Below are 114486 nucleotides of genomic sequence, written 5' to 3'. Positions count from 1 at the left end.
GGACGACCTCGTGCGGCTGCTGGACGAGGCGAGCACCCGTTCCGACCAGCTGAGCCGCGAGGCCGCCGACCTGCAGCGCGAGCGCGACCAGCTGGTCAGCGGGTCGAACAACCGGCAGGCCGCCATCGACGCGGCCCGGCGCAGCGCGGCGACTCAGGGCATCCTCGCGGGCCGGCTGCCGGCCGTGGGCCCCGGTGTGCGGATCACCATCACGGACAGCAGCGGGTCGGTGCGCCCGATCACCATGCTGAACATGCTGGAGGAGCTGCGGAACGCCGGTGCGGAGGCGGTGCAGCTCAACGACCAGCGGGTCACCGCGAGCAGCGCGTTCACGGGGTCGACCGGCGCCGTGCAGCTCGACGGCACCACGCTCACCGCGCCGTACGTGTGGCTCGTCATCGGCGACCCCGACACCATCGCCACCGCGCTGGACATCCCCGGGGGCGCGATGGCCTACGTCCGCAACGACGGCGGGTCGGGCTCCGTGGACAAGCTGACGGAGGTCCACGTCGACGCCCTGCGCGCGGCTGCCGAGCCGCGCTACGCCACGCCGGCGGCGGTCCCGGGCTCCTAGGCCGTCGCAGGGGGTGGGGGCTGCGCCGGGCGGCGCGTTTGCATAGGGTGTCCCTGACCAGGGCGCGGACGGTCGCGTCACGGTCGGGTCTTGCGACCCTGAACAGGGGAGGCGTACATGCAGCACGACGAGCCCGTCGGCGGCGCCGTCCCGGCTGGTGCACCGCGGTCGCAGGGCCCGGAGACGACGATCAGCTTCACCGGGGTCTCGGCGACCGAGGTGGAGCAGGCCGCACCGATCGGGCTCACCCCGGACGAGACCGCGGCCGTGCAGGCCCTCCCGCCCACGTCGGCGCTCCTGGTGATGCAGCGCGGTCCCAGCGCGGGCGCCCGGTTCCTGCTCGACGCCGAGCGCACCACGGCCGGACGCAGCACGCAGGCCGACATCTTCCTGGACGACGTGACGGTGTCCCGCAAGCACGCGGAGTTCGTCCGCGAGGGGCAGCAGTTCTGGGTCCGGGACATCGGCTCGCTCAACGGCACCTACGTCAACCGCACGCGCATCGACCAGGTGGCGCTGCGCGCCGGCGACGAGGTGCAGATCGGCAAGTTCCGGATGACGTTCCACCCGAGCCCGCACCGCGAGGGTGCACGCGGGTGACCGATCGACTCCCCGCGCTCGAGGCGCGGGCATGAGCGCGGGCGCGCGTCGACCCGCTCTGGTGGACGACCTCGCGGACGCGCGCGGTCCCGAGGGTGGCCGGCCGAGCCCCCGGCCGGCCGTGGCCGAGCCGTGGCCGCGCGGCATCTCGCGCCGCGCCAGCATGCGTATCTCGGACGTCCTCGCGGCGCTCCAGCTGGAGTTCCCGGCGGTGACCACGTCCAAGCTCCGGTTCTGGGAGGAGCAGGGGCTGGTCGCCCCGGTCCGGACCTCCGCCGGCTACCGCCAGTACTCACCGGCGGACGTCGAGAGGCTGCGCTACGTGCTGCGGATGCAGCGCGACCGGTACATGCCGCTGAAGGTGATCGCCGAGCACCTCGCCGCGCTGGACGCCGGGGTCGACGACGAGGCGCCGTCGCCGGCGCGGCTCGCCTCGCGTGATGGCGAGACGACGGGGCCGGCGTCCCGCTGGACCGTCGACTCCCTGGCCGGTGAGGCCGGTGTCGAGCCCGCGTTCGTCGAGGACCTGGTCACGGCAGGCGTGCTCCGTTCGGGTCCGCTCGGCGCTCTCGACCTGTACGCACGGGACGTCGTCCTGGCGGCCGCCCGGCTGGCCGAGCACGGGATCGACGCGAGGCACCTGCGGTCGTTCCGGACTGCTGCGGACCGCCAGGCGGACCTCGTCGAGCAGGTCGTCGCGCCCGTGCGAGGTCAGCGCAGCGCGGCCTCCCGAGCGCGCGCCGCGACGCTCGCTGCGGAGGTGGGCGAGCTGTGCACCCAGATGCACACGGCCCTCGTGCGGGCGGCGGTCGCCGGTCTGGAGCCGTGAGCTCGACGCGGTCGGTCTCGTCGCGCTGACCAGGCCGGAGACGCTGCTCGCGGGCGACCCCGGCTGCGGCTCGCACCAGTTGCCGGCTCGGTGAGACGGAACGACCTCCGCGTCGTAGCGTGGACGCGTGGGCGAGGGCGGCGGTCTGGTGCAGGTCGAGGTCGTCGGCGTCAGGACGCATCTGGCGGACGACGAGATCGTCGTGCTCCTGCTCGATCCCGACTCGTCGTTGCTCGTCCCCATCCTCATCGGTCCGGCGGAGGCCAGCGCGATCGCCGCCGCCCAGGCCGGCATCGTCCCGCCACGTCCCATGACGCACGACCTGCTGCGGGACGCGCTCGTCGCAGCGGGCAGCACCGTGCGGCAGGTGGAGATCACCGAGCTGCTCGACGGTGTGTTCCACGCGGCGCTGGTGCTGGGAGCGGGGGAGCGGGTCGACTCCCGGGCGTCGGACGCCATCGCCGTGGCGCTGCGCTTCGGCTGCCCGGTGCTGTGCTCGGCCGAGGTCGTCGCGGCCGCCGGCGTCGAGGTGCGCACCAGCACCGCGGAGCACGACATCGAGGAGTTCCGCGACTTCCTCGAGCACGTGTCGGCGGAGGACTTCGCCACGGGGGAGGACCCGGACGAGGGCGGGACGGCGTCGAGCTGACCTTCAGGTAGAGGTTGAGACTCGCCGCGGCGACACGCCACGCGCGTCGTTGCGTCGCCCCTGGCCGCGGCCTACCTTTGCGGCAGAACCCACGCCCGCGAACGGGCGCAGCCGCCCTCGCGACGGCGCGGTGGACGGCGTACTGGAGGATCCGGTGACCACGAACGAGACGGCCCCCACCAGCGGGTCGGTCCCTCCCGGAGCCCAGGGCCTCCTCTTCGACGACGACCTGCCGGATCTCGACGTCTCGATCGGCTACCGCGGTCCTACGGCCTGCAAGGCGGCCGGCATCACCTACCGTCAGCTGGACTACTGGGCCCGTACCGGCCTGGTCGAGCCGTCGGTCCGGCCTGCCACGGGCTCGGGCACGCAGCGGCTGTACAGCTTCCGCGACATCCTCGTGCTCAAGGTCGTCAAGCGGCTGCTCGACACCGGCGTCTCGCTGCAGCAGATCCGCACGGCGGTGGGGCACCTGCGCGAGCGGGGCGTGGAGGACCTCGCGCAGATCACGCTGATGTCCGACGGTGCTTCTGTGTACGAGTGCACCTCCGCGGACGAGGTGATCGACCTGGTGCAGGGCGGCCAGGGCGTGTTCGGCATCGCCGTCGGGCGCGTCTGGCGCGAGGTGGAGGGCACGCTCGCCGAGCTGCCGACCGAGCGCGCCGAGGACGAGGCGGCGCCGGAGCTCTCGGGCGACGACGAGCTCGCGCAGCGTCGTCGGGCTCGCAACGCCGGCTGAGCACGTCGGTTCTGGACGGCGCCGAGCGCGCCGTCATGCGTGCGTGGCGGCCTGCCCAGCACCGGCGCTCCGTCGCGTCGCGTCCTAGTGCGGCCGCGGCGCCCGCAACGCACGGTCCAGCAGCGCGTCGAACACGCCGGCGACCTCCGCCGCTGCCGCGCCGGGCCACGCGTGCACCGGCTGTGCGGCGCCCTGCGCCTGCTGCAGCGCCGCGCGTTCCGGGACGGTGGGGCTGAGCAGCAGGGGCCCGTAGAGGGTCTGGAGCTCGCCGAGGCGGTAGGTCTGCTCGACCGAGCGGGCGCGCACCCGGTTCACCACGATGCCGAGCGGCTGCAGGGCCGGTGCTGCGCCCCGGCGCAGCTCGTCGATGGTCCGCATCGCCCGGCCGACGGCCATCACGGAGAACAGGCCCGGTTCGGTGACGACGACCGCCCGGTCGCAGGCGGTCAGGCCCGTGCGGGTCAGCCCGCCGAGGGACGGTGGGCAGTCCACGAGGACCAGGTCGTAGCCCGTCACCCAGGACAGGGCGTAGCGCAGCCGGTCCAGGTCGGAGTCGTCGACGCGGTCGTGCAGGACGGTCCGTTCGGAGCCGACCAGCACGTCGAGCCCGTCGTCCGCCCACCCGGAGGAACCGGTCGCGGCAGCGACGGTCTCTGCGCGCGGGTCGTCGAGGACGGTCGAGACGTCCCCCGAGGGCCGGTCGACCGCGAGCGACATGGTGCTGTCACCCTGCGGGTCCAGGTCGACGACGAGCGTGGACAGGCCGCGGTCCAGCGCCGCGGACGCCAGGCCCAGCGTCACCGAGGTCTTGCCCACGCCGCCCTTGAGGCTGCACACACCGAGCACCAGCACGCGGCCCACCGTATCTGCGGGCGACGGCGGGCCGCCAAACGCGCCGGGTGCTGTCGCCGGCGGGGCGCACAATGGCGCGTATGCCGATCCGACTGACCCGCTGGGCGCAGTCCTGCGTCCGCATCGAGGGGCCCGACGGGGCTCTCGTGATCGACCCCGGCGTGTACGGGGAGTCGGCGACGGTGCTGGCCGGGGCGGCGGGCGTGCTGCTGACGCACGACCACGTCGACCACGTCGACGGGGCTGCGGTGGCGGCGTCGGGCCTGCCCGTCTGGGGTCCCGCCGCGGCGCTGGACGTCGTGGCCGGGGCGGGCGCCGACCGGGCCCTGCTCCACGAGGTGCGGGCCGGTGACCAGCTGACGCTTGGGGGTCTGGACGTCCAGGTCGTGGGGGAGTGGCACGCCGTCATCCACCCGGACCTGCCGCGCGGCACGAACGTCGGCTACCTCGTGGCCGGCGCGGTGCTGCATCCCGGGGACGCGTTCGTCGTGCCGCCGCCGGGAGCCGTCGTCGAGGTCGCCCTGACGCCGGTCAGCGGGCCGTGGCTGCGGATGGCCGACGCGGTGGACTGGGTCCGGTCCGTCGGTGCCGCTCGGGCCGTGCCGATCCACGACGCGTGGCTGAGCGACGCGGGCCTGCGCTCGGCGGGGGACTGGCTGGCGCGGCTGACCTCGGCCGCCGTGGTCGTGGCGCGCCCCGGCGAGGTCGTGGAGGTCTAGCCGGAGCTCCGACCGGCGGCCTGCCGGTCGGTGGTGGGTCACCCGGCGCGGGCGGCCCGGACGAGGAGAGGAGCGACCGGTGACGCAGCACCCCGGTCCGGACGTGCCGGTGATCGAGGACGACGAGACCGTCCCGCCACGTCCTGAGGAGCAGGTGGCCGACGTGGCTCGTTCCGTGCCCGACCCAGCGGGTCACGGTGGTGATCCCGCGTCGGACACGGTGCTCGGCTGAGGTCGTCGCCGGAGGACCTGTGACCGGCGCTCGGCTGAACGGGTGGCCGGACGCCTGAGCCGTCCGTGCCGGAGTGCTCCGTGGACCGGAAGGTCGCGGCGATACGGCATCCTGTGCTGGTGCGGATCGTACGGGTGGACGAGTCGTCCTGGCGTGAGGTGGCCCAGGTACGTCTCCGTGCGCTGCGCGAGTCGCCGGAGACGTTCGGTGCGACGCTCGAGCGCGAGCTGCTGTTCACCGAGAAGCACTGGCGCATGCGGCTGCGGGCGACGCCGACGTGGCTCGCCCTCGACGACGAGGACGTGCCTCGTGGGCTCGTCAGCATGATGCAGGAGCCCGGCTCCCCGGAGGACGACCGGCACGTGGTGTCCCTGTGGGTCGCACCCGAGGCACGCCGTCGCGGCGTCGCGTGGGCCCTTCTGGACGCGGTCAAGGCCGCAGCCGCCGCCGAGGACGCGCGCACGGTGTCGTTGTGGGTGCTGGACGGCAACACCCCGGCGGGCGACCTCTACGTGCGCGCGGGTTTCGCGAGGACGGGGGAGCGGCAGCGCCTGCCGCGGGACCCCGAGCTGGTCGAGGAGCGCTACCAGCTGGTCCTGCGCCCCTGACGGCAGTCGTGTCGGTGGGCGTCGGTACCGTGAGGCAGTCGCCTGACGAGCACCGAGGACCAGCACCGAAGGAGAGCGCCGTGAGCACGTTGACCGGTCGGGACCGTACTGCGCTGGTGGTGGTCGACGTGCAGAACGGCGTCATGGATCACGCTCATGACCGGGACCGGGTGATCGCCAACGTCCGCGCGCTGGTGGAGCGGGCGCGGGTCGAGGGAGTGCCCGTGGTGTGGGTGCAGCATTCGTCCCAGGAGCTCCAGGTCGGCACGGACGCCTGGGCGTACGTGCCGGAGCTGGTCCGGCAGGACTCGGAGCCGCTGGTGCCCAAGACGTACGGCGACTCGTTCGAGGGGACGGTCCTCGAGGCCGTGCTCGCCGAGGCGGGTGTCGGGCGGCTGGTGGTCTGCGGCGCCCAGACGGATGCCTGCGTGCGGTCGACCATCCACGGAGCGTTCACCCGCGGGTACGACGTGACCTTGGTCGGCGACGCGCACACCACGGAGGACCTCACGGCCTGGGGTGCGCCGCCGCCCGCCGACGTCATCACGCACACAAACCTGTACTGGAGCTACCAGAGCGCGCCGGGCCGCACGGCCGCCGTGGTGCCGACCGTCGAGGTGTCCTTCGCCGCCTGACGGACCGGCGGGGAGGGGCAGAGCAGGCCGCCTCCGGCGGTCGCTCATCAGCGAAATGACATAATGCACCTTATCGGCGCGACGGACGAAGATGGCTCTTGCGTCTGTCGGTTCCCGCGGTCGTCGATTCCCGCTGTCCGTCCGGCCAGCGCGTCAGGCGCCGACGTAGGCCGCCAGGTGCTGGCCCGTCAGCGTCGAACGATCCGCGACGAGCTGTGCCGGCGTTCCCTCGAACACGATCCGTCCGCCGTCGTGGCCGGCACCTGGTCCGAGGTCGATGATCCAGTCGGCGTGCGCCATCACCGCCTGGTGGTGCTCGACGACGATCACCGACTTGCCGGCGTCCACGAGCCGGTCGAGCAGCTCCAGCAGCTGTTCCACGTCCGCCAGGTGCAGGCCGGCCGTCGGCTCGTCGAGCACGTAGACGCCACCCTTGTCGCCCAGGTGCGTCGCCAGCTTGAGCCGCTGCAGCTCCCCGCCGGACAGGGTCGTGAGCGGCTGTCCCAGACTGACATAACCGAGACCCACATCCACCAGTCGGCGCAGGACTGCGTGGGCTGCGGGTGTCCGCGCGGCGCCCGTCCCGAAGAACGCCTCCGCCTCGGTGACGGGCATGGCCAGCACCTCGCTGATGTCCCTGCCCGCGAGGCGGTGCTCGAGCACCGCGGCCTGGAACCGCTTGCCGTCGCACTCTTCGCACGTGGCCGCGACGCCGGCGAGGATCCCGAGGTCGGTGTAGATGACGCCGGCGCCCTTGCACACCGGGCACGCGCCCGCGGAGTTCGGGCTGAACAGGGCCGGCTTGACGCCGTTCGCCTTCGCGAACGCCGTGCGGACCGGGTCCAGCAGGCCCGTGTACGTCGCCGGGTTGCTGCGTCGCGACCCGCGGATCGTCGCCTGGTCGATCGAGACCACTCCCGCCCCGGGCGGCATGGAGCCGTGGACCAGAGAGCTCTTGCCGGAGCCGGCGACCCCGGTCACCACCACGAGCACACCGAGCGGGATGTCCACGTCGACGTCACGGAGGTTGTGCGTCGACGCATGGCGGATCTGCAGGGTGCCCCGCGGCGTGCGTACCGCCGGTTTGACGGCGGCGCGATCGTCGAGGTGCAGGCCGGTGAGGGTGCCGGCGGCTCGCAGCCCGTCGACCGTGCCCTCGAAGCAGACGTGACCGCCGGCGGTGCCGGCGCCGGGGCCGAGGTCGACGACGTGGTCCGCGATTCCGATCACCTCGGGCTTGTGCTCGACCACCAGCACGGTGTTGCCCTTGTCGCGCAGCCGCAGCAGCAGGGCGTTCATCCTCGCCACGTCGTGCGGGTGCAGCCCGATCGTCGGCTCGTCGAACACGTACGTGACGTCGGTGAGTGCCGACCCGAGGTGGCGCACCATCTTCACCCGCTGGGACTCACCGCCGGACAGCGTGCCGGTGGCGCGGTCGAGCGACAGGTACCCGAGGCCGATCTCGGCGAACGAGTCCAGCAGGTGCTGCAGGCCGGCGAGCAACGGTGCTGCTGACGGCTCGTCCAGCGTCCGCACCCACTCGCCGAGGTCGTCGATCTGCATCGCGCACAGGTCGGCGATGCTGCTCCCCCGGATCTTCGACGACCGCGCCGCCTCGTTCAGGCGGGTACCGCCGCACTCCGGGCACGTGGTGAACCGCACGGCGCGCTCCACGAACGCCCGGATGTGCGGCTGCAGCGACTCGACGTCCTTGGACAGGAACGAGGACCGGATGCGGCGGACCAGCCCCTCGTACGTCAGGTTGATGCCGTCGATCTTCATGCGGACGGGCTCGTGGTGGAGGAAGTCGGCGAGCTCGCCCTCGGTGTACTCGCGGATCGGCTTGCCGGGGTCGACGAAGCCGGAGGACGCGTACAGCCGGTAGCCCCAGCCGCCGGGTGTGTAGCCCGGGATCGTGAGCGCCCCCTCGTCGAGCGACTTGGTCTCGTCGTAGAGCTGCGACACGTCGATGTCGTTGACCGACCCCATGCCCTCGCAGCGGGGGCACATCCCTCCCGTGACGGTGAACGACCGGGTCTCGCTCGTCGGCGAGCCGGACCTCGTCAGCTGGCCGGTGCCCGTCGCGGACGCGACGTTGAACGAGAAGGCGTTGGGGGCACCGACGTGCGGACGTCCGAGCCGGCTGAACAGGATGCGCAGCAGCGCGTTGGCGTCGGTCGCGGTGCCGACCGTCGAGCGGACGTTCGCGCCCATGCGCTTCTGGTCGACGATGATGGCCGTGGTCAGGCCCTCGAGCAGGTCGACGTCGGGACGCGCGAGGGTGGGCATGAAGCCCTGGACGAAGGCGCTGTACGTCTCGTTGATCAGGCGCTGCGACTCCGCGGCGATCGTGTCGAACACCAGCGAGCTCTTGCCCGATCCGGAGACGCCGGTGAACACGGTCAACCGCCGCTTGGGCAGCGCCACGGTGACGTCGTGGAGGTTGTTCTCCCGCGCGCCGACCACCCGGATCCGGTCGTGGCTGTCGGCCGCCAGCGCGCCGCTGTCGTCGGTCATCGCCTGTCCCCCGATATCGTGACTTTGGTCCCTGGCGTCCCACGCTGGAGTGGCGTTCACCACACCTTCACCCCACGATGGAACACGACGAGGTCACGCCCCGTTGTAGCCCCTCGGACGATCATCAGCGCGCGTCGCTGGACCAGAACTCGATCAGCATCGGACCGTCCCGGACGGTATGGAGGTCACCCGTATGGCGAACCGGTCACTGCGCGGCATGCGCATCGGCTCTCACAGCATGGAGACCGAGGACGGCGTCGACTTCGCCCCCCGGCTCCAGGCGTACTACGACTGCCCCAACGGCCACACGATCATCCTGCCGTTCTCGGTCGAGGCTGACGTGCCGGTGACGTGGGAGTGCCGGTGCGGCGCCGAGGCGCTGCTGCGCGATGCGTCCCGCCCGGAGGTCAAGGCGGGCAAGCCGGCCCGTACGCACTGGGACATGCTTCTGGAGCGTCGCACCATCAACGAGCTGCAGGAGCTGCTCGACGAGCGGCTCGACCTGCTGCGCGCCGGGAAGCTGCGCCGCAGCGCCTGACCGCCGCGCAGCGCGCTAGCGCGCCGCCGGGCTGCGGCGACCCAGCAGCCGACCGAACGCTCCCGCCACCTGGCGGGAGCGTTCGCGCGTTCCCCAGACGGCGACGTTCACCAGCGCCTCGAGGATGATGCCGGAGCTCATCTTCGAGACGCCCTGCTCGCGCTCGACGAAGGTGATCGGCACCTCGATGACGCGTGCGCCGGCCTTGAGCGCCCGCCACGTCATGTCGACCTGGAAGCCGTAGCCGTGCGAGTCGACCTCGTCGAGCGCGATCTTGCGCAGCAGGTCCGTGCGGTACACGCGGAAGCCCGCGGTCGCGTCCTTGACCGGGATGCCCATGGCGATCCGGCAGTACGTGTTCGCACCCCGGGAGAGGAACTCGCGGCGCCAGGGCCAGTTGACGACGCGCCCGCCCGGCACCCAGCGAGAGCCGATCACCAGCTCCGCGTCACCGCTGCGCGCGAGGAGCGCAGGGAGGTCCTCGGCGCGGTGCGAGCCGTCGGCGTCCATCTCGACCACCGCGTCGTACCCGCGCTCGAGGGCCCAGCCGAACCCGGCGATGTAGGCCGTGCCGAGGCCGAGCTTGCCGGACCGCCGCATCAGGTGGATCGCCTTGCGGCCGCGCTCGGTGGCGTCGGCCTCGCTCAGCTGCTCGGTGAGGTCGCCGGTGCCGTCCGGTGAGCCGTCGTCCACCACCAGCACGTCCGCGTCGGGCACGGCGGCCGCGAGCCGGGCCAGTGCGCCCGGGAGGCTCTCCCGCTCGTTGTAGGTGGGCACGATGACGAGGACGTGGCTGGCAGGTGTCATACCGAGGTCTCGATCCGGTGGGGACGGCGCACGCGGGCGGCTCCGGCTGCACCGGCGACGACCACGCACACCGCGAGGGCGTCGATGATCCACGCAGGCCACGACCCGAACCGGTCGGCCGGGGTGAGCGACGTGCGCAAGGGCAGCGTAGCGACGAGCTGCGCCGGGGTGAAAAGCGAGGTCTGCTGCAGCACCGCGCCGTTGGGCGCGATCACGGCGGACACGCCGACGGTGGAGATCTGCACCGTCGCCCGTCCGTGCTCGATCGCCCGCAGCCGCGACATCGCCAGCTGCTGGGTGGACTCGTCGGAGTAGCCGAAGGTGGCGTTGTTGGTCTGCACCAGCAGCACCTCTCCCCCGGTCCGCACCGCCTCCCGCACGATGGCGTCGTAGGCGACCTCGAAGCAGATGACGTCCCCGAGGCCGACGGTCCGGCCGAGCCGGCTGGAGTGGAGCGGCACGTACCCAGGCTTGGTGCCGGCGATCATGTCCCGCGTCACCAGGTCCACAGCGGGCGAGAAGTGCCGGACGAAGCTGCGCATCGGGATGTACTCGGCGAACGCCGCGGGCCGCTGCTTCGTGTACGACGCCACGACGCCTTGTGCGGGCTCCCACAAGACGGAGGTGTTGTACCGGCCCCCGGCCGCGGGGTACTGCACCGTGCCGACCAGCATGGGAGCCTGCACGGCGCGTGCGGCACCGTCGATGCTGGCGGCGGCGGCCGCATCGGCCTGCGGGTCGACGTCCGTGCCGTTCTCCGGCCACACCACCAGGTCGAGGGCCCCTGGCGCGACGTCGTGCAGCAGTGCCTGCGTCCCCGCGACGTGGTTGGCCAGCACCTTGCGGGGCTCGTCGAACGCGTCGAGCCCGGGCTTGGGGACGTTCCCCTGCACGGCCCCTACCCGCAGCGTGCCGCTCTGCGCCGTCGTGTCGAGGGGGACGAGGAGGCCGACGAGGACGAGCATGACCGCGCCGACCAGCCAGCCGAGCGTGCCGGCGGCCCGGAGCCGGCGCGCGGCCAGCCACGCTCGGGCCAGCAGGACCCCGGTCGCCGCGACGGCGGCGCTCGTCAAGGGCGTCCCGCCCAACCACATCAGCGCCGCCATCGGCGCATCGGCCTGGCTGAACGCGAGTCGACCCCAGGGGAACCCGCCGAACGGCCAGACCTGGCGCAGCTCCTCCGCGCCGACCCAGAGGACGCTGAACACCACCAGCTGCAGCCCGGCACGCCGCCACACCGCCTCGCCGCGGCGCGCCCACGACCAGGCCGCGCCGAAGAGCGCCACGAAGCCCGCCTCCGCGACCGTCAGGGCGAGCCACGGCACGACGCCCACGGCGTCATCGGCCCAGGTGATCAGCGGACCGATGCAGGCCAGTCCCCACACCAGTCCGACGAGGGCGTTCCAGCGGGCGCTGTCGCGACGCAGGGCGAGGTACAGCAGCGCCATGCCGGGATACGCGAGGAGCGACCAGCCGGGGCTCGGGAAGGCCAGCCGGGTGAGCACTCCCCCGGTGAGCGCCAGTGCCAGCGTCCACGTTCGGGACGGGAGACGCGCGGGCACCGGTGCAGCGTACGGCAGGTGGTTGTGCCGACCTGCCGGGCCTGAGCCCGGCCGACCGGCCCGCGTGAACTTCGTACCGGCGGACGACGAGCGTCGCTGTTCTCTGATGGACACGCGGGCCCGGTCGGGCCGCTCGTCCGCCGCGCGCGGAAGGCCGCTCGTCCCTCGGGATGGCGGTCCTGCCGCTGTCGGCGAACCGGTTGCGAACGTACCCCCACCCGCTGCCCGGCTCAAGAGTCGCCGTTCCTCCGTCCGGGTGACGGCGTGGCACGTTCGCGCAGGTCAGCAGCGGCTAAAGGGACAAAAGGGACATCGACGCACCGGCGTGTCTCCGGGCGTTTCGTGCCGACCCGTCCGATCAGCCGAAGGCGTCGTGGAGGACGGTCCCGCCACGCACCGTGCGTAGGCACACGGGTGGGGGAACGTCGGCCGAGAGGTCGGGCAGCAGCGGTTGACCGGCGCGTGCCTCGGCGCTCCACGCCGTCAGCTGACCGCGTCCGGCCTGCACGGTGAGGTGCTCCGACCGCCACACCGCGAGGTGCGCCGGGGACCCGACCCGGAGCTCTCCTGCACCGCTGCCGTCGAGCCCGGCGAGCCGCCACCCGCCCCGCGTCGTCGCCCGGAACGCCGCGCGGGCGGAGATGCGCTGCTCGGCGGCGGTGTGCTCCATCGCCGCGCGGATGCCGGCCCACGGGTCGATCGGGGTGACGGGGCTGTCCGACCCGAACGCGAGCGGGACGCCGGCGGCCGCCAGGTCGGCGAGCGGGTTCAGCGCGATCGCCCGGCCGGCTCCGAGCCGGGCCGCGTACATCCCGTCGGGGCCGCCCCAGGCGGCGTCGAAGGCTGGTTGGGCGCTGACCCGGACACCGAAGAGCACCATCGCCGCCAGTGCGGGGGCGTCGACCATCTCGGAGTGCTCGAGGCGGTGGCCTGCTGCCGCGATCGCCGGGAGACCCTCGACGTCGGCGGCGGCACGGATGCCGAGGAGGACCTCGTCCATGCCGCGGTCGCCGATGACGTGGAACGCGGTGTGCACACCGGCCCTGGTCACAGCCGCGACGTGGTTGGCCACCTGCTCGGCGCTCAGCATGAGCACCCCGCGCTCCCGCGGCCGGTCGGCGTACGGCGCGCGCAGGGCCGCGGTGCGGGATCCGAGGGACCCGTCGACGTTGAGGTCTCCCCCGATGCCCGTCAGCCCGGGAAGGGCCGCGAGGAGGGCACGCGCGTCGTCCACCGTGGTGCAGGCCTCGGCGCGGTAGCCCACGACGAGCGGCAGTCCGCTCCGCTCGTCGGCGGTGCTCGTCAGCAGCTCGAGCAGACCCTCCCGCGTGTCGACGGACGGGGCGGACATCTCGTGCACCGCGACGACCCCGCGGGCGGCCGCGTGGCGGAGCGCGGCCAGGTACAGGGCGGTTCGCCGAGGGCCGCTGACGGCCCGGGCCACGTCCCGCGCGGCGTGGTGCGCGTCCAGCGTGACCAGGCCGTCGGGCGTCCACCCCGGCAACCGGTCCGCGCCGGCCCGGGCGGCCAGGGAGGACGACACGGCGGCGGAGTGCACGTCGACCCGCGCCAGGTACACCGGCGCGCCGCCGGCCGCAGCGTCCAGCTCGGCGGCGGAGGGCGCCCGGTGCTCGGGCCAGCCGGTGTCGTCCCAGCCGAAGCCGAGCAGCGGCTCGTCCCGCATCGCGTCGGGCCGCGCCTGCGCCGCCCGGCGGACGGCGTCGAGGGCGTCGGCGAGGCTGTGCACCCCTGCGCTCGGGGACAGGTCGACGCTCTCCAGCGCCAGACCGGTCTCCAGCACGTGGACGTGGGCGTCGACGAACGCGGGCGCGACCAGCGCCCCGTCGAGGTCGACCACCTCGTCCGCGCGGTCCACGAGCCCCGCTGCGGTGTCGTCCGAGCCGATCCAGGCCACCGTGCCGTCCGCGACGAGGATCGCCTCGGCGAACGGGTCGGAGGACGCGTGCACCGCGCCGTTGCGGTACAGGGTTGAGCTCACGCTCGAACCCTAGGGCACGCGATCCGCGCACGCGTGCGCAGGTCAGGGCGGTGCACCGCGGTCGCGCGACGGTCCCCGCGCCATGCGTCGCCTCAGACCGACGAGTACGCGACCACTCCGCGGCGGACGGCCTGCACCGCTGCCGCAGCGGTTCGGCGCAGGGCCGGCTCCGGTGCCGCCTGGGCGATCTGGTCGAGCACGTCGATCACCTGCTTGCACCACCGGACGAAGTCGCCGGCGGCGAGCTCACCACCGCGCAGCACCACGTCGAGGCTGCGCCCGGCCGCCCAGCGGTGGATCGGCTCGACGAGACCCGTGTCGAGCGGCTGCACGGTGGACAGCCCGTGCTGCTGCTCCAGGTCCTCCAGCTGCGACCACGTGGTGACCGTCGCGTCGAGCGCCCGGCCCAGCCGGCCACCCGGTCCGCCCGGCACGTGCGGCTCGGCCCCGTCGTCGCGCCGCGAACGGTAGACGAGCGTGGAGACGAGTGCCGCCAACCCAGGTGCCTCGAGCTCGCCCCAGATGCCGCGGCGCAGGCACTCGGCCAGCAGCAGGTCGTTCTCCGCGTACAGCCGGCGCAGCCAGCGGCCGTCGTCCGTCACCTCGAGGCTGCCGGGCTCGTCACCACCGCGGGCTGCGTAGCCCAGGTGCACCAGCACGTCGCAGATCCGGTCGAACACCACGGCGATCGAGCCGGTCCGGCCCTCGATCCGGGCGACGAGCGAGCGGTGCTCGGCGGTCGCCCGCTGCCAGCGCTCCGCCCAGCGGGCGTGCTCCTCCCGGTCCGGGCAGCGGTGGCACGGATGCGCCCGGAGCCGGCGCCGGAGCGCCGCGAGCTCGGCATCCTGCGCCGCCGCGCTGCCCTCGTCGGGACCACGCCCGTGCCGCCGACCTCGGCGGGCGGCTCCGGTGTCGTCGAGCCCGAGGTCCTCCAGCGCGGAGCGCAACCGTGCCGCCAGGTCGCGCCGCGCCGCCGGCACCCGGGCGTTGAAGCCGCGCGGCAGGTGCAGGTGCCCCACCGTGCGGGCGCCCGGACCGACGTCCGCGACGGTCAGGCGTCGCACCTGCCGATCCGTACCCAGCACCGTCGGGTGCGGTCCCTCGAAGCCGCCGTCCGTACCGGGGTCCACGACGACCGCGAAGCCGCTGCGGCGACCCGTGGGGACCTGGAGCAGGTCGCCCGGGCGCAGGCCCTCGAGCGTTCGGACCGCCTCCGCACGGCGCGCGGTCGCACCGGCTCGCAGCAGGTCCCGCTCGCGCTCGCGGATCTGCTGCCGGAAGCCGGCGTACTCGGCGAAGTCGCCGAGGTCGCACTCCATGGCACGGGCGTAGCCCGCGATCGACTCGGCGTGCGCCTGCGCCTGCCGAGCCAGGCCCACCACGCCCCGGTCGGCCTGGAACTGCGCGAACGACGTCTCGAGCACCTCGCGGGCGCGGTCCCGGCCGACCTGGGCGACCAGGTTGACCGCCATGTTGTAGGTGGGCCGGAAGCTCGATCGCAGGGGGTACAGCCGCTTGGAGGCGAGCCCGGCCAGGTGCACCGGGTCCAGGGCGGGGTGCTCGACGACCACGCCGTGCCCCTCCGTGTCGATCCCGCGCCGGCCTGCGCGCCCGGTGAGCTGGGTGTACTCCCCCGGCGTGACGTCGACGTGCTGCGACCCGTCCCACTTGACCAGGCGCTCGAGCACGACGCTGCGCGCCGGCATGTTGATGCCGAGCGCCAGGGTCTCCGTGGCGAACACCACCTTCACCAGGCCCTGGCTGAACAGCTCCTCGACGGTCTCCTTGAACAGCGGGAGCATCCCGGCGTGGTGCGCCGCGACGCCCCTGGTCAGGGCGTCGACGAACGCCGGGTAGCCCAGCACGTCCAGGTCCTCCGACGGGATCGGCGCGCAGCGCTCCTCGGCGATCTGCCGGATGCGGGACTGCTCGGCCGCGCTGGTCAGGCGGACGCCGGCGTGCAGGCACTGGGCGACGGCGGCCTCGCAGCCCGCCCGGGAGAAGATGAAGACGATCGCGGGCAGCAGGCCGTCCCGCTCGAGGGCGTCGACGACGACGAACCGCGGCGTCGGCCGACCACCGCCACGCACCGGTCCGCGGTCCCGGCCGCCGGGCCCGCGGAAGCCACGGTCACCCGGTCCGCGGCGTTGGGGCGGACCCTCCGCACGCAGGCGGTTGCGCAGCCGGTGGACCAGGTCGGGGTTGATCGGCGGATCGTTGCCGGGGGCCGTCGGGTCGACGTGGCCGGCGTACAGGTCCACCAGGTCGCGCCCGACGAGCACGTGCTGCCCCAGCGGCACGGGACGGTGCTCGCTGACCACGACGGTGGTGTCGCCGCGGACGGTGGACAGCCAGTCGCCGAACTCCTCGGCGTTGGACACGGTGGCGGACAGGGACACGAGCTGCACGTCGTCGGGGAGGTGGATGATCACCTCTTCCCAGACGGGGCCGCGGAACCGGTCGGCGAGGTAGTGCACCTCGTCCATCACGACGTAGCCCAGCCCGGTCAGCGTCGGGGAGCCGGCATAGAGCATGTTGCGGAGGACCTCGGTGGTCATCACCACCACGTCGGCCTCGCCGTTCACCGTCACGTCGCCGGTCAGCAGGCCGACGCGCTCGGGTCCGTACCGACGGACGAGGTCGCCGTACTTCTGGTTGGACAGCGCCTTGATCGGGGTGGTGTAGAACGCCTTGCGCCCCGCCTCCAGCGCCAGGTGGACCGCGAACTCCCCCACGACGGTCTTCCCGGCACCCGTCGGCGCGGCGACCAGCACGCCGCTGCCTCGTTCGAGCGCCTCGCACGCCTCCGTCTGGAACGGGTCGAGCGGGAACGGCAGCTGGTCGGCGAACCGGCCGAGCGACGAGTGCTCCCGGACCGTCCGCCGGCGGGCCTGGGCGTACCGCTCCGCCGGCGAGAGCTCGTCGTCCGCGGCGGTCCTGGAGGTGCTGGGCACCGTTCCACAGTAGGTGCTCGCAGCACCGACCTCTCGGGGGCGACCGGCCGGTCAGTGCGTGTCGACCGGCGTGGTCGCCCGGCGGCCGGTGACCAGCGGCAGGATGACCGAGTCGACCATGCGCTCGACGAACTCCTGGTCGGGGTGCTTGCCCTCGACCGTCTTGTGGTACGAGATCATCGCCGGGGCCACCGCAGCGACCATGTCGAGGTCGAGGCCGTCGGGAACCTCGCCGCGCTGCTGCGCACGCACGAGGAGGCCGCGCATCAGGGCGACCCTCGCGCGGACGAACTGCTCCTTGAACACCGCCGCGACCTCCGGCTCCGCTGCGACCGCACGCATCAGGCCGGCCATGACGTCGTCCGCGTCGGCGCGCCGACGGACCGCGGAGACCGCCAGGATGTCCCCGCGCAACGAGCCCGTGTCCGGCACGTCGTCGATCGTGGTGATCTGGTTGGCGTCGCAGAGCAGGGAGTCGACGATCAGCTGCACCTTGGACGGCCACCTGCGGTACACCGTCGCCTTGCCGGCGCAGGCCCGCTCCGCGACGGCGTCCATGGTGGTGCCCTCGTAGCCGCGCTCGGCCAGCAGGTGGCGGGTCGCCTCGAGGATCGCGTCGTCGCGCGACTCGTCGCGTCGCCGGCCCGGCCTGCGGGGAGCCTGCACCGCGGCGTCGTCGTCGACCTGCATCGTCCCGCTCCCCTCGTCCGGTCCATTGTGCGGCCGACGGATGTCAACCACAAAACCGAGACTATAGGGTTCCGGAACTGACAAGTCTTGTATTACCGTGGTTCCACCGACCACGACGTCCCCGGAGGACACCCATGTCCGCAGAAACCGTCACGGTTCCAGAACCCCCCGACACCTCCAGTTCTTCCGCACCCACGCCTGCCGTTGCGGCGGCCCCGTCGCCCGATGCGGGCCGGCGACGCTGGTTCGTGCTCGCCACCGTCGCGCTCGCGCAACTGATGGTGGTGCTCGACGCCACGATCGTGAACATCGCCATGCCGTCCGCCCAGCGGGCCCTCGGCTTCACCGACAACGACCGGCAGTGGATCGTCACGGCGTACTCCCTCGCCTTCGGCAGCCTGCTGCTGCTCGGCGGCCGGCTCTCCGACCTGTTCGGCCGGCGGCGCATGTTCCTGATCGGGCTCATCGGCTTCGCCGTCGCGTCCGCCCTGGGTGGCGCCGCCCGCACCTTCGAGCTGCTGGTCGCCGCCCGTGCCCTGCAGGGCGCCTTCGGCGCCGTGCTGGCTCCGTCGGCCCTGTCCGTGCTGACCACCACCTTCTTCGACCCGAAGGAGCGGGCCCGCGCGTTCGGCGTGTTCGGCGCCATCGCCGGCATGGGCGGCGCCATCGGTCTGCTGCTCGGCGGCTACCTCACCGAGAACGTCAGCTGGCGGTGGAACCTCTACGTCAACGTGCTGATCGCCGTCGTCGCGGTGGTGGCCGGGGTCGTGCTGCTGCCTCGTACCGGTGGGACGGCCAAGCACCGGCTGGACATCGTCGGCGTCGCGCTGGGTTCCGCCGGGCTCTTCGCCCTGGTCTTCGGCTTCTCCCAGGCGGAGCCGAAGGGCTGGGACGCTCCCCTGACCTGGGCACCGCTGGCGGCCAGCGTGCTGCTGCTCGGCGCCTTCGCCTGGCGGCAGCGCACGGCGGCGAACCCCGCTCTCCCCCTCGAGGTGATCCTCGACCGGGACCGCGGCGCGTCGTTCCTGTCGATCCTGGTCGCGGGCTCGGGGATGTTCGGCGTCTTCCTGTTCCTGACGTACTACCTGCAGGCGACGCTGCACTTCACCCCGATGCGCACCGGGCTGGCCTTCCTGCCGATGGTCGTGGCGATCATCGTCACCTCGCAGGTGCAGTCCAACGTGCTGCTCCCGCGGTTCGGGGCCAAGGCGCTGGTGCCGCTCGGCATGATGCTCGGCGCGGTGGCGATGGCGTGGTTCACCACCCTGGGTGCGACGAGCTCGTACTGGCAGGTGCTGCCCGGGCTCGTGGTGATGGGTGCGGGGATGGCGTCGATCATGCCGGCGTCCTTCCAGCTGGCGACGCTCGGCGTGGACCAGCGCCTCGCCGGGGCCGCCTCGGCCATGGTGTCCACCAGCCAGCAGGTCGGTGGCGCGATCGGTACGGCTCTGCTGAACACGCTGGCCGCCACCGCTGCCAGCCACTACGCCAGTGCGCACGGACCGGTCAGCCCGGGCGTGCTCGGTGCGGCGACGCTGCACAGCTTCACGACGGCCTACACCTGGTCGGCGGGCATCTTCCTGCTGGGCGCCGTGCTCAGCGCGATGCTGTTCCGCTCCCGGGCGGCCCGGGAGATCCGGGTGGCCGAGCGCGTGGCGCTCGGTGCGGAGCCGGTGCTGGCGCACTGACCGGCCGGCTCGTGTGCGGCGGGGTGGCCCGGGGACCAGCGTCCCGGGGCCGCCCCGTCGCCGTACCGGCCGGTGCCTAGACCAGGATCTGCAGCGCTCCGGGCACCACCCGGGCACGCAGCGGCAGCGGGCCGATCCGCTCGCCGTCCGCGAACGCGACCGGTGGGTGGCCGCCGAGACCCGGCTCGTGCTCGATCACCACGGAGCGGGAGCGGTGCACCTCGATCCGGGGGTGACTGAGGTGGGTACCTGCGTAGAGGCGGTGGAAGATCCCGGCCGTGCCGGCTCGGCTGAAGGGGCCGGCCACCACGACGTCGAGCAGACCGTCGTCCAGTGCGGCGTCCGGGGCGATCCGCAGGCCGCCGCCGAACCACGGCGTGTTGGCGGCAGCGACCAGAGTGCCGGCCGAGACCCACGTCCCGTCGTCCAGCGTCACGCGGTACCCGTACGGGCGGAAGCGCGGGAGCTCCGCTGCGACGGCCCGCAGGTAGCGTGCATGCCCCTTGGGCCACCCGTAGGCGTTGGCCCGCGCGTTCACGGCGGCGTCGAGCCCGCACGACAGCACGCCGACGAACCACTCCACCGCCTCGCGGCCGGGCGCGCCGACCTCGACCGCGTCGACACGGCGTGGGCCGGCGCGCAGCGCGCGGTCGATCTGTGCGAGGGCCTCGGGAACGTGCCGCGGCACGCCCAGGCTCCTCGCGATGTCGTTCCCGCTCCCAGCGGGCACGATGCCGAGCGGCAGGCCCGTACCGGCCACCACGTTGACCGCGAGGTGCACCGCACCGTCGCCACCCACGACGACGAGCCCGTCCAGGTTCTGCAGCGACGCGCCGCGAGCCCGGTCGGTCGCCTGCGCGAGGGTCGGCGCGGACAGGTCCGTGACGTCGTGCCCCGCCGCGCGCAGGGCCGCGTGCACCTGCCGGCCGGTGCGGACGCCGCGGCCGAGACCCGCGGTCGGGTTCACCATCACACCGAGCCGGCTCACGTCGCCGCCGCCCCGGTCCCCGGCGCGCCCGGCCCGTCGTCGGGCATCGTGCCGTCGAGCCGCGGCAGTCCGGCCGCGACGCGACGCCGGTCCTCCCGGCGGTCGTGCACCAGGCAGATCCAGACCGCGGCCACGTACAGACCCGTCATGGGCAGCGCGATGCCGAGCATGCTGAAGGCGTCCGGCGTGGGGGTGACGACAGCGGCGAAGACGAAGATCGCGACGACGGCCCACCGCCACGCCCCGACCCACGTGCGGGCGCGCACCACCCCGGCGAGGTTCAGCGCCACCATCACCACGGGCAGCAGGAACGCGAGGCCGAACGCCAGGATCAGGCGCATCACGAACGCCATGTAGGTCTGTGCGTCGATCAGGTTCGTCGCGCCGGCCGGTGTGAAGGCCGTCAGGAACGTCACGGCGTTGGGCAGCGCCCACCACGCCAGCGCGGCGCCCGCCAGGAACAGCGGCACGCCGACGGCCAGGAACAGGACCGCGTACCGGCGCTCGCGGCGCGTCAGCCCCGGGGTGACGAAGGCCCACAGCTGGCCGATCCACCAGGGGCTGGACACCAGCACGCCGAGGAAGAGCGCGACCTGCACCTGCATGTCGAAAGACGCCACCAGGCCGCTGAAGTTGATCGCGACGATCTGGTGCCGGGCCGCCGCCACCCGCTGCAGCGGGCGGATCAGGGCCTCGAAGACGGGGTGGTACGCGAACCAGCCGACGACGGCGCCGAGCGCGATCCCGATCAGGGCGAGGAACAGCCGCCGGCGCAGCTCACGCAGGTGGGCCCGCAACGGCATGCGACCGTTCGGGGCCCGGCTCGTCGACCGGGCGTTCACGTGCGGTTCAGGCCCGCGCTGCGCCGTCGCCGGCGGCGGGCGGCACGTCCGGCCCGGGGGCCGGGGGCGTGCTGCCCGGCTGGCCGGCCGGCGGCGTCGGGCTCGGCTGGGTGGCTGCGGGCGGCGTCGCCGGTGGCGCCGCCGGAGCGGTGGAGGTGGCGCCGGTCGCGCTGCCTGCCGGCTTGTCGTCGCCGCTCTCGAGCTCCCGCTTGAAGATCTTCATCGACTGGGCGATGTTGCGCGCCGCCCCGGGCAGCCGGTTCGCGCCGAAGACCAGCACCACGATCAGGATGAGGAGGATCGGGTGCCAACCCTCGAACAAGCCACGAAACACGACCGACGACTCCTTCGGTGGACGACGTGGCGAGTCTACGCAGGCTCGGGCCACCTCCTGAGCGGGGCGCCGTCCTGGCAGGTCAGCGCCACACCTGACGCCACACCTCGTACGTCGCCCGGTGCCGGTCCGCACGGACGGCCCGGCGTCGTGCACGTTCGGCGCGGACCTGTGCGAGGCGATCCCGCAGCACGGCGGGGTCCGCCGCCAGCGCGGGTACCGCTACGGGGTGCGCGTCCCGCAGCTGCTGGGCGCGCTCGGTTCCGTGGTCGGCCGCTCCGGCGGTCGCCTCCGCTGCGGCGCCGACCGCACGGCCGAGCGCCAGTCCGCGGCGCCACAGCGACCGTGCCAGGAAGCCGGCCCCGACGAGCGCCGCGACGACCAGCGCGGTCCACACCAGTCCCCAGGACACCGTCAGCCCTCCCCAGGTCCGTACGCGGCCAGCGCCGCGCGGGCCACCTGGGCCACCTCCTCGGCGACCCGGGCCGGGCGGACGTCCAGGACGTCCTCGGCGGCCTGCAGCAGCAGGTGCCGCAGCCAGGCAGGCTGGACGACGCGCAGGTCCACCTCGAACGACCCGTCGGGAAGGTTGCGCACCGCCTCGGCGGGTGTCGTCTCGGCGACCCACCGGCCGGGGCTGGCCAGGTGCAGCGTGACCAGCTCGCCCTCCGGGCCCGGGGAGAACACGGCTGCCGCCTCCGGCACCGAGTGGTCCTCGGCCGGTTCGTCGAGCACCTCCGCGCCCAGGACGCGGTCCACGCGGAAGAGCCGTTCGCCGTCCGCGGACCGGCACCAGGCGAGCAGGTACGTCCGCTCGTCCTCGCTGACCAGCCGGATCGGGTCCACCTCGCGGTCGCTCGCCTCGTCCCGGGTGTTCACGTACCGGATGCGCAGGCGACGGTGCTGGGCGAGCGCCTCGGCGATGGTCGCCGCCACCTGCGGGGTCGCCGTCGAGGCCAGCTGCACGTCCACGGCGGCCGCGGCGTCACCCGTCGCAGCGGTGACCTTCGCCAGCGCCGACCGCAGCACGCGAGCCTGCTCGTCGTCCAGCAGCGGGCCCAGTGCCGACGACATGGCGCGCAGCGCGGCCACCAGGGCGACGGCCTCCCGGCCGCCCAGCCGCAGTGGTCGGGTCAGCCCCCGCGACTCCGTCAGCCGCACCACCCCCTGCTCGTAGGCGGTGGCGTCGAAGTCGATCAGGTCGTACGGGAGGTACCCGGGGGTGCCCGTCACCCAGAGCGTGTCCACGTCCGCCAGCACCTGCCGCGGCGTGACGCCGAACTGCTCGGCGATCTCGTCGACCGGGACACCCTGGTGCCGGTCGAGGTACGCCACCATGCCGAGCATCCGTAGCAGCCGGTCGCTCGCGCGCTCAGGCATCGTCGCCTCCCCCGCCGAGCGTGGCCGCCGTGCGGAGCAGGCGCAGCACGGCCGCACGCAGCTCCGGGGGTCCGAGCACGACGACGGCGTCGCCGTAGGCGACCAGCTCCTCGGCCAGCTCGTGCGTCGAGCGGTACGGCACGTGCACCAGGTCCCGGCTGGCGAGCAGCCGCTCGACGCCGGGCACGTCGCTGAGGTCGGGCGGTGCGGGGGTGTCGTCGTCCGGGACCACCGCCCGGGCCCGCGCCGCACCTGCCCGCTCGGGCAGCACGGCCAGTGCGGCGAGGCGCTCGGTGCCGGCCGTCCAGGTCGCCAGCGCCTCGTCGAGCTCCGCCGGTGTGGGAGGCGGGAACGAGCCGGGCTCGCCGACGGGCCGGACCGTCCCCTCGATCCGGCTCAGCCGGAACGACCGCGTCGCGGACCGGTGCCGGTCGCGGCCGACGAGCACCCAGCCGCCACGGCGGGCGAGCAGCCGCCACGGCTCGACCTCGCGCTCCCGCACCTCACCGGTGGTGGCCGCGCGGTAGACGAACCGCACGGCCTGCCGGGCCTGCACGGCGTCGAGCAGCGGGCCGAACGCGTCACCGCCGGCACGCACCCGCGGGGCCAGGCCGGCCACCAGGTCGCTCGCCTCCGGCGCCTCGCCCACGGCCCGCAGCTTGGTCAGCGCCCGGGAGGAGTCGGTGCGCAGCGAACGGTCCTGCCACAGCTGCGCGGCCAGCGCCAGGACGCCGAGCTCCCCCGCGGTCAGCTGCACGGGCGGGAGCGCGTACGCGTCGGGGTCGACGCGGTAGCCGATGTCGTCGCCGTGCCGTGGGTCCGTCACCGTCAGCACCGGCACCCCCAGCTCCCGCAGGGTGTCCTTGTCCCGCTCGAACATCCGCTCGAAGGCGTCGTTCGTCGGTGCGTCCGCATAGCCGGCGACGGACCGGCGCACCTGCTCCTTGGTCATCCGCCCGGAGGTGTTGACCAGGGCGATGACGAGGTTGAGCAGGCGCTCGGCGGGGTCGATCTGCGCGGCCATCGGCCACCACCGTAGTGGCCGGTAGCGTGGGACGGTGATCGCGTGGCGTGCCGGGACCGTGGTGTCGCTCGGCAGCCGATGGACCGGCGCGCACGAGGTGCTGGTGCAGGTGGGCGAGGAGCAGCTGCAGGCCCTGGCGTACGACGACGTGGTGGGGCCGGTCGAGGCCGGTGCACGGGTGCTGCTCAACGTCACGGCCCTGGAGCGTGGCCTCGGCACCGGGGGGTACGCCCTGGTGGTCGCCCGGACTGATGCGCTGCCGGCGGACCCTCCGCCGGCACCCGGTCACCTGGTCAAGGCGCGGTACACGCCGCAGCAGGTGATGGTGCTCGGGGTGGACGACCAGGAGTCGGTGCACCACGACCTGCTGCAGGACGCCGACGACCTGCGGGGCATGCCGGTGGTGACCGCGGACCTGCACTCGGCGCTGCCCGCCGTGCTGGCCGGCGCCCGGCACGCGGCCGCAGCGGCCGGACGGCCCGCACCACGCATCGCCTACGTGATGACCGACGGCGGCGCGCTGCCGGTGGCGTTCTCACGCACCGTGGCCGCGCTGCGTGAGGCGGGCTGGCTGGACACGTGCATCACGGCCGGACAGGCGTACGGCGGTGACCTCGAGGCGGTGAGCGTCCACTCGGCGCTGCTCGCCGCGCGGCTGGTCGCCGGTGCGGACCTGGCAGTCGTCTCGCAGGGCCCGGGGAACCTCGGCACGGACACCCGCTGGGGGTTCTCCGGCGTGCTGGCCGGCGACGCCGTCAACGCCGCCGCCGCGCTGCACGGTCGGCCCGTCGCGTCCCTCCGCGTGTCGGGCGCCGACCCCCGACCGCGGCATCGTGGTGTGTCGCACCACTCGCTCACCGCGTACGGGCGCGTCGCGCTCGCGGCGGCGGACGTGCCCGTCCCCGTGTTCACCGGCGTGGGACAGCCGCTGGACGAGCTGGGGTCGCAGGTTCGCCGCCAGGTGACGACTCTGTCCGCACGGCACCGGCTGGTGGACGTGCGGGCCGACGGTGAGCTGCTCGGGGCGCTGCGGCGATGCCCGGTCCGGCTCTCGACGATGGGGCGAGGTCTGGACGACGACCCCGGGTCGTTCCTCGCCGCGGCGGTCGCCGGTGTGCACGCCGCCGCGCTCGCATCGGGCTGAGCGGCGGGAGTCCGTCGCGGTCAGTCGTCCCGGCTGGTGGCGGTGTGCCGGGCCACCAGCGTGGCGAGCCGCCGTGCCTCGCGGTTGGCGAAGGCGCCGTCGGAGCGCTGGATGCCCATGACGGCCAGCGTGGTGCCGTCCGCGAGGTCCAGCTGCACCCAGGGCCGGCCGTGGCCGAACCGAACCGAGACGATGTCGGCCCACACGAGCCGGCGCTGGTGCACGAGGTTGCGCACGGTCAGGCCCTCGTCGTCCGGGACGGCCTGCACGTCCGCCTGGCGCCAGCAGAACCCGGCGATCAGCATCGCGAGCAGGACGAAGCCGGTCTTGTCGAGGGCGGCCAGCTCGGGCAGCGCCAGGAGCAGCGCGATCGTGAGGACGACGGCGACGGCGCCCACCGCCAGGGTCACCGCGCGGGCGAGCCGCGGGCGGAAGGGGGTGGACGCGTCCGTCACAGCCGACAGGCGTGGATCGACGTGACGATGATGGCGCGCGCGCCGACGTCGTACAGGTCGTCCATCACCTTGTTGGTCTGGGACCGGGGCACCATCGCGCGCACCGCGGCCCACTGCTTGTCGTGCAGCGGGGACACGGTCGGCGACTCAAGGCCGGGTGTGATCCGCACCGCCTCGTCGACCACGGACAGCGGCACGTCGTAGTCCATCAGCACGTACTCACGAGCCGTCAGCACGCCCTGCAGCCGGCGGGTGAGCACGTCGAGGCCCGGCGGGACGTCGGTGTCGGCCCGCCTGACCAGCACGGCCTCCGAGCGCAGGATCGGCTCGCCGAAGATCTCCAGGCCGGCGGCACGCAGCGTCGTGCCCGTCTCGACGACGTCCGCGATCACGTCGGCGACCCCGAGCCGGATCGCCGACTCGACCGCACCGTCGAGCCGCACCACGGCCGCGGGCTGCACGCCGAGGGACGCCAGGTGTCCGGCCACCAGCACGGGGTACGACGTGGCCACGCGCAGACCGTCCACCTCGCGCGCGTCCGTCAGCCGGCCGGCCGTCGAGGCGAACCGGAACGTCGACCGCGCGAAGCTCAGCGGCAGGTGCTCGGTGGCGGCGGAGCCGGAGTCGATCAGCAGGTCGCGGCCCGTGATGCCGACGTCCACCGTCCCGGCTCCGACGTACACGGCGACGTCGCGCGGACGCAGGAAGAAGAACTCGACGTCGTTGTCCGGGTCCGGCAGCACCAGCTCGCGGGCGTCACGGCGCTGGCGGTAGCCCGCCTCGCGCAGCATCTCGGCGGCGGGCTCCGACAGCGAGCCCTTGTTGGGGACGGCGATCCTCAGCACGGGGTCCTCACAGATAGGTGTAGACGTCGTCGAGCGTCAGCCCGCGGGCGAGCATCAGCACCTGCAGGTGGTACAGCAGCTGCGAGATCTCCTCGGCGGTGCGGGCGTCGGACTCGTGCTCGGCGGCCATCCACACCTCGGCGGCCTCCTCGACCACCTTCTTGCCGATGGTGTGCACGCCGCCGTCGAGCTCGGCGACGGTGCCGGAACCCTCCGGCCGGTCCACGGCCTTCTGCGCGAGCTCGGCGAACAGGGACTCGAACGTCTTCACGCCGGTGAGCCTAGTTGTCACCAGGCGCTGTCCCGGGAGCCGTCCAGCGACCGCAGCGCGAGCACCGTCGCGACGGCCGCCTGCGCCGCCTCGGCACCCTTGTCCTCCTTCGAGCCCGGCAGGCCGGCGCGGTCCAGCGCCTGCTGCTCGTCGTCGCACGTGAGGACGCCGAAGCCGACGGGCACACCGGTGTCGACGCTGACCTGGGTCAACCCGCCGGTCGCCGCCTGGCAGACGTACTCGAAGTGCGGGGTGCCGCCGCGGATGACCACGCCGAGCGCCACGACGGCGTCGGCGCCGGAGAGCGCCGCTGCCCGTGCCGCGACGGGCAGCTCGAACGATCCGGGCACGCGGACCACGTCCACCTGGGCGACGTTCGCCTCGGTCAGGGCGCGCCTCGAGCCGGCGAGCAGTCCGTCCATCACGGTGGTGTGCCAGCTGGCGGCGACCACCACCACCCGCATCCCGCTCCCGTCCACGTGCAGCTGTGGTGCTCCGGCGCCGCTCATCGGGCGTCCTCCTCGACTCGTCCGTGCGTCGCTGCATCGTCGCCGTGCAGCAGGTGTCCCATCGCGGTGGCCTTGGTGTGCAGGTACGCGGCGTTGTGCGGCGTCCGTCCCACCTCGAGGCCCCGCACCTCGGCCACGTCGATGCCGTGGGCGCGCAGCCCCGCCACCTTGGCCGGGTTGTTGGTCAGCAGGGTGACCTTCTCGATGCCGAGGTCGGTGAGGATCGCCGCGGCGGCGCCGTACTCCCGGCGGTCCGCCGGCCAGCCGAGGTCGATGTTCGCCTCGACGGTGTCCCGGCCGGCGTCCTGCAGCGCGTACGCCGCGACCTTCGCCAGCAGTCCGATGCCCCTGCCCTCGTGGCCTCGCAGGTAGACGATCGCACCGCCGGTGGTCGCGGCCAGCTCCATCGCCGTGTGCAGCTGAGGGCCGCAGTCGCACCGCTGCGAGGCGAACGCGTCGCCCGTGAGGCACTCGGAGTGCACCCGGACGACGGGCTGGTCCGAGAGGCCGCTGACCGGGACCAGCGCGATGTGCTCGTCGCCGGTCCGCAGGTCGCGGTAGCCGTGGACGCGGAAGTCGCCGAACTCCGTCGGGAGGAACGCGCTCTCGGTGGCCTGCACCCGGGGACGGAGGGGCTCCGGGACGGCCTCGACCCCGTCACCGTGGGCCAGGCGCCACTCGACGATCTCCTCGATGGTGATGATCACCAGGCCGGCCTCCGCAGCCAGCGCCGCAGCCTGCGGCAGCCGGGCCATCGAGCCGTCGTCGTTCACCACCTCGCAGATGCCCGCGACCGGCTCGAGGCCGGCCAGCCGGCACAGGTCGACGGCCGCCTCCGTGTGGCCGCCGCGGTGCAGCACACCGCCCGGGACCGCCCGCAGCGGCAGCACGTGACCAGGGCGGATGAGGTCGCCGCGACCGGACGCCGGGTCGGCGAGCACGCGCAACGTCCGGGCGCGGTCGGCCGCCGAGATGCCCGTGGTGACGCCCGTCGCCGCGTCGACCGTCACCGTGTAGGCGGTCCGCCGCGCGTCCTGGCTGTGCGGCACCATGACCGGCAGGTCGAGGGCGTCGGCGCGGGCGGCCGGCATGGGCGCGCACAGGTACCCCGACGAGTGCCGGATGGTCCAGCCGACCCATTCGGGCGTGGCGGACTGCGCGGCGAGGATGACGTCGGCCTCGTTCTCCCGCTCCGGCGAGTCCACCACCAGGACCGGCTTGCCCGCCCGCAGCTCGGCGAGGGCCTCCTCGACCGTGCCGAGCACGACGTCGCTCACCGTGCCACCGCCGCGGTCGACAGCAGTCGTTCCGTGTACTTCGCCAGCACGTCGACCTCCAGGTTCACGCGCGCGCCGGCCTCGAGCCGGCCGAGGGTGGTGGCGGCGAGAGTCGCCGGGATCAGCGAGACGCCGAACTCGTCGTCGCCGACGGTCGTCACGGTCAGCGAGACGCCCGCGACGGCGATCGCGCCCTTCTCGGCGACGAACCGGGCGAGGTCGGGGTCGAGGGCTATCACCACGTCGTCCCACCGCGCGCCGGGGGTGCGGCTGCGGACCACGCCGACGCCGTCGACGTGCCCCTGCACGACGTGGCCGCCGTAGCGGCCGCCCACCGGCACCGAGCGCTCGATGTTCACGGTGTCCCCCACGGCCAGCTCCCCCAGCGCCGACCGGCGCAGAGTCTCCGGCAGCAGGTCGGCGGTGAAGCTGCCGTCGCCCGGCAGGTCGACGACCGTCAGGCAGACGCCCGAGACGGCGATCGAGTCCCCCAGGTGCGCGTCGGACGTGGCCAGGGGTGCGCGGACCGTCAGCCGAGCGGAGCGCTGGCCGTCCTCACCGGGCTCAGCGAGGTCGAGCGCCACCACGTCACCCAGCTCTTCGACGATGCCTGTGAACATCAGTCCTCCCGTCCTTCCCAGGTCGCGTCGGCGACCACCAGCACGTCGGGTCCGAGGGGCCGCACCTCGCGGGGGTGCAGCCGCACGGCCTCGTCGATCGTGGAGACCCCGAGGTCGGCCACGGCCGACCGGCCTGCGCCCAGCAGCACCGGGGCGATGTACGCGTGCACCTCGTCGACCAGCCGGGCGCGCAGGAAGGCCGCCGCCAGGGTCGGACCGCCCTCGAGCAGCACGTGCCGCACCTCGCGCTCGGCGAGCGCCGCGAGCACCTCGGCGGGGTCGTGGGTCGCGAGGGTCACCAGCGGGCCTCCGGGACCGCGCAGCCGCGAGTCGCCAGGGACGGTGCGGAACCCGACGACCACCCGCAGCGGCTGGTGCTCCGTCAGGGCACCGTCGGCGGTCCGCGCGGTGAGCGACGGGTCGTCCTGCAGTGCGGTGCCGGTGCCGACGACGATCGCGTCGACCTCCTCGCGCAGCTCGTGCGCATGACGGCGGGCGACGGTCCCGGTGATCCAGCGGCTGCTGCCGTCGGCTGCGGCGACGCGGCCGTCGAGGCTGGTGGCCAGCTTGAGCGTGACGAACGGGCGGCCCTGCTCGACGGCGGCGAGCCAGGGCCGGAGCAGCTCGCGCGCCGCCCCGGCGAGCACCCCCCCGACGACGTCCACGCCGGCGGACCGCAGGCGTGCGGCGCCCCCGGCCGCGTCCGGGTTCGGGTCGTCCACGGCGTACACCACCCGGGCGACGCCCGCGTCGATCAGCGCCCTGCTGCACGGGCCGGTCCGGCCCGTGTGGTCGCACGGCTCGAGGGTCACGACGGCCGTCGCGCCGCGGACGTCCGCACCGCTGCGCGCGGCGGCGGTGAGCGCGGCGACCTCGGCGTGGGGGGTGCCGGCACCGGCGTGCCAGCCCTCGGCCAGCACGGCTCCGGACGGGTCGAGGAGAACTGCACCGACCCGGGGGTTCGGCCCGTGCGCGGGTCCTCGCCGTGCGAGGTCCACCGCACGCTCCATCGCGGCGCGCTCGCTCCGGGACGGCTGCGCGGCACGCACACCGGCGCTCGTCTCGGCGGTGCCCACCATCCGTGCCTCCCGGTCCCTGACGGGCTCCGGGGATGACGGCAGGGCTCACCCGACCGCACGACGCGCGGACCGCCCGCGCGTCGCCACGTCTCCTCCCATCCGGACTTTCACCGTCGGTCCCGGAGTTCCACCAGGTCAACCGTCCGGTCCTCGAGAGGACCGCGCGGGTCGCGGACTGTCACCGCCGGCTCGGAATTGCACCGACCCCGGAGCACGTGTGTGTACTCGACTTGCTGCCGTCGATCATGCCACAGGCGAGGTCACGCCTGGATCGGTGCCTCCGCGAGCTCGCGGAGCGCGGCGATCTCTGCTGCGACGTCGGCGGCGCCGTAGACGGCGGAACCGGCGACGAAGGTGTCGGCACCCGCCCGGGCGATCCGGCCGATCGTGTCGCGGGAAACTCCGCCGTCCACCTGGATCCACGTGCCCGTCCCCGACTCACGGACGGCCTGCCGCAGCCGCCGCAGCTTCGGCAGCGTGCCCTCGATGAACGACTGACCGCCGAACCCGGGCTCGACGGTCATCACCAGCACCATGTCGAACTCGGCCAGCAGGTCCAGCAGCGGTTCCACCGGGCTGGCCGGCCGCAGGGCGATACCGGCTCGCACCCCGCGGTCGCGCAGCTCACGGGCCAGTCGGACCGGCGCCTGGGCGGCCTCGGCGTGGAACGTGACGGAGGCTGCTCCGGCGGCGGCGTACTCCGGGGCCCAGCGGTCGGCGTCCTCGATCATGAGGTGCACATCCAGCGGCACGGGAGAGACCTCCGCGAGCCGGCGGACCACCGGCAGGCCGAGCGTCAGGTTGGGGACGAAGTGCTGGTCCATCACGTCGACGTGGGCGTAGTCGGCCGTCGCGATCGCCCCGAGGTCGCGCTCGAGGTTGGCGAAGTCGGCGGACAGGATGCTGGGATGGATGCGCACGGCCACGCGGCCAGCGTAGGGTCCCGGCCTCCGGGCCTGCTCAGTCCCGACGCAGCAGCGTCAGGTGCATCGCGTCAGTGCCGTGCACGTGCGGCCACAGCTGCACGTCGGGGCGCTCCGGGAGGTCCGGCGCCGGCTGGCCGTCCGGCACCAGGGCGAGCACCACGGAACGAGCGTCGACCACCTGGGCCGGTGTGCCCGCACGTGCGGCGGCGCGCAACGCGTCGGTGACGACGAGCGTGGTCTCGGCGAGGTGCGGCGAGCAGGTGACGTAGGCCACCACGCCGCCGGGCCGGACCGCGGCCAGCGCCGACGCGAGCAGCCCGCGCTGCAGCTGACCGAGCGCCGCCAGGTCCGCCGGCGTCCGCCTCCAGCGGGACTCCGGTCGTCGGCGTAGCGCACCGAGCCCGGTGCACGGCGCGTCGAGCAGCACGCGGTCGTACGCGCCGGGCTCCTGCTGACCCACGTCGCGACCGTCGCCGACGCGGATCTCCTCCACGGCTTCCGCGGGCACCGCGCGCAACGACTGGCGCACCAGCTCGGCGCGGTGCGGGTGCACCTCGTTGGCGACCAGCCGGGCACCCCGTCGGGCGGCCGCCGAGGCGAGCAGTGCGGCCTTGCCACCCGGTCCGGCGGCGAGGTCCAGCCACCGCTCGTCACGTCCGTCGAGCGGTGCGGCGGCGAGCGCCAGGGTCACCAGCTGGCTGCCCTCGTCCTGGACGCCGGCGAACCCCTGGCGCACGGCGGCGAGCTCCCCGGGGTCCCCGGCGCGCAGCACGGCGGCCGTGCCGGCCAGCCGACCGGGCACAGCGTCCACTCCCCCGGCGACGAGCTCGTCGACCTCCACCAGACCCGGCCGGGCGACCAGCGTCACCGCGGGCGCCTCGTTGTCGGCCTCCAGCACGGCCTCGAGCTCGTCCGCGGGACGGCCGTGGCCCACCAGCGCCTCGCGGAAAGCCCGGACCACCCAGGCAGGGTGGCTGTCCACCACGGCGAGCCGGGCGGAGGCGTCCGTGCCCGCCGGGTCGGCGGCCTCGGCGATGCGGTGCAGCCAGTCCTCCAGGGGGTGCTCGGACACCCGGCGCAGCACCGCGTTGACCAGCTGCGCCGCACCGGCACCCGCCTGCTCGCGGGCCAGCGCGACGGTCTCCGACACCGCGGCGTGCACAGGCACGCGCATCCCGAGCAGCTGGTGCGCGCCGAGCCGCAGCAGGTCGAGGACCACGGGGTCGAGCCGGTCGAGGTCCCGGTCGACCACCTGGGCCAGCACGGCGTCGTAGCGTCCCCGCAGCCGCAGCGTGCCGTACGTCAGCTCGGTGGCGAAGGCCGCGTCGCGCCCGTGCAGCCGGCGCTGGCGCAGCAGGGGCGGCAGGACCAGGTTGGCGTACGCGTCCGATCCGGCGACGGCGCGGAGCGTCTCCAGGGCGGCGGTACGGGGCGCGTCGCCGCGCCGAGCGCGCTGCGACGGGGCAGCGGCGGAACGGGCGGTGCGGCCCTCGGCGCGCGCAGCGCCTCGCTGGCGGCCCTGGGCATCGCGGTGGTCGCGGGACGACCGGCGGCGGTCGTCGCCGGGACCTGACGGACGGGCTGCCCTCGGCTGGTCGCTCACGCCTCGGCCCCGAGGACCGTGCCGTCGGCGAGACGCGCGCCGCGCGCCCAGTCCGCGGCGGGCATCGTCCGGCGGCCGGGAGCCGACACGGTCCCCAGGCGCACGGCCGTGCTGCCCGTGCCGACCAGGACGTCCCGCCGCCCCATCTGCACCGCGCCCGCGGGGAGGGTCTCCTGGACCGGTGTGACGGGACCCAGTCCCAGCCGGGTGCCGTCAGGAAGCGTCGTCCATGCGCCGGGCTCGGGGGTGCAGCCGCGGATGCGGCGGTCCACGGCGTGCGCCGGATGCGTCCAGCGGACCCGCCCGTCCTCCGCGGTCAGCTTGGGCGCGTGGCTGATGCCGTCACCGCCCTGCGCGACGGCGACCAGGGTGCCGTCGGCGATGCCGTCCATCGTCCGTACCAGCAGCCCGGCACCCGCGTGCGCGAGGCGGTCCAGCAGGTCGCCGGCGGTGTCCCGCGGCCGGATGGTCTCGGTCAGCAGGCCGTACACCGGACCGGTGTCGACCGGGCCCTCCTCGATCCGGAAGGTCGTCGCGCCCGTCACCTCGTCGCCGGCGATCAGCGCGTGCTGCACCGGCGCGGCGCCGCGCCATGCGGGCAGCAGCGAGAAGTGCAGGTTGGTCCACCCGTCCGGCACCGCGGCGAGCAGGTCGGTGGGGATCAGCGCGCCGTAGGCGACCACGGCGACGGCGTCGATCGCCAGGGCGGCGAACCGGGCACGGAAGTCCTCGTCGCGCAGCCGTCGAGGGCTGAGCACCTCGATGCCGTGCGCCTCGGCCACCTGGCGCACGGGGCTGGGCGTCAGGGTCCGGCCGCGCCCGGAGGGCGCGTCGGGCCGTGTCAGCACGGCGACCACGTCGTGGCGGGAGGCGATCAGCCCCTCGAGCGAGGGCACCGCGGGGGCCGGGGTCCCGGCGAAGAGCAGACGCACGGCTGCGATCCTAGGCGGCGGCCACGGGCACACCCCGCGCCCTGAGGTCGGCCCGCAGACGTCCGGCATCGGTGAAGACGACAGCCGGCAGGCCCGCGGCGTGCGCCGCGGCCACGTTGACCGAGGAGTCGTCGACGAACAGCGTCGAGTCGGGCTGCAGCCCGAAGCGGTCGACCACCAGGGCGAAGATGCGCGGGTCCGGCTTGATGAGGCCCTCCTGGCCGGACACCACCACGGCCTCGAGCAGGCCGATCGCCGGGGCGGCCGGCACGGCGTGGTGGAAGGTTGCCGCCGACCAGTTGGTCAGCCCCAGCAGCCGGAGGCCCGCGTCGCGCAGCTCGCGCACCAGACGGGCCATCCCGGGGACCTCGCCGGCGAGCGTGCGAGGGAAGTTGGCGAGGTAGAGGTCGAGCATGTCGACGTACCACGGCCCCATCGCGGACAGCTCGTGCCGCGCATCGGCCCAGTCCCGGCCCGCGTCCAGCGACCGGTTGAGCTCCGGGAAGTCGACGTCCTCCAGGAACCGCCGCACGTCCTCGTCCGGCACCAGCCCCTCGAAGGCCCGCTCGGGGTGCCACGGCACCAGCACGTTCCCCAGGTCGAGCACCAGGGTGTCCACGGTGCTCACAGCAGCTCCGGAGGGTCGACCTGGACTCGGAGCGTGCCGCCCTCCCGGCGCGCGCTCCGGACGGCGACCGAGGCGGCGAGCGCCCTGGTCAGCTCGGTGCCCCGGCTGCGCGGTGCGCGCAGCATCGCGCGGACGTCGGGATCCAGCGGATCCGGTGAGCCGCCCGGCGCGCTGACGACGACGGGTCCCCACACCGTCGTCTCGGGCACCTGCACCCGGCCGACGACGAGGCCGACGGCCTCCCGCGGGCCCGTGACGGTGGCGACCCGGATCACCGGTGGCAGTCCCAGCTCGGCCCGCTCGGCCAGCTCACGTGCGGCAAGACCGGCGGGGTCCCACCGGACCAGGGCCTGCGTGGGTCGTTCCGCGCCGTCGCCGACGAGCAGCACCTCCCCGCCGTCGCCGATCGGCCGGACCAGGGCCGCAGCGGCCAGCCAGCGACGCAGGGCGTCCGGTTCCGCGGAGAGTGCGTCCCCCGCGGTCGCCACCGAGGCGTCCAGCAGCACCGCGGCCGCGTAGCCGCCGGCCGCCACCGGCTCGGCACCGGGTGTCGCCACCACGATCGCGGGCCGGTCGGGTACCTGCGCGAGCACGCCGGCCGCGGCTCTCGCCCCGGAGACCCGGACGGCGGCCCCGGGGAACGCCCTGCCGATCTCCTCGGCGGTGCGCTCGGAGCCGACACGGACCGATCGGAGGCCGTCGTTGCCGCACGTCGAGCAGCGCCAGGCGGTGGCGAGCCGGCCGCACCAGCGGCAGGCGGGTACGGCGTCCGGCCCGGTCAGACCGAGGGGTCCGGTGCAGACGGCGCACCGGGCGGTCGCACGGCAGCGGGTGCAGGCGACAGCCGGTAGGTACCCCGCCCGCGGCACCTGCACCAGCACCGGGCCCCGCTCGAGGGCGGAGCGGATGGCGGCGAAGGCGGGTGCGGGCAGCCGGGCCGCGGCGGCCGCTCCCTCGCGGGCGAGCTCGACCGACGTCAGTGCCCGGACCCGCGGTGTGCGCGCGCGCAGCACGGCGCGGTCGGCCGTCACGGAGGCGGCCCAACCGCGCTCGACGAGGGCCTGCGCCTCGACCGACCGGCCGTGTCCGCCGAAGAGCGCGGCGGCGCCGGCGGCCTCGGCGCGGAGCGTCAGCACCTCCCGCACGTGCGGGTACGGCGCTCTGGGCTCCGCGTGCAGCGGGTCGCCGTCGTCCCAGCAGACCACCAGGCCGAGGTCCTGCACCGGGGCGAAGGCGGAGGCCCTGGTGCCGACCACCACCCGAGCCCGCCCATGGAGTGCGGCGAGGAAGGCTCGGTACCGCGGTGCCGGACCGTCCTCGGCGGTCAGTCGCACGACGCCTCCGTCTGCCGCGGACGACCAGACCGGAAGCCCGACCTGCTCCAGCGCGGCGACCACCCGGTCGACGTCTCGACGGTCGGGCGCGACCACCAGCGCGCCACGGCCCCCGAGCACGCAGGCCGCGACGGCCTGCGCCACCGCGTCGGGCCATCGATCCCCCTGCGGTCCGGGCAGCGCCGTCCAGACCGCCCGCGGTGCACCGCCGGACAGCAGGTGCGCCAGCAACGCCGGTCCCCCTCGGTACGCCGACCACGCGCCCCCGGCTGCGGCCGGCGCTGCCGCCGGTGCGTGCGCCGGTGCGAGCGCGTCCATCTCGGCCTCCACGCGTGCGTGGCGGGGCGGCACCGCCAGGCGCAGCACGTCGGCCAGCGTCCCGGCGTAGCGGTCGGCGACTGCCCGGGCGACGCGAGCGAGCTCGGGGGTCAGCACCGGACCGGACGTCACCACCCGCCGGATCGGCACCAGCCGTCCCTCGTGCTCGGCCTCCTCGGTGCGCTCCAGCAGCCAGCCGTCGACGTCCTGACCGCCGAACCGGACCTTCAACCGGCAACCAGGCACCGCCCGCTCGTCGAGCGTGGCAGGCACCAGGTACTCGAACACGCGGTCGAGGTGCGCCGGCTGCACGTCCACGCACACGCGCGCGACGGGAAGGTGAGCGGCGGTGTCGACCGGCAGCTGGCGACGCGGCGCCCGCACCCGCGGCATGCCGGCCAGGGTCGGCTGCGCCGCGGTCACGTCCACGCGCTCATCCCACCACCGACGACCCACGGAGCCCCACCGCGGCCGGCGGTGGACCGGCCGGACGGGACCCAGGTCAGCCGACGGCCGACTGGAGGTCCGCGACGCGGTCGGTGCGCTCCCAGGTGAAGTCCGTCAGCTCGCGACCGAAGTGCCCGTAGGCGGCGGTGCGCCGGTAGATCGGCCGCAGCAGGTCGAGGTCGCGGACGATCGCCGCCGGTCGGAGGTCGAACACGTCGCGGATCGCGGCCGTCAGGCGATCGACCGGCACCTGCCCGGTGCCGAACGTCTCGACGTACAGGCCGACGGGGTGCGCCGTGCCGATCGCGTAGGCCACCTGCACCTCGCACCGCCGGGCCAGCCCGGCGGCGACCACGTTCTTGGCCACCCAGCGCATCGCGTACGCCGCGGACCGGTCGACCTTCGAGGGGTCCTTGCCGGAGAACGCGCCACCGCCGTGCCGGGCGAAGCCGCCGTACGTGTCGACGATGATCTTGCGGCCCGTCAGCCCGGCGTCACCCTTGGGGCCGCCGATGACGAACTGCCCGGTCGGGTTCACCAGGAGGCGGTGGCCCGTGGTGTCCAGGTCGAGCTCGGCGAGCACCGGTGCCACGACGAGCTCGGAGACGGCCGGCGCGAGCCGCGTCTCGAGGTTGACGTCGGGCTCGTGCTGGGTCGACACCACGACGGTGTCGAGCCGCACGGCACGGTCGCCCTCGTAGGCGATCGTCACCTGGGTCTTGCCGTCCGGCCGCAGACCCTTGACGACGCCGGCCTTGCGGACGGCGGCCAGCTGCTCGGCGAGCCGGTGCGCCACCCAGATCGGCAGCGGCATCAGCGACGGGGTGTCGTCGCAGGCGTACCCGAACATCAGCCCCTGGTCGCCGGCGCCCTGCAGGTCGAGCGGGTCCAGGTCCGAGTCGTCCTGCCGGGCCTCGAGCGCCTTGTCGACACCCTGTGCGATGTCCGGCGACTGCTGGCCGATCGACACCGAGACGCCGCACGAGTCGCCGTCGAAGCCGATGTCCGACGACGTGTAGCCGATCTCGTTGACGACCTCGCGGATCACCTGAGGGATCTCGACGTAGGCGTCGGTGGTCACCTCGCCGGCGACGTGCACCAGACCGGTGGTCACCATCGTCTCCACCGCGACCCGGGACAGCGGGTCCTGGGCGAGCATCGCGTCGAGGATCGCGTCGGAGATCTGGTCGCAGACCTTGTCCGGGTGCCCCTCGGTGACGGACTCGGACGTGAACAACCGGGCGGCGGACGCACTCACGGCCGACAGCCTACGGGCTCGCCGAACGTCACCCTGCCGCGCGTCCTCGCGCCGGACCCGGGCGGCCGGGCGTCACAGCAGCGGCAGCACGGCGTCCCAGACCGTGTGCGCGACCTCGAGCTTGGTGCCGCCCGCCCGCGCCACCTCTGCGCCCGTTCGGTCGAGCACCGTGACCTCGTTTTGCTCGACGGCGAAACCCCGGTCCGCGCCGACGGCGTTCACCACCAGCAGGTCGGCACCCTTGCGGATCGCCTTGCGTCGACCGTGCTCGAGCACGTCACCGGTCTCGTCCCCCGTCTCGGCGGCGAAGCCGACCACCACCTGCCCCTCGCGAGGCGACTCGCGCACCAGCTCGGCGAGGATGTCGACGGTCTCGACCAGCTCGATCGGCGTGGGGCCCACCCCCGGCTGCTTCTTGATCTTGGCGGCGGCCGTGCGCACGGGCCGGAAGTCGGCCACCGCGGCGGCCATGACCACGACGTCGGCGTCCTTGGCCGCGGACCGCACCGCGTCGCGCAGCTGCTCGCCGGACTCGACGGCGACCACCTGCACGCCCGGCGGGGCCGGCAGCGTCACGTTCGCCGCGACCAGCGTCACCTGGGCGCCGCGCTCGTGGGCCGCGCGAGCCAGCTCGATGCCCTGACGTCCGGAGGAACGGTTGCCGATGAAGCGCACGGGGTCGATCGGCTCGCGCGTCCCCCCAGCCGAGACGACGACCCGTCGCCCCACCAGGTCGGCGGCGCGTCCGTGGACCAGCTCCAGCGCCGCGGCGGCGATGTCCTCGGGCTCCGGCAGTCGGCCGGGCCCGGTGTCCGGCCCGGTCAGGCGACCCGACGCGGGGTCGAGCACGTGGATCCCCCGTCGACGGAGTGTGTCGACGTTGGCGACCGTGGCCGGGTGCTGCCACATCTCGGTGTGCATGGCCGGCGCCAGCAGCACCGGGCAGCGGGCGACCAGCAGCGTGGCCGTCAGCAGGTCGTCGGCCATCCCGGCGGCCGCCCGCGCGAGGAGGTCGGCCGTCGCCGGTGCGACCACGACGAGGTCGGCCTCCTGGCCGATGCGGACGTGCGCCACCTCGTCGACGTGCTCGAAGACCTCGGTGCTCACCGGTTCGCCGGACAGCGCCTCCCAGGTGGGGCGGCCGACGAACTCGAGCGCGGCGCGGGTGGGGACCACCCGCACCGCGTGACCGTCCTCGCGCAGCAGCCGCAGCAGCAGCACCGCCTTGTACGCGGCGATGCCACCCGCGACGCCGAGGACGATCCGCACGGGCGTGGGTGCTACTCGGAGGGCGGGGTCGGCTCAGCGGTGAGCAGGCCCTTGTCGATCTCGCGCATCGCGATCGACAGCGGCTTCTCCTGCGGGCGGGTCTCGACGAGCGGGCCGACGTTCTCGAGCAGGCCCTCGTTCAGCTGCCCGTAGTAGGCGTTGATCTGGCGGGCCCGCTTGGCGGCGAAGAGCACCAGCGCGTACTTGGAGTCGGCTCGCTGCAGCAGGTCGTCGATCGGCGGGTCGGTGATACCCGTGGGGTGGGCGACGGTTCCGGACATGGTGGGCTCCCGACGACGAGTGGGTGGGAAGAAGAGGTTCGGTGCGGGCACGCCCGCACAGCCGCCTGCCATCTTAGCCGGTGACCACACCCATCACCGCGAGCAGCTCGTCGGTCGCCCGGTGCACGTCGTCGTTGACGATCACGTGGTCGAACTCTGGTTCCGCGGCGAGCTCCACCCGCGCGGTGGCGAGCCGGCGTTCTCGCTCGGCCTCGTCCTCGGTGCCGCGGCCCACCAGCCGTCGCACCAGCTCGTCCCAGGACGGGGGGGCGAGGAAGACGAAGCGCGCCTCCGGCATGCTCTCGCGTACCTGCCGCGCGCCCTGCAGGTCGATCTCCAGCAGCACCGGCTCTCCCGCCGCCAGGCGCTCCTCCACCGGTCCGCGCGGCGTGCCGTAGCGGTGCCGACCGTGCACCACCGCCCACTCGAGGAGCTCGCCGGCCGCCACCATGCGGTCGAACTCCGCCTCGGACACGAACCGGTAGTGCACCCCGTCGACCTCGCCGGGACGCGGTGACCGCGTCGTCGCCGAGACCGAGAGCCAGACCTGGGGGTACCGCGCACGGACGTCGGCCGACACCGTGCCCTTGCCGACGGCCGTGGGTCCTGCGAGCACCGTCAACCGGGCGGGCGTGGTCGTCATGGGTGGGCGGTGCTCCTTGCGGGTGGGGTGCGGCCCGGCCCGCCGACCGGGCCGCGAGGGATCACCCGAAGCGGTCGACGAGCGCCTTCACCTGGTGCGGACCGAGCCCGCGCACGCGCCGCGTCTCGGAGATGCCGATGTCGGACATGATGGCACGGGCCTTGACCTTGCCCACGCCAGGCAGGGACTCGAGCAGGGAGATCACCTTGAGCTTGCCGATGGTCTCGTCCTGCTGACCCTGCTCGATCACCTCGGACAGGGAGCCCTGGGAGTACTTCAGTCGGTTCTTCACCTCGGCGCGGGCCTGCCGGGCGGCGGCGGCCTTCTCGAGTGCTGCTGCACGCTGTTCTGGAGTCAGCGGAGGGAGAGCCACGCGCGTCACCTTCTCGTCAGTGGGCCGGGATCCTCGTGGGCTGCAGGATCGAGATCGAACCTAGCGACCACCTGGGCACTCGGCAAACGTGACGCGGCCTTGTGCAGGCTTTCACCTGCATCGATGCCGTGCCCGGACCGTCCTGGGCAGCTGCCGGCGCTCCTCCGAGACGGGCGCGTGGCGGCCTCAGCCGAGGGCGGCAGCGGCCTCGTCACGGGCGCGCTGCGCGGCGCCGCGGAGCCCGTCGACCGTCGGACCGGCCGACAGCACGCCCCGCGACGACGACGCGAGCACGGCCGATCGTGCGTCGCCGAACACTGCCGTGAGCTCGGCCGGTCCGGCGCCCTGGGCGCCGACGCCGGGTGCGAGCAAGGGACCGCGCACGGCCGCGAGGTCGAGACCCAGGCGCGCGGCCGCGTCTCCGATCGTCGCGCCGACGACGAGGCCGACGGATCCCAGCGTGCCGCCCGTGCTCGCGAGCTCGGCCGCGTTGAGCAGTGCCGCCTCGTGGGCGACCTGGGCCGCGACCGACCGGCCGTCCGCTGCGCGAGCGTGCTGGACCGAGGCGCCCTCGGGGTTCGACGTGAGGGCCAGCACGAACAGGCCGCGGCCGGTCGCCGCGGCGAGCTCGACGGCGGGGCGCAACGAACCGAAGCCGAGGTACGGCGAGACCGTCAGGGCGTCGCCGGCCAGCGACGCGCCGTCGCGCAGGTAGGCATCTGCGTAGGCGTCCATCGTCGAGCCGATGTCGCCGCGCTTCGCGTCGACGACCACCAGCGTCCCGGCCGACCGCCCCGCCGCCACCACCTCCTCGAGGACGGCGACACCGCGGGAGCCGTGCCGCTCGAAGAACGCCGACTGCGGCTTGATCGCCGGCACGACGCCGGCGACCGCCTCGACGACGGTCAGGGCGAACCGCCGCAGCCCGTCGACGTCGTCCGCCAGACCCCACTGCTGGAGCAGCGAGGGGTGCGGGTCGATGCCGACGCAGAGCGGGCCGAGGGCGCCCCGCGCAGCGGCGAGACGGCTGCCGAAGGTCGGCGTCACAGCGCCGCCACCCGCTCGCCCGAGGTCTCCTCCGCTGGTGGTGCCGCGGCATCGGCTCGCGCCGCCCGACGGGCCCGGGTGCGCGCGTCGTGCTCCTGGAGGCTGGTGACCGCGAAGGGACCCGAGCGGACCGCCTCGATCGCCTGGACGGCGGCCCCGAGCTGCTGCACGGTCGTGATGATCGCCTTGTCGGCCGCCGTGGTCGCGGCGCGGATCTCGTAGCCGTCCGCACGGGCGCCCTGACCGGACGGGGTGTTGATCACCATGTCGACCTGCCCGTCGCCGATCAGGTCGACGATCGTCGGCTCGCCACCGGGTCCGCGGCCGGCGGACTGCTTGCGCACCAGCCGCGAGTCGATCCCGGACCGGTGCAGCACCACGGCGGTGCCGTCGGTGGCGAGGATCTCGAAGCCGAGCTGGGACAGCCGCTTCACCGGCAGCACGATCGCACGCTTGTCGCGGTCGGCCACGGAGATGAACACGGTGCCCGAGGTCGGCAGGCCGCCGAACGACGCCTGCTGCGACTTGGCGAACGCCGTCGGGAAGTCGGCGTCGAAGCCCATCACCTCGCCGGTCGACCGCATCTCCGGGCCCAGCACGGTGTCCACCGCGTGGCCGTCGAGCGTGCGGAACCGCTTGAAGGGCAGCACCGCCTCCTTGACCGCGATCGGCGCCGCGAGGTCCAGCACGCTCGCGTCCTCAGCGGGCAGGACCCCCGCCTCCCGCAGCTCGGCGATCGACCGGCCGACCATGATCAGGGCGGCGGCCTTGGCGAGCGAGACGCCGGTCGCCTTGGAGACGAAGGGCGCCGTGCGCGACGCCCGCGGGTTCGCCTCGAGGACGTAGAGCACGTCGGACACCAGCGCGAACTGGATGTTGAGCAGGCCGCGGACGCCCACCCCGCGGGCGATCGCCTCGGTGGAGGTGCGGATCCGCTCGAGCTCGGTGGCGGACAGCGTCACCGGCGGCAGCGCGCACGCCGAGTCGCCGGAGTGGATGCCGGCCTCCTCGATGTGCTCCATCACGCCGCCGAGGTACAGCTCCTCGCCGTCGTACAGCGCGTCGACGTCGATCTCGATCGCGTCGTCGAGGAACCGGTCGATCAGCAGCGGCGGGAGCACGCCCCGGTTGGACACGGTCGCGTCCGCCAGGGCGCGCTCGACGTACTCCGTCAGCTGCGCCTCGTCGTACACGATCTCCATGCCGCGCCCGCCGAGCACGTAGGAGGGGCGGACGAGCACCGGGAAGCCGATGCTCGCGGCGGTCTCGCGCGCCTGCGCCAGCGTCGTCGCGGTGCCGAAGGCCGGTGCCGGCAGGCCGGCGGCGGCGAGCACCTGGCCGAACTCGCCGCGGTCCTCGGCCGCGTCGATGGCGTCCGGCGGGGTGCCGAGGATCGGCAGGCCGGCGTCGAACAGCCGCTGCGCGAGCGACAGCGGGGTCTGGCCGCCCAGCGTGACGATCAGGCCGGCGACCGGACCGGCCGCGCGCTCGGCCTCGTACACCTCGAGCACGTCCTCGAACGTCAGCGGCTCGAAGTACAGCCGGTTCGAGGTGTCGTAGTCGGTGGACACCGTCTCGGGGTTGCAGTTGACCATCACGGTCTCGAACTCGCCCTTGAGAGCGAGCGCGGCGTGGACGCAGGAGTAGTCGAACTCGATGCCCTGCCCGATCCGGTTGGGCCCGGACCCGAGGATCAGGACGGCTGGCCGCTCTCGCGGCGCCACCTCGGTCTCCTCGTCGTACGCCGAGTAGTGGTAGGGCGTGCGGGCGGCGAACTCGGCCGCACAGGTGTCGACGGTCTTGTAGACCGGTCGGACGCCGAGCGCCCAGCGCGTGTGCCGCACGCTGTCCTCGCTGCTCCCCCTCAGGACCGCCACCTGGGCGTCCGACAGGCCGTGGCGCTTGGCGCGGGCCAGGACCTCACGCGTGAGGGCCGGCGCGGCGGCGACCTCGGCGGCGACCTCGTTGACCAGCTGCAGCTGGTCGAGGAACCACGGGTCGATCCTGGTCCGCTCGTACACCGTCTCCAGCGAGACGCCCGCGCGCAGCACCTGCTGGACGTCGACCAGCCGGCGCTCGGTCGGCCGGGCGATGGACTCGACGAGGGCGTCCAGCTCCGCACCGGACGCCGGTTCGCCGTCCCAGTGGAACGTCGCGCCCTTCTTGTCCAGCGACCGCAGCGCCTTGCCCAGCGCCTCGGTGAAGTTGCGGCCGAGGGCCATCGCCTCGCCGACGGACTTCATGGTGGTCGTGAGCGTCGGGTCGGCCGCCGGGAACTTCTCGAAGGCGAAGCGCGGGACCTTGACCACGACGTAGTCGAGGGTCGGCTCGAAGCTGGCCGGCGTCGACCCCGTGATGTCGTTAGGGATCTCGTCGAGCGTGTAGCCCACGGCGAGGCGCGCGGCGATCTTGGCGATCGGGAAGCCGGTCGCCTTCGAGGCGAGGGCCGACGACCGCGACACCCGCGGGTTCATCTCGATGACGATGATCCGGCCGGTCTCCGGGTCCACCGCGAACTGGATGTTGCAGCCGCCGGTGTCGACGCCGACCTCGCGGATCACGGCGATGCCGATGTCCCGCATCCGCTGGTACTCGCGGTCGGTCAGGGTCAGCGCGGGGGCGACGGTCACCGAGTCGCCGGTGTGCACGCCGACCGGGTCCACGTTCTCGATCGAGCAGACCACCACGACGTTGTCGTGCTTGTCCCGCATCAGCTCGAGCTCGTACTCCTTCCAGCCGAGGATCGACTCCTCGAGGAGCACCTCGGTGGACGGCGAGTAGTGCAGGCCCTGGCCGACGATGCGGCGCAGGTCGGCCTCGTCGTAGGCGATGCCCGACCCCAGGCCGCCCATCGTGAAGGAGGGACGGACCACCATCGGGTAGCCGAGCACGTCGACCGCGGCCAGCGCGTCGTCCAGCGAGTGGGCGATCACCGACCGTGCGGACTCGCCGCCGCACACCTCGACGACCTGCTTGAACTGCTCGCGGTCCTCGCCCTTCTGGATCGCGGCGATGTTGGCGCCGATCAGCTCGACCCCGTACTCGTCCAGCACGCCGGCCTCGGACAGCGCGACGGCTGCGTTGAGGGCCGTCTGGCCGCCGAGGGTCGGCAGCAGGGCGTCGGGACGCTCCTTGGCGATGATCGAGGTGAGCACCTCGGTGGTGATCGGCTCGACGTAGGTGGCGTCGGCGAACTCCGGGTCGGTCATGATCGTCGCCGGGTTCGAGTTGACCAGGATGACGCGCAGCCCCTCGGCGCGCAGCACGCGGCACGCCTGGGTGCCGGAGTAGTCGAACTCGGCGGCCTGACCGATGACGATCGGCCCGGAGCCGATCACCAGGACGCTGTGGATGTCCTCGCGGCGCGGCATCAGGCGGCACCTTCCTCGTCGGTCGCGGTGGTGGGCTGGGCGTCCGGGCGGGCAGCGCCCGCGCCTCCCAGTCCGGGGTCGGCCATCAGCGCGGCGAACCGGTCGAACAGGTAGGCGGCGTCGTGCGGGCCTGCGGCGGCCTCCGGGTGGTACTGGACGCTGAAGGCCGGCAGGTCGAGCGCCGCGAGGCCCTCGACCACGTCGTCGTTGAGGTCGACGTGGGAGACGACCACCTGGCCGTAGCGGCCGTCCTCGTACGGCGCCGGCGTCGGGCCGTCGAGCGGCGCGCCCACCGCGAAGCCGTGGTTGTGCGCCGTGATCTCCACCTTGCCGGTGGCGCGGTCCATCACCGGCTGGTTCACGCCGCGGTGGCCGTACCCGAGCTTGTAGGTGCCGAAGCCCAGCGCCCGGCCCAGGATCTGGTTGCCGTAGCAGATGCCGAAGAACGGGATCCGCCGGTCGAGCACCTCCCGCAGCAGGTCGACCTCGTGGACGGCGGCACCGGGGTCGCCGGGCCCGTTGGAGAAGAAGACGCCGTCGGGGTGGACCGCGAGCACGTCGTCGATGGTCGAGGTGCTCGGCAGCACGTGCACCTCGATCCCCCGCTCGGCCATCCGGTGCGGGGTCATCGCCTTGATGCCGAGGTCGACCGCCGCGACGCGCGCGCGGGGGACGTCCAGCGGCTCGCCGTCGGGGCCCAGGGCCGGCACGACGTACGGCTCGCTGGTGGACACCTCCCCCGCCAGGTCCGCGCCCGCCATGGGGGGCGCGTCCAGGACCTCGTCGAGCAGCTCGTCGTCCGGGCGGCGCACGCCGGAGGTGAGCAGGGCGTCACCGGAGAAGATGCCGGCGCGCATCACGCCGCGCTCCCGCAGGTGCCGGGTCAGGGCGCGCGTGTCGATGCCGCTGATCCCGACGATCCCCTGCGCCTCGAGCTCCTCGTCGAGCGTGCGCCGCGCGCGCCAGCTCGACGACCGGCGGGCGGGGTCACGGACGACGTACCCGGCCACCCAGATGCGGGTCGACTCGGGATCCTCGTCGTTCACGCCCGTGTTGCCGATGTGCGGTGCGGTCATCACGACGATCTGCCGGTGGTACGACGGGTCGGTCAGCGTCTCCTGGTACCCCGTCATCGCGGTGGCGAAGACGATCTCGCCCAGCGTGCGGCCGGTGGCGCCGTACGCCTGGCCGGTGAAGGTGCGGCCGTCCTCCAGGACGAGCACGGCGGTGGTCATGCGGTACCTCCGGCGGTGGTGGGGACGAGGGTGCGGACGGCGTCCACGAGGCGTGGCCGGTCGGCACGGTGGCGCACCAGCAGCCCGGTGTCGAGCAGCGGCCCGGCCTCCGGCGCTGCGTCGGGCGCCCAGGTGAGCACGACGAGGCCGTCGCGACCCATGAACTTGCCGGCCATGCCGGACGCGGTGCCCACGCCGCGCACCTGCGCAGCCGGCACGAACACGTCCGCCGCGCCGGTGCGGCGCACCAGGACGCCGGCGTCGAACACCTGCACCTGGGCGGCGCTGCGCACGCCGAGGTCGTGTGCGTTCACGCGGTCGAGCCAGTCGCCCGCCGTGGTCGAGGAGACGTAGACCGCCTCCAGCGGCTCGGTGCGGGGGGTGCCGAGGTCGGCCGGGGCGCCCGGCACCGCGGGCACGGTGGCCTCGGACCGCCGCTCGCGACGTCGCCAGCCCTGGCGCATCGCCCAGTAGGCCAGCGCCAGCAGCGCCACCAGGATCGTGACGGACAGCCAGGTGGGCATCAGGCGTGCACCTCCACCGACTCGTCGCAGGGTCGGCCGTCGAGCACGGTCGGCCGCCCGCGCAGGAACGTCGCGACCACGCGGCCTGGCAGCTCCCGGCCACGGAACGGGCTGTTGGTCGCCTGGGTCGCCTGCGCTGCCGGATCGACCAGGACCCGCGCCGTCGGGTCGACGAGCACGAGGTTCGCTGGTTCGCCGACGGCGATCGGGCGCCCCTGGTCGGCCACCCGACCGATCAGCGCGGGGGTCGACGACAGCACCCGCGCGACGTCGGACCAGCCGAGGCGCCCGGTGTCGACCATCGTCGCCTGCACCACCGAGAGCGCCGTCTCCAGGCCCGTCATGCCGAACGCGGCAGCGGCCCACTCGCAGTCCTTGTCCTCGCGGGTGTGCGGCGCGTGGTCCGTGGCGACGATGTCGATCGTGCCGTCGGCCAGCGCGGCTCGAACGGCCTCGAGGTCCTCGGCCGTCCGCAGCGGCGGGTTCACCTTGAACACGGGGTCGTAGCCGCGGGCCAGCTCGTCGGACAGGGCGAGGTGGTGCGGCGTGACCTCGGCCGTCACGGCGATCCTCCGCGCCTTGGCCCAGCGGATGATCTCCACCGACCCGGCCGTCGAGACGTGGCACACGTGCAGCCGCGAGCCGACGTGCTCGGCGAGCAGCACGTCGCGGGCGATGATCGCCTCCTCGGCCACGGCGGGCCAGCCGGCCAGACCGAGCTCGGCGGACACGACGCCCTCGTGCATCTGGGCGTTCTCGGTCAGCCGCGGCTCCTGGGCGTGCTGCGCGATGACACCGTCGAACGCCTTGACGTACTCCAGCGCCCGGCGCATCAGCACCGGGTCGTGGACGCACTTCCCGTCGTCGGAGAACACCCGCACGCGCGCGGCGGAGGATGCCATCGCCCCGAGCTCGGCCAGCCGCTCGCCACCGAGGCCGACGGTGACCGCGCCGACGGGGTGCACGTCCACCCAGCCGGCGTCCCGGCCGAGCCGCCACACCTGCTCGACGACGCCGGCGGTGTCGGCGACCGGTGAGGTGTTCGCCATCGCGTGCACCGCGGTGAACCCGCCGAGTGCCGCGGCCCGCGTCCCGGAGGCGACCGTCTCGGCGTCCTCCCGGCCGGGCTCGCGCAGGTGGGTGTGCAGGTCGACCAGCCCGGGAAGCAGCACCAGACCGTCTGCGTCGACCACCTCGGCGCGGGCGTCCCGGGCATCCGTCCCGAGGGCGACGATGCGGCCCTCGTCGACGAGCACGTCCGTCGCCCCGGCGCCGAGCAGCGACGCCCCTCGCAGCAGCCGGCTCATGCGCCCGTCCCCACCTTCTCCGGCGTACCGGACTCCTCGTTGACCTCGTCGGCAGCGCTCGCCGCCGGGCCCGTGCCCGACAGCAGCAGGTACAGCACCGCCATCCGCACCGCGACGCCGTTGGCCACCTGCTCGACGACCACGGACCGCGGGCTGTCCGCCGCGTCGGCCGAGATCTCGAGCCCGCGGTTCATCGGTCCGGGGTGCATGACGATCGCGTGATCGGGCAGGCCGGCGAGACGCCGCGCGTCCAGACCGTACCCGCGGGTGTACTCGAGCGCGCTCGGGAAGAACCCGCCGCCGGCGCTCGACATGCGCTCCCGCTGCACCCGCAGCATCATCACCGCGTCGGGACCCTGCGCCAGCACCTCGTCCAGGTGGTACGAGACGTCGCACGGCCACGTCTGCACGCCGACCGGCACCAGGGTGGGCGGCGCGACCAGCGTCACGCGTGCGCCGAGCGTGTGCAGCAGCTGCACGTTCGACCTGGCCACCCGGCTGTGCAGCACGTCGCCGACGATCGCCACGTGCAGGCCCGCGAGGTCCCGGCCGGTCACGTCCTGCGTCCCGCCCGCACCGACCAGGTGCCGCCGCACGGTGTACGCGTCCAGCAGCGCCTGCGTCGGGTGCTGGTGCGTGCCGTCGCCCGCGTTCACCACCGCGCAGTCCGTCCAGCCGGCGGTCGCCAGCGTGTGCGGCGCCCCGGAGGCCTGGTGCCGGATCACGACGGCGTCGGCGCCCATCGCCTGCAGCGTGAGGGCGGTGTCCTTCAGGGACTCGCCCTTGGACACGCTCGACCCCTTGGCCGAGAAGTTGATCACGTCCGCCGAGAGCCGCTTCGCGGCGGTCTCGAACGAGATGCGGGTGCGGGTGCTGTCCTCGAAGAACAGGTTGATCACCGTGCGACCGCGCAGGGTCGGCAGCTTCTTGATCTGCCGGGACTGGGTCGCGGCCATCTGCGCCGCGGTGTCCAGGATCAGCACCGCCTCGTCCCGGGACAGGTCGGCGGCCGAGAGCAGGTGCCTCATCGGGTCACCTCGGTCGTGTCGTCGCGCACGACCCCCGCCTGGCCTCCGCCACCGGGCGGTGCCTCGATCAGCACGGCGTCGCGGCCGTCGGTCTCGGCGAGCACGACCCGGACGCGCTCCCCCGCCGCCGTCGGCAGGTTCTTGCCCACGTAGTCGGCCCGGATCGGCAGCTCGCGGTGCCCGCGGTCGACCAGCACCGCCAGCTGGACCGCGCGCGGCCGGCCGAGGTCGCTGATCGCGTCGAGGGCCGCCCGGATGGTGCGGCCGGAGTACAGCACGTCGTCCACCAGCACCACGACCTTGCCGTCGATGCCGCCCGCCGGCAGGTGCGTCGCGCCGATGGTGCGCGTGGGCTGGTGCGACAGGTCGTCGCGGTACATCGTCACGTCCAGGCTGCCGCCGATGGCGTCGGCGTCGACGCCGGGCTCGACCTTGGCCAGACGGTCCACGAGCCGCTGCGCGAGCGGGAGCCCGCGGGTGGGGATGCCCAGGACGACCAGGTCGTCGGCTCCCCGGTTGCGCTCGAGGATCTCGTGCGCGATGCGGGTCAGTGCCCGCGTGATCTCGGCCGCGCCGAGCACCTCGGACCCGCCGGTCTGTGCACCGGGTGCACGCATGCCAGAGCTCATCTGGCGACCCCCTTCCCCGCCTCTCTGGACGGGCCTTAAAGGATGTCTGTCAGGTGCGGAGCCTAACCTCTCCTCGTCGGTGCGCCCGTCGGCGCGCTGAGGGGCGAGACGCCGGGGTCCCGCCGCCTCAGGCGAGGAGCGTCGGCTTGAGGTCGACGATGCGGCCGAGCAGGCCGTTCACGAAGGCGGGCGACTCGTCCGTCGACAGGTCCGAGGCGAGGCTGACGGCCTCGTCCACCGCGACGGCGTCCGGGACGTCGTCGTTGTAGAGGACCTCCCAGGTACCGATCCGCAGCAGCTGGCGGTCCACGGCCGGCATGCGGTCGACGGTCCAGCCGTGGGAGTGCGTGGCCAGCACCTCGTCGATCCGCTCCAGGTGCGCCGCGACGCCCTCGACGATCTCCACGGCGTACTCCGGCACCGCCGACTGCGCGCCCGGGTGCGCGAGGCGCTCCGCGAGCAGCGTCAGCGGCGGGATGCCGCGCTGCTCGGCCTCGAAGAGGACGTCGAGCGCGCGCTTGCGAGCCTTGGTGCGGGCTGCCACCTCAGTCGTTCACGCGGCCGAGGTAGCTCCCGTCACGGGTGTCCACCTTCACCTTGGTGTTCGTCTCGAGGAACAGCGGCACCTGGATCTCGTAGCCGGTCTCGAGGGTTGCGGGCTTGGTGCCGGCCGACGAGCGGTCGCCCTGGAGGCCCGGCTCGGTGTACGTGATCTCGAGGACGACCGACGGCGGCAGCTCGACGTAGAGCGGGATGCCCTCGTTGGTGGCGACCAGGGCGTTCTGGTTCTCGAGCAGGAAGTGCGCGGCGTCGCCGACGGTCTCCTCGGGGACGTGCAGCTGGTCGTACGTGGAGGCGTCCATGAACACGTAGTCCGAGCCGTCCTTGTACAGGTACTGCATGTCGCGCTTGTCGACGTTGGCCGTCTCCACCTTCAGGCCCGCGTTGAACGTGCGGTCGACCACCTTGCCGGACAGCACGTTCTTCAGCTTGGTGCGCACGAAGGCGCCGCCCTTGCCCGGCTTGACGTGCTGGAACTCCACCACGGTCCACAGCTGGCCGTCGATGCGGAGCACGAGGCCGTTCTTCAGGTCGTTGGTGGTCGCCACGGTGTCGCTTCCTGTCGAGAGAGGGTGCTGAGGGCGGCTGGTGCAGGCACGTCGCGTCCCTCACCGCGTCGGGAGGACCCGTGGGGGGACGTGGGATGCGCCGCGGTCCGGGCCGCAGGCCGCCGACCATCGTACCGTGCGGCGTTCACCGCGCCAGCAGCCACCGTGCGAGCAGCCCGATCGACGCGGCCCACAGCAGCGACGCGAACGTGCCGATGACGAACCGCTCCGAGGCGCCGGGGTTCTCCCGCAGCTCCGGGTAGCGGCCGAGGCCCTTGACCGCCACGACCACCGCGACCGCGGTCGGCTCCCCCACGATCAGCGCCCCCGTGGTGGCGAGCCGCTCGAGCAGTCCCACCCAGGTGCCGCCGCGCAGCACCGCCTGCGCTCGGGCACCGTCCGGACCGTCGCTCTCGACGAGCTTGCCGCGCAGCAGGACGGCGCCGTCGGGGCCGCTGAGCGGCTCCCCCGCGTCGGACGAGCGGCTGGCCAGGTGCAGCACCAGACGGGTGACGGCCCAGCCACCGGCGGTCGACACGGCGAGGGCGAGGACGACGACGAGCGCGACGAGCGCGGGGTTCATCGGACCTCCTGGCTGTGGGGCTGTGGCCCTGTGGCTGTGGCCTTCCGCCGGGCGTGGGAGCTGTGCTCGACCCTGGCGGCCCGCGCGGACCCGGTCAACCGTCCGCGCCGAGGGCTCGGTCCACCGGTTCGGGCAGGCCGGCGGCCGCGAGCAGCCGAGCCGCTGCCGGCCGGGCCGCGCGCTCCTCGGCCCACTGCGCGGCGCGCAGTCGCTGGCTGACCGCCTGCTGGCTGATCCCGAGGCGCTCCGCGGCGCGCTGCTGGACGGCGCCGTCCGCACGGGTGCGTCCCAGCGCATCGCGGGCAGCGTCCACCGCGGCCCAGCCTGCGGGTGACCGGCGTGCGAGCACGCTGCCGATCAGCGTCAGCACGGCCTCGGCGTCCCGCGCGGCCACCGGTCCGGCGCCGCGTACCGCCACCGGCACCGCACGGCCCCGGTTCTTCGCGGCGTCCACCGCCTCACGCGCGGCGATGAAGGCGGGTCCCGACGCCTCCCGCGTGCTCGCCGGCAGCGGCTCCAGCACCGGACCAGCCCCGATGCCGACGCTCCAGCCGCCGAGGCGCAGCAGGTGCAGGGCGACCTCGACCACGGATCCCGGGTCGTCGAAGACCGCCTGGACCTCGTCGCCGACCGTGCGCTCGAAGGGCAGGAGCATCCCGCTCAGCTCCGGCAGACCGGAGAGCAGGGCGGGGACCTGGTCGGTCGAGCGACGGCTCCCCCGCTGGTCGGCTGTCACCACGAACATGGGACAAGGTTCTCACCTTGTTGGCAGTGCAACAAGCCTGAGCTCTTGTGGGTCGTCTACAGCCGGGCGGCGATCGCCGAGAGGGCGAGGCGGTACGAGTCGAAGCCGAAGCCCGCGACCGTCCCGGTGGCGATCGGGCCGATCACCGACAGGTGCCGGAACGCCTCGCGGGCGAGCGGGTTGGACAGGTGCACCTCGACCAGCAGGAGGCCCGCCTCGGTCACCTGGGCCGCCGCGTCGCGCAGGGCGTAGGAGTAGTGGGTGAACGCGGCGGGGTTCAGCACGACGTGCGCACGCGCGTCGACTGCGGCGTGCAGCCATCCGACGAGCTCCGCCTCGTCGTCGGTCTGCCGCACGTCGACGTCGAGACCCAGTTCTGCGCCCCAGCCGGCCGCCGCGGCGACGAGGTCGGCGAGCGTGGCCGAGCCGTACACCTCCGGCTCGCGGACGCCGAGCCGTCCGAGGTTGGGGCCGTTGAGCACGAGGACGGTGGTCACGGCCGTCAGGGTAGCGGCGGGCGCCCGCGGGCCGGCGCAGGCGACTGCAGCCCGCGTCCGGAGCCACGCCGACATCGCGTGGGAATTCGGCCCCTCGGAAGTCCGGCGCACAGTTTTCTCACCGATTGCTCTGAGGGTGTTCCCAGGTGTTAAGGACGCGTCAAAGTCGCGAAGATGCGGACCTTGGACCTAGGGTCCAAGGTCCCTCAGGGCTACCCTGACCAGGAAAGACGCGGTGCCATCGCTGGTTCCGGCGGTGGACCGTCGGCCCGAGGGGTGACCTATGAGTCGCGCGTTCGTGCTTGCCGATCCTGCCGGGCGCTATATCAGCGCTGGAGTGATCCAGATCTCCGTCACCAATGCCGCGATCATCGGGCTGATGGTCGTGGTCTTCGTCCTGGCCCTCGTGCTGCCCTTCCCGGGCCGGCACCGCGGACGCTCGGACCGCGACTCATGACCGCCACGCAGGCCGGTGGTTCGCCGACGGGAACGCCGTCGACCAGCTGGACGGCCCGCACCCGGAACCGGCTCTCCCGGGTGGTGCCCGAGGGTCAGGTGCTCCCCGACCGGCAGCCGGCGTACATGTCCTCGTGGATCTACGTGTTCGGCGTGCTGACGCTGGCCGCACTCATCGTGGTGATCGGCTCCGGGGTCATCCTCGCCATCGGCGGGGCCACCTGGTGGCACGTCTCCAGCACCGGGCACTTCGTCAACTCGCTGCACCTGTGGAGCGTCGAGCTGTTCTTCGCCTTCATGGTGATCCACCTGTGGGGCAAGTTCTGGATGGCCGCCTGGCGAGGGAAGCGCGCCCTGACGTGGATGACGGGCGTGCTCGCGTTCCTCGGGTCGATCGGGACGGCCTTCACGGGCTACCTGTCGCAGACGAACTTCGACTCCCAGTGGATCAGCGGTCAGGCGAAGGACGGCCTGAACTCCGTCGGCATCGGCGCGTTCTTCAACGTGCTGAACCCCGGCCAGATGCTGCTGTGGCACGTGGCGCTCCTGCCGCTCGTGCTGGGCGTGATCGTGCTGCTGCACGTGGTCCTGGTGCGCCGGCACGGGATCGTCCCGCCGATCGACGCCGACGAGGAGGACGCACGATGAGCACGGCAACCGCCACCCGCGCGACCAACCGCTCCCCCAGGCACGGCACGCCGGACTCCCACGACTTCGCCACGCGGCCGTACGACCTGGTGAAGGAGTTCGTCGTCGCCTTCGTCGTCGTCGCGCTGCTCACCGTCATCCTGGCCGCGGTCTTCTCCTCGCCCGACGAGAAGGCGATCACCATGGCGGACTGGGCCGCCAAGGCACCGAACGACGTCGTCGCGACAGCCGCCGGCGAGCTCGCCGGCACCACGACCAGCGCCTCGTACGGACCGCCCTACAACACGGCCGGCGACGGCCAGTCCCTCGGTCCGCTGAAGCTGCAGAAGTGGGCCGGCGTGCGGATCCCCGTCGACTCGGCGAACGACCTCGTGCTCACGCCGCTGTCGAAGGTCACCGGGAACGCGGACCTGACGACGGCGCTCGGGACCTGGAACGGTGCGACCGCGGACCAGCAGAACAAGTGGGCCTCCGCCTACAGCGACGCGCTGTCTAAGGCGCCGGACGGCGACCCGAAGCAGGTGGCCGACGGCGACTACGGACCGGTGCCGACGATCTCCGCGGCGTTCCTCACGCTGGCGCAGACCGGCGGCCTCGAGGGTGCGCTGACGTCCTCGGGCAACTTCTACGGCATCGACCAGACGCGATCGCTGCTGCTGCTCTCCGACGGTGCGTACATCGAGGACCAGGCCCGTGCCCGGCAGCTCGGCGGCGACCAGTGGGGCATGATGAACGAGACGGGCAACTACCCCGGTCAGCCGTGGATGTGGCTCTACACGTTCTGGTACCAGGTGCCGCCGTTCTCGACCTCGGACAACGCGGACGCCCTGGTCTGGGGCCTGATGATGCTGCTGACGCTGGGGCTGCTGCTCCTGCCGTTCATCCCGGGCCTGCGGTCGATCCCGCGGTGGATCCCCGTGCACCGGATCATCTGGCGGGACTGGTACCGGGAGCACCCGCGAAGGGTGTGATCCGCTTGTGAGGGCAGGGTGCTGGCTAGCCCTCAGGAAGGACCGAGACGGCGACGTCAGCGCGAGGCCTGTCCTGGATCCCGTCGGTGGCGTGCTCCCCCGACGGGATCCCGTGCTGCGGGGTGGTCTGGTTCGGAGCCGGCGACGGCGGTCGATCGGCGACGACGACGAACCCGATCAGGGCGATGGCCCCGACCGTTTCACCGTGCCACCAGGGCCCGTAGGGAACGAGATCGCACCAGGTCAGAGCTAGTGCGGCGAGCGTCAGGGGCACCCTGGACCTTCGGACCGCATGCGCCGATGAGGTCCACGCCCAGGTGAGGGTGACAGCCACGAGGGCGCCCCAGTAGTACGTCAGCCGGAGCGGGTCCAGCAAGAGCCGCGCGGCGATGGCGACGATCGCCGGGGCGAAGGGTGAGCCGCGGCGTCGCAGACCGACCGCTACACCCGCGACCCCGGCGATTCCGCCCTGGAGGGCACGGAAGGTCCAGCCGTCGTGGGAGACAGGGAGGGCATCGAGCCAGCTGCCCCGGGGAAACGACCAGGACATCGAGAGGGTGTGCGCGTCTCCCCACAGGCTGAACGGCGCGTAGACAGCGGCCACGCCAGCGATGCACGCCGCCGACCACATCAATGCCGAGCGCCGTCGATCGGATGCGAGGAGGATCCCTCCGGTGGTCACGGCCCACTGCTTCACACCCGAGGCGAGGACGACGAGGAGCGTGGCGCGGCCGGTACGGCCACTGACGGCTTGGGCTGCCGCCAGCGCCAGCATGAACCCGAGGATCAGCTCTTCCGGGTGCCCGGCCACCACTCCGTCACCGAGCAGACCACCGAAGACGACGACGCCTCCCACGGCCCATTGGGCGACGGCGACCGAGGTACCGGTAGCGCGTGCTGCTGCACGGGTAGCAGCCAGGGCCACGGTGGTGCACAGGACGGCCTGAAGCGCGCCCGACAGGGCGCCGACGGTCGTGGCCGACAGGTGCACGAGCGCTCCGAGCCGTGCAACCAGCCCAAGGCCCAGGAGGTACAGCGGGCCGATCTGGAGCCAGCTGTCGCTGAAGACGTGCAGGAACCCCGGACCGATCATGCCGAGGCCCGCCGCGCGAAACCGGACCTGGTCCCCGTCCTGGCGCAGGAGCGCGCCGGTGACCCCGACGGCCGCCGCGGCTGCGAGCAGCAGGATGCCCGGGCTCTCGAGGGTGTGCACGACGAGCCGCGTCAGACGGGAGCCGCCCTCACGCTGCTGGGCGAGCTCCGTCCGGAACCGGACGATCAGCCCGGTCGTCATGCGGGTCGAACCTCCGCAGCTGGCCGTTTGTCACCATGTCCGACGGTTGCCACGACACCGAGCAGCGCGAGCAGGAGCCCCGTGCCTGCCCACCACGTGAGCGGCGGGCTGATGAGGTAGGGCAGTAGCACGAGGCTCGGGGCGGCGAGCGTGGCCGCGAGGCGGAGCCGCGCCAGACGCGGAGGCGCGAACGTCCAGAGCCAGACGAGCGCGACCGTCGCGAGGGGCCCGTTGTAGTACGAGAGGCGCATGGGGTCCAGCAGCAGCCGCACGGCGATCGAGGCCATCACGGGGCCGAAGGGTGCTTCGGGCCTTCGCCTTGCCGCGATGAGCCCGGCTCCGGCTGCGGCGGCCCCCTGCACCAGCCGCAGCTGCCAGTCGGTGGCGCCCCACGCCGCCCCGAGGTGTCCTAGCAGGGAAGACGAGCGTGCGATGCCCCACGAGAAGTGGAACGTGTTCACCGTGCCCAGCAGGAGGAAGGGGCCGTAGGCGAGCGCGGCGAGCGCGGCAGCGGTCGCTCCTCCGATGACCACGCTTCTCCAGCGTCGGCTCAGCAGCAGCACGCCGACGCCGAAGGCAGCCCACACCTTCACGGAGACTGCGAGACCGAGCAGCGCACCGGCGTTGCCGGCCCTTCGCTGGGATGCAGACAGGGCGGCGTTCGCCAGCAGGAGACCCAGGAGGATCTCTTCGGGATGGCCATTGGCGATCGCCTCGGCCGCGAAGCCGCCGAGAGCGAGGACCAGGCCCACTGCCCAGCGCCCCGCGAGAAGGTCGCGGCCGAGGAGACGTCCGGTCCGTCGTACGGTCCACATCGCCAGCCAGACGATGAGGCCCCCTTGCAGTGCGCCCAGGAGGGTCCGGGTCAGCGTCGGCGAGCCGATGGCGTCGAGCATCGTGGCCGCGCCGCCGAGTGCGAGCAGGTAGGTCGGCCCGATCTGCAGACCCCCGTTGGTGAAGACGTCGAACGCGCCCGGGCCGAACAGCGACTCCCCCGCCGAGCGGAACAGCCCCGCGTCGCCGCCGGGGATGACGGCCGCAAGGCCCGCGCACACCAGGGCAGCCAACGGGACGACGACTCGCTCCGGGTGCCGCCACGTGCCCTCGAGCCGGGAGTAGGTTCCAGGCCTGTTCTCGTGCAGCGTCCGAAGCTCCCGGGTCACCCATCGGTCGAGGGCTCGGGGGGCTGCCGCGACGATCTGCGTGGCGGCGAGCTCCGATCGGGTCATGCGGTCTTCATCGTCCTTCAGACCGTGGTGCTTGAGCCACGGCGCCCGCTCTCGGAACGCTCAGAGCTGGATCGTGGTCGACTGCGGGGCGTCGTCCGCGACCTCGGCGTAGGCGGCCGCGAGCAGGGTCGGGTCGGGGCCTTCCAGCCGCGTCGGCTTGGCGATGTCCTCCAGCACGACGAACCGCAAGCGGTCCCCACGGGTCTTCTTGTCCCGGCGCATCGCGGTGAGCAGCTGGTCCCAGCGGTCCCCTCGGTAGGTGGCCGGAAGGCCGAGCGCCGTCAGGACGGACCGGTGGCGGTCCACGACGTCGTCGCCGAGACGGCCGGCGAGGCGGGCCAGCTCGGCGGCGAAGACCATGCCGACCGAGACAGCGGCGCCATGCCGCCAGCGGTACCGCTCGACGTGCTCGATCGCGTGCCCGAAGGTGTGCCCGTAGTTCAGGATCTCCCGAAGCCCCGCCTCACGGAGGTCCTCGCCGACCACCCGGGCCTTGACCGCCACGGCGCGCTCGATCAGGTCGAGCAGCACGTCGGATCCCGCCGCGGCCACCGGGTCGCGGAGCAGGCCGATGTTGCCCTCGACCAGGTCGAGGATCACCGGGTCGGCGATGAACCCTGCCTTGACGATCTCGGCGAGCCCGGCGACGAAGTCGTGGGGCGACATGGACTCCAGCGCCGCCAGGTCGCACAGGACGCCAGCCGGCGGGTGGAACGCGCCGACCAGGTTCTTGCCCTCGGCGGTGTTGATCCCCGTCTTGCCTCCGACGGCGGCGTCCACCATGGCCAGCACGGTCGTGGGGACCTGCACCACGCGGACGCCGCGCAGCCAGGTGGCGGCGACGAACCCCGCGAGGTCGGTCGTCGCTCCCCCGCCGACCCCGACGACGGCGTCCGACCGGGTGAACCCGGCCTGGCCCAGCACCTGCCAGCAGAAGGCGGCGACCTGGGCGGTCTTCGCCTCCTCGGCATCGGGGACCTCCGCGCCGAAGGCCTCGTACCCGTGCTCACGAAGGTCCGCCAGCACGGCGTCGGCCGTGGTCGCCAGAGCCGCCGGGTGGACGACTAGGACACGCTGCACGTCGGCGCCGAGCAGCCCAGGCAGCGCGCCGAGCAGATGGCGCCCGATCACGACGTCGTACGGTCGCTCCCCCGTCACCGTGACGGTCCTGGTGCCGGTCACGAGCGCTCCTCCTGGGTGGCCTGCGCGGTGGCGAGGCGCTGCGTCCGCAACGCCGCCAGCTCGGACTCGATCCGCTCGGCGACCTGCTCCGGGGTCAGTCCGTCGGTCAGCACGACGAGCGTCGCGACGTCCTGGTAGACCGGTCGGCGCTGGTCCATCAGCTCCTTCCAACGGGCGCGCGGGTTGCCGAGCAGCAGCGGCCGCGACTGGTTGAAACCCACCCGGGGGGCGGCATGGGCGAGGCTCACGTCGAGGAACACCACGACTCCGCCGCCCGCGCGATACGCCGCGAGGGCCTCCTGCGTCGCCGGGTGCAGCACCGCTCCCCCGCCCAGGGCCAGTACGCCGTCGTGCTCGGCCAGCGCCCGCGCCACCGCCTCGTGCTCGAGGGCGCGGAACCGCTCCTCACCGTCCTCGACGAAGATGTCCGACACCGGCTTGCCGGCGGCCTCCTCGACGTCCGAGTCGGTGTCCCGGGCGACCAGCTGCCAGCGAGACGCCAGAGCGAGGCCGACGGTGGTCTTGCCGGCACCGGGTGGTCCGACGAGGACGACGCGAGGGCCGGTGGACGCGGCAGCGGTGGGCACGGCTGCAGGGTAGTCGGCGGCGCCCTCAGGGCCGGTCGGGCGCCCAGAGACCGAGCCGACGATCAGCGCAGCAGCTCCGAGATCGAGGCGACGTACGCCTCGAGGTTGCGTCGGACCTCGGCCACCGAGTCGCCGCCCGTCTTCTCCAGCAGTGCGTCGGCGAGCACGAGGGCGACCATCGCCTCGGCCACGACGGCGGCCGGGGGGACCGCGCACACGTCGCTGCGCTGGTGCTGGGCGCGGGCCGGCTCCCCGGTCGCCGTGTCCACCGTGGCGAGCGCACGTGGGACCGTGGAGATCGGCTTCATGGCGGCGCGGACGCGGAGCACCTCGCCGTTGGACATGCCGCCCTCGATGCCGCCGGCGCGGTTGGTGCGGCGGACGATGCGCCCCTCGGCGTCCCGTTCGATCTCGTCGTGCGCCTGCGAGCCCCGCCTGGCGGCGGTGCGGAACCCGTCGCCGACCTCGACGCCCTTGATCGCCTGGATACCCATCAGTGCGGCGGCCAGGCGGGCGTCCAGCCGCCGGTCGGCCTCGACGTAGGTGCCCAGTCCGGACGGGAGGCCGTAGGCCAGCACCTCGACGATGCCGCCCAGGGTGTCGCCGTCGTCGTGCGCCTGGTCGATCTCCGTCACCATCGCGGCCGAGGTCGCGGCGTCGTGGCAGCGGACCGGGTCGGCGTCCAGGGCAGCGACGTCGTCGGGCACCGGGAGCGGGCCGTCCTCGGGGACCGCCACGGAGCCGATGCGCACCACGTGCGAGACGAGCCGCACACCGGCAGCCTGCTCGAGGAACGCGGCGGCGACCGTGCCGAGGGCGACCCGCGTCGCCGTCTCGCGGGCGCTCGCCCGCTCCAGCACCGGCCGCGCGTCGTCGAACCCGTACTTGCGCATGCCCACCAGATCGGCGTGGCCGGGCCGCGGACGCGTCAGCGGAGCGTTGCGGGCGCGGTTGAGCAGCTCGGGGTCGTCCACCGGGTCGGACGACATCACGTCGACCCACTTGGGCCACTCCGTGTTGCCGATCTCGATGGCCACCGGACCGCCTTGCGTGAGCCCGTGCCGCACCCCGCCGAGCAGCCGGACCTGGTCCTGCTCGAACTTCATCCGCGCGCCGCGGCCGTAGCCGAGACGCCGGCGGGCCAGCGCCGCCTGCACGTCGGCCGACCGGAGCTCAACCCCGGCCGGCACGCCCTCGAGGATGCCGACGAGCGCCTCGCCGTGGGACTCGCCGGAGGTCAGCCAACGCAGCATGGGCGGATCTTGTCACGGACCGGCGACGACGACGGCGCCCGCCCGGTCGTCGGACCGGACGGGCGCCGTCGTCGGCTCGCGAGCGGGGGCTACTTGCCGCCGACCGGGTTGAGCGGGTTCTTGCCGGGGACCGGCGCCGGCAACGCCGGAGTCGCAGTGGGGCTTGGCTTGGCCGCCGACGTGTCCGGAAGCACGTAGAGGAAGCCGGAGATCACCAGCTGCTGGTCGCCGACCGAGGTCTTCGGCTTGCCCCCCGTGGCGGCCGCATCCTGCTGGCCCGTGGCTGTGAAGCCGGAGACGAGGAAGAGGCGGGGCGTCGCGGTCTGGAGATCCGACAGGAACGCCAGCGTGTTGTCGTACGAGCCGATCACCGTCACCGACAACGGGACGGCGGTGAACCCCGGAGGGATGGCAGACGCTGCTGCCGCGCCAGACGCGGGCGCCGCAGCCCCCGCGGCCCCCGCTGCCGCGCTAGGTGTCGGTGCGGGTGTCGCCCCGGCCGTCGTGGACGGCTGGGGTGCAGGAGCCTGTGCGGCAGCCTGGGCCACCACAGCAGTCGGCACTCCGGGAGCGACGGCCGTCACCGTGACAGAATGGGCCGTCGCGATCGTGTCGAGCTGGCGCAGGTAGTCCGAGAGCTGCGCGGTGGTTGGCACCTGCTTGCGGATCGCGGCCAGCTGAGACTTGTAGTCGTCCAGCTTGGCGAAGTCCGCCTTCAGCTTGGCGACCTTGGCGGCCAGCGCGTCGTTCTGCGAGGTGACCTGCGCGGTCTGGGTGCGTACCTCGGAGGCAGCGCTCAACGTGGGGTTGATCAGCAGGAACCACGACCCGACCACGATCACCAGCGACCCGAACACGGTCGCGCCGATCCACGAGCCCTTCTTCGCGCCGGCCACGTCAGCCCACCTTCTTGGTCGCGTCGAACCGGTGCGTGTAGGCAGCGGACGTCAGCTGCACGGACACCGACACGTTGTAGTACGTCGTCTTGTTCTGGCTCTGCGTGATGTTCGCGCTCGATGCCCACGCGTCGGCAAAACCGGGGACGGCGTTGAGGGCGTCCAGCCAGGCGGCCGTGTTCGGGACCGTCGTGGAACGTCCGGTGAACTGGATCTGTCCGACGGATGCCGGCTGCAAGGGGTTGGCGGCCGCGCCACCGCCTGCCGCTGCGCCGGTGCCCAGGGAGGTGACGACGAAGGAGTCGATGCTGACGTCCGGCGGCAGAACAGCCGTGATGGCGGCGTAGTAAGACGCCCACGAGACGTCGGTCGCCATGCCAAGGGCCCGGGCCGTGGTGGCGTTCTGCAGAGCCCCGAGGACCACCGGAACCTCCGCGTACTTCTGCTGCTCTGTCTGCAGCCTGCGTGTGTCCGCCTGAGCCTTGGCGAGCTCGTCGTCGGCACCCACCTTCGCCAGCTTCGCCAGTGCAAAGACCGCGATGCACAGGACGAGGACCAGCACGAGCGCCATCGCGAGCCACCGCTTGAGGTTGCGCAGGCCACGGGCAGCACGCACCTCCGGCGGGAGCAGGTTGACCTGCGGCAGGCCTCCGAGGACGGTCTGCACCCCCTTCTTGGCCCGGGGCGGGTCGGCGATCGCGGTCATGCGGCCACTCCGTACGCGAGTCCGATGGGCAGCGCGAGAAGGGACTCGCGCCCTGCGAGAGTCTGGCGGTTCAGCAGCTTGCCGGGCCGCAGAGGCGCCACCGGGTCACCCAGGTTGACGGGCAGTCGGCTGGCGCTGGAGAGGTACTGACCCAGGCCCGGCAGGTGCGAGCCGCCGCCGCTCAGCACGACCACGTCGATACCGGCGCCGGGGTTGTTCCCCGAGTAGTAGACGAACGTGTTGCGGATCGCCTCGACGAGCGTCCGGACCACGGTGGTGACGGCCTCCGAGGCGGCGGCCTGCTCCGGCGGGGCTGCGTACCCGATCCCGATCTCGCGCTTCAGACGCTCAGCGTCCGGAGCGGACAGAGACATCGCGCTGGCGACTGCGTTGGTCACGTTCTGGCCACCGGAAGGCAGGCTCCGAACCAGCCGCGGGGCACCGTGCGCCGCCACGACGACGGTGGTGACCGTCGCGCCGATGTCGACGAAGGCCACTGTCGCGCGTGCCAGGTCCCCGTGAGACAGGGCACGAAGCAGCGCGAACCCGTTGAGGTCGACCATCAACGGTCGCAGGCCGGCACCCTCGACGGCGACGACGTTGGCCGTGACCGTGTCGCGCTGGGCCGCCACCAGCATGCCGTGCACGGTTCGGCCCTGCGGACCGTCGTACTCCGCGACCGGGTAGTAGTCGAGGAGCGCCTCGTCGGACGACATGGGCAGCATCTCCGACACCTGGAACGGCAGAGAGGCCTTGAGCTGCGCGAGCGGCATCCACGGCAGATCCAGGTCGCGCACCAGCACTCGCTGGTTGCCCACGCCGAGGATGACGTCCTTGGACTCGAACTTGAACTCCTGCCACAGCTGCCGGAGGGCCCCCGACACGGTCTCCGGCTGGACGACCTCGCCGTCGCGCACCGCGCCGACCGGCAGGGCCACCTCACCGAGCCGGTGCAGCGTCGGAGCCGTCTTGCCGGTGCGCGCGCCGCCACCGAACTCGACCTCGGCGGCCCGGACGGCCGATGAGCCGATGTCCAGTCCGATGACGCGGGTGCTGGCCACGAGGATCCCTTCGTCCGCAGGCAGGTGTTCTCCCGACCTATCGGTGCGGCGTCGTGACGACTTGAGCGGAGGCGCGCGATCCGTCCCCATCAAGGGCGTCGCCGCAGGTCAGAGGAGGGTGAGATACCAGCCGGCCACGGGTCCCCCGGCGATGACGCCGACGAGGGCGCCAAGGATCATCCACGGGCCGAACGGGACGCCCGACTTCCGGCTGGCGCGTCGCGTGAGCAGGAGCCCGATCGCGAACGCCCCGCCCAGAAGGAAGGCGGCGAACCAGCCGAACGCGAGCGCACCCCAGCCGAACCAGCCCAGGTACATCCCGAGCACCCCGGCGAGCTTGACGTCACCGAACCCCATGCCGGCCGGGTACACCACGACGATGACGAGGTAGACGACGAAGAGGACGGCGCCGCCGATGCCCGCGCGGAGCAACGCGGTCCAGTTGCTCGCACCGCCGGGATTCCACGCTGCCAGTGAGAGGAGAGCCCCGGCGACGGCGTAGGACGGCAGCACGATCGCATCGGGCAGTCGGTGGACGTCCAGGTCGATGAGGGCGAGTGCGATCCCGATCGCGACGAGGTACAGCACAGCGGGAAGGAGCCACGAGGCGCCGACCACCCATGCGCACAGCGCGAATGCCACGCCGGTTGTCGCCTCGACGAGCGGGTATCGCTTCGAGATCCGTGCCCCGCAGTCCCGGCAGCTGGCGCGCAGCAGCAGCCAGGAGATCAGGGGGATGTTGTCCCGCGCCCTGATCCGGTGCCCGCACTGCGGGCAGGCGCTCGGCGGACTCACGATCGACTCGCCCCGTGGGACGCGCCAGACCACGACGTTGAGGAACGAGCCGATGAGGAGGCCGAACACCCCCGCCGCGATCGGGACGAAGAACGCAAGGAACGCATCGACGCCGGTCGCAGGCAGGTTCGCCGGCACCGTCACTGCGCCTCGCGCTTGTACATGGTGTCGACCGAGTAGGTGTTGACCTGCGACGAGGGAGACGCCAGGCCGCCCCATACCGGGAGAGGGATGTACGTCATGTTGAACTGGTTGTCGATCGTCAATGTGGATCCGGAGTACACCTGGCCGACGATCTCGGACTGGTTCGCCTTCCGGATCGCGCAGGGCGAGTACAGCAGCGTGTTCACCGTGTTGTCGACGGTGACCTGGTTGTCGAGGGTGATGCCCTCGCCCGAGCACGTGGTGACCGTGCCGTAGTAGGAGTACGGCTGGATGAAGTAGAGGAGGTTCGGGTCCGCGGCGGTTGCGGTCCCCGTCACGGACGTGATCGTCGTGTTTCCTGTGAACGAGATCCCACCGAGCGACAGGAGCACCATGTTCTTGTTCAGGGTCAGGCCGATGCCCTGCAGGATGATCTTGTCGCTCGGGCAGTTGGAGATCACGATCGTGTCGGCGGGCAGCTTGTAGGCGTTCGCGAAGAGCCACGCGCCGACGCCGCTCGCCTTGCCGTTGAGGTTGGCCGACTTGCCGTCGGCACCCACGAGGTCGGGCGTTCCGTTGGGCGGGTTGTACCAGCCGCAGACGAAGTTCCCCTGCGGGAAGGTCACGACGTTCGTGTAGCCGTTGGCCACCCATGCCGACTGCGCCGTGCTGTCCCACTTGAGCTGCGGGAACGTGGTCACAGGCGGCGGGTTCACCGCCGTCAGGCCAAGGTTGCCGAAGCACTTACCCGCGGTGGAGCACACCTGGCCCGTGACGGCGCCGGCCGCTCGCGCCTGCTGCCCGAGCGCGGCCTTGTCGAGACCGATCGTGCTCTGGGCCGAGAGGGCGCGCCCGCCGATCGAGGCCGACGGATTCGTGACGGAGACCTGGTTCTTGGCCCACACGTCCACCGACACGGTGCACTGCGCGTTCAGGTAGATCGAGCCCTGCGCATAGATGGACCCGTGGAACTCCTCGTTGTTGTTGCAGGTGAAGTTGCCGTTCGTGTAGATGTCCGCGTTCGGTGTCGCGGAGGCCGACTTCAGCACCGTCTTGTTGGACATCGTCATGGACGAGTCCGAGAAGATGGCCTTGTCCAGGTTGTTCGCGTACGCCGGCGTGAGCTTGATCAACGACTCGACGGTGCGAACCGCGGCCGCGGAGTGCGCCAGTGCCGCCGAGGTCGCGGTCGAGTGGATCTTGGCCTGAGCAAGCAGGGTCGTGGCAACCTGCGAGCACGGCACCACGTTGCCCGAGGTGTCGTAGTAGGTCACCGTCGACGCCAGCGAGAACGAGTCGCCCGCAACCTTCGTGCTGCCGGCGATCGGACCGCAGAGGGAGGTCAGCGCAGCCGGCGCGGAGGACTGGATCTGCGCGGTGAGGAGGTCGACCTGCGACTCGGCGGTCGCAACGCCGGAGGAGCGCTGGCGGTCCCGGCCGGTCATCTTCGACTCCTGCATCGCGATCGTGATGGTGACCGCGACCAGGATGCCGACGAGCATGACCACGCCCATCGCCGCGACGATCGCAACGCCCCGATCGTCCCGACGTAGAGCCAGCCGGCGCATCATCGTCCGCATCGTCCCTCTCCGTCCCAGATCATGCCGGAGGAACCGGCAGGCACTCGCTTCCGGTGTAGCCGTAGGTGGTGTTGCGTCCCGAGATCGAGGCGTCGATGGCGACGTCCTTGCCGACCTTGGCGTTGTGGGCCACGAGGTGAACCCGGAGCAGACGTTCGCCGTAGATGCCACCGGGGCCGACGTCCAGGGTGAACGGGGCCGACGGCAACGACATGCTCCTGGACACGACCGACCAGGCGCTCACGCCTCCTGTGGTCTGCCAGGTGGGGCTCCAGCTGCGCATCTGCAGCTGGTAGGCACCCGCGCCGTCTGCGACGACCTGCCACTGGACGCACTTCTCCACACCATTGGACTGGGTGTAGATCCGCATGCACGACCCCTGGTTCGTGCCCATGTCCTGGCAGGTCGACACGTAGTTGTGCTCGTCCGCCGGGCTGAAGAGGACGTTCCCGGAACGTACTTGCTTGTCGATGACGGCTAGCGCCTGACGGGCCTGGAATGCCGAGTCGGCCGCGGCGCTCGACTTGTCCGTGACGTGCATGACGGCGATCGCGGCGGACATGATCATGACCATCGCGATCCCGAACACCATCATGGCGACGAGGAGCTCGACCAGGGTGGTGCCGGCGTCTGGCCGCGGCCTGCGCAGCACGTCACGCATTTGCCGCCGCCTTGTACGACGCGTCGACCGTCAGGCCGCCCAGGTCGGTGACCACGGAGAACTTCGTGACCTCCGCGCCGGCGCCGTCCTTCACCACCACGTCCACCCGCGCGGTGATGGCCCCGGACGCGTCCACCGAGCTGGTGCACGCCGCCGTCTTGCAGTCGGTCGCCACGGAACCGGTTCTCGTGGCCGGGCTCGAGGTGATCCGTGGCCGCTGCACCATCACGCTCCCGGAGTACTGGATGGTCACACCGGAGTAGGCCACGGTGGTGGTGGGGAAGGCCCACGTCTGCGACGCGGGTGTCGCGCCGACGGCAGCCGAGGCGAAGGTGGACAGGTCGATCGACGTGTAGGTGCCGCCACCGGCACCGTTGTCGGCGAAGACCTTCAACGTCCCACTGCGCGTGAACGCCGGAGCCAGCCGACCGGTGCCCTCCTCGGCAGCAGCGGTCTCGGCGAGGCCGCTGACGGACCAGAGTCCCTGGGCAGGATCGAAGCCCGGTGTGCTCGAGCTCCCGGCCAGGATCCCGAAGCTCGCCGTCCCGAGCGTCCGTGAGGCCGCGGCGTGACTGCAGTCCACAGGTGTCGCGGCAGAGCAGACGCCCAGGTTCGGGGCGCTCAGCAGTGCCGCGACGGAGCGCGACGCCGGCCCACCGGGCGCGAAGCTCCCGAGGGTGAGCACCGTGGCGGGCGCCGAGGGCGGGGAGTACGTCAGCGTCGCTGCAGCGCCTGATGGCTGGCCCTTGGAGTCGACGCAGGGTCGTAGCAGGGCGGCGGTGGTCCCGGTGGTGAGTCCGTTGCCGTCCGCGTTGAGGCACTGGGTACTGGTGGCCTGGATCGCTCCGACCGCGCTCCCGGAGTCTCCGGACGAGGGCTGGATGCTCAACGTGCCACCGCTGCCGCTGGAGCTCAGCACGGCTGCGGTGTGCCCGGAGGTGCTGGAACTCATCGACTGGTTGGGGACGGACGAGGGGTCGGAGTCGACGGCCACCGAGGCGGACTCCCCGCCGGTTGCCGAGCCGCTGGTACCGGTCGTCATGCCGCTCGACGTCGTGGCTGCCGCGGTTCCTGTCACCGTCTGCTCGGAGAGCAGGTTCGTGGACGTGTGGGCGAAGCCGAGCTGGAGCAGCTTGGCGTCCATGCCCTCGATCGGCTGGTCCGACGAGTCGGTGTTGGTCACCGAGACGCCGCTGAGCGCCTCGCCGGCGCGTGCCGTGTAGTACGCCTGGCAGGGAGCGGCGAACGGGCTCGTCGCGGTGGAGAGGCACCCGGCCGGCGAGAAGGTGGTGCTCCGCTGGACCGTCTCACGCTGGCCGCGCGACACGGTGCTGGTCCACTTGGTGATCGCCGTGAGGTAGAAGGGCTGCGAGCCGGATGTCGTCGCCGCAGCCTTCGTGACGTAGGTCTCGACGTGGTACGTCACACCGTCGACGACCTGGTCGACCGTCTTGCCGGAGACGCCGTTGATCACCAGGACCTCGGAGATACCTCCCGAGATGAGGCGGGCCGGAGGTTGGAACCACGTCGTTCCGCTGGTGGTGGTGGTGTAGTCGACCGCCACGGCGGGGTAGGCGCTGTCCGGCTGGGTCACGGAGTCGTAGGGCTCGGCGCGGAGCCGTTCGAGCTGCTGCGTCGCGAGGCCCGTGGCGGTCTGGCGCTGGCGCGCCTGCTGGATCGTCGTCAGGGACGAGACGACGGCGTAGATCAGGGCGGTCATCACGATGGCCGTGATGAACATCGCGACCATGACCTCGATCAGCGTGAAACCGGTGTCACGACGCACGACCTCGCGCGGTCGAGTGCTCGGCTTCATGACACCTTCCTTCACAACTCGGGACTCGAAGGAGAAGCGCTCGACCGGGCGGTCCGGCGTGGTGGTGACCACGTCGGACCGCCCGGCCAGAGACGGTGCTACATCACGGGCAGGCCGTGCCCTTCACCAGACCGTTCTGCGCGGAGTACGAGACCACGGTCTGCGTGCCGCCGGAGTAGGTGATCTGGACGCACCAGCCGGTGGAGTCCGCCACGGTGTCCGTGGCGCTCGGCTCCTTGTAGGTGACGACCGGGGTGATGCTGCTCGCCTTACCGACGTCGACGCTGTTGACCTGGTAGCGGCCGCTGACGAGCGCAACCGACCCCGTCTGAACCGAGAGCGGGCCGGTGGCGTCCACGTAGTAGGTGGCGATCTCCTTGCCGAGCGTCGAGATGTCCGACGTCGCAGCGCTGTCCTGAGCCTTCTTGCGCTGGTTGAGGAAGATCGGGATGGCGATCGCGGCGAGGATGCCGATGATGATCATGACGACGAGGAGCTCGATCAGGGTGAAGCCCTGGTCCTTCTCCCGCAGGGACTTGCGGATGCGAGCGATCACGTCAACTCCTGGATGGATCGAAGCGTTGTCGGTGACAGATCCCGGGCGAAGCCGGGTTCGGGGCCAAGCACTCTCGCTATCGTCGCGGGGAGACTCCGACTTGAGCGCCTGTCGCCACCCCTGCAGAACTTCACCCGTTCGGTCCAACGGCTACTGGATGACGTTCGCGATCTGGAAGATCGGCATGTACATACCGATGACGATGAAGCCGATGATGCCGCCGACACCCACGATCATGATCGGCTCGATGAGGCTCGTGAGCTGATCGGTCATGGCCTTGACCTCGGCGTCGTAGAAGTCGGACACCTTCGTCAGCATCGTGTCCAGCGCGCCGGTGTCCTCACCGACCGAGATCATCTGCACGACCATCGGTGGGAACACCGGGTGCTGCGCGAGGGGTCCGGCGAGCGACTCCCCCCGCCGGACGGACTCCTGCACGGCCTTGGCGGCGTGCTCGATCACGACGTTTCCGCTGGTCTCCCCCACGATGTCCAGCGCCTGCAGGATGGGGACACCCGCGTGGATCATCGTCCCGAAGTTGCGCGTGAAGCGTGAGACCGCGATCTTCTTGGTCAGCAGACCGAAGACCGGGACCTTCAGCTTCCACGGGTCGACCCGTTCTCTGACGGAGTCGTCGTTCTTGTGCCGCCGCCACCAGATGACGAATGCGATGACACCGATGATGAACGGCACGATGGTGATCTTCATCACCGTCGACATCATCATGAGCAGACGGGTCAGGAATGGTAGCTGCCCGCCGAGGCTCGCATACATGTTGGCGAAGATCGGGACGATGAACAAGAGCATCCCGACCATTGCGATGATCGCGACCACGAAGACGACGACCGGGTAGGTCATCGCCGACTTGATCTTGCTGCGGAGCTCCACTTCGCTCTCGAAGTTGCCCGCGATGGAAAGGAGGACTTCGTCGAGGAACCCGCCGACCTCGCCTGCCCTGATCATGTTGACCATGAGCGGCGGGAAGACGTCGTGCTTGCCCAGTGCCACCGAGAACGCCACGCCCGTCTCGACGTCGCTGCGCACCTGGCTGAGGATCTTGGCGAGCGGCTTCGACTCGGTCTGCTCCGCGAGGATGGAGAGTGCTCGGAGCAAGGACAGCCCCGCGTTGATCATCGTCGCGAGCTGCCGTGCCATCACGGCGAGGTCCTTGAGCTTGACCTTGTTCCCGCCGAAGCCGGGGATCGAGAGCTCCTTCTGGAGACCCCCGGTGTTCACCTCCGCGATGGAGACCGCGGCGAGGCCCATCTCCCGCAGCCGCCCGGCCACGGCCCCCTGGGACGCGGCCTCGACGCGTCCCTTGATGATCTTCCCGGAGCGGTCCCGGACCGCGTACTCGTAGGTCTTCGTCGCGGTCGCCATCAGTACGCCTGCCCCCCGAACGCGCTGCCGTACGCCGGGTCGGCCATCGCGGCCTGACCCTGCGTCTGACCGGAGAACCGACCGGTCAGACGGTTGTAGTCCTCGACGTGGTGGGCCTTCTCCAGGCCGACCTCGTAGGAGATCTTCCCGACCTTCACCAGGTCCGCCAGGTGCTGGTCGAGGGTGTGCATGCCCTGCTGCGCGCCGGCCTGCATCGAGGAGTAGATCTGGTGCGTCTTGCCCTCGCGGATCAGGTTGCGGATGGCCGGCGTGGCCACCATCACCTCGGTCGCCACGACCCGGCCGGGCTGGTCGGCCCGCTTGCACAGCGTCTGGCAGACGACGCCCTGCAGGGTGCCGGCGAGCTGCGTGCGGACCTGCGCCTGCTGGTGGGACGGGAAGACGTCGATGATGCGGTCGATCGTCTGGGCCGCGTCCTGCGTGTGCAGGGTGGCGAAGACGAGGTGCCCGGTCTCGGCGGCGGTCAAGGCGACCGAGATGGTCTCCAGGTCGCGCATCTCGCCGACCAGGATGATGTCCGGGTCCTGGCGGAGCACGTGCTTGAGGGCGTTGGCGAACGAGTGGGTGTCCTGACCGACCTCGCGCTGGTTGACCAGCGACTTCTTGTGGCGGTGCAGGAACTCGATCGGGTCCTCGACGGTCATGATGTGGTCCTCGCGGGACCGGTTCGCCAGGTCGATGATCGAGGCGAGCGTCGTGGACTTGCCGGAGCCCGTCGGGCCCGTGACCAGCACGAGGCCACGAGGCAGGCCGGCGAAGGTTCCGACGACCGGCGGGACGCCCAGCTCCTCGAGCGGCTTGATCTCGTAGGGGATCACGCGGAAGGCCGCGCCGATCGACTCGCGCTGCTGGTAGAGGTTCACGCGGAAGCGGGCCAGGCCACGCACGGCGTAGGAGATGTCGAGCTCGAGCTCCTCCTCGAACCGCTCGCGCTGCTTCTGCGTGAGGATCGCGTACAGCGTGCGGCGCAGGGGGTCCGGCTTCACCATGCCGAAGCCCTCGAGCGGGTGCAGCGATCCGGACAGCCGGACGGTGGGCGCGGCACCGGTGGTGAAGTGCACGTCCGAGGCGCCGAGGCGGACCATCTCGCGCAGGATGTCGTCGAGCGGCAGCTCGTCGCCGTGCTCCTCCGTCATGCCGACGCGCGCGAGGTGGCCGGGCCCGGCGGGCTTGGCCGCGCTCGGTGGGGCGGTGCGGGCGGGTGCGCCGGTCGGGCCGGACGGCGTCCCGGCGGGCGGTGTCGGCGCCGCGGCCGGGGCGGGCTGGGGGGTGTACGGCTGCGTCGCCGTCGGTGCAGGAACGCCGTACGGGGCAGCCGCGGGCGCCGGCGCGCCGTAGGGAGGCGTCTGCGGCTGTACCGCGCTCTCCGAGGGGACCGGCGAGTAGGCGCCGTGGAACACGGGGGCGCCGGAGCCGTCCGTGGCCTGAGGTCCTGCCGGCCGGTACGGCGGCAACGGCCGCGTCGGTTCGGCCGGCCGCTGGTACGACTCGGTCACGTCATCGCCTCCACTTGCTCGGCGCGCGAGCGCGCGCAGATCCGCTCGGATGCTGCATCGGCATCGGACGACGAGTGCTTGACCCCTGGGACCGGTCCAGTCGTCGGGCGCTCGTCGTTCCCGTCACCGCCTCACGCGACGACGCGCAGGATCTCCTCGATCGACGTCTGCCCCATCGCGACCTTGTGCCAACCGTCGTCGCGGAGCGCGATCATCCCCTGCTTGCGCGCAGTGGCGGCGATCTCCGCCGACGACGAGTGCGAGACCGCGTGCCGCTCGATGTCCTCGGTCACGCGCATCACCTCGTGCAGCGCGAGCCGGCCGCGGTAGCCGGTGCGCGAGCACGAGACGCACCCGACGGGTCGGTAGATCTCCGGGACCGGCTCCCCCGGCATCCACGGGAACCGTGCGGACTCCATCTCCTCCGGCGAGGGCCGGTACGGCTCCTTGCACTTCTCGCACAGCCGCCGCGCCAGCCGCTGGGCGACGACGCAGTCCAGCGCCGAGCCGACGAGGAAGGGCTCGATGCCCATCTCGATCAGTCGGGTGATGGCCGAGGGCGCGTCGTTGGTGTGCAGCGTCGACAGCACCAGGTGGCCGGTGAGGGCCGCCTCGATGGCGATCTGGGCCGTCTCGTGGTCGCGGATCTCACCGAGCAGCACCACGTCGGGGTCGGAGCGCAGGATCGACCGGAGGGCACCGGCGAAGGTCAGGCCGGCCTTGGGGTTGACCTGCACCTGGTTGATGTTCGGCAGGCGGTACTCGACCGGGTCCTCGACCGTGATGACGTTGATCTCCGGCCGGGACACCGCGTTGAGGGTCGCGTACAGCGTGGTCGACTTGCCGGAACCGGTCGGGCCGGTGACCAGGATCATCCCGTAGGGCTTGGTGTACGACGCGTTGTAGGCCTCGTAGTTGTGCTCGAGGAAGCTCAGGTCGCGCAGGTCGAGGCTGGCCGTCGAGTTGTCCAGGATGCGCATGACGATCTTCTCGCCCCACACCGTCGGCAGGGTCGCCACGCGGAGGTCGATCTTGCGCCCGTTGTGCATGACGGACATGCGGCCGTCCTGCGGCTTGCGCTTCTCGGCGATGTCGATGTCGGAGAGGATCTTGACGCGGCTGATCACGCCGCCCTGGATGTTCTTCGGTGAGCGCTGCACCTCGTGCAGCACGCCGTCGATGCGGTACCGGACCCGCAGGTCGTGCTCGGTCGGCTCGATGTGGATGTCCGACGAGCGGTCCGTGATCGCCTGGGTCACCAGCAGGTTGACGTATCGGACGATCGGCGCGTCGTCGTCGACGAAGTCGCCCATCCGGGACAGGTCGGTCTCCGGCTCGGGCGCCTGGTCCTCGAACGCGTTGGTCAGGCTGTCCATCTCGTCGTCGGCCCGGCAGAACCGGTCGATGGCGCGCAGCACGTTGTCGTACGTCGCGACCACCGAGACGACCTGCATGCCCGAGACGGTGCGCACGTCGTCGACGGCCACCACGTTGCCGGGGTCGGCGGTGGCGAGCATCAGCGCCCCGTCGCGGATCCCTACGGGCAGGACGGTGTACCGACGGCAGAGCGCGGCCGGGACCATCGAGACGGCGGCCCGGTCCACCGGGTACTCGTCCAGGTCGACGAACGGCATCCCGACCTGCGCCGCGAGGGCCTTGACCAGCTGACCCTCGCTGAGGAAGCCGAGCTCCACGAGCGTGCGGCCCAGCGACTGGTTCCGCGCGCCCTGCTCGTCCAGCGCCGCGAGCAGCTGCGCCTCCGACACCAGTCCCTCGTCGAGCAGGATCTCCCCGAGCTGCTTCACGCGTCCTCCACTCAACGGCCGGTCCGAGAGGTGTCACGACGAACAGCCCTCTAGGCGTGCATCGGCACGTTAGGTCGACGCCCTGAGAAGATGGACACCTGTCCGGGTGATTCCGCGGGGGAAGTTCCGCCGGCGACACGGGCCCTTGGCGGGCGGGCGGCGTCCGGGCCGGCAGCGAACCGGGGTCAGACCGAGGCCGCGAGGGCGTCCCGCAGCGCGGCGTCCATCGCGTCGAGCGGCGCCGGACGACCGGTCATCAGCCGCACCTGCTCGGCCGCCTGGTGCAGCAGCATCCTCGCGCCGCCCACGGCGACTCCCCCGGCGGTCTCCCACGCCGCGATGAGCCCGGTGCGGGCGGGCGCGTAGACGACGTCGAGCAGGACGCCCTGAGCGGGCGCGACCAAGGCCCCCGCGACGGCGTCGGCGGCGCCGGCGGGCAGCGTGCTGACGACGATGTCGGCCCCGCCGATCTCCGCCCCCGCGCGGTCCAGCGTGCGCACGACGGGGCTGACGCCCATCCGGTGGGCCGCGCGCTGCAGCGGCCCCGACCTGCCGACGGCCCGCACGTAGACGGTCGGCGCGGTGCACCCGAGCTCACCGAGCGCCGCCAGCGTCGACGCAGCCGTCGCGCCCGCGCCGAGGACGGCGGCCGACGGCGCGGCGGGCAGGTCGCGACCCGCCGCGGCGAACCCCTCTCGGAGCGCCGCCACGATCCCGTGCACGTCCGTGTTCGCGCCGGTCAGGCTCAGGGTGCGTCCGACGGGCTGCACCAGCACGGTGTTCACGGCCCCCACCGTCTCGGCCAGTGGCTCGACGTGGTCGAGCAGGCGCAGGACGGTCTGCTTGAGCGGCATCGTCAGCGAGAGGCCCGTCCACGTCCCGTCCAGCGCGCCGACGACGTCCGCGAGCTGGTCCTCCGTGACGTCGAGAGCGTCGTACCGCCATCCGGTCAGGCCGAGCGCCTCGTAGGCGGCCCGGTGCAGCACGGGCGACAGCGAGTGGCCCACCGGGTGGCCGAGCACGGCCGCCCTGCGCTCCTGCGACATCATGGTCCCGTCAGCCGGCCGGCGTGGCGGTGCTGGAGGCGCGGCTGGCCAGCCACGCGTCGTGCTGCGCCTGGTTCTGCTGGTGCTCGGCGTACGTCGTCGCGAACTTCGTCTCGCCCGTGTCGTCGTTGACGGTCATCCAGAACAACCAGGTGCCCTGCGCGGGGTTGAGCACGGCATCGATCGACTTCTCGCCCGGCGAGGCGATCGGCGTCGGCGGCAGCCCCATGTGCTTGTAGGTGTTGAACGGGTTGTCGGCGTTCTGGATGTCCGCGTTGGTCAGCTGCGTCCCCGGCTTGTTGAGGCCGTAGGCGACGGAGGCGTCGATGGACAAGGGCATGCCCTGGGCCAACCGGTTCTCGATGGCCCGCGCCATCATCGGGCGGTCCTCGTCGCGGCGGGCCTCCCGCTCGATCAGGGACGCCTTGTTCAGCACGGTCTCCCACTGGTCCTGCGGCACGTTCTTCGCCGTCAGCACCGAGACGGTCTGGGCCACCATCTGCTTGAGCACCGCCGCGGCCGTCTCACCGGGCTGCACCTGGTACGTCGCCGGGTAGAGCCAGCCCTCGATCTTGCCGTTCGCCTGGGGCGGAAGGCCGATGGCGGCCGGGTCGGCAGCCGCCGCCTGCAGATCCTTCGCGGGGATGAGCGCCACCTCGGTGATCTTGGCGAGGATCTGCGCGGACGTCTGCCCCTCGGGGATCGTCACGCGCATGGAGACCCGGCTCGCGGGGTTCAGGAGCGCGCTGACCGCGTCGGACGCCTTCATCTTCAGCAGCAGGTTGTACGTGCCGGGCTGGATCTTCGCCGCGTCCGGGTTGGCCGAGAACGCCGCGGTGAACGCCTTCTGCGACGCCACGACGCCGGCGTCGACGAGCGTCTTGCCGATCTGCGAACCGCTGTCACCGGCGTTGACCACGACCTGGGCGGACGGGTAGCCCGGTCCGGGGTAGTCGGAGACGGCGCCGGTGGACGAGCCGAGGTGCCAGGACGAGCCGAACAACGAGTACACGACGTAGCCCGCGCCGACGATCATCGCGAGCGCCAGGGTGAGCACCAGGAACGTGCGGCGGCGACGGTGCTTGCGCTCCTTCGCGCGGTGCGCCCGCGCGCTGGAGCGCGACCGACGTGCCGTGGGCGCGGCAGCGGTCTCGATCGCACCGAAGAGGTCGCCCGGGGCGTGCGGGTCGTGGCTCGGCTGCGGCTCACCGGTCGCGTGCGACTCCCCCTCGAGGGGCGGCCACCAGTCGGTTCGGCTGTTGCTCACCTGTGCGTCTCTCCACCAGTCGTCGTGTCCTCCTGCGGACCCCCCAGTGCGCCTCGTCGCGGGTCCGCCTCGACCCGCTCCCCGGGCCGTCGGCCCGTGGCGCGCTCCGCATCCAACGCGTCCTGCAGGATCACCACGGCTGCGGCCTGGTCGACCACCGCGCGGTGCTTGCGCCCGGCTCTGCCGGACGCCGTCAGCGCCCGATGAGCGGCCACCGTGGTCATCCGCTCGTCGACGAGCCGCACCGGGACTGGTGCGATCGCCTGCGCCAAGGTGCCAGCGTACGCGCGGGCCGCCGCGGCTGCCGCGCCCTCGGCTCCGGACAGGTGCCGGGGCAGGCCCACGTACACCACAGCCGCACTCCGCTCGCGCACCTCCTCCACCAGCTGGACCAGGTCGCCCGCGCGCGCGCCGTCCCGCACCGCGCCCCGGGCAAGGGTGGCCACCGGGGTGGCGACCAGCCCGTCCGGGTCGCTCACCGCCAGGCCGACGCGGACCGATCCCACGTCGACCGCGAGGCGGACCCCACGGACGACGGGCTCGGCCGGCACCTCAGGCACGCACCGCCTCGACGACGGCGGACAGGGCCTCGGGCAGCTTGGCCGCCTCCTGCCCACCGCCCTGCGCGAGGTCGTCGCGACCGCCGCCGCCACCACCCAGCACCGCGGATGCCGCGCGGACCATGGCACCCGCCTTCAGGCCCGCCTCGCGGGCCGCCGCGTTGGTCGCCACGACGACGACCGGCCGGCCCTTGCTGACGCCGCCGACGGCCACGACCGACGGAGACGACTCGCCGAGCCGGGACCGCACGTCCGTGACCAGGCCCCGCAGGTCGTCACCGGAACCGACCTCGCCGGCGTCGTGCACGACGACGCGGGTGTTGCCCACCAGCTGCGGGGCGGCCGCGAGCGTGCCGGCCTGCGCGAGCAGCTGACCCTGGCGCAGGTTCGCGAGCTCCTTCTCGGAGTCCTTGAGCCGCGTCAGCAGGCCGGACACGCGGTCGGCCAGCTCGTCGGGCCGCGCGCCCAGCAGGCCCGACAGCTGTCCGACCAGCGCGCGCTCGGTGGCGTGGTACCCGTAGGCGCCGTCGCCGACCAGCGCGTCGACACGCCGGACGCCGGAGCCGATCGACGCCTCGCCGAGGAGCGTGACCAGCCCGAGCTCGCCGGAGCGACGCACGTGGGTGCCCGCGCACAGCTCGCGCGACCAGTCGCCGCCGATCGACACCACGCGCACCTGCCGGCCGTACTTCTCGCCGAACAGCGCCATGGCGCCGAGCGCTCGAGCCTCGTCGATGTCCATCACCTTGTCGGTGACCTCGAGGTCGTCCTGCAGCCGGGAGTTGACGCGCCCCTCGATCTCCGAGAGGGACGACGCGGGCACCGCGGCTCCCGACCGGAAGTCGAAGCGCAGCCGGCTCGGTGCGTTCTCGGACCCGGCCTGCGTGGCCGTCGGGCCCAGCTCCTCGCGCAGCGCCTTGTGCACCATGTGCGTCGCGGTGTGCGCCCGGGCGATCGCCCGACGCCGTGCGACGTCGATCGTCGCCGTCGCCGGCTCGCCGAAGGTCACCGTGCCGTCCACCAGCCGCCCGCGGTGCACGTTCAGGCCCTTGATGGGCGCCTGGACGTCGTCCACCTCGATGCGGGCCCCACCGTCCAGCACGATCGTGCCGGTGTCCGCGAGCTGACCGCCCGCCTCCGCGTAGAACGGCGTGACGTCCAGGACCACCTCGACGTCCGCCGGGGCGACGGCCGCGGGCGCCGGGACGCCGTCGACCAGCAGGCCGACGACGTGCGCGCGCGCCGTGGTGTCGGTGTAGCCGATGAACTTCACGGGCCGCCCGTGCTCGTCCGACAGCCGGGCGTGCAGGTCCGCGTAGGCGGAGGTGTCCGCGTGTCCCGTCTTCTTGGCCAGCGCGTCGGCGCGGGCACGGGCCTTCTGCTCGGCCATCAGGGAGCGGAACGCGCCCTCGTCCACCTGCACGCCGTGCTCAGCCGCCATCTCGAGCGTGAGGTCGATCGGGAAGCCGTACGTGTCGTGCAGCGTGAACGCCTGGGCGCCCGTGAGCACCGGCACGTCCGCCCCGGCGCTCGCCTTCGCCGTGCGCACGGCCGTGTCGAGGATCGCCGTCCCGGACTCGAGGGTGCGCGCGAACGCCTCCTCCTCGCCGTACGCCACCTGGGAGATGCGGTTGAAGTCCTCGGCGACGTTCGGGTACGACGCGCTCATCGCGTCGCGGCTGACCGGCAGCAGGTGCGGCAGGGTCGCCTCCTGCACGCCGAGCAGCCGCATCGACCGGACGGTGCGGCGCAGCAGGCGACGGAGCACGTAGCCGCGGCCCTCGTTCGACGGCGTCACGCCGTCGCCGATCAGCATCAGGGCGGACCGCACGTGGTCCGCGACGACCCGCAGCCGCACGTCGTCGGCCTGGTCGGCGCCGTACCGGCGGCCGGAGATCTCCTCCGCCTTGGTGATGACGGGGAACACCTCGTCGATCTCGTACATGTTCTGCTTGTCCTGGAGCAGGAAGGCCATCCGCTCCAGGCCCGCGCCGGTGTCGATCGCCTTCTTGTCCAGCTCGCCGACCAGCGGGTACACCTTGCCGACGCCCTCGCCACGGATGAACTGGTCGAACACCAGGTTCCAGATCTCCATGTAGCGGTCGCCGCCCGGGTCCACCGTGCCGCCCACCGCCTCGGGCCCGTACTCGGGACCGCGGTCGTAGTGGAACTCGGCGCACGGGCCCGCCGGGCCCGGCTGGCCGGTGTCCCAGAAGTTCTCCTCCCGCGGCAGTCGCACGATGTGCCTCGGGTCCACACCGACCTGGTGCAGCGAGTCCAGCGCGACGTCGTCCTGGTCCCAGATCGTCACCCAGAGCCGGTCGCCGTCGAACCCGTACCGGCCCTCGTCCTGGGAGCCGGTCAGCAGCTCCCAGGCCAGCTCGATGGCGCCTTCCTTGAAGTAGTCGCCGAACGAGAAGTTGCCGTTCATCTGGAAGAACGTGCCGTGCCGTGCGGTGCGGCCGACGTTCTCGATGTCGTTGGTCCGGATGCACTTCTGCACGCTCGCCACGCGCGGCCACGGCGCCTGCTGGGTGCCCAGGATGTACGGGATGAAGGGCACCATGCCGGCGATGGTGAACAGGATCGACGGATCCGGGGAGATCAGGGGCACCGACGGCACGACGGCGTGGCCCTTGCTCTCGAAGTAGTCGAGCCAGCGCTGGCGGATCTCGGCGGTGCGCATGATGTCCTCGTCGTCGTTCGGCGCCCGTTGGCGGGCGGGTTCTCACAGGTGCAGCGTCGCGGCGGGCGACGGTGTTCCGTCTCGGGCGCCGCGGTGGCGGAGGAGCCGGTGGCGGCTCAGAAGAAGGCGTAGCCGTCGTCGTCGTCCGGGTCCTCGGTCGGGTTCTCCGCCCACTCGGGCGGTGCGGCGTGGCGACCGCCGAACGTCTCCCGGAGGGCGGCCCGCCGGGCAGGTGCCTCGGCGCGCAGCTGCTCCACGTCGACGTCGCCCACCAGCGCCTCGCGCAGAGCGCGCTCACGCTCGGCGAACCCGGCCGCGAACTCCCGGCGTGCGCCCTCGGCGGCGCGGGCGAGGCGGCCCGCGCCGGCGACGGCCGCGGTTGCCTCCGGTGGCGCGTACCGCTCCAGCAGCGCGCGGCCCTGGCGCACCACGACCACCGTCAGGGCGACCCCGACGCCCACCCAGAACAGCCGGCGCATCAGCGGCTCCCCCGTCGCACACCTGCCAGCGCGCGGCGCACGGCGTGGCTGAAGGCCGCCACCTTGATCAGCGGGCCGCCGACCGTCGCCGTCATCAGCGCCGTGAGCGCCGAGACGTTCTCCGACACGGAGGCCGCGGCGGAGGTGACGGCGTCGACCTTCTCGAGCTGGAGGTTCCCGCTCGCCACCGCCTTCGCGGCCTCGTCGATGACCGGGACGGTGTGGTCGGTCAGCTCGGTCAGCGCCCGTGTCGCGGAGTCGAACGTCCGGCCGAGCTTCACCAGCGGGAGCGCCAGGAAGCCGACGAGCGCGACGAAGGCCACCGCGGCGATGAGGCCTGCGATGTCGCCACCGGACATGGGTCGCTCCGTCCTGTCGTCCGTACGCCGGGTGCCGCCCGACGCGGCACCGCGGAACGGTGCGGCGCTCCGGCCGCACCAGCGCACCACCCTACCGGCGCGCCCACGCGGGCCCTGCGCCGTGCCCGGCCGGGGCCGGGTGCACGAGAGCCCCGCGACCGGACCGGTGCGGGGCTCTCGTGCAGGTGTCGGGCTCGTCGCCCGACGGTGGGTCAGCGGGCGTAGTACTCGACGACCAGCTGGACCTCGCAGGTCACCGGGACCTCGGCGCGCTTCGGGCGGCGGACCAGCACGGCCGACAGCTTCTCGAGCTGCACGTCCAGGTAGCCCGGGACAGCCGGCAGCACGTCGCGGTGGGCGCCGGCGGCGGCGATCTGGAACGGCGTGGTCGCCTGGCTCTTCGGCTTGATCTGGAGGGTCTGGCCCTCCTGCACGCGGAACGACGGACGGTCCACGATCTTGCCGTCGACCAGCACGTGACGGTGGGTGACCACCTGGCGTGCCTGCAGGATGGTGCGGGCGAAGCCGGCACGCAGCACGAGGGCGTCCAGACGGGTCTCGAGGTCCTCGACGAGGGCCTCACCGGTCAGACCGGGGGCCTTGCGGGCGTTCTCGTACGCCTTGGCGAGCTGCTTCTCGCGCAGCGCGTACTGGGCGCGCAGACGCTGCTTCTCGCGCAGCCGGACCGCGTAGTCCGACTCGGTGCGGCGACGGGCGCGGCCGTGCTCGCCGGGCGGGTACGGCCGCTTCTCGAAGTGCTTGACGGCCTTGGGCGTCAGGGCCAGGCCGAGCGCGCGGCTCAGACGGACCTGACGACGCGAACGGGTCACGTTGGTCACAGAGATGTTCTTCCTGTCGTGGTGATGACGTCACGCCCACGGGCGGACACCGGGTCCGGCGGGCGTGGGGCCGACCATGGAGCCGCCGTCGACGGTGCTGCTGAACCTGCTGCTGACGGTGGCGAGGCTGAGACCCCAGGCGTCGTCGCACGCGAGCGCACGACGAACCCGTCCACTCTACCGGACGTGCGGCGGCCCCGGGACACGCTGTCCCGGCGCTGCCCCGGTGCCGCGGCGGAGCCCATGGCGCCGGCGCCGGGACTCGGCAGGCTCAGCGCGGCTCGTCCGGGTGCAGCAGGGGACGGATCCGCTCGAGGCGTTCGGACACCTGGCGCTCGTACCCGCGGTCCGAGGGCTCGTAGTACCGGGTGCCGACGAGCTCGTCGGGCAGGTACTGCTGCGCGGCGACCGCGTGGGGCTCGTCGTGCGCGTACACGTAGCCCTTGCCGTGCCCCAGCTGCTGCGCACCGGCGTAGTGGGCGTCGCGCAGGTGCGGTGGCACGCTGCCGATCCGCCCGGAGCGCACGTCCGCCAGCGCCCTGTCGATGCCCAGGTAGGCGGCGTTGGACTTCGGTGCCGTGGCCAGGTGCACCACGGCCTCGGCCAGGATGATCCGGGCCTCCGGCATGCCGATCAGGGCCACCGCCTGCGCGGCGGCCACGGCGGTCTGCAGGGCGCTCGGGTCCGCCATGCCGACGTCCTCGGACGCCGAGATGACGATGCGCCGCGCGATGAACCGGGGGTCCTCCCCCGCGGCGATCATCCGGGCCAGGTAGTGCAGCGCCGCGTCGACGTCCGACCCGCGCACCGACTTGATGAAGGCGCTGATCACGTCGTAGTGCTGGTCGCCGTCCCGGTCGTAGCGGACCGCCGCGACGTCGATCGCCCGCTCGACGGTGGCGAGGTCGACCACCACGGGGACGGCGGCCTCGTCCTCCGCCCGTCCGACGGGCGCTGCCGACAGCGCGGCCCCCGCCGCCGCCTCGAGGATGGTCAGCGCCTTGCGTGCGTCCCCGCCCGCCAGCCGGAGCAGGTGGTCCTCGGCCTCCTGCTCGAGCTCCACGCTGGCGGCCAGGCCCCGGCCGTCGGCCACGGCGCGCCGCACCAGTCCGCGGACGTCGTCGACCGACAGCGGGTGGAGGGTCAGCAGCAGGGAGCGGGACAGCAGCGGGCCGTTCACCGAGAACGACGGGTTCTCCGTGGTGGCCGCCACGAGGGTGACCCAGCGGTTCTCCACGCTGGGCAGCAGGGCGTCCTGCTGGGTCCGGGTGAACCGGTGCACCTCGTCGATGAACAGGACCGTCTCCGTGCCGTCCGTGACGAGGCGGCGCCGTGCCTCGTCGATCACCGCACGCACGTCCTTGACGCCGGCCGTCACGGCAGAGAGCTCGACGAACCGGCGACCGGACGTCGCCGCGATGAGGTACGCGAGCGTCGTCTTGCCCGTGCCAGGCGGCCCCCACAGGACGACCGACGTGGGGGCGGCGCGTCGGGCAGCGGGCGACTGCGGCTCGACGAGCCGGCGCAGCGGCGAACCCGGTTCGAGCAGGTGCTCCTGTCCCGCGACCTCCGCGAGGCTGGTCGGCCGCATCCGCACGGCGAGGGGTGCGCCTGCGCTGATCTCGGGCAGGCCCTGCGCGGTCGACTGCACCGCGTCGAACAGGTCCACGGCGGGAAGCCTACGCACCGGCACCGACGCGGCCTGTCGCGGGGCGTCCTCGGCCGCGCCGCACCACCCGTGCGGGCGGACGCGCACCGACGGGAATCCTGCGACGATGACCGCGTGTTCGCACGTCTCGGCCGCGCCGTCGCCCGTCGTCCTCGCACGGCCGTGCTGGTGTGGCTGGTCCTGGCCGCGGTCGCGTACGTGCTGGCGGTCACCAGCGTGACGGGTCAGACGGTGTTCGACCGGCTGACCACGGGCGCGCCGGCGGTCCCCGGCTCGGAGAGCGACGCCGCGGACGCGATCCTCGCCTCGACCGCCCAGGGTGGTGCGTCGCTGACCCTTGCGGTCAGCGGTGCGGACCCGGCGGCTCCCGGTGTCGCCGAGGCCCTGGCGCCGCAGCGCTCGAAGCTCGCAGCAGTCCCGGGCGTCGCCTCGGTGATCGACCCGCTGGTGCTCCCGGGCGGCGTGACCAACCCGGCCGCCATGCCGCTCGTCGCGCGCGACGGCAAGGGCTTCCTGGTCGTCGTCGAGCTCAAGCCCGACGTGACCGGGGACGCGAAGACGACCGCTCTGCACGACGTCGAGACGCTGCTCGGCGGTGTGCCGGACGCTCTGCGGCCCGCGGCTCCGCAGGTGACGGGGGTGGTCGGCGGGACGCCGCTCATCGTCGACGCGATCACCGGCCAGGTGGAGAAGGACCTGCGCACCGGCGAGGCGATCGCGCTCCCCGTGGCCCTGCTGGTCATGGTGCTGGTGTTCGGCGGGTTCCTCGCGGCCGCCATGCCGATGGCCGGCGCACTGGCGTCCATCGCCGGTGGGCTCGCGGCGGTGCTCGGCCTGTCCTACGTGATGACCGTCGACGCGTCCGTGGTGAACGTCGTGACCGTCCTCGGCCTCGGCCTGTCCATCGACTACGGCCTGCTCGTGGTCAGTCGGTACCGCGAGGAGCTGCACCGGTTGACCGACACCGACGGCGGTGCGGCCAGCCGACGCCGCCGCGGGGACGGTGCCGTGGCGGAGGCCGTCGAACGGACCATGGCGACCGCGGGCCGGACCGTCACCTTCTCCGCGCTCACCGTGGCGATCTCCATCGCCGGTCTGCTGGTGTTCCGGCCGGACATCCTGCGTGCGGTGGGTGCCGCGGCGGTCGGTGTGATCGTCGTCGCGCTGGCCACGGCCCTGACGCTGGTGCCGGCGCTGCTCGCCTGGTCCGGACGTCGGCTCGCCCGCCCGAGCGTGCTCGCACGTGTCCCCCTGCTGCGCGCGGTGCTGGCGCGGACGTCCGACGTCCAGTCCGAGGAGGGGTCGTTCTCCCGGCTGGCCGCCCGCGTCCAACGACGGCCGTGGTGGGTGATGGGCGGCACCCTCGCGCTCCTCGCCCTGCTCGCCTCGCCCCTGGCCCACCTCGAGCTGCGGAACTCGGGGGCGGAGCTGCTGCCCCGCGGCAGCGACCAGGTGACGTTCCTGCGGCTGCTGGCCGACCAGTACCCCTCCGCGGCGGCCCCCGCCATCACGGTGCTGGTGCAGTCGAGCATGGAGCAGGGCACGGCACTGGCCACGAAGCTGGCCGGCACGTCGCACGTGCGGTCGGTCGACCCGCCCGCCGCCGTCGGGTCGTACGTGCAGATCGGGCTGCGGCTGGACACCACGGATCCGGCGGGCGCGGTCGCCCGCGGTGTGGTGAAGGACGTGCGGGCGCTGCGTCCGGGGTTCCCCGTGTGGGTCACCGGTCAGGCGGCGCACGAGCTCGACTTCCAGAAGGCGCTGGCGCAGCGCGCGTGGCTCGCCGGGGGCATCGTGGCGGTGGCGACCCTGGTGCTGCTCTTCCTGATGACCGGCTCGGTGGTGGTCCCGCTCAAGGCCCTGCTGACGAACGTGCTGTCGCTGTCGGCATCGCTCGGCGTGCTCGTCTGGACCTTCCAGGACGGCCACCTGGCCGGCCTCCTCGGGTTCACCTCGGTCGGTGGGATCGAGACGTACGTGCTCGCGCTCGTCGTGGCCTTCGCCTTCGGGCTCGCGATGGACTACGAGGTGTTCCTGCTGTCCCGGATCAAGGAGCTGTACGACGGCGGGGTGACCAGCGACGACGCCGTCCGGCTCGGTCTGCAGCGGTCCGGCCGGATCATCACGTCGGCCGCCGCCATCGTCATCGTCGTCTTCAGCGGCTTCGTCGCCGGCCGGCTCCTGGTGATCAAGGAGGTGGGCTTCGCCCTGGCGGTGGCGGTGCTGGTCGACGCGACCGTGGTCCGGGTCCTGCTGGTACCGGCGACGATGACGGTGCTCGGCCGGTGGAACTGGTGGGCGCCGGCACCGCTGCGCCGGCTGCACGAGCGGCTGGCCATCACGCACTGACGGCCCTGGGCGGCACCTCTCAGTGGCCGGGGTGCGTCGCCGGCAGGCCGACGGGCCGGTACGAGCGGCGCTGATGATCGGTGCGGAAGCCCAGCGCCGCGTACATCGCCAGCGCGGCGTCGTTGTCCGCCCACACGCCGAGGGACACCCACGGCGACCCCGCGCGGAGCGCGTCCCCCACGGCCGCCGCGGTGAGGGCCCGACCGAGTCCTTGCCGCCGCGCAACGGGGTGCACGCCCAGGCCGTGCAGGTGCCACGTGGCGTGCCCCGGTTCGGCGGCGCCGCGTCGGGACGCCCCGATGACGCCGAGCAGCCCCCCGTCGTTCGACGCGACGCCCCACCAGCCGGCCTCGTGCGGACCGGCGGGGTCCGCCTCCGTACCCGGGTTGGCGGCCCGGAGGCACTCCCGGATGGACTCGGCGTCAGCTGCAGGGTCGAGCCGCACCACGTCCGTCTCGCGCGGCTGGGGCGGTGGCGCAGTGTCGGTCGACAGCCAGTCCCAGCCCGGCAGAGGCTCGACGTCCAGCGCCGCCGCGACGTCGGACGCGAGGTCACCGTCGCGGGGCAGCGTCAGCCAGTGCAGCGGACCCCGCAGCCGGCCGGACGACACCAACGCTGTGACCAGGCGCGCCGCGGCGCCGTCAGGACCGTACGCGGCGACGGACGTGCCCGACCGGTGCGCGGCGACGGTCACCAGGGCGTCGCCGTCGACCTCCAGCCGTGAGCGCTCGAGGCCGACGGCGTCCGAGCAGACGAGCCTGTCCTGCCGCCACCTGGACGGCAGCTCGTCGAGCCGCGTCATCCCGTCCGCTCAGACGGCGGGTGCGGGCGCCTTGGGCTTGGCGTCCACCCCGGCCTCGCGACGCTGCTCGGGTGTGATCGGAGCCGGCGCGCCCGTCAGCGGGTCGAACCCGCCACCGGACTTGGGGAACGCGATCACGTCGCGGATCGACTCGGCGTGCGTGAGCAGCGCGACGATCCGGTCCCAGCCGAACGCGATGCCGCCGTGCGGCGGTGCGCCGAACTTGAACGCGTCGAGCAGGAAGCCGAACTTCTCCTGGGCCTCGTCGTGGTCGATCCCCATCACCGCGAACACGCGCTCCTGCACGTCGCGGCGGTGGATACGGATGGACCCGCCGCCGATCTCGTTGCCGTTGCAGACGATGTCGTAGGCATACGCCAGGGCGTTGCCCGGGTCCTCCTCGAACCGGTCGATCCACTCGGGCGTCGGCGAGGTGAAGGCGTGGTGCACAGCCGTCCAGGCGCTGGTGCCGAGCGCGACGTCGTCGTCCTCACCCGTGGGCTTGAACAGCGGTGCGTCGACCACCCACACGAACGACCAGGCGTTCTCGTCGATCAGCTCGGCGCGCCGGCCGATCTCCAGCCGCGCCGCACCGAGCAGCGCGCGCGCCTCGGAGGCCTTCCCCGCTGCGAAGAACACCGCGTCGCCCGGCTTCGCGCCGACCGCGGCCGCCAGCCCTGCGCGCTCGTCGTCGGAGATGTTCTTCGCGACCGGCCCGGCCAGCTCGCCGTCGTCGCCGACCGTCACGTAGGCGAGGCCCTTGGCGCCGCGCTGCTTGGCCCACTCCTGCCACGCGTCGAACCCGCGGCGCGGCGTCGTTGCTCCCCCGGGCTGCACGACGGCGCCGACGTACGGCGCCTGGAACACCCGGAACGGCGTGCTCGCGAAGTACTGGGTCAGGTCGGTCAGCTCGAGACCGAACCGCAGGTCCGGCTTGTCCGTGCCGTACCGGGCCATGGCGTCGGCATAGGTCATGCGCGGGATCGGCGTGGTCAGGTCCACGTCGATCAGCGCCCAGACCTCCTTGAGCACGTCCTCGGCGACGGCGATCACGTCGTCCTGGTCGACGAAGCTCATCTCGACGTCGAGCTGGGTGAACTCCGGCTGGCGGTCGGCCCGGAAGTCCTCGTCCCGGTAGCAGCGGGCGATCTGGTAGTACCGCTCCATGCCGGCGACCATCAGCAGCTGCTTGAACAGCTGCGGCGACTGCGGCAGGGCGTACCAGCTGCCGGGAGCCAGGCGTGCCGGCACCAGGAAGTCGCGCGCACCCTCGGGTGTCGAGTGGGTCAGCGTCGGCGTCTCGAACTCGACGAAGCCCTCCGCGTCGAGCACCCGACGCGCCGCCTGGCTCACCTTGGCGCGCAGCCGCATGGCATGCGCCGGGGCCGGCCGGCGCAGGTCCAGGTAGCGGTACCGGAGGCGCGCCTCCTCGCCGACCGGCTCGTTCAGCGAGGTCGAGACCTGGAACGGCAGCGGCGCCGCCTCGTTGAGCACCACGACCTGGTCGGCGACGACCTCCACGTCGCCCGTGGGCAGGTGCGGGTTCTCGTTGCCCTCCGGGCGGCGGCCCACCGTGCCGGTCACCTGCAGCACGTACTCGGCACGCAGCTCGTGCGCCACGGCCTCGTCCCGGATCACCACCTGGGCGATCCCCGAGGCGTCGCGCAGGTCGACGAAGGCCACGCCGCCGTGATCACGCCGCCGGTCCACCCACCCGGTGAGGGTCACGGTGGTGCCGATGTGCTCGGCTCGCAGCGAGCCGGCGGTGTGGGTGCGCAGCACGGGTCGTCCTTCGTCGTCAGGGGGTGCGCGCCCGGCGGGGCGCCCGCACGATCCTAGTGCGCGTCTCCCGGCACGACCCTGGGCCACCGGTCGGCCGCCGGCGGTTCCCAGGCCGCCGCGTCGGCAACCACCTGCTCGCCGGAGCGGATGTCCTTGACCTCGTCCGGGGCGCCCTCGGCGCCGAGGAACCAGACGAACGGGATGCCGCGACGGTCCGCGTGCCGGATCTGCTTGCCGAACTTGGCCGCCGCCGGGGCGACCTCGACGGGGATGCCGCGGTTCCGCAGCGCCGCAGCCACCTCGTCGGAGCGCTGCCGCGAGTCCTCGTCCGTCACGGCGACCAGCACGGCGGTCGGCACCGCACGGGTCGCGCGCACGAGGCCGGCGGACAGCAGCCGGGAGACGAGCCGGCTGACGCCGACCGAGAGGCCGACGCCGGGGTAGGTCGTGGCACCGTCCGACGCCAGGGTGTCGTACCGGCCGCCGGAGCAGATGGACCCGAGGTGCTCGTGGCCCACGAGCACCGTCTCGTAGACCGAGCCGGTGTAGTAGTCCAGTCCTCGCGCGATCTTCAGGTCCGCGACGACGGTGCCGGGCAGCCGGACAGCCGCCGCCCTGATGAGCATGCCCAGCTCCTCGAGGCCCTCGTCGAGCAGGTCGGACGAGACGTCGTACCGCTTCGCCAGGTCCCGCACCCGGTCGACGACACCCTCGTCCGGCCCGGAGATCGCCGCGAGCTCGAGGCAGGCGGTCGCCTGGTCCGCGGATGCCCCGGCCTCCTCCACCAGCAGCTCGGCCACCACCTCCGGACCGACCTTGTCGAGCTTGTCGATGCTCCGCAGCACCGCCTCGACGTCGTCGAGACCCAGACCTCGGTAGAAGCCCTCCGCGACCTTGCGGTTGTTCACCAGCACCCGCACGGGCGGCACACCGACCTCCTGCAGCGCGGAGAGCGCCTCGGCCATCACCAGCGGCAGCTCGACCTCGTAGTGGTACGGCAGCGAGCCGGCGCCCACCACGTCGATGTCCGCCTGGATGAACTCCCGGAACCGCCCGTCCTGGGGCCGCTCACCGCGCCACACCTTCTGGATCTGGTACCGGCGGAACGGGAAGGCGAGGTGGCCGGCGTTCTCCAGCACGTACCGCGCGAACGGCACGGTCAGGTCGAAGTGCAGGCCGAGGGTGTCGCCCCGGTCCTCCTGCTGCGGGTCGGCCTGCAGGCGCCGCAGCACGTAGACCTCCTTCGAGGTCTCCCCCTTGCGCAGCAGCTGGTCGAGCGGCTCGACGGCTCGCGTCTCCACACCGGCGAAACCGTGCAGCTCGAACGTGCGTCGGAGCACGTCCAGCACGTGCTGCTCGACGATCCGACCTTCGGGGAGCCACTCGGGGAATCCGGACAGCGGTGTGGGGCGTGCCATGGGCACCGATCCTCCCAGAACAGCGCGCCTGGGCGGTCCGCGGCTCAGCGCAGGTAGGGGTTCCGCCCGAGCTCGGTGGCCAGGTCGGTCGCGGGGCCGTGGCCGGGCAGGACGACGGCCCGAGGCGGCAGCGAGCGGACGACGAGCCGGAGGGTCCGGCTCATCGCGACGGCGTCGCCCCCCGGGAGGTCCGTCCGGCCGACGGTGCCGGCGAACAGCACGTCCCCCGTGAGGACGATCGGCCGCTCGTCCCGTGGTTCGAGCACGTAGACGACCGATCCCTCGGTGTGCCCGGGCGCGTGCCGGGCCACCACGGAGAGCTCTCCGAGCACGAGCCGTTCCTCGGCGGCGCCGTCCGCGCACACCGGACGCACGTCGTGCGGCGCGACCCACTCCGACGGGTCGGCTCCGAGCCGCCGGAGCTCGGCGGCCAGCGGACCCTCGGGCGAGCCGACCGCCGCGCCGAGCACGCCGAGCGTCCCCCACGGGTCCGCGAGCCGGTAGACGTCGGCCGCGTGCACGACGACGGGGACCCCGAACCGGTCGGACAGTCGACCCGCGTCCCACGTGTGGTCGGCGTGCCCGTGCGTCGCCAGCACCGCCCGGGGTCGCAGCCCGCGCTGCTCGACGAGCGCGCCGACCGTGTCCGCGACCAGGGCGCCGGCGTCGACGACGACGCACGAGCCCTCGTCCCCGACCACCACGCAGCAGCGCGCCCCGAGCAGGGGCGACAACACCTCGAGGACCTCCACCCCGGCACGCTACGACCGCCGGCCCGTGCAGAGCGTCCACCTCGTGCACCCGCGGACGAGATCCACCGTCGCACGGGCGGGCGTGGTGGTCGTCGCGCCGCGCCCCTTGCCTAGACTGTGCCCGGTCCTACGGCGCGGTGCCGCAGGTGGTCCCACCCACCTGGCCCGCACATCACGAGGGGTGGGCGTGTCCAGCAAGCGGGAGCGGGAGTACGAGCGTCGGCGGCTCGAGAAGTGGCAGGAGCGCCAGGCTCGCGCGCGGGCCAAGCGCCGGCACCGCCAGCGGCTCGGGCTCGGGATCGGGTCCGCGGTCGCGGTCGTCGCCATCGTGGTGGTGCTCGTGGTGAGCCTGACCCGGGACGGCGGCAAGGCCACCGCCGCACCGAGCGTGACGCCCTCGGGCCAGGCGACGATCTCGACGGCGGCACGTACCGGCAACGGCGGCGTGCTGCCCGACAAGTCGCTCGCGCAGAACCGCACCTGGACGGCGAAGGTCATCACCAACAAGGGCGACATCACGATGACGCTCGACGGTGCTGCGGCACCGCAGGCGGTCGCGAACTTCGTCACGCTCGCCGGCCAGGGCTACTTCGACGCGACCAAGTGCCATCGGCTGGTCACCTCGGGCATCTACGTGCTGCAGTGCGGCGACCCGACGGCGACGGGCACGGGAGGCCCCGGGTACAGCTGGGGACCGATCGAGAACGCCCCCGCGGACAACGTGTACAAGGCCGGCACCGTCGCGATGGCGCGGCAGTCCGGCAACGGCAGCTCGATGGGCAGCCAGTTCTTCCTGGTCTACGCCGACTCGACGATCCCGTCGGACTCGGCAGGGGGCTACACCGTGTTCGGTCACATCACGTCCGGCCTGGACGTGCTGAAGGCCATCGCAGACGCGGGCACCGTGACGGTGGGCACCACCACCGCCCCGGCGTCGGACGTCATCATCGAGGGAGTGGAGACCCAGTGACGCAGAGCCCCCAGACGCCGACGGCGCCCGACGAGGACAGCGAGGCCACGACGGTCCCCACCACGGCGGAGGCTGCGAACGACGTCGACACCGCAGCCGGGCCGGCCCCTGAGCCGGTGACGGCACCCGCCGAGCAGCCTGCTGCTGCCGCCTCGTCCGACGAGGAGCCCGCTCCCGCTGACGGGGGTGGCGACGGCGCACCGACGGACGAGCCCGCCGAGGCGACGACCGCTGCGGACTCCCCCGAGGCGGCGGAGCGGGCGACGGCCGACGCACCGGTTGCCCCGGAGGCCGGGACCCCGCTGCCCGACTCGACCCCCGCACCGTCGGCCCCGGTTCCCGGACCCCGGCCGACCCCTCGGCCCGGTCCGCGCCCCACTCCCGCCTCGGTTCGGCCGGCGCCTCGCCCTGCGGGCCGACCGGCCGCTGTGGCCGCTCCGGCTCCAGCCGCCGCTCCGGTCGCGCCGGTGGACCCCGCCGAAGCGGCGCGCGCGGCCGAGTTCGGCCGGGTCGACGACGCCGGGACGGTGTTCGTCCGCGACGGTGAGGCCGAGCGCGAGGTCGGCCAGTTCCCCGGTGCCACGCCGGACGAGGCGCTCGCCCTCTACGTGCGCCGGTTCCTCGACCTGCAGGCCAAGGTGGTGCTGTTCGAGGCGCGGCTCTCCGCGACGGACCTCTCGGTCAAGGAGATCGACCAGACCCTCGCCAGGCTGACCGAGGAGCTGGCGGCGCCGGCGGCGGTCGGCGACCTCGCCGGGCTGCGCGAGCGCCTCGAGGCGCTGCGTGTCGTCGCCGCCGAGCGGCGTGCCGCCGCAGAGGCCGAGCGTGCAGCCGCCCGCGAGGCTGCAGCCGCCGCACGCACCACGTTGGTGGAGCAGGCGGAGAAGATCGCCGAGACGGACCCCAGCCGGATCCAGTGGCGTCCGGCGGGCGAGCAGCTCCGCACCCTGCTGGACCAGTGGAAGGAGGCCCAGCGTTCCGGGCCACGTCTGGACAGGGCGACGGAGGAGGCGCTCTGGAAGCGGTTCAGCCACGCGCGCACCACGTTCGACCGCGAGCGGCGGCACTTCTTCGCCGAGCTCGAGTCCCGGAACGCGGCAGCCAAGGGCGCGAAGGAAGCGCTCGTAGTGGAGGCGGAGCGACTGTCCGCGAGCACCGAGTGGGGGCCGACGGCGGGCGCGTTCCGTGACCTCATGACGCAGTGGAAGGCCGCCGGACGGGCCAGCCGCCCGGTCGACGATGCGCTGTGGGCCCGGTTCCGTGCCGCCCAGGACGCCTTCTTCGCGGCACGCGACGCGGCCAACCAGGCCACCGACACGGAGTACCAGGCGAACCTCGTCGTCAAGGAGGCGCTGCTCGCCGAGGCGGAAGCCCTGCTGCCGGTGCGGAACCTCGCAGCAGCCAAGGCGGCACTGCGTTCCGTGCAGGAGCGCTGGGAGGCGGCCGGGAAGGTGCCACGCGGTGACGTGCAGCGCGTCGAGGGCCGTCTCCGGGCGGTCGAGCAGGCCGTCCGCGAGGCGGACGACGCGCAGTGGCGCCGGACCAACCCGGAGACGCGGGCGCGCGCCGAGGGAGCCGCCGCGCAGCTCGAGCAGGCGATCGCCGGTCTCGAGGCGGACCTCGCTCGTGCCCGCGCCAAGGGCGACGCCCGCGCCGTGGCCGAGGCGCAGGCAGCGCTCGACGCTCGCCGAGCCTGGCTGGAGCAGGTTCAGCGCGCAGCACAGGACGCCCGGGGCTGAGCGCCTGGCAGCCGCCGTCGGGCACCTCGGTCGGGCTCGTCCACAGGGCGGTCAGCCGGTCGTCGTGCCCGACGGCATGCTGACGTCGTGTCCGCGCTCCATGCCCTCGTCCCCGTCCGCGTCCCCGTTCCCGAGCTGGTGCGCAGGAGCGACGTCGGAGCGCTGGCGTGGGCGGGCATGTGCCGCGACGGGACGATCGAGGTGCTGTGGGGCGACGTCGCCGTCGCCGTCGGGCTCGACGTCTCACCGACCATGCGGCTGGCTGCCGTCGCGGACGTCGTGCCGACCCGCGGGGTGGTCGGTCGGGCGAGCGCCGCATGGGTGCACCTCGGCGGTCCGGCACCGTCACGCGTCGACGTGCTCGTCCCGCCGCGGGGCCGGCGGACGGACCCCGACCCCTGGCGGTCGAGTGCCGAGGCCCCGCTCCCTGCGGAGGACGTCCTGACCCTGGGTCGCACCCGGGTGACGACCGTCCAACGGACCGGGCTGGACGTCGCACGGTGGCTGCCCGCGCCGCTGGCCGGCGTGCTGCTCGAGGGGCTGTGCGGGCTCGGGTTCGACCCCGCGGCGGCCCGGGCGCGGCTGGAGGAGGCCGCGGGAGGACGTGGGCTGCGGCAGGCTCGAGAGCTGCTCGGGCGGCTGTGACGACCCGGACCGGGCGGGCCACCGCGCCGCCGGCTCTCAGGCCCGGATGGCCGGCTCGTCCGCGGTACGGGCTCCGGTGATCCGGTAGACGTCGAACACGCCCTCGACCTTCCGGACCGCGGAGAGCACCGAGGCCAGGTGGGACGGCTCCGCCATCTCGAACACGAAGCGGGACAGCGCCACCCGGTCCCGGGACGTGGAGACGGCCGCCGACAGGATGTTGACGTGGTGGTCGGACAGCACCCGGGTGACGTCCGACAGCAGCCGGGACCGGTCGAGAGCCTCGACCTGGATCTGCACCAGGAACAGCTGCGAGCTCGTGTGACCCCAGCTGACGTCCACCAGTCGCTCGGGCTGGCTGCGCAGGTTGTCGACGTTGACGCAGTCGGCCCGGTGCACGCTGACACCGGCCCCGCGGGTGACGAATCCGATGATCTCGTCGCCGGGCACCGGTGTGCAGCACTTGGCGAGCTTGACCCAGACGTCGTCGACGCCCTTGACCACCACACCCGGGTCGCCGGTGCGCACCCGCCGAGCCGTCGGGCCGGGACGCGCAGTCTCGGCGATGTCCTCCTCCGCCGCCGGCTCACCGCCGAGCGAGTGCACCAACCGCTGCACGACGGTGCTGGCGGCCACCTGGTTCTCCCCGATCGCCCCGTACAGGGCGGTCACATCGGGGTAGCGCATCTCGTTCGCCAGCGCGACGAGCGACTCGTGCGACAGCAGCCGCTGCATGGGCAGGTTCTGCTTGCGCATCGCCTTGGCCAGCGCGTCCTTGCCGCGCTCGACGGCCTCCTCGCGGCGCTCCTTGGTGAACCACTGCCGGATCTTGTTCCGGGCGCGGGGGCTCTTGACGAATCCCAGCCAGTCGCGCGACGGGCCTGCGGTCTCGGACTTGGAGGTGAAGACGTCGACGACGTCGCCGTTCTCGAGCGTCGAGTCCAGCGGTACGAGCCGGCCGTTGACGCGGGCCCCCATCGTGCGGTGGCCCACCTGCGTGTGCACGGCGTAGGCGAAGTCGACGGGCGTCGATCCCTGCGGCAGCGCGATGACGTCGCCCTTGGGCGTGAAGACGTAGACCTCGGACCCGGCGATCTCGAAGCGCAGCGAGTCGAGGAACTCCGTCGGGTCCGCCGTCTCCTTCTGCCAGTCGACCAGCTGGCGCAGCCACGTCATGTCGCCGGCCGCCTCGGCGGTGCCGTTCTTCGCGTTCTCCTTGTACTTCCAGTGCGCCGCGACGCCGTACTCCGCACGACGGTGCATGTCGTGGGTGCGGATCTGGATCTCCACCGGCTTGCCGCCGGGCCCGATCACCGTGGTGTGCAGCGACTGGTAGAGGTTGAACTTGGGCATCGCGATGTAGTCCTTGAACCGGCCGGGGACCGGGTTCCATCGCGCGTGCAGCGCGCCCAGCGCCGCGTAGCAGTCGCGGACCGTGTCGACCAGGACGCGCACGCCCACCAGGTCGTAGATGTCGGCGAAGTCGCGGCCCCGCACGATCATCTTCTGGTAGATCGAGTAGTAGTGCTTCGGGCGGCCGGTGACCGTCGCCTTGATCTTCGCGGCCCGCAGGTCGGCGCTGACCTGCTCGCGGACGATCCCGAGGTACTCCTCGCGGGCCGGTGCCCGCTCGGCGACCAGGTGGACGATCTCGTCGTACACCTTCGGGTAGAGCGTCGCGAAGCTCAGGTCCTCGAGCTCCCACTTGATGGTGTTCATACCGAGCCGGTGCGCCAGCGGCGCGTAGATCTCGAGGGTCTCGCGGGCCTTGCGCTCGGCGGAGGCCGGTGAGACGAACTTCCAGGTGCGGGCGTTGTGCAGCCGGTCGGCGAGCTTGATCACCAGCACCCGGATGTCGTGCGCCATGGCGACGACCATCTTGCGGACCGTCTCGGCCTGGGCGGCGTCCCCGTACTGGACCTTGTCCAGCTTGGTCACACCGTCGACCAGCATCGCGACCTCGGGACCGAAGTCGGCGCGCAGCTGGTCGAGGGAGTAGTCGGTGTCCTCGACGGTGTCGTGCAGGAGGGCTGCGGCCAGCGTGGACGGCGTCATGCCGAGCTCGGCGAGGATGGTGGCGACCGCGACCGGGTGGGTGATGTACGGGTCGCCGCTCTTGCGCAGCTGCCCGCGGTGCGCCTTCTCCGCGACCGCGTAGGCCTGCTCGAGGATCGACAGGTCGGCCTTCGGGTGGTTGGTCCGGGCGGCCTGGAGCACCGGCTCGATCGCCGGCGACGTCGTCGTGCCGCGCCCGCTGAGCCGCGCGAGACGTGCGCGCAGCCGTGCGCTGGAGCCGTGGGAGTCTCCTGGGTCCGACTGCGCGGGCGCGACCTGCTGCTCCGTCATGTCGAACCCCCTCTCCCCCGCGGTCCCACTACCAACGCCGGACGCGGGTCACCGATTCCGTCCGGCGGTGCGGCACCGCTGTGTGCGTGCGAGTGTACGGCGGGACGTCCGGGGGTCGTCACGCAGCCCGTCCGGGCCGAGCATCACGGCAGGGTCAGCAGCGCGTCCACCGGGACACCGGGCACCTGGTCGCGACCTCGGAGCGCCGCCAGCTCGGCCAGGACGCCGATGCCCACCACCTGGGCGCCGCAGTCGGCGAACAGGCGCAGCGTGGCAGCCGCGGTGCCGCCCGTGGCCAGCACGTCGTCGAGCACGAGCACCCGGGAACCCGCCGGGACGGTGAACGGGTGCAGCTCCAGCGTCGCCGTTCCGTACTCCAGCTCGTAGGTCTCGGAGAGCGTCGGACCGGGCAGCTTGCCCGCCTTGCGCACCGGAACCAGGCCGGCGCCGAGCGCGACGGCGACGGGTGCTGCGAGCAGGAAGCCGCGCGACTCCATCCCCGCCACCAGGTCGACCGGGCCTGGCGCAGCCGCGGCCATGACGGCGACCAGGTCGGCGAACGCCTGTGCGTCGGCGAGCACCGGCGTGATGTCGCGGAACAGGATCCCCGGCTCCGGGTAGTCCGGGACCTCGCGCATCAGCTCCGAGACGCGTGCCGCGACGGCCGCACGGTCAGGGGCGCCGGACGGTGCGGCTGCCGCACTCACCGGCGCTTGCGACGCGGCTGGGCCGCGACGCCCTGGTGCGATCCGGGGTGCAGCGGACCGACGGTTCGGGTGGCGGCGCCCACGAGGGGCGCTTCGCCGGCAGCGGACGGGGAACCCGATCCGGTCCGGGCGGCGAGGACCCGGGCGCGGTGCGCACGCAGAGCGGGCTCCCGCTCCCGCAGCGTCACCTCGAGCGGGGTCGCCAGGAAGATGGACGAGAACGTGCCGACCAGCATGCCGACGAAGAGGGCGAGAGCGATGTCGCGCAGCGTTCCCGCGCCGAGGACGAACGCGCCGATGAAGAGGATCGACGCGACGGGCAGGAGCGCGACGACCGAGGTGTTGATCGACCGCACCAGCGTCTGGTTGACCGCGAGGTTGGCCTTCTCCGCGTAGGTGTAGCGCGACTGGTCGAGCACACCGTCCGTGTTCTCGCGCACCTTGTCGAACACCACGACGGTGTCGTAGATCGAGTAGCCGAGGATCGTCAGGAAGCCGACCACAGTCGCCGGCGTGACCTCCCAGCCGACCGCCGCGTAGACCCCGGCGGTCAGCGTGACGTCGTGGAACAGGGCGACCAGCGCCGAGACGGCCATCCGCCAGTTCCGGAAGTACAGCGTCATGACGGCCGCGACGAGCACCAGGAACACCACGAGGCTGGTCGCCGCCTTGCGGGACACGTCGCCGCCCCACGTCGGGCCGATGAACGTGCTGGTCACCTGCGTCTCGGGCACACCGTAGGCCTTCGCGAGCGAGCCCTTGACCTGCTCCACCTGGGTGTTGCTCAGCGTCCGGGTCTGCACGCGCAGCGCGCTGCTGCCCACCGAGCTGACGCGCGGCACCTCCTTGGTGTCGACAGCCTGCACCGTCGTGACTGCGAGCTGCTGGTCCTTGTTCGAGATGCCGGAGACGACGAACTCCGAGCCGCCGCGGAACTCGATGCCCGGGTTCAGCCCGGGGGCGAAGAGCAGCACCACGGAGCTGACGACGAGCACCGCGGCGACGACGTACCAGACGCGCCGGCGGCCGACGATGTCGTACGAGCGCCGACCGGTGTACAGGTCGTTGCCCCACTGGGCGAATCCGACGGCCATCAGTGCTCGTCCCCTTCGGTGGCGGTGGGCGTCTCGTCGGCACCGGCGTCGGTAGGCGGGCTGCCTGCCTGGGCTCGTCGTTGGGCGGCGCGCCGCTCGGCGATGGTCATTCCGCCGCCGGTGGCAGCCGCGGGGCCCGTGCCTGCGCCGGAGCCGACGGGCACGGGGTTGCGGCGACCGCTCCCCTGGTCGGTGGCCTCGGGGGCGGCCGTCGCGGTGGACTCGCCCGCGGTGACCACCCGGCCGCGACCGACGTAGCGGGTGGTCGGCACGCCGAGGCGCCGCGGGTCGAGGCCGGACAAGCGGTGGCCCTCGGTGAAGAACGGCCAGCGGCTGATGATCTCCATCATCGGGTGCGTGAAGGTGAACACGATGACCAGGTCGATGATCGTCGTGAGACCCAGCGTGAACGCAAAGCCGCGCACGCTGCCGACCGCGAGGACGTAGAGGACGACGGCGGCGAGGAAGTTGACGGCGTCCGACGCCAGGATGGTGCGCCGTGCCCGGTCCCAGCCGCGTTCGACCGCACCGCCGAGCGCGCGCCCTTCGCGCAGCTCGTCGCGGATGCGTTCGAAGTAGACGATGAACGAGTCGGCCGTGATACCGATCGCGACGATCAGACCCGCGACGCCGGGGAGCGACAGGCGGTAGCCCTGCGTCCAGGACAGCAGGGTGATCACCGCGTACGTGATGATCGCGGCGAGCACCAGCGAGGCGACGGTCAGCAGGCCGAGCACCCGGTACTGGACCAGCGAGTAGATGACGACCAGCACCATGCCGATCAGGCCTGCGAGCAGACCCTTCTGCAGCTGCTCGGAACCGAGCGTCGCCGAGATCTGCTGCTCGCTCTCCACCTGGAAGCTGATCGGCAGGGCGCCGAAGTTCAGCTGGCTGGCCAGGGTGGCCGCGCTCTGCCGGGTGAAGGACCCCGAGATCTCCGCCTGACCGTTGTTGATGACGCCGTTCATCGTCGGCGCCTCGATGACGAGGCCGTCGAGGACGATGCCGAACCGGTTGAGCGGCGCCGTCTCGCTGTAGAGCCGGGAGCTGACGTTCGCGAACTGGCTGGTGCCCGTCGAGTCGAACGAGAGCTCGACCACCCACTGGTTGCCCGTGCCGCCGTTCTGCAGCCGGTTGAGGCCGGAGGAGGCGCTGGCGATGTGGGAACCCTTGACCTCGACCGGCCCGAGGATGTACTTGGCGGTGCCCGCGGTGTCGCAGGTGACGAACGCCGCGTCGGCGGTCCCGTTCACGCCACCCGTGCGGTTCGAGGCCTGGGTGCAGTCGAGCTTGTCGAACTTCGCCTGCACGTCCGGCGTGACGTAGTAGGCGACGTCGCTCGGCGACGTCGGTCCGCTCGCCGACGGGGACGGTGCCGGCGTGGCGCCCGCGGAGGCCGCAGGGCTCGCGCTGGCGGACGCGGCGGGGTTCGCCTCGGCCGTCGCGGTGGCGGACGGCGTCGCGGCCGGGGTGGCGGGGGCCGTGGCGGCGGACGACGGGGTCGACCCTGGTGTCGGGGTCGCGGAGGCCGTCGCGGACGGCGACGGACCCGGGTTGCCGACCTGCAGCACCGGCCGGAACTCCATCTGGGCGGAGGTCCGCACCAGGTTCAGCGTCTCCTCGGACGGGTGGCCGGGGAGGGCGACGACGATCTTGTTGCCGCTCTGGCTGGTGATCTGAGCCTCGGCGACGCCGGAGGAGTCGACACGCTGCCGGATGACGTCGATCGCCTGGTTGATCGTCGTCGAGGTCACCTGGCCGGCCTGCTGCGCGACCGGCGTGAGGATGATCTGGGTGCCGCCTTCGAGGTCGAGGGCCAGCTTGGGCGCGAACGTCGCGGAGGACCACTTGGTCCCCGCGACGATCGCGGCGAAGGCCACGACGATCAGGACGCCGAGCGTGGTGAGCGTGCGGACCGGGTGTTGCCGGCGTGTCGGAGCGGCCAACGTCTTCTCTCTCATGCGCGCACCGGCGACGCCTGCCGCCGGTGGGGACGAGGCCGAGGGCGCGTCCCCCGGCCGGTGCTGCTACTTGGTCTGCGGACCACCCTCGCGGTCCGGACGGTCACCGTCGGTGGTGGTCGGCTCCTCCGCGGTGCCCGGCTCGTCCGCAGCGGACGGCGTGCTCGTGCCCGCGGCGGGGCGGGTGCTGTCCTGGGTCGGCAGCGGCTCGAGCGACGAGATGTCGTCCGGCACGTCGATGAGCTCGTCCTCGTCGTCGTCCGACTCGCCGATCTCGGCGACGACGGGCTCGATCTTCTTGGAGATCGCGGCGCGGAGCCAGCGGGTACGGCTGCCGGGCGTGGACTCGAGAGTGATGACGTCGCCCTCGACCTCGACCACGGTGCCGAACAGGCCCGAGCCGGTCATGACCTCGTCCCCTGGCTGCAGGGTGTTGCGGAACTCCTGCGCCGCCTGCTGCTGCTTGCGGGTGCGCCGCGACATGAACCACATCGCGCCGAACGCCAGCGCGATGATGATGTAGAAGCCGGTGTTGCTCATGGGCGCGCGAGTCTCCTGCAGATCGGGTGTGTCCGCCGCAGTCTAGGCGCCGCGACTGGTGCCTCCAACGCGCATCGGTCCCATGCAGTTCCGTCAGGCGAAGAGGGTGTCCGTCGGCTGTGGTGGTCGCAGACCGAGGTGCTCCCAGGCGGCGGGCAGCGCGACCCGGCCACGGGGGGTGCGGCCCACCAGCCCCTCACGGACGAGGAACGGCTCTGCCACCGTCTCCACCGTCTCCGGCTCCTCCCCCACGGCGACCGCCAACGTCGTCAGGCCGACCGGTCCGCCCCCGAACCGCGTGCACAGGGCGCTCAGCACTGCTCGGTCGAGCCGGTCGAGGCCGCGCTCGTCGACCTCGTACACGGCGAGGGCGGCGCGGGCAGCCGCGAGGTCGAGGCGCCCGTCGCCGCGCACCTCCGCCCAGTCGCGCACGCGCCTCAGGAGCCGGTTGGCGATCCGCGGCGTGCCGCGCGACCGCGAGGCGATCTCCACCGCCGCCGGACGGTCGAGCGGGACGCCGAGCAGGCCGGCCGAGCGCACCAGCACCTGCTCCAGCTCCGCGGCGTCGTAGAAGTCGAGGTGGCCGGTGAAGCCGAAGCGGTCCCGCAGCGGTGCCGGGAGGAGCCCCGCTCGGGTCGTCGCGCCGACGACGGTGAACGGTGGGAGCGCCAGCGGGATCGCGCTCGCGCCGGCGCCCTTGCCCACCATCACGTCGACCCGGAAGTCCTCCATGGCGACGTACAGCAGCTCCTCGGCCGGCCGGGCGAGACGGTGGATCTCGTCGAGGAAGAGCACCTCCCCCTCCTCCAGGGAGGACAGCACCGCGGCGAGGTCACCCGCGTGCTGGATCGCCGGACCGCTGGTGACGCGCAGCGACGTGCCGAGCTCGGCGGCGATGATCATCGCGAGCGTCGTCTTTCCCAGCCCCGGCGGTCCCGACAGCAGCACGTGGTCGGGCGCCTTGCCCCGCGCGGTGGCCGCCTGGAGCACGAGCGACAGCTGGTCGCGGACGACGCGCTGACCGACGAACTCGTCCAGCCGTCTGGGGCGCAGCGCGGCCTCGGCGGCCCGCTCGACGTCGTCCGCCCCCGACCGGACCAGCGAGTCGGCCCGGAACCGTTCGGTCACGGTCTCCTCGGGCGCGTCGCCGTAGGTGGGCTCAGCCACGCGCACCGCCCAGTGTGCGCAGCGCCGCCCGGAGCACGCCGGCGACGTCTTCGGCGGCGATCGGCTCCGTGCTGCCGTCGAGCACCGAGGCCACCGCGTCCTGCGCCGTCCGCGCCTGCCAGCCGAGGCCGACGAGCGCCTCGACCACCTGGTCACGGCGGTCCGAGGGTGCGGCCGCCGGTACCGGGCCGGCCGCGGCAGCGCGCACGGCGGGGGCGCCCAGGCGGTCGCCCAGCTCGAGGACGATGCGTTGCGCGCCCTTGCGACCGATGCCCGGGACGCGTTGGAGGGCGGCGAGGTCCTCGTCGGCCACCGCCCTGCGCAGACCGTCCGGGGTGTGCACGGCCAGCATGGCGAGGGCGAGCCGCGGCCCGACGCCGCTGACCGTCTGGACGACCTCGAAGACGTCACGCTCGTCGTCGTCGGCGAAGCCGTACAGCGTCAGGGAGTCCTCCCGGACGACCAGCGTCGTGGACAGCGTCGCGGCGCTGCCGACGCGGAGGCCGGCGAGGGTCGTCGGCGTCGCCTGCACGAGCAGGCCCACACCCCCCACCGCGAGCACGGCGGAGTCGAGCCGAACTGCCAGCACGGTGCCCTGGATCGAGGCGATCACCGCGGCCTCCTGTCTCCGGGTCGTCGTCGGCCGCCATGCTGCCACACCGGAGCGAACACGTGTACGAACGACACGGTCAGCCGCGCCGGCGCGACGCCTGCTCCGCGGCGGCCCACGCGCGTTGCGCCGGGGTGAGCGAGCCGGGTGCACGTTGCGGAGCGCCCAGCGCGCCGGCCGGACGCCACAGGTGGCAGATGGCCAGCGCCAGGGCGTCCGCGGCGTCGGCCGGCTTCGGCAGCTCCGACAGGTCGAGCAGTCGCGCCACCATCGTCTGCACCTGCGCCTTGCCGGCGGTGCCGCTGCCCGTGACGGCGGCCTTCACCTCGCTCGGCGTGTGCAGCGCCACAGGGATCCGTCGGCGCGCCGCTGCCACGAGCGCGATGCCGGCGACCTGGGCCGTCCCCATCACCGTGCGGACGTTGTGCTGGGCGAACACCCGCTCGACGGCGACCGCGTCCGGAGCGTGCTCCTCGATCCACTCCTCGAGCTGCTGCTCGATGCGCCAGAGGCGCTGGTCGACCTCGGCGGTGGGCTCCGAGCGGGCGACGCCGACCGCGACCAGTCGCAGCTGACGCCCGGGCATGCCGTCGACGACGCCGATGCCGCACCGGGTCAGGCCGGGGTCGACTCCGAGGACGCGCACGTGGTGATGATGGACCGCGCCCGGCAGCCGCGGTGCGCGACGTGCCGGGCGGCGCCGTGAGGCGTCAGTCCTCGTCCTCGAGCTGGGCCATGACCTCGTCGGAGGCGTCGAAGTTCGTGTAGACGTTCTGCACGTCGTCCGAGTCCTCCAGCGCGTCGATCAGGCGCAGGATCTTGCGGGCACCCTCGGCGTCGACCTCGACCTGCATCGACGGGTAGAAGACGACGTCGGCCGAGTCGTACTCGATCCCCGCGTCCTGCAGCGCCGTGCGCACCGGCACCAGGTCGGTGGCCTCGCTCAGCACCTCGAAGGTGTCGCCGTTGTCGGTGATCTCCTCGCCGCCGGCGTCGAGCACGGCCTCGGTGACCGAGTCCTCGTCGGTGCCCTCCTTGGGCACGATGACGACGCCCTTGCGCGAGAAGAGGTAGGAGACCGAGCCGGGGTCGGCCATCGTGCCGCCATTGCGGGTGAACGCCACACGCACGTCGGACGCCGCGCGGTTGCGGTTGTCTGTCAGGCACTCCACGAGGACGGCGATGCCGCCGGGGCCGTAGCCCTCGTACATGATCGTCTGGTAGTCGGCGCCGCCGGCCTCCTGGCCGGAGCCCCGCTTGACCGCACGGTCGATGTTCTCGTTGGGGACCGAGGTCTTCTTGGCCTTCTGGATGGCGTCGAACAGCGTCGGGTTGCCCGCCGGGTCACCGCCGCCGGTACGGGCCGCGACCTCGATGTTCTTGATCAGCTTCGCGAAGAGCTTGCCGCGCTTCGCGTCGATGACGGCCTTCTTGTGCTTGGTGGTGGCCCACTTGGAGTGACCCGACATGTGCTGCTACCCCTCAGTCCTCGTGCGTGCCGGTGGTCGCGGGCCGGGCGGCTCCGCCGCCGCTCATCGGTCCCCGCGCACCATCTCGACGAACAGTCGGTGCACCCGCGTGTCCCCGGTCACCTCCGGGTGGAACGACGTGACGAGCAACGGGCCCTGGCGCACCGCGACGATCCTACCGGCGGCATGGCCGCCTTCGACCCGACCGAGGACCCGGGCGGCCGGCCCGACCTGCTCGACCCAGGGCGCCCTGATGAACACCGCGTGCACCGGTTCACCCTCGATGCCCTCGATCGACAGGTCCGTCTCGAACGAGTCCACCTGCCGGCCGAAGGCGTTGCGGCGCACGGTGACGTCGAGACCGCCGAGCGTCTGTTGGTCCGCGGTGCCGTCGAGCACGCGGTCGGCCAGCAGGATCATGCCGGCGCAGGACCCGTAGGCGGGCATCCCGTCGCGCAGCCGCTGCTGGACGGGCCCGAACAGGTCGAACGCCCGCAGGAGCTTGTCGATGGTGGTGGACTCGCCGCCAGGCAGGACCAGGGCGTCCACCGCGTCCAGCTCCGACGTCCGGCGCACCGGCACGCCCCGCGCCCCGACGGCGGTGAGGGCGGCGACGTGCTCGCGCACGTCTCCCTGCAGGGCGAGGACTCCGACGGTCGTGGTCACGGGGAGCGATCCTAGGTCGGTCTCGCGGGCTGGCAGGCTGGCGCCCGTGGCACCCACCGACGACCAGGCACCCGACCGGCTCGAGCTGCGGGCGCGCGAGCTCGACGAGCGCCACGCCCGTACGGACCTGCGCGACCGCTTCGAGCTGCCGCCCGGGCTGGTCTACCTCGACGGCAACTCGCTCGGCGCCCTGCCGCGGGGAGTCGCGGCCGCCGTGGAGGACGCGGTGCGGGTGCACTGGGGCACCGACCTCGTCGCCTCGTGGAACGACCACGCCTGGTGGGACGCGCCGCTGCGGGTCGGCGACGCGATCGCCTCGCTGGTCGGGGCGGCTCCGGGCCAGGTGGTGGTCGGCGACTCGACGACCGTGCGGCTGCACCAGGCGCTGCACGCCGCCGCGCGGCTGCGTCCCGACCGCCCGGTGCTGCTGACCGACCCGCGGTCGTTCCCGACCGACCTGTACGTGGCGGCCGGGGTGGCCGAGCAGGTCGGATGGGCGGTGGTGACCGCCCCGCCCGACGAGGCGTCGGCGGCCCTCGCAGGGCTTGCGGCGGAGGGACGGCCCGTCGGCGCCGTCGCCTACTCGCACGTGGACTACCGGACCGGGCGGCTGTGGGACCTGCCGGGCGTCACGGCAGCGGCGCACGCCGCCGGAGCCCTCGCCGTGTGGGACCTGTGCCACTCGGCCGGTGCCGTCGAGGTCGACCTCGACGCGCACGGCGTCGACCTCGCCGTGGGCTGCACCTACAAGTTCCTGAACGGCGGCCCGGGGTCACCGGCGTACCTCTACGTCGCGCGCCGCCACCTCGCCGAGGCGGCCAACGTGCTGCCCGGCTGGCACGGGCACGCGCGGCCGTTCGCCATGGAGCCCGCCTACGAACCGGCGCCCGGTATCGGCCGGTTCCGGGTCGGGACGCCACCCGTGCTGTCGATGGTGGCGCTCGAGGCCGCGCTCGGAGCATTCGACGGCGTCGACCTCGGGGCGCTCCGGAGCCGATCGCTGTCGCTGACCCGGTACCTGAGAGAGGCGATCGAGCAGCTGGTGCCCGACGTGAGCGTCGTCACACCCGCCGAGGACCGGCGACGCGGTTCGCAGCTGTCCGTCCGCCACCCGGAGGCCTACGGGGTGGTGCGGGCGCTCGCTGCGCGGGGCGTGCTCGGCGACTTCCGCTCGCCGGACGTGGTCCGGCTCGGCGTCGCGGCGCCGTACCTTACGCACGTCGACATGCTGACGGCAGCGCGGGCGCTGCGCGCGGTGCTCGAGGGCGGGGAGCAGCGCGATCCGGCGTACCACCTGCGCGCTCAGGTCACCTGAGGGCTGCGGGGGGACCGGCCGGCCGGCGTCGACGGTGGCCAGCCTGCCTCACCGCCGTAGGACCGGCCGCTCACTCCTCCCGTGCGAGGCCCAGGTGCCGGGTCACGCCGTCCCAACCGGGCACCAGAGCGGCGACCAGGTCCACCAGACCGACCGGGAACACCTCGATCTCGACCGCCCGGAGCTCGTCCAGCCCCCACCAGCGCACCTCGTCGAGCACGTCCAGCTCGACGTGCGTCCACCCGTCCCGGGTGAGCTCGCCGAGGCCGTCGGACGTGATCCGGGCGAGGTACAGGTCCTCGTCCTGCCGGCAGTGCTGCGCGTAGAAGTCGAAGATCGCCGACCTCGTGTAGACCGGCCCGACCAGCCGCTCCGCGTCCAGGCGGATGCCGGTCTCCTCCTCGAGCTCGCGCACGGCGGCCTGCCGCGACGACTCCCCCTCGGCGATGCCGCCACCGATGGTGAACCACCAGCTGCGGTCCGGCTGGTCGAGGTCGTGGCCGCGCATCAGCAGCACGCGGTCCTCGTCGTCGAGCAGGATGACCCGCGCGGCACGCCGGAACAGCAGGCCGTCCGGGCCGGGTACCCAGTCGGGTCCCAGCCCGGACACCGCTCCCCGGTCGACGTCGGGCCGCGGCTCGTCGTCGCCGTGGGTGGGGCCCGCTGCGGTCACCAGCCCCGCTCGGCCAGGCGGTGCGGCACCGGGACGTCGTCGACGTTGATCCCGACCATCGCCTCGCCCAGACCGCGCGACACCTTGGCGATGACGTCGGGGTCGTCGTAGAACGTCGTCGCCTTGACGATCGCGGCGGCGCGCTGCGCGGGGTTGCCGGACTTGAAGATGCCGGACCCCACGAACACCCCCTCGGCGCCGAGCTGCATCATCATCGCGGCGTCCGCCGGGGTGGCGATGCCACCCGCCGTGAACAGCACCACCGGGAGCTTGCCGGCGCGGGCGACCTCGACCACCAGGTCGTACGGGGCTGCGAGCTCCTTCGCCGCGAGGAACAGCTCGTCCTCCGGCAGCGACGTCAGCCGGCGGATCTCGTCCCGGATGGTGCGCATGTGGGTCGTGGCGTTCGACACGTCACCCGTGCCGGCCTCGCCCTTGGAGCGGATCATGGCCGCACCCTCGTTGATCCGCCGCAGCGCCTCGCCGAGGTTCGTCGCCCCGCAGACGAACGGGACGGTGAACGCCCACTTGTCGATGTGGTGGGAGTAGTCCGCCGGAGTCAGCACCTCGGACTCGTCGACGTAGTCCACCCCGAGGCTCTGCAGCACCTGCGCCTCGACGAAGTGGCCGATGCGGGCCTTGGCCATCACCGGGATGGACACGGTGCTGACGATGCCGTCGATCAGGTCCGGGTCGCTCATCCGCGCGACGCCGCCCTGGGCCCGGATGTCCGCCGGGACCCGCTCGAGAGCCATCACGGCGACGGCCCCGGCGTCCTCGGCGATCTTGGCCTGCTCCGGGGTGACGACGTCCATGATGACGCCGCCCTTGAGCATCTCGGCCATGCCGCGCTTGACGCGCGCGGTGCCGATCACGCCGTTGTCCTGGACTTCCTTCTCGGTGCTCACGTCGCGCCTCGCTCATCCGTTCTGCGGTGGGGGGACGGCCCATCGTAGACCGGTGCTCCGAGGCACCCCGGAGCCGTTCAGGGGCGCGGACGCACCATCGGCAGACCCTCGGGCCAGGCGTCGTCGAGCTCGAGCGTCGTGGGGTTGGGCGCCGTGCCCGCGAGCCGCAGGAGGCGCACCAGAGCCCCGCGTCGGGCGGCCCTGGTCTGTGCGACGGCGTCGTTGTGGAACCGACGCGCCAGCTGGACCCGGTACCAGGCCGCCGCGAGGTCGTCGAGCAGCCCGTCGCCCCCCAGCTCCGCGCGCAGCACGGCCACCTCGTCCGGGTCGCGCAGCACCTCGCGGAGCGCCGCGGTCAGGTCGCTCTCGACCTGGCCCCGGTCGCAGGGCTGCGGTGGACGGGCGGCCGAGCCGGACTCGTCCGACGAGGTGTCGAGGAGCCGCCGCAGGTCCGGCGGGACGGTGAGCGCGGCGGGTTCGGGGCCTTCGCAGCTCAGCGACGTCCAGGCGGCCTCGCCGACGATCATCGCGCTGGCGGGGTCCAGCAGCCCGCTCGTGGCCAGCTCGGCGGCCGCCGTCGCCCGGCGCACCAGCTGGGCGTCGACCACGGCCCGGGAGGCACCGACCCGGCGGTGCAGCCGGTCCAGCCTGGTCGCCGCCACCCAGACCAGCCACAGCAGCACCAGCAGCACGACGGCGACCAGCAGGATCGCGAGCTCCAGGCGGCTCACCGCGGATCACGTCCCCGGCGGAGCTCCATCAGCCGCGCGCCGCGCAGCGACGACGGGTCCTCGCCCACCGGCGCGTCGCGGCCGGCGACCGCCATCTCGTAGACCGTCAGCACCTGGTCGCTCACGGTCGACCAGTCGTACCGGCGCACCACCTGCCGGGCGTGTTCGGCGACCGTGCGACGCAGCTCGGTGTCGCCGAGCACGCGCAGGAGCGTGTCGGCGAGGTCGGCGCTGTCCCCCGTGCGGAACAGGACGCCGGCCGAGCCGTCGTCCAGCACGCGGGCGAACGCGCCCAGGTCGCTCGCGACGACCGGGGTGCCGGCGCTCATCGCCTCGACCAGGACGATCCCGAAGGACTCGCCCCCCGTCTGCGGCGCGCAGTAGACGTCGACCGACGCCAGCAGCCGGGCCTTGTCCGCGTCCGAGAGGCCGCCGAGGAACTCCACGGACTCCGCCCGCGCTCCGAGGACCTCCTGCGCCTGGTCCTGCCCGGTCTCACCGCGGCCGGCGACGAGGAACCGGGCGCCGGGCACCTGGTCCAGCACCCGGCCGACGGCTGCCAGCAGCACCGGCAGACCCTTGCGCGGCTCGTCCAGCCGTCCGAGGTAGGCGATGGTCGGCGCACCCGGCGTGCCCGTCCAGCGCTCGTCCCGCTCGGCCGAGGAGAAGCGGTCGACGTAGACGCCGTTCGGGATGACCACGGCGTCACCCCCGAGGTGCTCCACGAGGGTCCGGCGCGCGTCCTCGGAGACGGCGATTCGCGCGGAGATCTTCTCCAGCGACTGCCGCACCAGGGGGTACGCCAGCTGGAGGGAGCGCGACCGGACGATCGCGGTGTGGAAGGTGGCGACGACGGGCCCGTCGGCGATCCAGAGCGCGAGCATGCCGAGGCTCGGTGTGACCGGCTCGTGCAGGTGCAGGACGTCGAACTGCCCTGCCGCGAGCCAGCGGCGCACGCGGGCGGCCGTCACCGGGCCGAAGGTCAGCCGAGCGACCGAGCCGTTGTAGTGCACGGGTACCGCACGCCCGGCCGGCACCAGGTACTCAGGGACGGGGGTGTCGTCCGCCGCCGGCGCCAGCACCGAGACCTCGTGGCCGGCGGCGATCAGCGCCTCCGCGAGGTCGCGGACGTGGAACTGCACGCCGCCCGGCATGTCGAAGGAGTACGGGCAGACGATCCCGACGCGCAGCGGTCGGTGCGTCGCCCTTCGCCCGGTCACGGCTCCCCCGCCGCGGCGGCGACCGTTGCGGCGTAGCGGCTCGGGTCGAGGTCGGAGACGAACACCCGCTGGAGCATGTGCCAGTCCTGCGGGTGCGCCGAGATCACGGCGGCCAGCCGGTCGACCCACGCCTGCGACACGGCCTGGACCCGGTCGCGGTGCGGGAGGTCCTCCGGGACGGCGATCACCGGGAAGAACTCGATCACCAGACCCCACGGCGTCCCGGCGCGGCGTCGGCGCTCACCCCCGAGTCGCTCGTAGGTGATGCCGACCGGGCAGAGCGGGGCGCCGGTCATCACCGTGAGGGCGGCCGGTCCCGCCGCGACGCGCGCGGTCTCGCCGAACAGCTGGACCTCCACGCCGCGGGCCGTCAGGTCCCGGTCCGCGAGCAGCGGCATCACGCCGGGGCCGGTCCGTGTGGCCCGCACGAGCGCCCGGAACACGTCGCTGCCGCCGGTCAGGGGCAGGATCCGCATCCCGAGGCTCTCGCGGAAACCGACGAACTCCTGGAACAGCTCCTCGGGCTCGAGGCGCTCCGCCACGGTGGTCACGGGTGCGAGGCTCGCGGTCGCCCAGGCGCCCGCGAGGTCCCAGTTGCCGAGGTGCCCGAGCGCCATGACCACCTGCCGGCCCGCGTCCAGGTGGGGCTGGACGTTCTCGCGCCCGACGACCCGAACCCGGGCGGCGATCTGCTCGGTCGACGAACCCGGCAGCGTGAACGCCTCACCGAAGTAGCGCAGGTACGAGCGCATCCCCGCGCGGGACAGCCGGCGCAGCTCTCCGGGCGCCAGCTCGGGACGGACCCGCCGCAGGTTCGACTCCAACCGCCGGACACCGGCTCCGTGGCGCAGCCAGGTGAGGTCGGCGGCGGCGATCGTCGCCCCTCGGACCAGCGGCCCTGGGAGATGCCGGCCCCACCGCCAGGCGAGCGCGTAGACCCGGGCGACGCCCGCACCCGGTCGGCTCACCGGCCGGCCTCCGCCACCTGTCGGTGCACCGCGGCCATGCGTTGGCCGACCGTGATCGCCGACGCGACCGCCAGCAGGCCGAGCACCACGGTGAGCACCACGTGGGGCAGCCCCGCGCCGACGGCCGCGGTCGCGACGAGCACGGCGACCAGCCGGTCGGCCCGCTCGGCGATGCCGCCGGACGCCGTCATCCCGAGCCCCTCGGCGCGTGCGCGCGCGTAGGGCACCACCGAGCCGAGGACCAGGCAGGCCAGCGCGAGCACGGCGGCGAGCCTGTCGTCGCCCCGTCCGAAGAACCACAGCACCAGGCCACCGAACACCGCCGCGTCCGCGAACCGGTCGAGGGTCGAGTCGAGGAACGCGCCCCACGGGCCAGACCGGCCGGCCTGGCGCGCCATGACACCGTCGAGGGAGTCGGTCAGCGCGCTGAGGCCGATCAGCACGGCTCCGAGCAGCAGGTGGCCGGTCGGGAAGGCCCACAGGCCGATCACCACGACGGCCAGCGTCCCTGTGGCCGTCACGGCGTCCGGGCTGACCCCGGCCCGCAGCAGCACCCGGGCCACGGGCGTGAACAGCCGCGTCATCGCGCCGCGAAGTCCGTGCAGCACCTGCTCACTCCCCCCGGACGGGCCACGCCGCGGCGAGCCGCGCGCGGGTGTCCGCGAGCAGCTCGGGGAGCGCCCGGCTGCGCGCGACGATGGGAAGGAAGTTGGAGTCGCCGCGCCAACGGGGCACCACGTGCTGGTGCAGGTGCGCCGCGATCCCGGCTCCCGCCACCTCACCCTGGTTCATGCCGAGGTTGAAGCCCTGCGGCGCCATCACGGCACGCGTCACGCGGATCGCCTGCTGCGTCAGCGCCGTCACCTCCGCGACCTCTGCGGGCGTCAGATCGGTGAAGTCGGACACGTGCCGGTACGGGCACACCAGCAGGTGGCCGGAGTTGTAGGGGTACAGGTTCAGCACGACGTACGCGACGTCCCCGCGCGCGACGACGAGCCCGTCCTCGTCCGGCAGGCTCGGAGCGCGGCAGAACGGGCAGCCCGGGCCGGGCTGGTCGTCCGTCGGCTTGTCGGCGCCGCCGATGTAGGCCATCCGGTGCGGTGTCCACAGCCGCTCGTAACCGTCGGGCTCGCCCGCCAGTCCCCCGGCGGCCTCCAGCGCAGGCACGTCGACCTCGTCGTCCGGCACGGCTCAGACCTGGACGCGGTCGCGCACGGCCGCGACGACGCGTTCGACCGCCTCGGCCACGGGGACGCCGTTCTCCTGCCGCCCGTCCCGGTACCGGAACGACACGGCGCCGGCCTCGACGTCCTCACCGCCGGCGATCAGCACGAACGGCACCTTCTGAGTCGCCGCGTTGCGGATCTTCTTGCCGAAGCGGTCGTCGGACGCGTCGAGCTCGGCCCGGATGCCGCGCGCACGCAGCTGCGCGACCACGTCCTCCAGGTAGGGCTGGAAGGTCTCGGCCACCGGCACGGCGAGCGCCTGGACCGGCGCCAGCCACGCCGGGAACGCTCCGGCGTAGTGCTCGACGAGGATCGCGAAGAACCGCTCGATCGAGCCGAACAGCGCACGGTGGATCATCACCGGCCGCTGCCGGGACCCGTCCGGCGCCGTGTACTCCAGCTCGAACAGCTCCGGCTCGAAGAAGTCGAGCTGGATGGTAGACAGCTGCCAGGTCCGGCCGATCGCGTCCTTGGCCTGGACGGAGATCTTGGGGCCGTAGAACGCGGCGCCGCCCGGGTCGTCGACCAGCTGCAGCCCCGACTCGGTGGCCACCTCGCGCAGCGTCTCGGTGGCCTCTTCCCACGTGGCGTCGTCCCCGACCGACTTCTTCGGGTCGCGGGTGGACAGCTCGAGGTAGAACTCGTTGAGGCCGTAGTCGCGCAGCAGGTCGAGCACGAAGGTCAGCAGCGAGGCGAGCTCGTCGCGCATCTGCTCACGGGTGCAGTAGATGTGCGAGTCGTCCTGCGTGAAGCCGCGGGCGCGGGTCATGCCGTGCACCACGCCGGACTTCTCGTAGCGGTAGACGGTGCCGAACTCGAACAACCGCAGCGGCAGCTCGCGGTAGCTCCGGCCGCGGGACCGGAACACCAGGTTGTGCATCGGGCAGTTCATCGGCTTGAGGTAGTAGTCCTGGCCCTCGCGCTTGACCGTGCCGTCCTCGTGGTACTCGGTGTCCAGCCGCATGGGCGGGTACATGCCGTCCGCGTACCAGTCGAGGTGCCGGGAGGTGTGGAACAGCTGGGCCTTGGTGATGTGCGGGGTGTTGACGAAGGAGTAGCCCGCCTCGACGTGCCGCCGGCGGCTGTACTCCTCCATCTCCATGCGCACGATGCCGCCCTTGGGGTGGAACACCGCCAGTCCGGAGCCGATCTCGTCCGGGAAGGAGAAGAGGTCCAGCTCGGAGCCCAGCCGACGGTGGTCGCGGCGCTCGGCCTCGGCGAGGCGGTCCAGGTACGCGCGCAGCTCGTCCTTGGTGGGCCACGCGGTGCCGTAGACGCGCTGGAGCTGGGGGTTCTTCTCGCTGCCGCGCCAGTACGCCGCGGCGGACCGGGTCAGCTGGAAGCCGTTGCCGATGAGGCGGGTGCTGGGCAGGTGCGGGCCGCGGCACAGGTCCTGCCAGGCGATCGAGCCGTCGCGGCGGACGTTCTGGTACATCGTGAGGCCGCCGAGACCCACCTCGACCGACGCGCCGTCGTCGTCGGAGGCGTCGCCCTTCAGGCCGATCAGCTCGAGCTTGTAGGGCTCGTCGACCTCGATCTGGCGGGCCTCCGCCTCGGTGACGTCGACGCGGCGGAAGGTCTGGCCCTCCTTGACGATGCGCGCCATCGACTTCTCGAGCGCGCGCAGGTCCTCCGGGGTGAACGGGGTCTCGACGTCGAAGTCGTAGTAGAAGCCGTCGGTGATGGGCGGCCCGATGCCCAGGCGCGCCTTCGGGTTGACGTCCTGGACCGCCTGGGCGAGGACGTGCGCGGTGGAGTGCCGGAGGACCGCCAGCCCGTCGGGCGAGCCGATGGTGACGCCGTCGACGGTGGCCCCGGCCGGGAGCGGGAGGTGCAGGTCGCGCAGCTCGCCGTCCACGCGGACGACGACGACGTCCCGACGGTCGGCGAACAGGTCGGTGCCCGTCGTGCCCGCCTCGACCGTGGTCTCGACTCCGTCGACGGTCAGACTGATGGGCTCGGACACGGACTGTGCTCCTCGGGATCGGTGGCCGCCGCTGGTCGGCATCAGGAAGCGGCGGGACGTGCAGCGCGACGGCGGACAGCAGTCGCGACGGGCGTGGCTCGATGCTACCGAGCCGGCCTCGGCCTTTTCGCCTCGCTTCGCCCCACCGCCCGACCTCTGCAGGCCGCCCACGAGAACGGCGAAGGGGCCCCGCGTCAGGCGGGACCCCTTCAGGTGTGGGCGATACTGGGTTCGAACCAGTGACCTCCTCGGTGTGAACGAGGCGCTCTACCACTGAGCCAATCGCCCGACGAGCACCCACCGTAGCGGGCGTCGAGAGGATGCTACCCAACCCTGGCCTGATCACCGAACCGGCAAGCGGATGCCCGTATACGCCCGTTCGGTTGGCGACGGAAGTGACCGGGCAGGCTGCGGTTGCTGCGGTCGGGTGAAAGGTGCTGACCCACCACGCCAGATGTGGCGGTCCGCTGCCATGATGTGACTGTCCGATGAGCCCGCCGAGTGGAGGACCCGATGACGAACTCGTCGTACGACGTCGTCGAAGTCGTCGCGATGCAGCTCATCGGCTCGGACGCGAGCGTCGTCCCGGTGAGCACCCAGCTGGCCTTCCGGACGACCGATCCGTACACCGTCCGCGCCGTGTTCACCGGCGGCCAGTCGTCCTCGACGTGGCTGCTCGGCCGCGAGCTGCTGGTGCAGGGCATGCACGCCAGCTCGGAGGAGCCGGCCGGCACGGGTGACGTGCAGATCTGGCGGGACGAGGACCCGGACTACACCCTCATCTCGCTGTCCGGCGTCGAGGGCAGCGCGCTGCTCGCAGCACCGACCGAGCCCGTGCTCCGCTTCCTCGCCGCGACGGAGTCGCTGGTGCCGCTCGGTGCCGAGAGCGACCGCATGGAGGGCGAGATCAGCGCCCTGATCGCGGCGCTGCTCACCGCCTGACCGTCCGGTCGCTCCCCGGCCGGGCGCGCTGCGCCCTCTCGGGCGGAGCCTCCGCACGCGTCACGTGGCTGTGCTGGAGGCGAGTGCGACGAGCCGCGCCGCCTTGAGCTCGGTCTCGGCCCACTCGGCGGCCGGGTCGCTCCCCCACGTGATGCCCGCACCGGTGCCGAAGCGCAGCATGCCGTCCGACCACCAGAAGGTCCGGATCGACACCGCGAGCCGTGCCCTGACGGAGCCGTCGTCCGCGACGTGGACCCAGCCCACCGTGCCGCAGTAAGGACCGCGCGGGACGGGCTCCAGCTCACGGATGAGGCGGAGCGCGGACGACTTCGGCGCCCCGGAGACGGAACCCGGTGGGTACGTCGCGTCGAGCACCTGCCGGCAGGCATCGGCGGCGCCGGCGACCTCAGGGTCGAGGCGGCCGGTGACGGTCGACACCAGGTGGACCAGCCCGGGGTGCTGCTCCTCACCCAGCAGGGTGGTCACCTCGACGGAGCCCGGGACGCACACCCGCTGCAGGTCGTTGCGCACGAGGTCGGTGATCATCACGTTCTCGGCGCGGTCCTTGGATGACAGCCCGGCGGAGTGGGCGGCGGTGCCCTTGATCGGACCGCTGCTGATCCTGCCCCCGTCGACCGAGACGAAGAGCTCGGGTGAGGCGGTGACCACCCAGACGCCGGGATCGTCGCTGGTGGGGCCGACGTGGACGCCGCCCTGGTACGGCGCCGGGTTGCCCGCCACGAGCCGTCGGCCCAGCGCCGAAGCGTCCGGACCCCGGCCGGTCGCAGGCAGAGGGGCTGCGAGGACGCGGCAGAGGTTGACCTGGTAGACGTCGCCGCCACGGATGCGCGCGCGGATCGTCTCCACGCCGGCCCGGTACGCCTCCTCGCCCATGGAGCTCGACCAGGCGTCCGTCCCGGGGCCGGCCCAGCGACCGCCGGGTCGCTGCGGCGCAGTGGTGGCGCGGCCGACGTGGACGTCCGCGAAGCGCCACGCTCGGACCCGGCCCTCGAACTCCCCCACCACCGCCCACCAGCCCGGTCGCGACAGCGCGTCGGGCTGCTGCGTGAGGTCGACCGCCTCGAGCACCCCGCGGGCGTGCACCCCGTCGAACCAGGCGGTCGCGGACGGCTCCAGCACGGGCTCACGCTAGCGAGCCGCACCGCGTGGACGCGCCGGCCGGCCGACCGGTTGGACTCTCGTCGCGAACCTCGGTTAGAGTCTGGGACGCACACGGCGCCCCCGCGGGGACGTCGACAGCGCGGACGTGGCTCAGTTGGTAGAGCATCACCTTGCCAAGGTGAGGGTCGCGGGTTCGAATCCCGTCGTCCGCTCGGAGGCTATCCACATCGGCGAAAGCCGCTGGGGACTGCGGTCTCACCGGTGGAGTGGCCGAGAGGCGAGGCAGCGGCCTGCAAAGCCGTATACACGGGTTCGAATCCCGTCTCCACCTCGGTTCACACCCGACGGGCGATTGGCGCAGCGGGAGCGCGCTTCCCTGACACGGAAGAGGTCACTGGTTCGATCCCAGTATCGCCCACCAGCATCACCGCAGGTCAAAGGCCGTTCCGGACTCGTCCGGGGCGGCCTTTCTGCCACCCAAGGGACGGATTATGGCAACGCGGTCGGCGCGTCTGGTCCGACGGTCGCGGCGTTTCCGACTCCGGGTCTGCATCGTGTTCCGACCCAGTGCACGACGATGCAGTGGGGCGGAGTCGACGCAGGTTCTGAGCCACGCCGCCGGCGACTGCGAGACAACCGCAGCCGATCCTCAGTTCCCGCTCAGTGCGAGCTGCCCGTGTTCGTCGCACACGCTCGCGGGTCATGACGCCATGCGCGCGGGCCAGCGGAACCGGTCACGCAGGTCGACTCTCGTCGTCCGCTCCGCCCCGGAGCAGCGAGCCACCGCCGTCCGCTCCGAGGGCAGCGGCCGTGGGGGGGGGGGGGGGCCCCCCGCCCCGGGGGGGGGGCGGGGGGGGGGGGGGGGGGGGCCCGCGAGAGAGCACCCCCCGGCCCGATACCACTAAACAG

General features: G+C 73.0%; 110 protein-coding genes, 4 tRNA genes and 1 riboswitch (1 of these 115 only partly in view). Of the genes, 24 read left to right on the top strand and 90 right to left on the bottom strand.

Features of this window, described 5'->3' with window-relative positions; all coding sequences use genetic code 11:
* The 5 genes from N0B34_RS08150 to N0B34_RS08130 all read left to right on the top strand — a co-directional run.
* Window positions 1–574, top strand: partial view of a DUF881 domain-containing protein gene (locus N0B34_RS08150; protein WP_263730852.1) — the end only. The gene continues 620 nt to the left of window position 1, outside the view; 574 of the gene's 1194 nt are visible here — the last part of the coding sequence; the start codon falls outside the window, past its left edge; its stop codon occupies window positions 572–574.
* 117 nt (window positions 575–691) lie between these two features.
* Window positions 692–1174: an FHA domain-containing protein gene (locus tag N0B34_RS08145; protein WP_263730851.1), complete on the top strand. Its 483-nt coding sequence runs from the start codon at window positions 692–694 to the stop codon at window positions 1172–1174.
* Window positions 1175–1205: 31 nt separating this feature from the next.
* Window positions 1206–2003, top strand: a complete 798-nt coding sequence (locus N0B34_RS08140) for a MerR family transcriptional regulator (RefSeq protein WP_263730850.1) — start codon at window positions 1206–1208, stop codon at window positions 2001–2003.
* A gap of 127 nt (window positions 2004–2130) precedes the next feature.
* Window positions 2131–2652, top strand: a complete 522-nt coding sequence (locus tag N0B34_RS08135; protein ID WP_263730849.1) for a bifunctional nuclease family protein — start codon at window positions 2131–2133, stop codon at window positions 2650–2652.
* Window positions 2653–2806: 154 nt separating this feature from the next.
* The gene (locus N0B34_RS08130; protein WP_263730848.1) at window positions 2807–3391 is read left to right on the top strand and encodes a MerR family transcriptional regulator; all 585 of its coding nucleotides are present in this window, start codon (window positions 2807–2809) and stop codon (window positions 3389–3391) included.
* 84 nt (window positions 3392–3475) lie between these two features.
* On the opposite strand, the gene N0B34_RS08125 is transcribed toward N0B34_RS08130, so the two are convergent.
* A complete protein-coding gene (locus N0B34_RS08125; RefSeq protein ID WP_263730847.1) occupies window positions 3476–4243 on the bottom strand; it encodes a ParA family protein in 768 nt (255 codons plus the stop codon).
* A gap of 80 nt (window positions 4244–4323) precedes the next feature.
* On the opposite strand from N0B34_RS08125, the gene N0B34_RS08120 reads away from it, so the two are divergent.
* The 4 genes from N0B34_RS08120 to N0B34_RS08105 all read left to right on the top strand — a co-directional run bounded on the left by N0B34_RS08120 (window position 4324) and on the right by N0B34_RS08105 (window position 6437).
* A complete protein-coding gene (locus N0B34_RS08120; protein WP_263730846.1) occupies window positions 4324–4962 on the top strand; it encodes an MBL fold metallo-hydrolase in 639 nt (212 codons plus the stop codon).
* Window positions 4963–5041: 79 nt separating this feature from the next.
* On the top strand, window positions 5042–5194 hold the full coding sequence (locus N0B34_RS08115) for a hypothetical protein (protein ID WP_263730845.1): 153 nt from the start codon (window positions 5042–5044) through the stop codon (window positions 5192–5194).
* 119 nt (window positions 5195–5313) lie between these two features.
* Window positions 5314–5802 (top strand): GNAT family N-acetyltransferase, encoded by a 489-nt coding sequence (locus tag N0B34_RS08110; RefSeq protein ID WP_263730844.1) that lies wholly within the window; start codon window positions 5314–5316, stop codon window positions 5800–5802.
* 80 nt (window positions 5803–5882) lie between these two features.
* Window positions 5883–6437: an isochorismatase family protein gene (locus N0B34_RS08105; protein WP_263730843.1), complete on the top strand. Its 555-nt coding sequence runs from the start codon at window positions 5883–5885 to the stop codon at window positions 6435–6437.
* A gap of 153 nt (window positions 6438–6590) precedes the next feature.
* Here N0B34_RS08105 and N0B34_RS08100 read toward each other — a convergent pair whose 3' ends face one another.
* The gene (locus tag N0B34_RS08100; protein WP_263730842.1) at window positions 6591–8954 is read right to left on the bottom strand and encodes an excinuclease ABC subunit UvrA; all 2364 of its coding nucleotides are present in this window, start codon (window positions 8952–8954) and stop codon (window positions 6591–6593) included.
* 193 nt (window positions 8955–9147) lie between these two features.
* On the opposite strand from N0B34_RS08100, the gene N0B34_RS08095 reads away from it, so the two are divergent.
* On the top strand, window positions 9148–9492 hold the full coding sequence (locus N0B34_RS08095) for an RNA polymerase-binding protein RbpA (protein WP_263730841.1): 345 nt from the start codon (window positions 9148–9150) through the stop codon (window positions 9490–9492).
* 15 nt (window positions 9493–9507) lie between these two features.
* Here the strand turns inward: N0B34_RS08095 and N0B34_RS08090 are convergent, their stop codons facing one another.
* From N0B34_RS08090 to N0B34_RS08070, 5 genes are all read right to left on the bottom strand, one after another.
* Entirely contained in the window at window positions 9508–10299 is a 792-nt protein-coding gene (locus N0B34_RS08090) for a polyprenol monophosphomannose synthase (RefSeq protein ID WP_263730840.1), read from the bottom strand.
* Window positions 10296–11861 (bottom strand): apolipoprotein N-acyltransferase, encoded by a 1566-nt coding sequence (lnt, locus tag N0B34_RS08085; RefSeq protein ID WP_263730839.1) that lies wholly within the window; start codon window positions 11859–11861, stop codon window positions 10296–10298. Before lnt ends, N0B34_RS08090 begins: the two co-directional genes overlap by 4 nt.
* 358 nt (window positions 11862–12219) lie before the next feature.
* Entirely contained in the window at window positions 12220–13860 is a 1641-nt protein-coding gene (locus N0B34_RS08080; RefSeq protein WP_263730838.1) for an amidohydrolase, read from the bottom strand.
* Window positions 13861–13952: 92 nt separating this feature from the next.
* Window positions 13953–16814: a DEAD/DEAH box helicase gene (locus N0B34_RS08075; protein ID WP_263730837.1), complete on the bottom strand. Its 2862-nt coding sequence runs from the start codon at window positions 16812–16814 to the stop codon at window positions 13953–13955.
* A 51-nt stretch (window positions 16815–16865) separates the two neighbouring features.
* The gene (locus N0B34_RS08070) at window positions 16866–17504 is read right to left on the bottom strand and encodes a TetR/AcrR family transcriptional regulator (protein WP_263730836.1); all 639 of its coding nucleotides are present in this window, start codon (window positions 17502–17504) and stop codon (window positions 16866–16868) included.
* 134 nt (window positions 17505–17638) lie between these two features.
* On the opposite strand from N0B34_RS08070, the gene N0B34_RS08065 reads away from it, so the two are divergent.
* Window positions 17639–19192 (top strand): MFS transporter, encoded by a 1554-nt coding sequence (locus tag N0B34_RS08065; protein WP_263730835.1) that lies wholly within the window; start codon window positions 17639–17641, stop codon window positions 19190–19192.
* 76 nt (window positions 19193–19268) lie between these two features.
* On the opposite strand, the gene N0B34_RS08060 is transcribed toward N0B34_RS08065, so the two are convergent.
* From N0B34_RS08060 to N0B34_RS08035, 6 genes are all read right to left on the bottom strand, one after another.
* Window positions 19269–20180, bottom strand: coding sequence for a diacylglycerol/lipid kinase family protein (locus N0B34_RS08060; RefSeq protein WP_263730834.1), 912 nt, complete (start codon window positions 20178–20180; stop codon window positions 19269–19271).
* Window positions 20177–20983, bottom strand: coding sequence for a twin-arginine translocase subunit TatC (tatC, locus tag N0B34_RS08055; RefSeq protein WP_263730833.1), 807 nt, complete (start codon window positions 20981–20983; stop codon window positions 20177–20179). The genes N0B34_RS08060 and tatC overlap by 4 nt, the downstream gene beginning before the upstream one ends.
* Before the next feature lie 46 nt (window positions 20984–21029).
* Complete coding sequence (locus N0B34_RS08050; protein ID WP_263730832.1) at window positions 21030–21356, bottom strand: twin-arginine translocase TatA/TatE family subunit; 327 nt, start codon at window positions 21354–21356, stop codon at window positions 21030–21032.
* An 82-nt stretch (window positions 21357–21438) separates the two neighbouring features.
* The gene (locus N0B34_RS08045) at window positions 21439–21768 is read right to left on the bottom strand and encodes a hypothetical protein (RefSeq protein WP_263730831.1); all 330 of its coding nucleotides are present in this window, start codon (window positions 21766–21768) and stop codon (window positions 21439–21441) included.
* Between the two features lie 2 nt (window positions 21769–21770).
* Window positions 21771–22736, bottom strand: a complete 966-nt coding sequence (locus tag N0B34_RS08040; protein WP_263730830.1) for a helix-turn-helix transcriptional regulator — start codon at window positions 22734–22736, stop codon at window positions 21771–21773.
* The gene (locus tag N0B34_RS08035; RefSeq protein ID WP_263730829.1) at window positions 22729–23760 is read right to left on the bottom strand and encodes a helix-turn-helix transcriptional regulator; all 1032 of its coding nucleotides are present in this window, start codon (window positions 23758–23760) and stop codon (window positions 22729–22731) included. The genes N0B34_RS08040 and N0B34_RS08035 overlap by 8 nt, the downstream gene beginning before the upstream one ends.
* 34 nt (window positions 23761–23794) lie before the next feature.
* On the opposite strand from N0B34_RS08035, the gene N0B34_RS08030 reads away from it, so the two are divergent.
* A complete protein-coding gene (locus N0B34_RS08030; protein ID WP_263730828.1) occupies window positions 23795–24904 on the top strand; it encodes a DUF3866 family protein in 1110 nt (369 codons plus the stop codon).
* Between the two features lie 20 nt (window positions 24905–24924).
* Here N0B34_RS08030 and N0B34_RS08025 read toward each other — a convergent pair whose 3' ends face one another.
* The 29 genes from N0B34_RS08025 to N0B34_RS07885 all read right to left on the bottom strand — a co-directional run bounded on the left by N0B34_RS08025 (window position 24925) and on the right by N0B34_RS07885 (window position 52047).
* Complete coding sequence (locus tag N0B34_RS08025; protein ID WP_263730827.1) at window positions 24925–25359, bottom strand: PH domain-containing protein; 435 nt, start codon at window positions 25357–25359, stop codon at window positions 24925–24927.
* Window positions 25356–26204: an ATP phosphoribosyltransferase gene (hisG, locus tag N0B34_RS08020; RefSeq protein ID WP_263730826.1), complete on the bottom strand. Its 849-nt coding sequence runs from the start codon at window positions 26202–26204 to the stop codon at window positions 25356–25358. Before hisG ends, N0B34_RS08025 begins: the two co-directional genes overlap by 4 nt.
* 7 nt (window positions 26205–26211) lie before the next feature.
* The gene (locus N0B34_RS08015) at window positions 26212–26475 is read right to left on the bottom strand and encodes a phosphoribosyl-ATP diphosphatase (RefSeq protein ID WP_263730825.1); all 264 of its coding nucleotides are present in this window, start codon (window positions 26473–26475) and stop codon (window positions 26212–26214) included.
* A gap of 17 nt (window positions 26476–26492) precedes the next feature.
* Entirely contained in the window at window positions 26493–26984 is a 492-nt protein-coding gene (ribH, locus tag N0B34_RS08010; protein WP_263730824.1) for a 6,7-dimethyl-8-ribityllumazine synthase, read from the bottom strand.
* On the bottom strand, window positions 26981–28261 hold the full coding sequence (gene ribB, locus N0B34_RS08005) for a 3,4-dihydroxy-2-butanone-4-phosphate synthase (protein WP_318529970.1): 1281 nt from the start codon (window positions 28259–28261) through the stop codon (window positions 26981–26983). The genes ribH and ribB overlap by 4 nt, the downstream gene beginning before the upstream one ends.
* The gene (locus tag N0B34_RS08000) at window positions 28258–28881 is read right to left on the bottom strand and encodes a riboflavin synthase (protein WP_263730822.1); all 624 of its coding nucleotides are present in this window, start codon (window positions 28879–28881) and stop codon (window positions 28258–28260) included. Before N0B34_RS08000 ends, ribB begins: the two co-directional genes overlap by 4 nt.
* A complete protein-coding gene (gene ribD, locus N0B34_RS07995; protein WP_263730821.1) occupies window positions 28881–29960 on the bottom strand; it encodes a bifunctional diaminohydroxyphosphoribosylaminopyrimidine deaminase/5-amino-6-(5-phosphoribosylamino)uracil reductase RibD in 1080 nt (359 codons plus the stop codon). Before ribD ends, N0B34_RS08000 begins: the two co-directional genes overlap by 1 nt.
* A gap of 83 nt (window positions 29961–30043) precedes the next feature.
* A riboswitch (FMN riboswitch) is annotated at window positions 30044–30179 on the bottom strand.
* A gap of 41 nt (window positions 30180–30220) precedes the next feature.
* The gene (gene rpe, locus N0B34_RS07990; protein ID WP_263730820.1) at window positions 30221–30886 is read right to left on the bottom strand and encodes a ribulose-phosphate 3-epimerase; all 666 of its coding nucleotides are present in this window, start codon (window positions 30884–30886) and stop codon (window positions 30221–30223) included.
* Window positions 30887–30920: 34 nt separating this feature from the next.
* Window positions 30921–32489 (bottom strand): RsmB/NOP family class I SAM-dependent RNA methyltransferase, encoded by a 1569-nt coding sequence (locus tag N0B34_RS07985; protein WP_263730819.1) that lies wholly within the window; start codon window positions 32487–32489, stop codon window positions 30921–30923.
* The gene (gene fmt, locus N0B34_RS07980; protein WP_263730818.1) at window positions 32486–33421 is read right to left on the bottom strand and encodes a methionyl-tRNA formyltransferase; all 936 of its coding nucleotides are present in this window, start codon (window positions 33419–33421) and stop codon (window positions 32486–32488) included. The genes N0B34_RS07985 and fmt overlap by 4 nt, the downstream gene beginning before the upstream one ends.
* A 10-nt stretch (window positions 33422–33431) precedes the next feature.
* Window positions 33432–34049 (bottom strand): HAD family hydrolase, encoded by a 618-nt coding sequence (locus N0B34_RS07975; protein ID WP_263730817.1) that lies wholly within the window; start codon window positions 34047–34049, stop codon window positions 33432–33434.
* Window positions 34046–36094, bottom strand: a complete 2049-nt coding sequence (locus N0B34_RS07970; RefSeq protein WP_263730968.1) for a primosomal protein N' — start codon at window positions 36092–36094, stop codon at window positions 34046–34048. The genes N0B34_RS07975 and N0B34_RS07970 overlap by 4 nt, the downstream gene beginning before the upstream one ends.
* 109 nt (window positions 36095–36203) lie before the next feature.
* On the bottom strand, window positions 36204–37406 hold the full coding sequence (gene metK, locus N0B34_RS07965; RefSeq protein ID WP_263730816.1) for a methionine adenosyltransferase: 1203 nt from the start codon (window positions 37404–37406) through the stop codon (window positions 36204–36206).
* Window positions 37407–37478: 72 nt separating this feature from the next.
* On the bottom strand, window positions 37479–38675 hold the full coding sequence (gene coaBC / locus N0B34_RS07960; protein WP_263730815.1) for a bifunctional phosphopantothenoylcysteine decarboxylase/phosphopantothenate--cysteine ligase CoaBC: 1197 nt from the start codon (window positions 38673–38675) through the stop codon (window positions 37479–37481).
* An 11-nt stretch (window positions 38676–38686) separates the two neighbouring features.
* Window positions 38687–38956 carry a DNA-directed RNA polymerase subunit omega gene (gene rpoZ / locus N0B34_RS07955; protein ID WP_263730814.1) on the bottom strand — a complete coding sequence of 90 codons (270 nt, stop codon included), beginning with the start codon at window positions 38954–38956 and terminating at the stop codon, window positions 38687–38689.
* A gap of 73 nt (window positions 38957–39029) precedes the next feature.
* Window positions 39030–39599 carry a guanylate kinase gene (gene gmk / locus N0B34_RS07950; RefSeq protein ID WP_263730813.1) on the bottom strand — a complete coding sequence of 190 codons (570 nt, stop codon included), beginning with the start codon at window positions 39597–39599 and terminating at the stop codon, window positions 39030–39032.
* Window positions 39600–39660: 61 nt separating this feature from the next.
* The gene (gene mihF, locus N0B34_RS07945) at window positions 39661–39972 is read right to left on the bottom strand and encodes an integration host factor, actinobacterial type (protein ID WP_263730812.1); all 312 of its coding nucleotides are present in this window, start codon (window positions 39970–39972) and stop codon (window positions 39661–39663) included.
* A gap of 186 nt (window positions 39973–40158) precedes the next feature.
* Complete coding sequence (gene pyrF / locus N0B34_RS07940; RefSeq protein ID WP_263730811.1) at window positions 40159–41019, bottom strand: orotidine-5'-phosphate decarboxylase; 861 nt, start codon at window positions 41017–41019, stop codon at window positions 40159–40161.
* A complete protein-coding gene (gene carB / locus N0B34_RS07935) occupies window positions 41016–44390 on the bottom strand; it encodes a carbamoyl-phosphate synthase large subunit (protein ID WP_263730810.1) in 3375 nt (1124 codons plus the stop codon). Before carB ends, pyrF begins: the two co-directional genes overlap by 4 nt.
* Window positions 44390–45625: a glutamine-hydrolyzing carbamoyl-phosphate synthase small subunit gene (carA, locus tag N0B34_RS07930; protein ID WP_263730809.1), complete on the bottom strand. Its 1236-nt coding sequence runs from the start codon at window positions 45623–45625 to the stop codon at window positions 44390–44392. The genes carB and carA overlap by 1 nt, the downstream gene beginning before the upstream one ends.
* Window positions 45622–46149 carry a hypothetical protein gene (locus N0B34_RS07925; protein ID WP_263730808.1) on the bottom strand — a complete coding sequence of 176 codons (528 nt, stop codon included), beginning with the start codon at window positions 46147–46149 and terminating at the stop codon, window positions 45622–45624. The genes carA and N0B34_RS07925 overlap by 4 nt, the downstream gene beginning before the upstream one ends.
* On the bottom strand, window positions 46149–47456 hold the full coding sequence (locus tag N0B34_RS07920; RefSeq protein WP_263730807.1) for a dihydroorotase: 1308 nt from the start codon (window positions 47454–47456) through the stop codon (window positions 46149–46151). Before N0B34_RS07920 ends, N0B34_RS07925 begins: the two co-directional genes overlap by 1 nt.
* Window positions 47453–48484: an aspartate carbamoyltransferase catalytic subunit gene (locus tag N0B34_RS07915; RefSeq protein WP_263730806.1), complete on the bottom strand. Its 1032-nt coding sequence runs from the start codon at window positions 48482–48484 to the stop codon at window positions 47453–47455. Before N0B34_RS07915 ends, N0B34_RS07920 begins: the two co-directional genes overlap by 4 nt.
* A complete protein-coding gene (pyrR, locus tag N0B34_RS07910) occupies window positions 48481–49113 on the bottom strand; it encodes a bifunctional pyr operon transcriptional regulator/uracil phosphoribosyltransferase PyrR (RefSeq protein WP_412175714.1) in 633 nt (210 codons plus the stop codon). Before pyrR ends, N0B34_RS07915 begins: the two co-directional genes overlap by 4 nt.
* A 127-nt stretch (window positions 49114–49240) precedes the next feature.
* Entirely contained in the window at window positions 49241–49657 is a 417-nt protein-coding gene (nusB, locus tag N0B34_RS07905; protein WP_263730804.1) for a transcription antitermination factor NusB, read from the bottom strand.
* Between the two features lies 1 nt (window position 49658).
* Window positions 49659–50222: an elongation factor P gene (gene efp, locus N0B34_RS07900; RefSeq protein WP_263730803.1), complete on the bottom strand. Its 564-nt coding sequence runs from the start codon at window positions 50220–50222 to the stop codon at window positions 49659–49661.
* A 145-nt stretch (window positions 50223–50367) separates the two neighbouring features.
* The gene (locus tag N0B34_RS07895) at window positions 50368–50805 is read right to left on the bottom strand and encodes a hypothetical protein (RefSeq protein ID WP_263730802.1); all 438 of its coding nucleotides are present in this window, start codon (window positions 50803–50805) and stop codon (window positions 50368–50370) included.
* A gap of 94 nt (window positions 50806–50899) precedes the next feature.
* Window positions 50900–51550 (bottom strand): hypothetical protein, encoded by a 651-nt coding sequence (locus tag N0B34_RS07890; RefSeq protein WP_263730801.1) that lies wholly within the window; start codon window positions 51548–51550, stop codon window positions 50900–50902.
* 56 nt (window positions 51551–51606) lie between these two features.
* On the bottom strand, window positions 51607–52047 hold the full coding sequence (locus N0B34_RS07885) for a type II 3-dehydroquinate dehydratase (protein WP_263730800.1): 441 nt from the start codon (window positions 52045–52047) through the stop codon (window positions 51607–51609).
* Between the two features lie 283 nt (window positions 52048–52330).
* Between N0B34_RS07885 and N0B34_RS07880 the strand changes: the two genes are divergently transcribed.
* From N0B34_RS07880 to N0B34_RS07870, 3 genes are read left to right on the top strand one after another with little or no spacing between them, the layout of a single operon-like run.
* Complete coding sequence (locus N0B34_RS07880) at window positions 52331–52504, top strand: hypothetical protein (RefSeq protein ID WP_263730799.1); 174 nt, start codon at window positions 52331–52333, stop codon at window positions 52502–52504.
* Window positions 52501–53151, top strand: a complete 651-nt coding sequence (locus tag N0B34_RS07875) for a cytochrome b N-terminal domain-containing protein (RefSeq protein WP_263730798.1) — start codon at window positions 52501–52503, stop codon at window positions 53149–53151. Before N0B34_RS07880 ends, N0B34_RS07875 begins: the two co-directional genes overlap by 4 nt.
* The gene (locus N0B34_RS07870) at window positions 53148–54122 is read left to right on the top strand and encodes a hypothetical protein (protein ID WP_263730797.1); all 975 of its coding nucleotides are present in this window, start codon (window positions 53148–53150) and stop codon (window positions 54120–54122) included. Before N0B34_RS07875 ends, N0B34_RS07870 begins: the two co-directional genes overlap by 4 nt.
* Before the next feature lie 25 nt (window positions 54123–54147).
* Here N0B34_RS07870 and N0B34_RS07865 read toward each other — a convergent pair whose 3' ends face one another.
* The 24 genes from N0B34_RS07865 to N0B34_RS07750 form a co-directional block, all read right to left on the bottom strand.
* A complete protein-coding gene (locus tag N0B34_RS07865; protein WP_263730796.1) occupies window positions 54148–55416 on the bottom strand; it encodes a hypothetical protein in 1269 nt (422 codons plus the stop codon).
* Window positions 55413–56645 (bottom strand): glycosyltransferase 87 family protein, encoded by a 1233-nt coding sequence (locus N0B34_RS07860; RefSeq protein ID WP_263730795.1) that lies wholly within the window; start codon window positions 56643–56645, stop codon window positions 55413–55415. The genes N0B34_RS07865 and N0B34_RS07860 overlap by 4 nt, the downstream gene beginning before the upstream one ends.
* 60 nt (window positions 56646–56705) lie before the next feature.
* On the bottom strand, window positions 56706–57827 hold the full coding sequence (gene aroB / locus N0B34_RS07855) for a 3-dehydroquinate synthase (RefSeq protein ID WP_263730794.1): 1122 nt from the start codon (window positions 57825–57827) through the stop codon (window positions 56706–56708).
* A complete protein-coding gene (locus N0B34_RS07850) occupies window positions 57824–58414 on the bottom strand; it encodes a shikimate kinase (protein ID WP_263730793.1) in 591 nt (196 codons plus the stop codon). Before N0B34_RS07850 ends, aroB begins: the two co-directional genes overlap by 4 nt.
* Window positions 58415–58476: 62 nt before the next feature.
* A complete protein-coding gene (aroC, locus tag N0B34_RS07845; RefSeq protein WP_263730791.1) occupies window positions 58477–59667 on the bottom strand; it encodes a chorismate synthase in 1191 nt (396 codons plus the stop codon).
* A gap of 89 nt (window positions 59668–59756) precedes the next feature.
* The gene (locus N0B34_RS07840; protein WP_263730790.1) at window positions 59757–60563 is read right to left on the bottom strand and encodes a hypothetical protein; all 807 of its coding nucleotides are present in this window, start codon (window positions 60561–60563) and stop codon (window positions 59757–59759) included.
* A gap of 1 nt (window position 60564) precedes the next feature.
* Window positions 60565–61269, bottom strand: a complete 705-nt coding sequence (locus N0B34_RS07835; RefSeq protein WP_263730789.1) for a PilN domain-containing protein — start codon at window positions 61267–61269, stop codon at window positions 60565–60567.
* Window positions 61266–62330, bottom strand: coding sequence for a type IV pilus assembly protein PilM (gene pilM / locus N0B34_RS07830; protein ID WP_263730788.1), 1065 nt, complete (start codon window positions 62328–62330; stop codon window positions 61266–61268). Before pilM ends, N0B34_RS07835 begins: the two co-directional genes overlap by 4 nt.
* A 108-nt stretch (window positions 62331–62438) precedes the next feature.
* Entirely contained in the window at window positions 62439–63269 is an 831-nt protein-coding gene (locus N0B34_RS07825; RefSeq protein ID WP_412175713.1) for a prepilin peptidase, read from the bottom strand.
* Complete coding sequence (locus N0B34_RS07820; protein ID WP_263730786.1) at window positions 63266–64783, bottom strand: hypothetical protein; 1518 nt, start codon at window positions 64781–64783, stop codon at window positions 63266–63268. The genes N0B34_RS07825 and N0B34_RS07820 overlap by 4 nt, the downstream gene beginning before the upstream one ends.
* A gap of 85 nt (window positions 64784–64868) precedes the next feature.
* Window positions 64869–65510, bottom strand: coding sequence for a type II secretion system protein J (locus N0B34_RS07815; RefSeq protein WP_263730785.1), 642 nt, complete (start codon window positions 65508–65510; stop codon window positions 64869–64871).
* Complete coding sequence (locus tag N0B34_RS07810) at window positions 65503–67326, bottom strand: prepilin-type N-terminal cleavage/methylation domain-containing protein (protein ID WP_263730784.1); 1824 nt, start codon at window positions 67324–67326, stop codon at window positions 65503–65505. Before N0B34_RS07810 ends, N0B34_RS07815 begins: the two co-directional genes overlap by 8 nt.
* Window positions 67327–67429: 103 nt before the next feature.
* Complete coding sequence (locus N0B34_RS07805; RefSeq protein ID WP_263730783.1) at window positions 67430–67882, bottom strand: type II secretion system protein; 453 nt, start codon at window positions 67880–67882, stop codon at window positions 67430–67432.
* Between the two features lie 150 nt (window positions 67883–68032).
* Entirely contained in the window at window positions 68033–69262 is a 1230-nt protein-coding gene (locus tag N0B34_RS07800; RefSeq protein WP_263730782.1) for a type II secretion system F family protein, read from the bottom strand.
* Complete coding sequence (locus N0B34_RS07795; RefSeq protein ID WP_263730781.1) at window positions 69262–70779, bottom strand: type IV pilus twitching motility protein PilT; 1518 nt, start codon at window positions 70777–70779, stop codon at window positions 69262–69264. Before N0B34_RS07795 ends, N0B34_RS07800 begins: the two co-directional genes overlap by 1 nt.
* 131 nt (window positions 70780–70910) lie before the next feature.
* Window positions 70911–72584 carry a GspE/PulE family protein gene (locus tag N0B34_RS07790; protein ID WP_263730780.1) on the bottom strand — a complete coding sequence of 558 codons (1674 nt, stop codon included), beginning with the start codon at window positions 72582–72584 and terminating at the stop codon, window positions 70911–70913.
* A gap of 185 nt (window positions 72585–72769) precedes the next feature.
* Window positions 72770–73630: a shikimate dehydrogenase gene (locus N0B34_RS07785; RefSeq protein WP_263730779.1), complete on the bottom strand. Its 861-nt coding sequence runs from the start codon at window positions 73628–73630 to the stop codon at window positions 72770–72772.
* 10 nt (window positions 73631–73640) lie between these two features.
* Complete coding sequence (gene mltG / locus N0B34_RS07780) at window positions 73641–74897, bottom strand: endolytic transglycosylase MltG (RefSeq protein WP_263730778.1); 1257 nt, start codon at window positions 74895–74897, stop codon at window positions 73641–73643.
* Window positions 74894–75448 (bottom strand): Holliday junction resolvase RuvX, encoded by a 555-nt coding sequence (ruvX, locus tag N0B34_RS07775; RefSeq protein WP_263730967.1) that lies wholly within the window; start codon window positions 75446–75448, stop codon window positions 74894–74896. The genes mltG and ruvX overlap by 4 nt, the downstream gene beginning before the upstream one ends.
* Before the next feature lies 1 nt (window position 75449).
* Window positions 75450–78143 carry an alanine--tRNA ligase gene (gene alaS / locus N0B34_RS07770; protein ID WP_263730777.1) on the bottom strand — a complete coding sequence of 898 codons (2694 nt, stop codon included), beginning with the start codon at window positions 78141–78143 and terminating at the stop codon, window positions 75450–75452.
* 116 nt (window positions 78144–78259) lie between these two features.
* The gene (locus N0B34_RS07765; protein WP_263730776.1) at window positions 78260–78622 is read right to left on the bottom strand and encodes a hypothetical protein; all 363 of its coding nucleotides are present in this window, start codon (window positions 78620–78622) and stop codon (window positions 78260–78262) included.
* A complete protein-coding gene (locus N0B34_RS07760; RefSeq protein ID WP_263730775.1) occupies window positions 78622–78981 on the bottom strand; it encodes a DUF948 domain-containing protein in 360 nt (119 codons plus the stop codon). The genes N0B34_RS07765 and N0B34_RS07760 overlap by 1 nt, the downstream gene beginning before the upstream one ends.
* A 212-nt stretch (window positions 78982–79193) precedes the next feature.
* Window positions 79194–79820, bottom strand: coding sequence for a 30S ribosomal protein S4 (gene rpsD, locus N0B34_RS07755; RefSeq protein WP_263730774.1), 627 nt, complete (start codon window positions 79818–79820; stop codon window positions 79194–79196).
* 271 nt (window positions 79821–80091) lie between these two features.
* Window positions 80092–81489, bottom strand: coding sequence for a replication-associated recombination protein A (locus tag N0B34_RS07750; RefSeq protein ID WP_263730773.1), 1398 nt, complete (start codon window positions 81487–81489; stop codon window positions 80092–80094).
* A 114-nt stretch (window positions 81490–81603) separates the two neighbouring features.
* On the opposite strand from N0B34_RS07750, the gene N0B34_RS07745 reads away from it, so the two are divergent.
* The gene (locus tag N0B34_RS07745) at window positions 81604–83838 is read left to right on the top strand and encodes an MMPL family transporter (protein ID WP_263730772.1); all 2235 of its coding nucleotides are present in this window, start codon (window positions 81604–81606) and stop codon (window positions 83836–83838) included.
* Between the two features lie 19 nt (window positions 83839–83857).
* Here N0B34_RS07745 and N0B34_RS07740 read toward each other — a convergent pair whose 3' ends face one another.
* From N0B34_RS07740 to N0B34_RS07725, 4 genes are read right to left on the bottom strand one after another with little or no spacing between them, the layout of a single operon-like run.
* Window positions 83858–84640 carry a GNAT family N-acetyltransferase gene (locus N0B34_RS07740; RefSeq protein ID WP_263730771.1) on the bottom strand — a complete coding sequence of 261 codons (783 nt, stop codon included), beginning with the start codon at window positions 84638–84640 and terminating at the stop codon, window positions 83858–83860.
* A gap of 9 nt (window positions 84641–84649) precedes the next feature.
* The gene (gene aspS / locus N0B34_RS07735; RefSeq protein ID WP_263730770.1) at window positions 84650–86422 is read right to left on the bottom strand and encodes an aspartate--tRNA ligase; all 1773 of its coding nucleotides are present in this window, start codon (window positions 86420–86422) and stop codon (window positions 84650–84652) included.
* A 53-nt stretch (window positions 86423–86475) separates the two neighbouring features.
* Window positions 86476–87840 carry a histidine--tRNA ligase gene (gene hisS, locus N0B34_RS07730; protein WP_263730769.1) on the bottom strand — a complete coding sequence of 455 codons (1365 nt, stop codon included), beginning with the start codon at window positions 87838–87840 and terminating at the stop codon, window positions 86476–86478.
* A gap of 44 nt (window positions 87841–87884) precedes the next feature.
* The gene (locus tag N0B34_RS07725; protein ID WP_263730768.1) at window positions 87885–88592 is read right to left on the bottom strand and encodes an MBL fold metallo-hydrolase; all 708 of its coding nucleotides are present in this window, start codon (window positions 88590–88592) and stop codon (window positions 87885–87887) included.
* 187 nt (window positions 88593–88779) lie between these two features.
* Here N0B34_RS07725 and N0B34_RS07720 point away from each other — a divergent pair, with 187 nt between their 5' ends.
* The 3 genes from N0B34_RS07720 (at window position 88780) to N0B34_RS07710 (ending at window position 91946) form a co-directional block, all read left to right on the top strand.
* Window positions 88780–89562 (top strand): peptidylprolyl isomerase, encoded by a 783-nt coding sequence (locus tag N0B34_RS07720; RefSeq protein WP_263730767.1) that lies wholly within the window; start codon window positions 88780–88782, stop codon window positions 89560–89562.
* A 467-nt stretch (window positions 89563–90029) separates the two neighbouring features.
* A complete protein-coding gene (locus N0B34_RS07715) occupies window positions 90030–91301 on the top strand; it encodes a DUF349 domain-containing protein (protein WP_412175712.1) in 1272 nt (423 codons plus the stop codon).
* Between the two features lie 87 nt (window positions 91302–91388).
* Window positions 91389–91946, top strand: a complete 558-nt coding sequence (locus tag N0B34_RS07710; protein WP_263730766.1) for a hypothetical protein — start codon at window positions 91389–91391, stop codon at window positions 91944–91946.
* Between the two features lie 36 nt (window positions 91947–91982).
* On the opposite strand, the gene N0B34_RS07705 is transcribed toward N0B34_RS07710, so the two are convergent.
* The 10 genes from N0B34_RS07705 to pdxT form a co-directional block, all read right to left on the bottom strand.
* Entirely contained in the window at window positions 91983–94292 is a 2310-nt protein-coding gene (locus N0B34_RS07705; RefSeq protein ID WP_263730765.1) for a RelA/SpoT family protein, read from the bottom strand.
* 143 nt (window positions 94293–94435) lie between these two features.
* Window positions 94436–94999 (bottom strand): adenine phosphoribosyltransferase, encoded by a 564-nt coding sequence (locus N0B34_RS07700; protein ID WP_263730764.1) that lies wholly within the window; start codon window positions 94997–94999, stop codon window positions 94436–94438.
* Window positions 94996–96093 carry a protein translocase subunit SecF gene (gene secF, locus N0B34_RS07695; protein WP_263730762.1) on the bottom strand — a complete coding sequence of 366 codons (1098 nt, stop codon included), beginning with the start codon at window positions 96091–96093 and terminating at the stop codon, window positions 94996–94998. The genes N0B34_RS07700 and secF overlap by 4 nt, the downstream gene beginning before the upstream one ends.
* On the bottom strand, window positions 96093–98054 hold the full coding sequence (secD, locus tag N0B34_RS07690; protein ID WP_263730761.1) for a protein translocase subunit SecD: 1962 nt from the start codon (window positions 98052–98054) through the stop codon (window positions 96093–96095). Before secD ends, secF begins: the two co-directional genes overlap by 1 nt.
* A gap of 66 nt (window positions 98055–98120) precedes the next feature.
* Window positions 98121–98594: a preprotein translocase subunit YajC gene (gene yajC / locus N0B34_RS07685; RefSeq protein WP_263730760.1), complete on the bottom strand. Its 474-nt coding sequence runs from the start codon at window positions 98592–98594 to the stop codon at window positions 98121–98123.
* A gap of 93 nt (window positions 98595–98687) precedes the next feature.
* The gene (gene ruvB / locus N0B34_RS07680; RefSeq protein WP_263730965.1) at window positions 98688–99722 is read right to left on the bottom strand and encodes a Holliday junction branch migration DNA helicase RuvB; all 1035 of its coding nucleotides are present in this window, start codon (window positions 99720–99722) and stop codon (window positions 98688–98690) included.
* Between the two features lie 31 nt (window positions 99723–99753).
* Window positions 99754–100374, bottom strand: coding sequence for a Holliday junction branch migration protein RuvA (ruvA, locus tag N0B34_RS07675; RefSeq protein WP_263730759.1), 621 nt, complete (start codon window positions 100372–100374; stop codon window positions 99754–99756).
* Between the two features lie 76 nt (window positions 100375–100450).
* Complete coding sequence (ruvC, locus tag N0B34_RS07670) at window positions 100451–101017, bottom strand: crossover junction endodeoxyribonuclease RuvC (protein WP_263730758.1); 567 nt, start codon at window positions 101015–101017, stop codon at window positions 100451–100453.
* Between the two features lie 64 nt (window positions 101018–101081).
* Window positions 101082–101840, bottom strand: a complete 759-nt coding sequence (locus tag N0B34_RS07665; protein ID WP_263730757.1) for a YebC/PmpR family DNA-binding transcriptional regulator — start codon at window positions 101838–101840, stop codon at window positions 101082–101084.
* Window positions 101841–101903: 63 nt separating this feature from the next.
* Window positions 101904–102506 carry a pyridoxal 5'-phosphate synthase glutaminase subunit PdxT gene (pdxT, locus tag N0B34_RS07660; RefSeq protein WP_263730756.1) on the bottom strand — a complete coding sequence of 201 codons (603 nt, stop codon included), beginning with the start codon at window positions 102504–102506 and terminating at the stop codon, window positions 101904–101906.
* Between the two features lie 46 nt (window positions 102507–102552).
* Here pdxT and kynU point away from each other — a divergent pair, with 46 nt between their 5' ends.
* Window positions 102553–103821, top strand: a complete 1269-nt coding sequence (gene kynU / locus N0B34_RS07655; protein ID WP_263730754.1) for a kynureninase — start codon at window positions 102553–102555, stop codon at window positions 103819–103821.
* Between the two features lie 70 nt (window positions 103822–103891).
* On the opposite strand, the gene N0B34_RS07650 is transcribed toward kynU, so the two are convergent.
* The 9 genes from N0B34_RS07650 to N0B34_RS07610 form a co-directional block, all read right to left on the bottom strand.
* Window positions 103892–104494: an NUDIX hydrolase gene (locus tag N0B34_RS07650; RefSeq protein ID WP_412175711.1), complete on the bottom strand. Its 603-nt coding sequence runs from the start codon at window positions 104492–104494 to the stop codon at window positions 103892–103894.
* Window positions 104491–105402, bottom strand: a complete 912-nt coding sequence (gene pdxS / locus N0B34_RS07645; protein ID WP_318529969.1) for a pyridoxal 5'-phosphate synthase lyase subunit PdxS — start codon at window positions 105400–105402, stop codon at window positions 104491–104493. The genes N0B34_RS07650 and pdxS overlap by 4 nt, the downstream gene beginning before the upstream one ends.
* Before the next feature lie 77 nt (window positions 105403–105479).
* On the bottom strand, window positions 105480–106133 hold the full coding sequence (locus tag N0B34_RS07640) for a hypothetical protein (protein ID WP_263730753.1): 654 nt from the start codon (window positions 106131–106133) through the stop codon (window positions 105480–105482).
* Window positions 106130–107323 carry a glycosyltransferase family 4 protein gene (locus N0B34_RS07635; RefSeq protein WP_263730962.1) on the bottom strand — a complete coding sequence of 398 codons (1194 nt, stop codon included), beginning with the start codon at window positions 107321–107323 and terminating at the stop codon, window positions 106130–106132. The genes N0B34_RS07640 and N0B34_RS07635 overlap by 4 nt, the downstream gene beginning before the upstream one ends.
* Before the next feature lie 26 nt (window positions 107324–107349).
* Complete coding sequence (locus N0B34_RS07630) at window positions 107350–108321, bottom strand: phosphatidylinositol mannoside acyltransferase (RefSeq protein WP_263730752.1); 972 nt, start codon at window positions 108319–108321, stop codon at window positions 107350–107352.
* Complete coding sequence (gene pgsA / locus N0B34_RS07625) at window positions 108318–108929, bottom strand: phosphatidylinositol phosphate synthase (RefSeq protein ID WP_263730751.1); 612 nt, start codon at window positions 108927–108929, stop codon at window positions 108318–108320. The genes N0B34_RS07630 and pgsA overlap by 4 nt, the downstream gene beginning before the upstream one ends.
* Window positions 108930–108933: 4 nt before the next feature.
* Window positions 108934–109509, bottom strand: coding sequence for an HIT family protein (locus tag N0B34_RS07620; RefSeq protein WP_263730749.1), 576 nt, complete (start codon window positions 109507–109509; stop codon window positions 108934–108936).
* A gap of 3 nt (window positions 109510–109512) precedes the next feature.
* The gene (gene thrS, locus N0B34_RS07615; RefSeq protein ID WP_263730748.1) at window positions 109513–111555 is read right to left on the bottom strand and encodes a threonine--tRNA ligase; all 2043 of its coding nucleotides are present in this window, start codon (window positions 111553–111555) and stop codon (window positions 109513–109515) included.
* 174 nt (window positions 111556–111729) lie between these two features.
* Window positions 111730–111801 (bottom strand) — tRNA-Val (locus N0B34_RS07610).
* 225 nt (window positions 111802–112026) lie between these two features.
* On the opposite strand from N0B34_RS07610, the gene N0B34_RS07605 reads away from it, so the two are divergent.
* A complete protein-coding gene (locus tag N0B34_RS07605) occupies window positions 112027–112455 on the top strand; it encodes an SsgA family sporulation/cell division regulator (RefSeq protein WP_263730747.1) in 429 nt (142 codons plus the stop codon).
* Between the two features lie 60 nt (window positions 112456–112515).
* Here the strand turns inward: N0B34_RS07605 and N0B34_RS07600 are convergent, their stop codons facing one another.
* Entirely contained in the window at window positions 112516–113595 is a 1080-nt protein-coding gene (locus tag N0B34_RS07600; protein ID WP_263730746.1) for a chorismate-binding protein, read from the bottom strand.
* Window positions 113596–113716: 121 nt separating this feature from the next.
* Here N0B34_RS07600 and N0B34_RS07595 point away from each other — a divergent pair.
* The 3 genes from N0B34_RS07595 (at window position 113717) to N0B34_RS07585 (ending at window position 113998) form a co-directional block, all read left to right on the top strand.
* Window positions 113717–113789 (top strand) — tRNA-Gly (locus N0B34_RS07595).
* Between the two features lie 48 nt (window positions 113790–113837).
* Window positions 113838–113908 (top strand) — tRNA-Cys (locus tag N0B34_RS07590).
* A gap of 15 nt (window positions 113909–113923) precedes the next feature.
* Window positions 113924–113998: transfer RNA gene (locus N0B34_RS07585), tRNA-Val, on the top strand.
* Window positions 113999–114486: the final 488 nt, after the last annotated feature.

It is taken from the genome of Cellulomonas sp. SG140 (assembly GCF_025770785.1).
Classification (GTDB): Bacteria; Actinomycetota; Actinomycetes; order Actinomycetales; family Cellulomonadaceae; genus Cellulomonas.
Note: the sequence above shows the minus strand (reverse complement) of the source record. Positions and strands in the feature narration are given on the sequence as shown.

Excerpts from the sequence above, each read along its gene's own strand:
- N0B34_RS08145 (WP_263730851.1), top strand. The coding sequence starts at position 692 with ATGCAGCACGACGAGCCCGTCGGCGGCGCCGTCCCGGCTGGTGCACCG.
- N0B34_RS08140 (WP_263730850.1), top strand. The coding sequence starts at position 1,206 with ATGAGCGCGGGCGCGCGTCGACCCGCTCTGGTGGACGACCTCGCGGAC.
- N0B34_RS08120 (WP_263730846.1), top strand. The coding sequence starts at position 4,324 with ATGCCGATCCGACTGACCCGCTGGGCGCAGTCCTGCGTCCGCATCGAG.
- N0B34_RS08100 (WP_263730842.1), bottom strand. The coding sequence starts at position 8,954 with ATGACCGACGACAGCGGCGCGCTGGCGGCCGACAGCCACGACCGGATC.
- N0B34_RS08095 (WP_263730841.1), top strand. The coding sequence starts at position 9,148 with ATGGCGAACCGGTCACTGCGCGGCATGCGCATCGGCTCTCACAGCATG.
- N0B34_RS08090 (WP_263730840.1), bottom strand. The coding sequence starts at position 10,299 with ATGACACCTGCCAGCCACGTCCTCGTCATCGTGCCCACCTACAACGAG.
- N0B34_RS08070 (WP_263730836.1), bottom strand. The coding sequence starts at position 17,504 with ATGCAGGTCGACGACGACGCCGCGGTGCAGGCTCCCCGCAGGCCGGGC.
- N0B34_RS08065 (WP_263730835.1), top strand. The coding sequence starts at position 17,639 with ATGTCCGCAGAAACCGTCACGGTTCCAGAACCCCCCGACACCTCCAGT.
- tatC (WP_263730833.1), bottom strand. The coding sequence starts at position 20,983 with ATGCCGTTGCGGGCCCACCTGCGTGAGCTGCGCCGGCGGCTGTTCCTC.
- N0B34_RS08040 (WP_263730830.1), bottom strand. The coding sequence starts at position 22,736 with ATGCCTGAGCGCGCGAGCGACCGGCTGCTACGGATGCTCGGCATGGTG.
- N0B34_RS08035 (WP_263730829.1), bottom strand. The coding sequence starts at position 23,760 with ATGGCCGCGCAGATCGACCCCGCCGAGCGCCTGCTCAACCTCGTCATC.
- ribH (WP_263730824.1), bottom strand. The coding sequence starts at position 26,984 with ATGAGCGGCGCCGGAGCACCACAGCTGCACGTGGACGGGAGCGGGATG.
- N0B34_RS08000 (WP_263730822.1), bottom strand. The coding sequence starts at position 28,881 with ATGTTCACAGGCATCGTCGAAGAGCTGGGTGACGTGGTGGCGCTCGAC.
- ribD (WP_263730821.1), bottom strand. The coding sequence starts at position 29,960 with ATGGTGGGCACCGCCGAGACGAGCGCCGGTGTGCGTGCCGCGCAGCCG.
- N0B34_RS07970 (WP_263730968.1), bottom strand. The coding sequence starts at position 36,094 with ATGCCGCGGGTGCGGGCGCCGCGTCGCCAGCTGCCGGTCGACACCGCC.
- rpoZ (WP_263730814.1), bottom strand. The coding sequence starts at position 38,956 with ATGTCCGGAACCGTCGCCCACCCCACGGGTATCACCGACCCGCCGATC.
- gmk (WP_263730813.1), bottom strand. The coding sequence starts at position 39,599 with ATGACGACCACGCCCGCCCGGTTGACGGTGCTCGCAGGACCCACGGCC.
- carB (WP_263730810.1), bottom strand. The coding sequence starts at position 44,390 with ATGCCGCGCCGCGAGGACATCCACAGCGTCCTGGTGATCGGCTCCGGG.
- carA (WP_263730809.1), bottom strand. The coding sequence starts at position 45,625 with ATGACCACCGCCGTGCTCGTCCTGGAGGACGGCCGCACCTTCACCGGC.
- N0B34_RS07925 (WP_263730808.1), bottom strand. The coding sequence starts at position 46,149 with ATGCCCACCTGGCTGTCCGTCACGATCCTGGTGGCGCTGCTGGCGCTG.
- N0B34_RS07920 (WP_263730807.1), bottom strand. The coding sequence starts at position 47,456 with ATGAGCCGGCTGCTGCGAGGGGCGTCGCTGCTCGGCGCCGGGGCGACG.
- N0B34_RS07915 (WP_263730806.1), bottom strand. The coding sequence starts at position 48,484 with ATGAGGCACCTGCTCTCGGCCGCCGACCTGTCCCGGGACGAGGCGGTG.
- pyrR (WP_412175714.1), bottom strand. The coding sequence starts at position 49,113 with ATGAGCTCTGGCATGCGTGCACCCGGTGCACAGACCGGCGGGTCCGAG.
- N0B34_RS07895 (WP_263730802.1), bottom strand. The coding sequence starts at position 50,805 with ATGAACCCCGCGCTCGTCGCGCTCGTCGTCGTCCTCGCCCTCGCCGTG.
- N0B34_RS07890 (WP_263730801.1), bottom strand. The coding sequence starts at position 51,550 with ATGTTCGTGGTGACAGCCGACCAGCGGGGGAGCCGTCGCTCGACCGAC.
- N0B34_RS07880 (WP_263730799.1), top strand. The coding sequence starts at position 52,331 with ATGAGTCGCGCGTTCGTGCTTGCCGATCCTGCCGGGCGCTATATCAGC.
- N0B34_RS07875 (WP_263730798.1), top strand. The coding sequence starts at position 52,501 with ATGACCGCCACGCAGGCCGGTGGTTCGCCGACGGGAACGCCGTCGACC.
- N0B34_RS07870 (WP_263730797.1), top strand. The coding sequence starts at position 53,148 with ATGAGCACGGCAACCGCCACCCGCGCGACCAACCGCTCCCCCAGGCAC.
- N0B34_RS07865 (WP_263730796.1), bottom strand. The coding sequence starts at position 55,416 with ATGACGACCGGGCTGATCGTCCGGTTCCGGACGGAGCTCGCCCAGCAG.
- N0B34_RS07860 (WP_263730795.1), bottom strand. The coding sequence starts at position 56,645 with ATGACCCGATCGGAGCTCGCCGCCACGCAGATCGTCGCGGCAGCCCCC.
- aroC (WP_263730791.1), bottom strand. The coding sequence starts at position 59,667 with ATGCTGCGTTGGCTGACCTCCGGCGAGTCCCACGGCGAGGCGCTCGTC.
- N0B34_RS07835 (WP_263730789.1), bottom strand. The coding sequence starts at position 61,269 with ATGACCGCGATCGCCGACCCGCCCCGGGCCAAGAAGGGGGTGCAGACC.
- N0B34_RS07820 (WP_263730786.1), bottom strand. The coding sequence starts at position 64,783 with ATGGGCGTGGTCATGCTCGTCGGCATCCTGGTCGCGGTCACCATCACG.
- N0B34_RS07815 (WP_263730785.1), bottom strand. The coding sequence starts at position 65,510 with ATGCGTGACGTGCTGCGCAGGCCGCGGCCAGACGCCGGCACCACCCTG.
- N0B34_RS07810 (WP_263730784.1), bottom strand. The coding sequence starts at position 67,326 with ATGAAGCCGAGCACTCGACCGCGCGAGGTCGTGCGTCGTGACACCGGT.
- N0B34_RS07800 (WP_263730782.1), bottom strand. The coding sequence starts at position 69,262 with ATGGCGACCGCGACGAAGACCTACGAGTACGCGGTCCGGGACCGCTCC.
- N0B34_RS07785 (WP_263730779.1), bottom strand. The coding sequence starts at position 73,630 with ATGTCGCAGGAGCGCAGGGCGGCCGTGCTCGGCCACCCGGTGGGCCAC.
- alaS (WP_263730777.1), bottom strand. The coding sequence starts at position 78,143 with ATGCGCACCGCCGAGATCCGCCAGCGCTGGCTCGACTACTTCGAGAGC.
- N0B34_RS07765 (WP_263730776.1), bottom strand. The coding sequence starts at position 78,622 with ATGCGCCGGCTGTTCTGGGTGGGCGTCGGGGTCGCCCTGACGGTGGTC.
- N0B34_RS07760 (WP_263730775.1), bottom strand. The coding sequence starts at position 78,981 with ATGTCCGGTGGCGACATCGCAGGCCTCATCGCCGCGGTGGCCTTCGTC.
- N0B34_RS07740 (WP_263730771.1), bottom strand. The coding sequence starts at position 84,640 with ATGACGCGGCTCGACGAGCTGCCGTCCAGGTGGCGGCAGGACAGGCTC.
- hisS (WP_263730769.1), bottom strand. The coding sequence starts at position 87,840 with ATGGCACGCCCCACACCGCTGTCCGGATTCCCCGAGTGGCTCCCCGAA.
- N0B34_RS07705 (WP_263730765.1), bottom strand. The coding sequence starts at position 94,292 with ATGACGGAGCAGCAGGTCGCGCCCGCGCAGTCGGACCCAGGAGACTCC.
- secF (WP_263730762.1), bottom strand. The coding sequence starts at position 96,093 with ATGGCCGTCGGATTCGCCCAGTGGGGCAACGACCTGTACACCGGTCGG.
- secD (WP_263730761.1), bottom strand. The coding sequence starts at position 98,054 with ATGAGAGAGAAGACGTTGGCCGCTCCGACACGCCGGCAACACCCGGTC.
- yajC (WP_263730760.1), bottom strand. The coding sequence starts at position 98,594 with ATGAGCAACACCGGCTTCTACATCATCATCGCGCTGGCGTTCGGCGCG.
- N0B34_RS07665 (WP_263730757.1), bottom strand. The coding sequence starts at position 101,840 with ATGTCGGGTCACTCCAAGTGGGCCACCACCAAGCACAAGAAGGCCGTC.
- thrS (WP_263730748.1), bottom strand. The coding sequence starts at position 111,555 with ATGCCGACCAGCGGCGGCCACCGATCCCGAGGAGCACAGTCCGTGTCC.
- N0B34_RS07605 (WP_263730747.1), top strand. The coding sequence starts at position 112,027 with ATGACGAACTCGTCGTACGACGTCGTCGAAGTCGTCGCGATGCAGCTC.